This window comes from Nocardioides daejeonensis, from assembly GCF_003194585.1.
GTDB classification, from domain to species: domain Bacteria; phylum Actinomycetota; class Actinomycetes; order Propionibacteriales; family Nocardioidaceae; genus Nocardioides; species Nocardioides daejeonensis.
This window is the reverse complement of record NZ_QHKZ01000004.1, coordinates 1-113257: the sequence shown is the minus strand read 5'-3', so window position 1 is coordinate 113257 and position 113257 is coordinate 1. Positions and strand designations below refer to the sequence as shown.

Below are 113257 nucleotides of genomic sequence, written 5' to 3'. Positions count from 1 at the left end.
GCCCGACTTCTCGTGATGGAAGTTCACGTTCCCACGGAAGGAGGTCATCGTGCCCTTGACCGCGAGCACATCCGGACCGAGACCGACCCGCACCGAATGGGCGTTCTGCTTGGCCCAGCGACGCTCGTCGTTGACCGGCTGCGTGCTTTCGAAGAGGCTGCTCTTCATCAGCGGCCCGTCGTCGCCAGCGGCGTCCACTCGAACGCCTGCACCACCACGAAGCCGGGCCCGTGGAAGACGTACTGCACAGCCTCGCCGGATCCACCACGCAGCATCGACGACATGTTCATGCTGTTGTTGATCGTCGGCGCCAGGTTGGCCGACCACAGCACCGTCGAGTTCGGGTCGACCGCCACCGGGGCCTGCGAGCAGTCGAAGACCACCGGCTTGCCGACAGAGGTCACCGCCACGGTCCCGGCGCCGCCGATGGTGGTGTTGAAGAGACCGTTGCCGGCCATGATGCCGGCGCCCTTGATCCGGTTGATGTCCCAGGTCAGGGTCGCGTCGAAGGCCAGCAGGTTGCGGACGTTGAGGCTGATCCCCTCGTTCTCCAGATCCATCGTGAACACATAGCCGGCCGAGTCGGCGAACCAGACCTCGCCCTGCCCGGAGACCCGCATCAGCGAGACGTCCTCGCTCGTCACGATCTTCTTGGCCAGCTTGGCCATCGAGCCCGACTTCTCGTGATGGAAGTTCACGTTGCCCTGATAGGCCACCATCGAGCCCTTGGACGCAAGCACATCCGGCCCGAGCCCCACGCGCAGCATCTGCTCGTTCTGCAGCGCCCACCGCTCACTGCTGGCCACCTTGAGATTGGCCTGGTCGAAAAGTTCGCTCTTCATGGCGTCATGATGCCCCGCGCTACCTCGCCTCACACGCCCCAGAAGTCGTCAAGTTTCCCCGCCCGGGCGGGGAAACCCCCGCCTGTAGGCCGCAACTACGGCAGACAGGCGGGGGTTTCCACACGTAGGTGGTCGCCGCATTGGCGGCGTACGACGAAGCCGGCGGTCAGCGCTCGGCTTCGGCCTTGATCTTCGCGAGGGTCTGCTCCATGCCCGTGCGCAGCTCGTCGGTGAAGGCCGGTACGCCGCCGAAGGCGACCTTGGTGAGCCGCACGCTGAGGTCGGAGATCCCGTCGGGGGCCTCACGCCGCTGAGTGAGCGTCGTACCGCCGTCGGCGTTGGGGGCGAGCTCGAACGACCAGACGGTCCAGTTCTCCCGGACCTTGAAGGCGAACTTCTTCTCCGGCTCGACGGTCTTGATCATCGCCTGCGTCGGCCAGACCAGGAGACCCCGACCGTTGATGTTGAACATCTTCGCACCCGGCTTCACCACGCCGCCGCGAACGATGGTCTTCTTGGTCTGCGGGCTCCAGCGGGAGTAGTTGCGCGGGTCGGAGACCAAGCCCCAGACCCTGGCCGGCGGCGCGGCGATCTCGATGCTGGCCTCGATGGGAGCGACGTCAGTGAGCGGCATGAGTTACCTCCAAGTAGCGATTGCCCGAAACGCTAGTGGGCAGCCGCGTCGGTGACCACTGTGACCTCGGGCACGTCAGAGGACGACACGGGCACCCCACGCGCCCCACTGTGTGACGTTTTCTGCTGCTTGGTGTGCGTAGCTACGCACACCAAGCAACAAGTTCCCCGCCCGGGCGGGGAATCTAGTCCTCGCCGGGCCACCAGGCGAGGAGCGCGTCGCGAGCGGCGTCCTCGGACTGGGGGCCGTGGTCCATGCGCAGCTCGAGAAGGAACTTGTAGGCGCGGCCGACGTCGCGGCCGGGGGGGATGCCGAGGATCTCCATGATCTGGGCGCCGTCGAGGTCGGGGCGGATGGCGGCGAGCTCCTCCTCTTCCGAGAGGCGCTCGATCCGGGTCTCGAGGTCGTCGTAGGTACGCCGGAGGCGGTCGGCCTTGCGCTTGTTGCGGGTGGTGCAGTCGGCACGGGTCAGGATGTGCAGGCGCTCCAGCTGGTCACCGGCGTCGCGCACGTAGCGGCGGACAGCGGAGTCGGTCCACTCGCCACTGCCGTAGCCGTGGAAGCGCAGGTGCAGCTCGACGAGCTTGCTGACCGCGTCGACCTGGTCGTTGGAGAAGCGCAGCGCCTTCATCCGCTTGCGGGTGATCTTGGCGCCGACGACGTCGTGGTGGTGGAAGGTGACGGTGCCGTCGTCGACGAACCGCCGGGTCTTCGGCTTGCCGACGTCGTGCATCAACGCGGCGAACCGTCCGACGAAGTCCGGCTCCGCGTCCTCGCCGTGGCGCGACCGCTCCAGGTCGATCGCCTGCTCGAGCACGGTGAGTGTGTGCTCGTAGACATCCTTGTGCCGGTTGTGCTCGTCGCGCTCCAGGCGCAGCGCCGGCAGCTCCGGGAGCACGTACGCCGCCAGGCCGGTCTCCACCAGCAGCTCGAGTCCGCGCCGGGGCCACGGAGCGCTCACCAGCTTCACCAGCTCGTCGCGGACCCGTTCGGCGGAGATGATCTCGATCCGGCCGGCCATGTCGGTCATCGCCGCCACCACCTCGGGGGCAGGCGTGAAGCCCAGCTGGGCGGCGAACCGGGCGGCGCGCATCATCCGCAGCGGGTCGTCGGAGAACGACTGCTCCGGCGTACCGGGCGTGCGCAGCACCCGGTTGGCGAGGTCGACGAGTCCCCCGAACGGGTCCTCGAAGCCGCGCTCGGGCACGGTGAGCGCCATCGCGTTGACAGTGAAGTCGCGCCGGGAGAGGTCCCCGACCAACGAGTCGCCGAAGTTCACCTCGGGCTTGCGGGAGGTCGGGTCGTAGGACTCGGAGCGGTAGGTGGTGATCTCCACCTGCCACCCGTCGATCTGCGCACCGATGGTGCCGAAGTCGCGGCCCATGTCCCACAGTGCGCCGGTCAGCCCGCGCAGCAGCCGCTCGGTCTCCTCCGGGCGCGCCGAGGTGGTGAAGTCGAGGTCGTTGCCGGCGCGTCCGAGCATCGCGTCACGCACCGGCCCGCCGACCAGGGCGAGGGTGTGCCCGGCCTCCGCGAACCGGCGTCCCAACGGGTCGATCACCGGCGCGAGGCGATCGAGTTCTCGGGCGACCCGCGCCTGGACCTCAGAGATCAGCACGGGCTCGGATGGGGCTCCTGACACGGGAGCCAACCTTACCGCCCGCCGCGGGCACCCCCGACCGGGCGAGCTCGTTCGGTCGGAGCAGCAGCGACGCGTCACCGTCCGTGCCGTACGACGCCGCTCGGCCCTGCGCACCTGTTGAGTAGAGTCGGCGCCGTGATTCGACCGGTGGCTGCTCTGCTCGCGCCACTGGTGGCGGTCGGCCTGTGGGCTGCTCCCGCAGCCGCCGCGCCTGCCGGGCCGGACGGCAGCTCGCCCCCTCATGCGAAGCGCCAGGAGGAGACCTCGCGGGCAGCGACCCGGATGGCGCCGGAGGACTCCTTCCTGGTGCGCATCGACCGGGTCAGTCCCGCGGTGCTGCCGACCAAGGGCGACCTGAGGCTCTCCGGCACGGTCAAGAACGTGAGCTCCACGCTGCGGACCGGCCTCAACGTGCACCCGCTCTCCTCCTACTACCCGATCACCTCCGGCGACGAGCTGACCGCGGCTGCGGAGGCCACCCCCGAGGTGCCGTTCGGCGGGGACCGGCTCCAGGATCCCGCCCTGCTCGACAACTCGATCACCGAGCTCGGCCCGGGCCGCACCGCTCGCTGGTCGCTCCGGGTGCCGGTCGACAAGCTGCGGATCAGCGGCGGCGATGGTGTCTACGTCGTGGGGGTACAAGTGCTCTCGGACGACGCCGATGGAGGGCGGGACGGTATCGCCGACGGTCGCGCCCGCACGTTCGTGCCCCGGATGCGCGCCGAGCGCGACCCCACGCCGACCTCGCTGGTCCTGCCGATCCGGGCCGCCGTCCACCGCGACGAGGACGGCACGATCCAGGACGAGGCGACCTGGCAGCGCTCTCTCGACCGCAACGGCCGGCTCGACAATCTGCTCTCCCTCCTGGAGGAGGAGCAGAGCGTTCCGGTCTCGCTGGCACTCGATCCCTCCTTGCTCGACACCACCCAGCAGCTCGCTGACGGCAACCAGCCACGGACGATCGAGCCGACGGTCGAGGTGGAGGAGGCGGACGAAGCCGGTAGCGACTCCGGCAGCCAGACGTCCGAGGGGTCGGTGAGCGCGCTGGCCCAGGTTGCCAAGAGCTGGCGGGCCCGCCTGGTCAGCACCGCGCGCAAGCACAGCGTCCTCTCCCTGCCGTACGCCGACCTGGACGTCGCCGCCGCCTCCCGCCGAGCACCCGCCCGGCTGACGGAGGCCCGGGAACTGGCCGACGCGACCTTGGGCGCGGCGGAGATCCCCTCTCGCTCGGCTGTCGTCCCGCCGAGCGGACTGCTCCCCGCCGAGGCGCTGCGGATGCTCCCCGACGAGACGCTGGTGCTGCTCTCCGGCCGCGCGGCAGCCACCACGACCGACGAGGACGCCGAGGACGACACGACAACGGAGAGCGAGGAGTCAGCGCCGTCCCCCGACGACGCTGCCGTGCGGGTGGGCGGGCACGTGGCCGTGCTGCATGCCGACATCGACGGCGGCGCGGATCCCCAGGACCCGCGCGGGGCCACCGGCATCCGGCAGCGGATTCTCGCCGAGGCGGCCGTGCGCTCCCTCGCCGGCGCGGAGCAGGACCTGGTGGTCAGCTTTCCCGCCGACTTCGATCCGGGCCGCCGGGCCACGCGACTGATGAAGGGGCTGGATGCCGACTTCATCCGCTGGCAGCCGCTCGCCTCCGCCGTACCGCCGGACGACGAGGTCCCGGAGGTCTCCCGGCTGAACTATCCGGATGCGCGGGAGCGCCTTGAGGTGCCGGAGTCGTTCTTCGCCGCGGCACAGCAGGCCATCCAACGCGGCCGGGTGCTGGACGACGTCTTGCCGCTCAACGACCAGATCGCGACAACGCTGCGCAAGGAGGCCCTGGCGGAGCTGTCGTACTTCTCGGCGGCCGAGGAGCTGGCACCGATGCTGCGGCTGGAGCGCCTGCGCGCCTGGGTCGACGGACGCTTGGGCGCGGTGGAGATGTCAGCCCCGTCGTTCGTGATCCTCTCGTCCGAGAGCGGTCCCTTCTCCATGACCGTCCGCAACGGCCTCGATCAGCCGGTCGAGTTCTCGATCCGCGCCGAGACCGGCGGTGAGGTCGAGATCCGCGCTCCCGAGAGCGTCGCACTCGATCCGCAGACCTCCCGGACGATCAACCTCGAGGCGACCTCCACCTCGGTCGGCGTCCACGAGATCGACCTGGTGCTGGTCACCGCCGAGGGTGATCCGCTCAATGCGAGCGAGCAGCTCAACATCCGCTCGAACTCGGTGGGCAAGATCATCTGGGTGATCCTGGCCGTGGGCTTCGGGATCCTCGCCGTCGCGGTGCCGATCCGGATCGTCCGGCGGGTGCGCAAGGTGCGGGCCTCGTGACGGCCGGCCGTCGGAAGGCCACCAAGGAGAGCACCATCCTCGGCAGCGGCGCCGTGATGGCCGCCGGCACCGTCTTCTCCCGGATGAGCGGCTTCGTCCGCTCCGCCCTGTTGGCGGCCGCGCTCGGCCCGGCGCTGCATGCCGACCTCTTCAACATCGCCAACACCATCCCCAACATGCTCTACATCCTGCTGGCAGGCGGCGTCTTCAACGCCGTGCTGGTTCCGCAGCTGGTGCGGGCGATGAAGCAGGACCCGGACGGCGGCGAGGCGTACGTCAACCGGGTGGTGACCCTCGCTGCTCTCTTCCTCGGCGCGGTGACGGTGCTGCTGGTGGTCTTCGCGCCGACGGTGATGTCGCTCTTCCTCGACGCCTCCTTCGACGACCCGGCCCTCGCCGCGCAGCGCGCCAGCCTCATCGACTTCGCCCGCTTCTGCCTCCCCCAGGTCTTCTTCTACGGGATGTTCGTGCTGCTGGGCCAGGTGCTCAATGCGCGCGGCAGCTTCGGTCCGATGATGTGGGCGCCGATCGCCAACAACGTCATCTCGGTCGGGATCCTGGTCGCCTACCTCATGCTGCACGGCAAGGCGGAGGACGTCTGCGGTGCCTACACCTCCAGCCAGGAGCTTCTGCTCGGTGTCGGCTCGACCCTCGGCATCGTCGCCCAGTTCCTCATCCTGATCCCGTACCTCCGCTCGGCCGGCTTCCGCTACCGGCCGCGGTTCGACTTCCGCGGCAGTGGACTCGGCCACACCTTGCACTTGGGCATCTGGACCGTGCTGTTCGTGGTGGTCAACCAGATCGCCTACACGGTGGTCGTGCGGCTCGCCTCGAGCGGAACCGCGGCCGGGGCCGGCTCCTGCGGTGGCGTCGACGCGACCGCCGCCGATGCGGGCACCGGATACACGGTCTACTCCAGCGCGTTCCTGCTCGTGATGGTGCCGCACGCGATCGTGACGGTCTCCCTGGCGACGGCGATCCTGCCGGCACTCTCGCGCCTCGCGGCCGACGGCGACCGTCGCCGACTCAGCGCGACCCTGAGCTCCACCCTGCGTACGGCGCTGGTCCTGGTGATCCCCTTCACCGCGCTGCTGCCGCTGATCGCCGGCGACCTCGGCAACATCGTGTGGGGCTGGGGAGCTGCGCGCGAGCTCGTCGACAACTACACCCCGTCGCTCGCCCTCTTCGCGCCGGGCCTCCTCTTCTTCACGGTGCACTACTTCATGCTGCGCGGCTTCTACGCCCTGGAGCAGACCCGCACGGTCTTCTGGATCCAGTGCGCGGTGGGGGGCACCAACATCGTGCTGGCGGTGATCCTGGTGCGGGCCACCGACCAGGCGTTCACCTCCCCGGCTCTGGTCCTCGCGTACGTCGGCGCCTACCTCGTGGGGGCGATGCTGTCGTTCGTCGTACTCCGGAGAAGGCTCGGCGGCCTGCAGACACCGGCGCTGGTTCGCTTCGTCGTCCGCACCGTGATCGCCGCCGTCGTCGCGGCCGGGCTGGCCCGACTGGCCTGGGAGCTCCTGACCCAGCTGCTCGGCGCGGAGCAGAGCAAGCTGGGCTCGATGCTGCTGTTGGGCGTGGTCTGCGTCGTCGACGGCGTGGTCTTCCTGGCCATCGCCCGGGTGATGCGGATCAGCGAGGTCACCGAGCTGCTCGATGTCGTAGCCCGGCGCGTTCCGGGGCTCCGCCGCCGAGGAACCTGAAGTCGCACCCGCATGAGCGCCGGTCGAGCACCTACGATGGGCAGGGAGCGAAGCGAGGAGGGGGTGTGCCGGGTTCGATGCGTCCAGGCGACGTGCTCGCCGAGCGCTACCGCCTCATCGACCTGCTCAGCGAGACCCGCGGCGGTCGGTTCTGGCGGGCGTGGGACACGGTGCTGTCCCGCCCGGTCGCGATCCACCTGATCGCGCACGACGACCCCCGTGCGGAGCCGCTGCTGTCGGCCGCGCGCGACTCTGCGCAGCTCCACGACCCGCGCCTGCTTCGGGTGCTCGACGCCGGAACCCTCGAGCCTTGGTGCTACGTCGTCAACGAGTGGGGCGAGGGCCGCTCTCTCGACATCATGCTCGCCGAGGAGCCGCTCTCCCCGCGTCGCGCGGCCTGGATCGCCGGAGAGGTCGCCGAGCTGCTCGCCACCGCTCACCGGCAGGGCATCACCCACGGCCGACTGGTGCCCGACAACGTGCTGGTCGACCAGCGTGGCTCTGTCAAGGTCATCGGCTTCGCGGTGGACGCCGCGCTCAACGGCGTCCGCCCGGCAACGCCCGCCTCGGAGCTGCTCGACCTGGTCGGCGTGCTGTACGCCGCCCTCACCGGACGCTGGCCCCGCTCCACCCCTTGCCGGGTCCCCACGGCACCGGAGCACCACGGCCTGGTGCTCCGGCCCCGACAGGTGCGCGCCGGCGTACCACGAGTGCTGGACTCCCTCTGTGACGCGGCGCTGAATCCGGGACACGTTCCCGGCGTCGTCGCACCGCGCTCGCCCGACCGGGTGGCTGCGGCGCTCTTCGACTTCGTAGGCGACCGCCACGCGATGGCCGAGGCAGAGGTGGTCCGCAACCGCGGCAACACCTCACCCAGGATCCCGGTCGTCGACGCCCTCGTCTGGGCGCCCGATCCCCCGCCCGCCGAGGACCCCGGGGAGGAGACCCAGGTGGGGCTCCCCTCCTTCGATGACGAGGTGCTCGACCCCGACTGGCGTACGCCGTCCCCCGAGCCTCCGCCACCGCCACCCCCCTTCGAGGACTCACCAGCACGCCCGCTCTTCGCCCCCGACCCGCCCGACGGCCAACCGGTCCGGGTGCCGCGTGACGACATCGCGCTCCCCGAGCCCGCCGAGTTCTGGCCGTGGGAGACCGATCCGAGCCAGGTGCCGGTGGTCGAGGAACCCGAGCCGGAGGAGCCCGTCCCCGGGCGCGGCTGGATGCGGGGAGCGGCACTGCTGGCGCTCGCGCTGGTGGTCCTGCTGGTCATGGTCTACGCCTTCAACCGGGGGCGCGACGACGCCGACCGCAACGACTCGGGCTCCGACGGCGAGCCGTCGTCCGAGACGCTGGCCCAGGTCACGCCGGCTGCGGTCTTCGACTTCGACCCCTTCGGCGACCCCCCGGAGGAGAAGCCGGAGCTCGTGCCCCTCGCCGTCGACGGCGATCCGGCTACGGCTTGGGAGACGCAGGGCTATCGCGACCCCTTCGGACCGGAAGGACTCAAACCCGGAGTCGGACTGCTCCTCGACCTGGGCGCCGAACGCCAGGTGCGCGAGGTGCGGATCCAGGTGATCGGCAACCCGACTGCGGTGACGCTGCTGGCTACCTCCACCGCGGCTCGACCCACCCGGCTGGGCGACCTGCACCAGGTCGCCGCGGGCACGTCGAAGGCGGGCCAGCTGCGCCTCGTCCCGGAGAGCACCGAGCCGCAACGGTGGTTGGCGATCTGGCTGACCTCGGTTCCCCAGGACGGCGACTACCGCGGTCGGATAGCCGAAGTGCAGGTGTTCCGATGACTGATCCCGCGCAGCAGACCGAACGCAGCGACCGCGAGCTCCTTGCCGCCCACCTCGAGGGTGACTCCGAGGCGTTCGGCGTGCTCTTCGCCCGCCATCGCGATCGCCTGTGGGCGGTCGCGCTGCGTACCTGCGGCCACCCCGAGGACGCCGCCGACGCGCTCCAGGAGGCACTGATCTCGGCCTTCCGGAGGGCCGGAAGCTTCCGCGGAGACGCCCAGGTCACCACGTGGCTGCATCGCGTCGTGGTCAACGCCTGCCTCGACCGGATCCGGGCCAACAAGGTGCGGGCCGCGGAGGCGCTGCCCGACGACCTGGAGGAGTGGGCGGGCCGCGGCAGCCTCGGCACCACCGACCCCGAGCCCCGACCGGACGAGGCGGCGGAAGCGGCCGAGCGGCGTACGGCGGTGCTCGCCGCGCTCGGCACGCTGCCCGAGGAGCAGCGCGCCGCCCTGGTGCTGGTCGACATGGAGGGGTACTCGGTGGCCGAGGTGGCCGAGATCCTCGACTGCGCACCCGGCACCGTGAAGTCACGGTGTGCGCGCGGCCGTGCCCGTCTGGCGGCGCTGCTCCTGGAGCACCGCCCCGGTGAGCGACGCCACGCGCCACCGCGGAACCAGGCCCCTGCGCCATCCGTCCCATCCATGGATCCGGCTCGTGCGCCACCGGTCGAGCCCGCCCCGTAGCTCCCACACATGCCCGCCGAAGGAGGTGACCCGATGCCCGATCAGCCCAGCGACGACGACCTCGCCGAGGTACGTCGCCTGCTCCGCGCCGCCCGTGCGGAGGGTCCCGCTCCCGACGACGTCGTGGCCCGCCTCGACGAGACGCTGGCGACGCTGGTCGCCGAGCGCAGCCCGGCGGAGCCCGTCGACGAGCTGGTTGCCCGCCGTGCCAAACGCCGCCGTGTGATCGCCGGCGCCGGACTGGTCGCGGCCGCGACTGTCGTCGCAGCCGGCTTCCTCGGCCAGCTGGTGGGCTCCGGCGATGAGGCTGACCGGGCGAGCGACGACCGTCCCGCGCTCTCCTTGGACGAGCAGGAGGCGGGGCAGGCGGAGGCGAGCACGCCTGGCGACGCAGGGATGGACAAGGGCACCCCCCTGCGTGAGGCACCCGCCGCCAGCGAATACGCCGCACGATCGGACAAGCCACTCAATCGCGACGAGCGGCGTGCGGTGCGCTACACGTTGGAGAGGCTCACCACCGGACACACACCTCAGACAGATCTGCTCGGCAGTCTCTCCACCGTGGCCTTCTGCCCCGCAGGAGTCGCCGATGACGCCGTCGTCGTGCCCATCCAGGTAGCGGGAAGTCTGCAGGCGTTGCTGCTCCGGCCCCTGGAGAGCGACGGCTCCCGCAAGGTCGAGGTGGTCGACTGCAGCGTGGACCCACCGGTCACCACGGACTCCGTGACGGTGCCGCCCAGCCCGTCGCGCAAGTAGCGGGCGACCGAGGCGTGGCCGTCGTGCGGCGCCCGGGAATGGTGTCTGCCTAGGATCGGTTGCACGAAGGCAAGCCCCGCACCGTCCAGGCCAGGAGGCCAACTCAGCATGAGCGACACCGTCCGCAACGTCATCATCATCGGCTCCGGTCCGTCCGGCTACACGGCTGCCGTCTACGCCGCGCGGGCGAGCCTGGCGCCCCTGGTCTTCGAGGGCTCCGTCACCGCAGGCGGGGCACTGATGAACACCACCGAGGTGGAGAACTTCCCGGGCTTCCGCGACGGGATCATGGGCCCGGCGCTGATGGACGAGATGCGTGCGCAGGCCGAGCGGTTCGGCGCCGAGCTCGTCCCCGACGACGTGGTCGAGGTCGACCTCACCGGCGACATCAAGGTCGTCCGTACGTCGACCGGCGAGCACCGCGCACGTGCCGTGATCCTGGCCACCGGCTCCGGCTACCGCAAGCTCGGCCTGCCGGGCGAGGACACGCTCGCCGGCCGGGGCGTCTCCTGGTGCGCGACCTGCGACGGCTTCTTCTTCCGCGACCAGAACATCGCGGTCGTCGGCGGCGGCGACTCCGCGGTCGAGGAGGCGACCTTCCTCACCCGCTTCGGGTCGAAGGTGACGCTGATCCACCGTCGCGACGAGCTTCGCGCTTCCAAGATCATGGCCGAGCGCGCCTTCGCCGACCCGAAGCTCGAGATCATCTGGAACGCCGAGGTCGCCTCGATCAACGGCACCGAGAGCCTGGAGTCGCTGACCCTGCGTGACACGGTGACCGGCGCGGAGAGCGAGCTGCCCGTGACCGGCCTCTTCATCGCCGTCGGCCACGACCCGCGCTCGGAGCTGCTCAAGGGCCAGGTCGACCTCGACCAGGATGGCTACGTCGTGGTCGAGCACCCCTCGACCAAGACGAACCTCGCGGGCGTCTTCGCCGCCGGCGACCTGGTCGACCACCACTACCGGCAGGCGATCACCGCCGCCGGCACGGGATGCGCGGCTGCCCTCGACGCGGAGCGCTACCTGGCCGACCTCGACCACGCGGCGGCCACGGCCGGAGCAGCGTCGGCCTGACGCCGTACCCGGGAATGTCCGGCGCCCGCCGGATGTTCTCTCCACAGCCGATCGCTGGAAAGAAAGGGAAGACCGTGGGCAACATCGCAGCTGTGACCGACGCCGACTTCGATGCCGAGGTACTCAAGTCCGACAAGCCCGTGCTCGTCGACTTCTGGGCCGAGTGGTGCGGACCGTGCCGCCAGGTGGCGCCGATCCTCGAGGAGATCGCCGGCGAGCACGGCGACAAGATGGGCTTCTTCAAGCTCAACGTCGACGAGAACCCTGTCACTCCGTCGAACTATCGCGTCACCGGCATCCCGACCCTCAACGTCTACCAGGGCGGCGAGGTCGTGAAGAGCATCGTCGGAGCCAAGCCGAAGGCCGCGCTGCTGCGTGAGCTCGAGGGCTTCCTCGGCTGATCAGCCGACGCCGACCCGGAGGGGCACGCCACCAGTGGTGGGGTGCCCCTCTGCGCATTTGACCACCGATGCTCCATGCTTGTGCCATGCCGGACATCAGCTACCCCGTCGTGATCGCCGCTGCCAAGACCTGGTTCAAGCTGGGTGGGATCCACATCCATATGGAGGGCACCGAGCACATCCCCGAGTCGGGCGGCGCGATACTGGCGGTCAACCACACCTCCTACATCGACTACGTCATGGCTGGCTATCCGGGCGAGATGCGGGGGCGCTACACCCGCTTCATGGCCAAGCGCGAGGTGTTCGACCACCCGATCGGAGGTCCGGTGATGCGTTCGTTCAAGCACATCAGTGTCGACCGCTCGGCAGGTCTGGAGTCGATGGAGGTCGCCGGCGATGCGCTGCGCCGCGGTGAGCTGGTCGGGATCTTCCCCGAGGCGACCATCTCCCGGAGCTTCCTGATCAAGGAGCTGAAGACGGGAGCAGTCCGCATCGCCGCCAAAGCCGAGGCACCGCTGATCCCGGTGGTCACCTGGGGATCCCACCGGATGTTCACCAAGGACCACCCGAAGGACTTCAAGCGCGGCAAGACCGTCCTCATCAAGGTCGGTGAGCCCCTGCACCCGACGGGTGCCGATCCGATCGCGGAGACGGCGGAGCTGCACGCGAGGATGACCGACCTCCTCGATCGCTGTATCCGGGAGTATCCCGCCGAGGAGCAGCCACCCGGCTCCTGGTGGCTGCCCGCCTCCTACGGCGGCTCCGCACCGACGCTGGAGGAGGCCGAGCGGATCGACGCGGAGGAGAAGCGCAAGCGGGCCGAGCGACGGCGGGAGAAGGCCGCCCAGAAGCGGGCTAAGAAGTCGTGATCGACGCATTGCTCGACGCGTCGATCTGAGCGCTCGGGAGCAGTTCGCGAGCGAATGACAACGATGTGACTCCACGAGCGCCGCTGACGGCATTCTCCGTCCCCTGAGGCACCGTTCTGCATCGAGAGGGACCAGAGCGAGATTCTGTCAGCGGGATTCTGAGCGGAGTTGATCGGCACACGGGGCCGCCCGCCCGCGCTGAAACGGGCCAGAACGCCCGGCGTTTCGGCGCGAGAATGTCCCTGCCGCGACCTCTTGTCGACTTATCTCTCTGTCGACTTGGTTAGACCGGTCGGTCGTTCCGATTTCGCGGATCCATGACGTCCACGATGCGCTGAAGGTCCTCCAAGGTCGCGAACTCGACGACGATCTTGCCCTTCGACTTCCCGAGGTCGACCTTCACGCGGGTCTCCAGACGGTCCGCCAGCCGGTTGGAGATCTCCGCGAGACCGGGTGCTGAGATGTTGCGTCGCACCGGCTTTGCCGGGCTCCGGCCCGGATCGCCGACCGCGACGATCTCTTCCAGACCCCGCACCGAGATGCCTTCGGCTACGACCCGCTGGGCAAGCCGGTCCTGGATCTCCGGGTCATCCACGGCGAGCAGCGCACGAGCGTGGCCGGCCGAGAGCACCCCGGCAGCTACCCGGCGCTGCACGGCGGGAGAGAGCCGCAACAACCGCAGGGTATTGCTGATCTGCGGACGGGATCGACCGATCCGCTGCGCGAGCTCGTCGTGGGTGCAGCCGAAGTCCTCGAGGAGCTGACCGTAGGCCGCCGCCTCCTCCAAGGGGTTCAGCTGGGAGCGGTGCAGGTTCTCCAGGAGCGCATCCCGGAGCATGTCGTCGTCCTCGGTCTGCCGAACGATCGCCGGGATGAGCTCCAGCCCCGCCTCCTGGGAGGCTCTCCATCGTCGCTCCCCCATGATCAGCTCATAGGAGTCGGCGCCGTTCTTCCGCACCACGATCGGCTGCAGGAGCCCGATCTCACGCACCGAGTGGACGAGCTCCGCCATGGCGTCCTCGTCGAAGACCTGCCGCGGCTGCCGCGCGTTCGGCACGATCTGCCGGATCGGCAGTTCGGCGAAGTATGCGGTGCCGTCGCTCGAGGGCTCCCCGAAGGCGCTCTGGGCCGCTTCGGAGCCCGACGAGTGGGTGGACTGCAACTCCCCCTCGCTCCGGCCTCCAGGGGCCGGCTGTGGGGCGTGAGAGCCAGGCGTGCTGGGCGCTGCGGCGGGTGCCTCGGGAGCGGTCGGGATCAGGGCACCCAGCCCGCGTCCGAGCCCCCGGCGCTGCGGCTTCTGGTTCATGCCGGTGCTCCCTTCGTCGCGATCTCCCTGGCCGCCTCGAGATAGCTCAGCGCACCGGGGGATCCGGGGTCGTAGGTCATCACCGTCTGCCCGTACGACGGCGCCTCGGAGACGCGGACGCTCCGCGGAATGGCCGTACGTAGGACGGTGTCGCCGAAGTGCTCGCGGACCTCCTCAGCAACGCCCTGCGAGAGCTTCGTGCGCGCGTCGTACATGGTGATCAGGATCGTGGAGACCGAGAGTCGCTGGTTGAGGTGCTGCCGCACCATCTCCACCGTCTCGAGCAGCTGCCCCAGGCCCTCCAGCGCGTAGTACTCGGCCTGGATCGGGATGACCATCTCCTGCGCCGCCACCAGCGCGTTCAACGTGAGCAGGCCCAGCGACGGCGGGCAGTCGATGAGCACGTAGTCGATCCGGTCGTCGCCGAGATCGGCCTCCGTACCGACGAGCGGGTGCGCTTGGATCGCCTTGTTCAGGCGGTTCTCGCGGGCGACGACAGAGACCAACTCGATCTCGGCACCGGCCAGGTCGATCGTCGCGGGCACCACGAGGAGGTTCGCGTGCTCCGGGCTGGAGTGCGTGACCTCTTCCAGGGGCTTGCCGTCGACCAACATGTCGTACGTCGACGGAACGCCGCGGCGATGCTCCACCGCCAGCGCCGTCGAGGCGTTGCCCTGCGGGTCCAGGTCGATCACCAGCACGCGCTGGCCCAGCTGCGCCAGACCGGTCGCCAGGTTGACGGTAGACGTGGTCTTGCCGACTCCGCCCTTCTGGTTGGCGATGACCATCACCCGGGTGGCGCGAGGACGGTCGCTGCTGATCCTCGGCGCCTGTCGAGCGAGCACCGTGTGCTCCGCAGCCCGGGCCAACGGGGTGAGGTCGTCCGCGTAGTGCTCAGGGTTCTGCGCGAGATCGCCGGCAGTCCGGACCCGGAACGCGCCTTCGGCCGATGTTTCACGTGAAACCACGCTGACCCTCTTCCTGTGGATGAACCTGGTACTTCTGTGGATGGCCCGCCTGAGAAGGCGGCCTTCCTCGGTGGATAACTCCGCGATCAGCGCCGCGGAAGCTTGCTACGAGCCCGAGAGGAGCCACGACCCCGGCCACCGGCCGGACCGCCCAAACCTACTCTGCTCGGATCCGCCCAGGAAACCCGGACGGCGTACGTCGGCCCGCCGGCAAGGGTGGAACCGAGAGTGAGCGCCTCCGGCTCCGCACAGCCCATCCGCTGCCAGACCCGCCGGTGCTCCTCGATCTCCTCCGCGACGCGCTCGCCCTTGAGGGCCACCAAGGCGCCTCCTGGCGCGACCAGGGGCATCGACCAGCGGAGCAGCCGATCCAGCGGCGCGACCGCCCGCGACGTCACCACGTCGAAGGCGTGCTTCGCCGGGAACTCCTCCGCACGGCCGCGATGTACGTCGACCTGAGCCAGGCCCAGATCTGCCACTACCTCCTCAAGGAAGGTGGTCCGCCGCAGCAGCGGCTCGATCAGCGTGATGTGGAGGTCCGGCCTGGCGATGGCCAGGACCAGACCCGGCAGGCCAGCGCCGGACCCGATGTCACAGACGGTTGCATCGGGGGGAAGGAGATCAGCCAGTACCGCACAGTTGACGAGGTGGCGCTCCCAAAGCCGGGGCACCTCGCGTGGCCCGATGAGGCCGCGTACGGTGCCGGCGCCGGCCAGCCAGGCGGCGTACCGCTCCGCCAACTCCGCGCGATCAGAAGGGAACACCCCCCGTGCCTCCGCCGTGATGGCGGGTGCGACGGGGGGTGTTTCACGTGAAACATCCGTCATGGCGACATCAGCCGGGGAGGACCACGACGAACCGCTTCGGCTCGGTGCCCTCGGACTCCGACTGGAGCCCCGCAGCGGCAACAGCGTCGTGCACGACCTTGCGCTCGAACGGCGACATGGGCGTGAGCGCGACTCGCTCGCCGGACTCCCGGACCTGCGCCACCGTCTCCGCCGCCAGCGCCACCAGGCGCTCACGCTGGGCCGCACGGTGTCCACCGATATCCAGCATCAGCCGCGAGCGTTCGCCGGTCTCGCGGTGCACCGCCAGGCGCGTGAGCTCCTGCAGCGCCTCCAGCACCTCGCCGTTGCGGCCGATCAGCTGCTTGAGGTCTCCGCCGACGACGGAGACGGACGCCCGGTCACCCTCGACGTCCATGTCGATGTCGCCGTCCAGGTCGGCGATGTCCAGCAGTTCCTCGAGGTAGTCGGCGGCGATGTCGCCTTCATTCTCGAGGCGCTCGACGCGTGAGGGGCGACGGGCCTCCTCGGTCACTTCTTCAGTCACAGGTGCACTCCCAGATGGGGTAGAACTCGACAGGGGAAAACTCAGGTCACGGGTTGTTCTTGTTCGGGCCCGTGTTCTTCTTGCGCTGGCTCTTGCTCTGCCGCTTCGGCTGCACCCGCTGGTGCGTAGGCGGCGCCTCCTCGGTGGCAGTGGCCGCGCTCGGATCGGCGCTCGGAGCGATGCCCTTGCGCTGGTCGCGCTGCTGCTTCGCCTTGAAGGCAGGCGTACCGGGCGCCGGGTTGCGGCGGATCACGTAGAACTGCTGTCCCATCGTCCAGAGGTTCGAGACCGTCCAGTAGATGAGCACACCGATCGGGAAGGCGACGCCACCGACAGCGAAGACGACAGGCAGCACGTAGAGCAGCATCTTCTGCTGTTGCGCGTAGGGGCCGGTCATCGCCGACTCCGGCATGTTCTTCGTCATCAGCTGGCGCTGCGTGGTGAAGGTGGTCACGAGCATCGCAAGGACGAAGAACGCCGCCATGATCATGACGCCGGTGTCGCCGTCCGCACCGATGAAGGTCTTGGAGATCTGGACGCCGAAGAGCTCGGAGTGCGCGAACTGGGTCGCCTTCTCGTCGCTGAGGATTCCCCGCCCGTCACCGCGCTTGGCGGCGTGGTCGAGGAGTCGGAAGAGCGCCAGGAAGATCGGCATCTGCAGCAGGATCGGCATGCAGGAGGCGAAGGGGTTCGTCCCGGCGTCCTTGTAGAGCGCCATGGTCTCCTGGGCGAGCTTCTCCCGGTCGTGCCCGTACTTCTTCTGCAGCTCCTTCACCTGCGGCTGCAGGAGCTGCATGTTGCGCGAGGCCTTGATCTGCTTGACGAAGAGCGGGATCAGCGCGGCGCGGATGACGATCGTGAGGCCCACGATCGAGAGCGCCCACGCGGCGCCCGAGGCTTCGCCGAAGAGCTTGCCGAAGACGGTGTGGAAGCCGACGAGTACCACGGAGATCGCGTAGTACAGCGGCTGCATGATGAAGCTGCCGATCGAACCGATGAAGGACACTCAGGCTCCTTGGGAGGGGGCGGGCGTGTGGCGTGAGGGTGGGACCGGGTCGTAGCCGCCGGCGGACCAGGGATGACACCGACCGAGACGACGTACGGTGAGCCAGCTACCGCGGATGCTGCCGTGCACGGTCACTGCCTCCAGGGCGTAGGCCGAGCAGCTCGGGTGATAGCGGCACACCTGCCCGTAGAGGGGACTGATCAGCATCCGGTAGAGGCGGAGCAGGCCGATCAACAACCAGCGGAGCGGGTCATACCTCATCGGCAGACTCGATCGAGTGTCTTGAGCAGATCACGCTCAAGGACCGCGCTCGGAGCACTTGCGGAGGCAGGCAGCGCACGCACCACGAGCATGCCAGAGTCCGGGAGCACCAAGAGGTGCTCCCGGACCAGATGACGGAGGCGGCGTCGCACGCGATTGCGTACCACCGCATTGCCCACCGCACGGCTCACCACGAATCCCGCGCGGCGAGGTCCTCCTGCCGGGTCCACCCACAGGTGGGCGACCAGGGTCGCTGACCCGGCACGACTACCCGCTCGCGTCACCGCCCGGAAATCGGCCCCGGTATGGATCCGGGACTCCTTGGGCAGCAAGGCCGCGCAGGCAACGTCGGTGAGCTCAGACGGCGAGCTGCTTGCGGCCCTTGCGGCGACGTGCGGACAGGATCGCGCGGCCGGCGCGGGTGCGCATGCGAAGGCGGAAACCGTGCACCTTGTGGCGGCGGCGGTTGTTCGGCTGGTACGTACGCTTGCTCACGGCTTGCTCTTTCGATGGCAGGTTGTCACGGAATGCCCACGTGCGATGCCCGAGCGGGGGCAGCAGCTTCGGCTGGCACCGCCCGTCCAGGACGCCCCTGAGGTGGGGCTTCGTGGGCATGCGGCACCGGTCGACACCGACGCAGACCTTGCAACGGTACGCGGTGGCGGAACAGGGGGTCAAACCCACGGCGGCCGAACCTGTGGATGACGGGTTGATCGAGCGGGGAGCGACGGGTTAGGTTCGGCCTGTTCACACCCTGTGGACAACGCGTCGGAGTCCGGTTCACCCGTCCTCTGTGAGGTGCCTCACAGAGGTGGGAATTTCGACTCTGACCTGCATCGATGGCGTCACGACGGGCGTTCTTCGGCGTCCGGGACGAGGTTTCCTCCACGATCTCCACCCGCCATGCACAACCTGTGGAGAAAGTTGTGGATCAAGTTTTCGGGAAGGACCCTCGTGGCGGCTCAGGACGACCAACCGGACCTCAACCAGGTGTGGCGGACGCTCGTCGACGACCTGCAGCCCAACCAGCGTGCCTGGCTGCGCGCCAGCGAGCCGGTCACGCTGCACGAGCAGACCGCGATCATCGCCGTGCCCAACGACTTCACCCGCACCCAGCTCGAGGGCCGGCTGCGGACCCGGCTCGAGGACTCGTTGAGCGACGCCTTCGGGCAGCAGATCCGGATCGCGGTCACCGTCAACCCTCAGCTGGACGACGGCGTACTGGCGGAGGAGCCGACCCCTCCGGAGCCTGAGCCCGAGCCGATCCCCGCCCCTGTAGCGACAGATCGATATGTCGATATGTCGACAACTGACAGCCAGCCGTCGGTGCTCGAGACGAGACTCAATCCGAAGTACACGTTCGAGACCTTCGTCATCGGCTCCTCCAACCGCTTCCCCCATGCGGCAGCCGTCGCGGTGGCCGAGTCACCCGGCAAGGCCTACAACCCGCTGCTCGTCTACGGCGACTCCGGCCTGGGCAAGACCCACCTCCTGCACGCAGTCGGTCACTACGTCCGCTCGCTCTTCCGAGGCATCAAGGTGCGCTACGTCTCGAGCGAGGAGTTCACCAACGAGTTCATCAACGCGATCAAGGACAAGCGACCCGAGACCTTCCAGCGCCGCTATCGCGACGTCGACGTGCTCCTGATCGACGACATCCAGTTCTTGGAGGGCAAGACGCAGACGCAGGAGGAGTTCTTCCACACGTTCAACGCGCTGCACAACGCCAACAAGCAGATCGTCCTCACCTCCGACCGAGCGCCGAAGCGACTCGAGGCGCTGGAGGACCGGCTCCGCAGCCGGTTCGAGTGGGGCCTGATCACCGACGTCCAGCCGCCCGATCTGGAGACCCGGATCGCGATCCTGCGCAAGAAGGCCGCGATCGAGCGGATGACCGCGCCGCCGGAGGTGCTCGAGTTCATCGCCTCCAAGATCCACACCAACATCCGCGAGCTCGAAGGCGCGTTGATCCGGGTGACCGCGTTCGCCAGCCTCAATCGCCAGGACGTCGACCTGACCCTGGCCGAGATCGTGCTCAAGGACCTCATCCCCGAGGGTGGCGAGCCGGAGATCACGGCGGCCTCGATCATCGCGCAGACAGCGGCGTACTTCGGCGTCTCCATCGAGGAGCTCACCGGGCCCAGCCGGGGACGCCACCTCGTGCAGGGCCGGCAGATCGCGATGTACCTGTGCCGCGAGCTCACCGACCTCTCCCTGCCGAAGATCGGCGCGCAGTTCGGCAACCGCGACCACACGACGGTGATGTACGCGCAGCGCAAGATCAACCAGCTGTTGGCCGAGCGCCGCTCCGTCTTCAACCAGGTCTCGGAGCTGACGAACCGCATCAAGATGCAGGCCCGCCAGGCTTGATGGCTGGCGTCGCCGGCCTGTGGAGGAACCGCCCCAGCAGGTGCGAATCACAAATGAGTGATCTGTGGGTACGCCGCGAACTTGTTATTCCGCCGACCCCGCCTGCACACCGGCGGCCAGCGTCGCCACAGCGGAGTGCACACCCCCTGTGGAGAGCGATTCCGGAGGGTGACCAGCAAGAACGCAGGTTGTCCACAGCATCCACAGCTCCTATGACAACGATGAACTCAATTTCTGCCCCTGATGACCGCGAACTTCCCGAACGGCCTGCCTCCTGTGGATGAGCGGGCGCTGGCGCCGGGTCCGTGGCTGACGAATGACAACTCCCGAGCCCCCGGGGCTCCCGACAGCCTGGGAGCACGTGGCAGGATGCTCAGTCCAGGCGTGTCATTCCCGGCCGTCGGTACCTGCGTGCATGGAGGAAGAGTTACGTGAAGTTCCGCGTCGATCGCGACGTGCTCGCCGATGCCGTCGCCTGGGCAGCGCGCAGCCTGCCGGTCCGTCCGAGCGCCCCCGTCCTCGCCGGCCTGCTGATCGAGGCAAGCGACGCCGGCCTGGTGCTGTCCACCTTCGACTACGAGACCTCGGCCCGTGCAGAGCTCACCGCAGAGGTCGCCGACGAGGGCAAGGTCCTGGTCAGCGGCCGCCTGCTCGCCGACATCTGCCGGAGCCTGCCCAACAAGCCGGTCGAGCTCTCCGACGAAGACACCCGGGTCTCGCTGACCTGCGGGTCGGCCCGCTTCAGCCTCCAGAAGATGCCGGTCGCTGAGTACCCCACCCTGCCCGACATGCCGGCGGCCACCGGCACCGTCGCCAGCGACGTCTTCGCACGTGCCGTGGGTCAGGCCGTGACCGCCGCCGGCCGCGACGACATGCTCCCGGTGCTCACCGGTGTCCGCATCGAGATCGAGGGCTCGGGCATCGCCCTGCTCGCCACCGACCGCTTCCGGCTCTCGCTGCGCGAGCTGCCATGGAACCCGCGCACCCCCGACGAGACCGTCGCGGCTCTGGTGCCGGCCAAGGTTCTTGCCGACACCGCCAAGTCACTCGCCTCCGGCACCGAGATCACCATTGCGCTCTCCGCGAGCGGCAGTGGCGACGGCATCATCGGGTTCGAGGGCGTCGCCCCCGGAGGCACCCGGCGTACGACGACCCGGCTGCTCGACGGTGAGTTCCCGAAGGTGCGCAGCCTCTTCCCCGCCGAGCACGGCACGATCGCGACCGTCGATCGCGAGTCGCTCATCGAGACGGTCAAGCGCGTGTCGCTGGTCGCCGACCGCAACACGGCCGTGCAGCTCGCCTTCAGCGACGGCGTGCTGACCCTCGACGCGGGCTCGGGCGACGAGGCGCAGGCCAGCGAGTCGATCGAGGCCAGCATCACGGGCGAGGACATCACCACGGGGTTCAACCCCAGTTTCCTCCTCGACGGTCTCAACGCCATCGAGGAGCCGGTGGTCGAGCTCGCCTTCACCCAGGCGTCGAAGCCCGTGGTGATGCGGGGCATCGCCACCGAGAGTGACACCACGGCCAACGGATTCCGCTACCTGTTGATGCCGCGACGCCTGCTGTCCTGATCTCCGGCGCCGCGGTCCCACCCTGGAGGTGACCAGAAGGTGACACTGCACATCGGGCTGATCGGTCTGGGCAAGATGGGCGGCAACATGCGCGAGCGGCTGCGCCGCGCGGGTCTGGCCGTCACCGGCTACGACCGCAATCCGGAGGTGAGCGACGTCGCCTCCCTCGAGGAGCTCGTCGCCGCCGTGCCCTCGCCCCGGCTGGTGTGGGTGATGGTGCCGGCAGGCGAGCCCACCCATGCGACGCTCACCGAGCTGGGTCGGCTGCTGGAGCCGGGCGACCTGGTGGTCGACGGCGGCAACTCGCGCTGGACCGACGACATCGCGCACGCCGAGCAGTTGGCACGGCACGGCATCGGCTTCGTCGACTGCGGTGTCTCCGGCGGCGTCTGGGGACTCGAGAACGGCTACGCCCTGATGTACGGCGGCACGCCCGAGCACGTCGCCAGTGCCCAGCCGGTCTTCGACGCGCTGAAGCCGGCAGGCGACTCGGGCGCGGTGCACGCCGGCAAGGTCGGCGCCGGCCATTTCGCCAAGATGGTGCACAACGGCATCGAGTACGCGCTCATGCAGGCGTACGCGGAAGGCTGGGAGCTGCTGGAGAAGGTCGATCTGGTCGACAACGTGACGGAGGTCTTCGACTCCTGGCGTGAGGGCACCGTGATCCGTTCCTGGCTGCTGGACCTCATGGTGACGGCGCTCGAGCAGGACCCGGGTCTGGCCGGGATCGCGGGCTATGCCGACGACTCCGGTGAGGGACGCTGGACGGTCGAGGCCGCGATCGACAACGCCGTGCCGGTGCCCGCGATCACTGCTGCTCTCTTCGCCCGCTTCGTCTCCCGGCAGGACGACTCCCCCGCGATGAAGGCGATCGCCGCGATGCGCCAGCAGTTCGGTGGTCATGCCGTACGCGCCGAGCGTCCGGACAGCGGCGATTGACCGGTGTACGTCTCGCACCTGACTCTGCATGACTTCCGCTCCTATCCCAGTCTCGAGCTTCCGCTGGAGCCCGGGGTCAACGTCTTCGTCGGTCGCAACGGCCAGGGCAAGACCAACCTGGTGGAGGCGATCGACTACCTGAGTCGCCTCGCCTCGCATCGCGTCGCCAGCGACGCCCCGCTCGTGCGCGCCGGTGCCGATCAGGCCGTGGTCCGGGCGGCCGTCGTACGGGATGGCCGGACGGCGGTGCTGGAGATCGAGCTGAACCCCGGCCGCGCGAACCGGGCCCGGATCAACCGCTCGGTGCTCCCCCGGACTCGAGACCTGGTCGGGTTGGTGCGGACCGTGGTCTTCTCCCCCGAGGATCTGTCGCTGGTCAAGGGCGACCCGAGCGAACGGCGACGGTTCCTCGACGACCTGATGGTGCTGCGTACGCCGCGGCTTGCCGGCACGAAGGCCGACTACGAGCGTGTGCTCAAGCAGCGCAACACCCTGTTGAAGCAAGCGCGGGCGAAGGGCGGGTCCCGGCGCGTCGAGCAGGAGATCACCGACACCCTCGTGGTGTGGGACGAGCATCTGGCGCGGGCCGGGGCAGAGATCATGGCGGCTCGCTTCGCACTGGTCGACGACCTGCGGCCGCATCTCGGTGCGGCGTACGCCGCCGTGGCCCGGGGAGCGGACCGCGAGGCGGCCGACCTGGTCCTCCAGCCGTCGTTCGAGCTCGGTGTGGTGCTGCCCGAGCCCGACCCGCTCGAAGGTGCGTTCCGGGCGGGACTGGAGGAGCGCCGCCGAGAGGAGCTGGACCGCGGGCTGACGCTGATCGGCCCGCACCGCGACGAGCTGGCGCTCAGCCTCGGGGTGGCTGACGGGTTGCGCCTCCCGGTGAAGGGATACGCCTCGCACGGTGAGTCGTGGTCGTTCGCGCTCGCCCTCAAGCTGGCCAGCCACGAGCTGCTGCGCAGCGACGGCGACGATCCGATCCTGGTGCTCGACGACGTCTTCGCCGAGCTCGACACCGAGCGGCGACTCCAGCTGGCCGAGATGGTGGCCGACGCCGAGCAGGTGCTTGTCACTGCGGCGGTGCCCGGCGACGTACCCGAGATCCTGGCAGGGACCCGCTACGCGGTCGCCGGGGGCGAGGTGACCCGTGGCTGAGGAGTCCCATCCGTCTCCGGGGGTCGATCAATCCCCGGTGATCGAGCCGTCCCCGGTGATCGAGCCTGTCGAGATCCCGGTCTCGACAAGCTCGACCTCCGATGGGGGTGGCTCGACCTCCGATGGGGGTGGCTCGACCTCGGAGGAGGGCGGCGAGGCGGAGGAGCGTGACTTCTGGGTCGACGCCGAGCACGACGAGAGCGGTCTCGACCTCGCCCGATCGGTGGCGAAGGCGATCGCGGGCGCACCCGGGGGCAAGCCGAGGCCGCTGCGGCGCCGGGCCAGGAGGCGGCGGATCACGCCGAAGGCGTCGGGGGCGCACCCGGACGAGCGGGACCCGCAGCTGCTCGACTCCAGCCTGGGCCGCCTGGTCTCGGAGCGCGGCTGGGCGCTCGACCTGCGGATGCACGGCGTCTTCGGGCGGTGGGCGGAGCTGGTCGGTGCGGAGGTGGCGCAGCACTGCACCCCGGTCTCCTTCGCCGACGGCAAGCTCACCGTGCAGACGGACTCGACCGCGTGGGCGACCCAGCTGCGGCTGTTGGCACCCCAGCTGCTGCGTCGGCTCAACGAGGAGCTCGGTCACGGATCGGTGACCGTCATCGACGTGCTCGGACCCAACCTGCCGACCTGGCGGCGGGGCCGCTTCTCGGTGCGCGACGGTCGGGGACCCCGAGACACCTACGGCTGAGGTGCTCCCAGGCCCACGAAATGCCGATCTCCGGCCCCGGCGAGCATAGGGGGACCCATCTGAGGCCCTGAACGGGCCTGCAAAGCGTGTTTTTGTGGTTCCTACGCGGTAACATGGAGCAGGGTCGTCCCCTGGATCATCGTGGACGACCCGTTGCATGTACGGATCTGCCGAGATAGAGGTATGCGTGGCCGACAACGAAGCCGTCACTCCGGAGACCAACTCCTCCAGCACGGCCCCCCCCGAGGGAAGCAGCTACGACGCATCGGCCATCCAGGTCCTCGAGGGCTTGGAAGCGGTCCGCAAGCGTCCAGGCATGTACATCGGCTCCACCGGTGAGCGCGGTCTGCACCACCTGATCTGGGAGATCGTCGACAACTCGGTCGACGAGGCACTCGCCGGCCACTGCGACCGGATCATCGTGACCCTGCAGGACGACGGCGGCATCCGCGTCGAAGACAACGGCCGCGGCATTCCCACCGGTACGGCGCCAGGCCAGGAGCTCCCGGCGGTGACGCTCGCGCTGACCGTCCTGCACGCCGGCGGCAAGTTCGGTGGCGGCGGCTACAAGGTCTCCGGCGGCCTGCACGGAGTCGGCGTCTCGGTCGTCAACGCGCTCTCCTCCAAGCTGGTCGTCGAGGTCAAGAACCGCGACCACCTCTGGCGCCAGGAGTTCAGCCTCGGTGACCCGGACTATCCGTTGCAGCAGGTGCGTCCGCTGGCCGACGGCGAGGGCACCGGCACCGCGGTGACCTTCTACGCCTCCGCCGACATCTTCGAGACCACCACCTACAACCTCGAGACGATCACCACCCGGATCCGCGAGATGGCCTTCCTCAACAAGGGCCTCGAGATCGTGGTCCGCGACGAGCGGGAGTCCGCCAACGACGTCTTGGAGGCTGTCCAGGACGAGACCGTCGCCACCGAGATCGACCAGGTCGGCAGTGACGCCGTACGCCCGGGCGAGCGTGGGGGGTTGGAGCAGGTCTTCAAGTACGACCGAGGCCTGGTCGACTACGTCGAATACCTCAACCGGCGCAAGGACAAGGCCACCCCGTCGGTGATCGACTTCGAGGCGGAGACGCCGGAGGGCGTCGAGAACCACATGAGCCTCGAAGTCGCGATGCAGTGGAACACCTCCTACCAGGAGTCGGTCCACACCTTCGCCAACACGATCAACACCCATGAGGGCGGCACCCACGAAGAGGGGTTCCGGGCCGCGCTGACCACCCTGGTCAACAACTGGGGCGAGGAGTGGGGCCTGATCAAGAAGGCCGAAGACAGGGTCAAGGGCGACGACATCCGCGAGGGCCTGACCGCGATCATCTCGCTCAAGCTGGGCGAGCCCCAGTTCGAGGGTCAGACCAAGACCAAGCTGGGCAACACCGAGGCCAAGGGCTTCGTGCAGCGCGTCGTCAACGACCAGTTCGGTGCGTGGCTCGAGCAGAACCCGACCGAGGGCAAGGACATCATCCGCAAGGCGCAGGCGGCCGCGTCGGCGCGGATGGCCGCCCGCAAGGCGCGCGACCTGGCCCGCAACCGCAAGGGCCTGCTGGGTGGCGGCGGCCTGCCGGGCAAGTTGGCCGACTGCCAGTCGACCAACCCCGCCGAGTGCGAGGTCTTCATCGTCGAGGGTGACTCCGCGGGTGGTTCGGCCAAGCAGGGCCGGGATCCGCGGATCCAGGCGATCCTGCCGATCCGCGGCAAGATTCTCAACGTCGAGAAGGCCCGCATCGACAAGGTGCTCGGCAACGCCGAGGTCCAGGCGATCATCTCCGCGGCCGGCACCGGCATCCACGAGGAGTTCGACCTCGACAAGCTGCGCTACCACAAGGTCGTGCTGATGGCCGACGCCGATGTCGACGGCCACCACATCAACACGCTGTTGCTCACGCTGCTGTTCCGCTTCATGAAGCCGCTGATCGAGCACGGCTACGTCTACATGGCGCAGCCGCCGCTCTACCGACTGCGATGGAACAAGCCGCACGAGCACGAGTTCGTCTACTCCGACGCCGAGCGCGACGCGTTGATGAAGGCTGGCATCGAGTCCGGCAAGAAGCTGCCCAAGGAGAACCCGGTGCAGCGCTACAAGGGTCTCGGTGAGATGAACGCCGACGAGCTGTGGGAGACCACGATGAACCCCGACAGCCGGCTGCTGCTCCAGGTGACCCTCGATGACGCCGCGCAGGCCGACGAGATCTTCTCCATCCTCATGGGTGAAGACGTCGAGCAGCGCCGTTCCTTCATCCAGCGCAACGCCAAGGACGTCCGATTCCTCGATATCTAGATCTCTTGCAGATTTACTAGATTCGAGTAGAAGCCTTCAGAAGGACAGAGCTCCATGAGTGAGAACCCCCCCGAGAACCCCGGCACCGACGGCACTGGTGGTGGCGGCCGGATCGACCAGATCGAGCTGCAGACCTCCATGCAGCGCTCCTACATCGACTACGCGATGGCGGTCATCGTCGGCCGGGCACTGCCCGACGTACGCGATGGCCTGAAGCCGGTGCACCGTCGTGTCCTCTATGCGATGTACGACGGCGGCTACCGTCCTGACCGCGGCTTCAGCAAGTGCTCCCGCGTCGTCGGTGACGTCATGGGTCAGTACCACCCGCACGGTGACTCGGCGATCTACGACACGATGGTGCGTCTTGCGCAGCCGTGGGTGATGCGGGCGCCGCTCATCAACGGGCAGGGCAACTTCGGCTCGCCGGGCAACGACCCCGCGGCCGCCATGCGTTACACCGAGTGCCGGATGGCACCGCTGGCCATGGAGATGGTCCGCGACATCGACGAGGAGACCGTCGACTTCCAGCCGAACTACGACGGTCGCTCCTCGGAGCCGACCATCCTGCCCGCCCGCTTCCCCAACCTGCTCGTGAACGGCTCGGCTGGCATCGCGGTCGGCATGGCCACCAACATCCCGCCGCACAACCTCGGTGAGGTCGCCGACGCCGCGACCTGGGCGCTGCAGCACCCGGACGCCACCAAGGAAGAGCTCCTCGAGGCAGCGATGGAACGGGTCAAGGGACCCGACTTCCCCAACGGCGCGCTCATCGTCGGTCGCCAGGGCATCGAGGAGGCCTACCGCACCGGTCGCGGCTCGGTCACGCAGCGAGCGGTGATGGAGATCGAGGAGGACGCCAAGGGGCGTACCTGCCTGGTGATCAGCCAGCTGCCCTACATGGTCAACCCCGACAACCTCGCGCTCAAGATCGCCGAGCTGGCCGACTCCGGCAAGGTGCAGGGCATCTCCGACGTGCGCGACGACACCTCCTCGCGCACCGGCCAGCGGCTCGTGGTGGTGCTGCGCCGCGACGCCGTGGCGCGCGTGGTGATGAACAACCTCTTCAAGCACACCGAGCTGCAGACCAACTTCTCGGCCAACATGCTGGCCCTGGTCGACGGCGTGCCGCGCACGCTTCCGCTCGACGCCTTCATCAGCAACTGGGTGACCCACCAGATCGAGGTCATCCAGCGTCGTACTGCCTTCCGCCTGCGCAAGGCGGAGGCCGACGCCCACCTCTGGCGCGGTCTGGTCAAGGCCCTCGACATGCTCGACGAGGTCATCGCCCTCATCCGCCGCTCTCCCGAGGTCGACGACGCCCGCAGCGGCCTGATGGCCTTGCTCGACATCGACGAGCTGCAGGCCAACTACATCCTCGACACCCAGCTGCGTCGTCTGGCTGCCATGGAGCGCCAGAAGATCATCGACCGGTTGGCCGAGATCGAGCTCTACATCGCCGACCTCAAGGACATCCTCGCCAACGAGACGCGCCAGCGTCAGATTGTCGCCGACGAGCTCGCTGAGATCGTCGAGAAGTACGGCAACGAGCGGCGTACCCAGATCATCGCGGCCGACGGCGATCTGTCGATGGAGGACCTGATCCCCGACGAGGAGCTGGTCGTCACCATCACCCGAGGCGGCTACGCCAAGCGCACGCGCGCAGACCAGTACCGCACCCAGAAGCGCGGCGGCAAGGGTGTGCGCGGTGCCTCGCTGCGTGGTGACGACGTGGTGGAGCACTTCATCGCCACCACCAACCACCACTGGCTGCTCTTCTTCACCACGGCCGGCCGGGTCTATCGCACCAAGGCCTACAACCTGCCGGAGGCTTCACGTGACGCCAAGGGCGGTCACGTGGCCGGTCTGCTCTCGTTCCAGCCGGACGAGTCGATCGCCCAGGTGCTGGCCATCCGCGACTACGAGCAGGCGCCGTACCTGGTGCTGGCGACCCGCAACGGTCTGGTCAAGAAGACCCGCCTGGGTGACTACAACAGCCCGCGTCAGGCCGGCGTCATCGCGATCAACTTCCGCGAGGACGACGACGAGCTGATCGGAGCCGAGCTGGTCAACTCCGAGGACCACGTGCTGCTGGTCTCCCGCAAGGGGCAGGCGATCCGCTTCCAGGCCGCTGACGACCAGCTGCGGCCGATGGGCCGGGCCACCTCAGGCGTCACCGGCATGAAGTTCCGGGACGGCGACTCGTTGCTCTCGATGTCGATCATCCGGGCCGCGCAGGTGGCGGCCGAGGAGGAGGGCGAGGGCCTGACCGAGGGCGAGGAGGCGCCGGCGGCGTCGCCGTACTTCGGGCTGCACCCGCAGTACGTCTTCACCATCACCGACGGTGGCTTCGCGAAGCGGACCCGGATCACCGAGTACCGGATCCAGTCGCGCGGCGGCCTCGGCATCAAGGCGATGGCGCTCGGCAACGAGGACCGCGGTGTGCTCGTCGGCGCGTTCATCGTGGAGGAGGGTGACGAGATCCTGTCGATCACCCAGTCCGGCCAGGTGGTCCGCTCCCCCATCAACGAGGACTTCCGGCCCACGGGCCGCTCCACGCAGGGCGTGAAGTTCGTCAGCCCCAAGCGTGGCGACGCCGTCGCCGTGGTGGCGCGCTCGGTGGAGAGTCGCGTCGACGACGAGGCCGACGAGAACGGTGAGGGCAGCGAGGCGCCGGAGGACGGCGTCGTCGAGGGTGCCGGTGTCGACGAATCGGCCGACGTGGCCGCCGATGCAACAATCGAGCCCACCACCGACGCAGCGCCCGAGGAGGGTGAGTGATGGCCGAAGACCAGAAGCAGCCACTGACGGAGCGGATCTCCACCGCGATCTCCTCGGCTGCCGACCAGTTGCGGGCCAACGCAAACCCGGAGTCCAAGTCGGCGCAGGACAAGGCGGCCGCCTCCTCGGGCGGCCGTCGTCCCCGCCGGGCGAAGCTGACACTGAGCCGGATCGACCCCTGGTCGGTGATGAAGGTGTCGTTCCTGCTCTCGGTGGCCTTCGGCGTGGTCACCGTGGTCGCCGTCGGGATCGTCTGGGGCGTGCTGGGCGCCGCAGGTGTCTGGGACTCGATCAACCAGATGGTGCTCGATGTGATCGGCGAGGACTCCAACACCTTCGACGTGGAGGACTACCTCGGTACGTCGCGGGTCATGGGCTTCACGATGCTCGTCTCGGTGATCGACGTCGTACTGATCACGGCCATCGCCACGCTCACCGCGTTCCTCTACAACATGGCGGCAGCGCTCATGGGCGGGGTCGAGCTGACCCTGAGCGAAGAGGACAAGTGAGCCTGGCCGGACCCGTTTTGGTCGCGGACCGGGGCGTGGGATAGTCTTCCCCGGTCGCAAGGGCCTATAGCTCAGACGGTTAGAGCGCTTCCCTGATAAGGAAGAGGTCACAGGTTCAAGTCCTGTTAGGCCCACCCCTGTTTGCCCCCCTCAGCCACAATGGGTCCGTTCCGCCCACGACCTAGGGAGACCCCCATGAAGAAGTTGCTGCTGATCGCGCTCGCCGCTGCGGGTGCCATCTTCGCGAAGAAGAAGCTGGACGAGTCCAAGCAGGAGCAGGCTCTCTGGGCCGCTGCCACGGACGACGTCAACAGGACGGTCTGACCGTCCACCGCCGGCCGCACGCTCCGACGAGCGGCCTCCGGGGCCTTGGCGCAATTGGTAGCGCACCTGCTTTGCAAGCAGGGGGTTAGGGGTTCGAGTCCCCTAGGCTCCACCAGCTCGGCTGTCGAGCTTGTCGAGACACCGCAGGTCGGTCTGCGGTTGCTCCTCTGAAACTGCCCGACGTTCACTAAGCTCGCGGTGACGTCAGGGGGAAGTGTGAGCAAGCAGATCGCCGTCGTCGGTGCGGTCATCGAGCGCGATGGGCTGATCCTGTGTGCCCAGCGGGGCCTCGGGGCACTGGCGGGGATGTGGGAGTTCCCGGGCGGGAAGATCGAGCCGGGAGAGTCGGCCCTCCAGGCGCTGGAGCGGGAGATCCGTGAGGAGTTGCGCTGTGCCGTCGATGTCGGTGACGAGGTGACGACGACTGCCCATGAGTACGACTTCGGCACGGTGACGCTCACGACCTTTCGTTGCCGCCTGGTTGAAGGCGTGCCGGTGCTGACCGAGCACGCCGCCATCAAGTGGCTCGCGCCGAGCGAGTTGCCCACGCTGGACTGGGCGCCGGCGGATATTCCGGCCGTGCAGATCCTGGCGGCGGCGTGACGTTGGACCCGTCCTGGCCGGACAAGTTCCAGCTCGACATCGAGTTCGGGTATCTCGCGAGCACGGCCGTCGCGCCCCGGCGATATAACCCGAAGCTGGTACTCAATGGCGACGACGCCACCGTCGAGCACGCGATCCTCGAAGAACTGCAGCGCTGCGACGCGTTCACCTTCTCGGTCGCCTTCGTGTCGCCCAGCGCGATCGCGCAGCTCAAGCAGCATCTCTACGACTTCGAGGGTCCGGGCCGCATCATCACCTCCGACTTCCTCGGATTCAACCAGCCACAGGCGTTCGCCGAACTGCTCAAGCTTCGTGAGCACGCGGACATCGACGTACGACGACACACCGCTCGCGGCTTCCACCCGAAGGGCTACATCTTCGAGCAGGGGCCGAGCGTCACGGCAATGATCGGCAGTTCGAACCTCACCAGCCAGGCCCTGTCGCGCAACCACGAATGGAACCTCAAAGTGGCGGCTGCCAAGGGTAGCGACCTCGCCGATCAGATCAGCCGCTTGCTGGAGGAGCAGGTCGCGGGATCCGAGCCGCTGACCGAAGAGTGGATCCAGGCGTACGCCGACACGTACGTCGCGCCGCCCCGACGTGGTCCCCAGCAGAGTCTTCCGGAACCCGCAGAACAGCCGGTCGACGTACAGCCGAATGCGATGCAGCAGGACGCTCTCCTGGCACTCGATCTGGCTCGTGCCGAGGGCGCGCGACGCGCAATCATCATCTCCGCCACGGGCACCGGAAAGACCATCCTTTCCGCGCTCGACGTTCGGGCGGCGGCGCCAGCGCGGATGCTGCTCGTGGTCCACCGCGAGCAGATCCTGGACCGCACGATCAAGGAGTATCGCCGCGTGCTCGGTGGGCCGGCTTCGGACTACGGCAAGCTGACGGGCTCGGCCAAGCAACACGATCGACGCTACGTCTTCGCCACGATCCAGACGCTGTCCCAACAGCACGTCCTCGACGGCATCCAGGCGGATGCATTCGACTACGTGATCATCGACGAAGCCCATCGCGCTGGCGCAGCGACGTACCAACGGGTCCTCGACCGGCTCGAACCCGACTTCCTCCTCGGCATGACGGCAACGCCCGAACGAACCGACGGGTTCAACGTCTTCGAACTCTTCGACTTCTGCGTGCCCTACGAGATCCGGCTCAACCACGCGCTCGAAGCCGAGATGCTCAGCCCGTTCCACTACTACGGCGTCTCCGACATCACGTACGACGACGGCCGTACGACGAGCGACGATTCCGACTTGGGCCTGCTGATCACCCCGGAGCGAGTCCGGTTCCTCATCGAGGTCCTCGAGAAGTACGGCCAGGCCGGCGTCGCTCCGTGCGGATTGATCTTCTGCAGCCGCAAGGAGGAGGCGCACGCGCTCTCAGCTGCGCTCAACCAACATCAGCTCAACGGGCGGCCGCTTCGTACGGTGGCACTCACCGGAGATGACGCAACCGACGTTCGCGAGCAACGCGTCGCCGAGCTCGAAGCTGGAGAACTCGACTATCTGCTGACGGGCGACATCTTCAACGAGGGTGTCGACATACCGCGGGTCAACCAGATCGTGATGCTGCGCCAGACCCAGTCCGCAATCGTGTTCGTCCAGCAGCTCGGTCGCGGGCTGCGCCTCGCCGAGGGCAAGGACTACCTCGTCGTCATCGACGTGATCGGCAACTACACCAACAACTTCCTGATCCCGATCGCACTCTTCGGCGACGAGTCCCTCAACCGCGAGTCTCTGCGGGAGAAGCTCAACGAGACCGTCGAGGGTGGCGTGCTGCCCGGCCTGTCGAGCGTGAGCTTCGACGAGGTCTCCCGCGAACGGATCCTCCGATCGATCGAGGCCGCGAGTCTCGACAGCATGAGGCGTCTCAAGTCCGCCCTAGAGGCGATGCAGCATCGCGTCGGTGGCATACCGAAGCTGTGGGACTTCCATCGCTTCGAGTCCGTCGATCCCATGCTGCTTGCCACGAGGGTCGAGCACTACCCCGCGCTGGTCCAGCGACTTCTGCGGGTGGATGCCGGTCTGTCAACGGCAGCTTCCCGAGCCCTGAGCCTCGTCTCCCACGAAGTCGTCGCCGCCAAGCGACTGCACGAGTTCGTCGTCCTCGGCCTCTTGCGCGAGCGTGGTGCCGTGAGCATCGCCGACCTGCTCTCGGCCTTCGTCGAGCGCGGGCTGGCGCACGACGAGAACAGCGTCAGGGCAGCCCTCGATACCTTTACGCTGACGGGGTACGCCGCCTCCGACCTCAAGCGGTACGCCGACCCGTTGGTCACTGTGGAGGGCCAGCAAGTCAGCATGACAGAGGCCTTCCGGGCTGAACTCGAAGGGTCGGAACGGCTGCGCGACGAGATCGACGACGCGCTGACGACAGGCGAAGCTCTCACGCGGACGCGCTACCGATCCGACGTACCGTTCACGACCGGGCTGCAGTACTCGCGACGCGACGCGGCCCGGATCATCGGCTGGCCGCGCAGCACCTCATCGACAATCTACGGCTACAAGACCGACCGCAGCCGCGACGTCTGCGCGATCTTCGTGACGCTACACAAGTCCGACACCATCGATGCGAGCACCGCCTATGAGGATGCTCTGCTCGACGAATCGAGTATGCGATGGTTCTCACGATCGCGCCGGACACTCGTCAGTGACGAGGTACGGGCCATCGTCGACCGCGACGTAGTCGTACACGTCTTTGTGAAGAAGGACGATGTTGAGTCTGATCACTACTATCTCGGAGTCGCGGTCGCACACGACGCGATCGAGACGACCATGCCTGATGGAGAAGGCAAGCCTCTGGCTGTGGTGACGATGACTCTGCGCTTCACCGAGCCGATCAAGCAAGGTCTGTTCGACTATTTCCGTCCCTAGAGAAGCCGCACGTTCTGAGCCCACCACCAGGAATCACACGGTCCGGATCACCCGGGCCGGGGTACCCGCGACCACGGTCCGGGCAGGTATGTCACGGGTGACCACGGCGCCGGCGCCTACTACCGCGTGGTCGCCGATGGTCACGCCCGGCAGCACTGTGGCGTTGCCGCCGATCCACACGTTCTCGCCGATCGTGATCGGATGAGCGCTCTCCAGTCCGCTGCGACGCACCTCGGGGTCGAGCGGATGGGTCGGGGTGAGTAGCTGCACGTGCGGGCCGATCAGGGTGTCGTCTCCGACGGTGATGGCAGCGCAGTCCAGGGCGGTCAGCCCGTAGTTCACGAACACTCGGTCGCCGAGACTGGGCTGGGTGCCGTAGTCGACGTAGAGCGGTGCCCGCACCATCACCTGGTCACCTACCCGGCCGAGCAGCTCGCGCAGCAGGGAGTCGCGCCGTACGGGATCGGTGCCGGGGGCGTTGAACTGATCGGCGAGCGCGGCGGCGCGGGTCGCGGCGGCAACGAGTTCGGGGTCCGAGGCGAGGTAGAGCTCGCCGGCGAGCATGCGCTCGCGGGCGCTCGGCTCAGTCATCGGCGTCCTCCGTCGCCGGATAGGTGACCGTGCCGTCAGGGTCGACGTGGGGCGCGGCACCCCACTGGCCGAGGCGGTGCTCACGCGGCGGCGCGGTGGTCATCAGGTGCTGCACGGACCACCCGCGGGCCGCGAGCACGTTCGAGATCAGCAGGCGGTGACAGCGCCACGGCATCGGCTCGCCACACATGATCACGACGTGCTGCTGCTCCGCGAGCCGCTCCAGTTCGGCAAGGCCGTGTTGGAACCCCTCGGTGAGCGTGTAGTCGGCGTAGTTTTTGAAGCTCGCGTTCTGCCACGCGGCGTTGACCTTGGGGTCGACCTCCTGCTTGCGCCGCCGCCCGCCGAGGTCGGTCAGGTGGAGGTAGTCGATACCCACCTCCTCGAGCCAGGCCGGCATCTCGTCGGCGTCGAACTGCGGGCTACGGCGCGAACCCGGCAGCGCACGTACGTCGGCAAGTAACTCGATCTCAGCCGCCAAGAGCGGCTCCAAGAAGACCGGCTTCGGACAGGTCCAGTGGCCGATCGTCCAGATCGTGTGCCCCGGCGTTGTCGCGTCCATAGGAGACCGGTTCCCCGAGGGCGACAGATCAACCGGACTGGTTGCATCACGTCGTGAACCCGCCGCTCGGGAGCGGGCCATCGCGGTGAGTACGTCGCGACGGCGTAGCTGGATCCGGTGCGGAAGAGAGGGCCACAGGCGGTCGGGGAGAATGGCACCCATGCGCAGCCGTCTCGGGATCCTCCTCGTGCTGCTGCTCGGCCTGCTCCTTCCACTTGGCTGCGGCGGATCGCCGGAGACGAGGCCGAAGGCGGATCCGGAGCCGACTCTCATCGCGGTGCCGCAAGACCTACAGGTGGAGCCGGACCGGCCTGCCACCGACCCGCGGCAGGCGCTCGCTCTGATCCCTGCGGATGCGACCGAGGTGACGATCACCGACTGGCGCGAGATGCGCGACCGGCTCGGCTATCCGCGCCTCACCAGCGACTCGCTGATGACGGACCGGATCGCCTTCTGGGAACGGGCCCGTCGTGAGGGGCTGGCGCTCGCCGAGGGGCTGCTGCGTCCCGAGGCGTCCCGACTCTGGCTCGACTACGACCTGAGCCAGGACGACGTGCAGTGGGAGGCTCGTTTCCGCACCCCCGCGGGCTCGGGCTTCGTGCTGCTGTTCCGTCGCGACCTCGACATGGCCCGGGTACGCCGCGCGGTGACGGACCCGGCGACGAAGCTGCGGGGCGAGGTGCTCGCCCAGCAGCATCTGCTTGTCGACGGCGTCGCCGACGAGGGCGACCCGGTGCTCGCCTCCGTCCCCGGCATCCTCGACCTGTACGAGCCGGACGTGGAGTCGAGCTACCTGCGCACCTCCTGCGTGCCGACCGACGAGGCACTCGGCGACGACGCCACCGTCGAAGATCTCGACGCGCTGCTGGCGAAGCAGGACATCCGGTTCCTCCGGCCACTCGAGGCGTTCACGGTCAGCTTCTCCGGGCCTGTGGCCACTGCGCGGCTCGGCGCAGGGAGGACCGACCTGCACGACCGGGTGGCCCTGATCGACCTCTGGCCCCAGCTCGGGCCCGTCACCTGGGCGGATGCGTTCCAGGGCATGCCCGTCGGCGACAGCACCGATGGGCGGGTCGGTCTCCAGGTGCGCAACCCGGCCGCTGCCGTCGGGCTGGTGCTGGCGGGCCGGCTGCCCTTCGCCGTCTGCAACGAAGTCGTCCCCATGGCGGTGCCGACGGGGCTCTGACCTGGTGGACGATCGAGCGTGAACCCCGTGCACTTTTGGCCGCCGAGAAGTGCACAGGACTCACACTCGATCCTCCCCGCGGTGTGAGCGCACACTATTTCTCGTCCGGGTGTCACGTGCCATGCCTCTGGAGGCGTCAGATGGGCATGAAGAGGAAGCGGAGCGTCGAGGAGTTCACGACGTTCGTGCAGGAGACAGGTGCGCAGCTGCACCGCGCCGCGCTGCTGCTGACCGGTGACCATCACCTGGCCGAGGACCTCACTCAGGCGACCTACGCGAAGACCTTCGCGGCCTGGTCGCGGGTGAGTGCCGCGGACAGTCCGCTCGCCTACGCACGCACCACGTTGCTCAACACCTATCTCTCGCACCGCAGACTGCGGCGCAACTCCGAGCAACCCGTCGACGACTCCCTCTTCAGCCACCAGGAGGTCCACGCGACCGACCCGACCACGCGGCTGGACCTGTTCGACGCCCTCGCCACGCTGGCGCCGCTCGACCGCGCGATCGTGGTCCTGCGCTACTGGGAGGACCGCAGCGTGGCCGATGCCGCGCACGACCTGGGGATCACCCAGGAGACGGTCCGCACGCGCTCGCGTCGCGCCTTGGCGCGGCTCCGGCCCCTCCTGGAGGCCCACCATCCCGGCTTCGAGAGGACCACCCCATGAACGACTTCGACACCCGACTCGGGGACGCACTGCGGGACCGCGTCCGCGGCGAGCAGCCCGACCTACGTCAGCTGACCGAAGGCTCGGTGCGCGCCGGAACCCGCATCAAGCATCGCCGTACGGCGGGCATCGGCGCGGGCGTCTTGGCCGGACTGGCAGCGGCCGCGGTGGTCGCCATCGGCCTGCCCGGCGGAGGCACAGCGGACCCCGGGCCTGAGGTCGGTCCCGCTGCCGGGAGCTCCGGAAGCAGCGCCCCCACCCTCGACGAGGAGTGTCTCGAGCGTCTCGACGACTTCCGTGTCTCGCACGGCAAGATGCCGGCCGACGACTCCGCCCTGGATGACTACGTGAACGGCCTGGGTGAGCAGGAGGGCAACCCGCCGAGCACGCGAGAGGATCAGCTGAAGGCGATGAGTCCGCGGCTCTGTGAGGAGCCGCCTGTCGAGGAAGACAGCAGCGCGTCTGTCGGAAAGCAGGATCTGCCGATCACCTTCGCCCTGGAGGGCTGGAACTGCGACTTCCCGGCCGATGACAAGTTCCCCTGCTCCGGTCCCAACGATGCCTGGTTGTCGTTCGTGGTGCGTGACGCCGCGGACCACGACTATTGGGCCGACGACGCAGACAAGGGCGGCGACCCGAACACGGTGTGGGTGAGCGAGGTGCACGACAACTACTTCGTCAGCGTGCAGGGCAAGCTCCGTGGCACTCCGCTGGACGACGTCATCGAGGGCCTCACGTTCGCACCCACCTGGGAGCGATGAGGAGCAGCCCACGACCGCGTCAGAAGCGGGCGAGCTCGACCTCGTCGTGGGCGGAGAAGACCCGCACCTCCGGATGTCCGGCGACCAGCTCTCGGAGCCGCTCCTGGTTGTGGCGTCGAGCCTTGTCGTCGGCCGCGAGCAGCTTCTGGAAGACCGTGAGCCCGGGCTTGCGGCGCACCGGGGTCTCCACCTCGCCGTGGAAGAAGTAGGAGTCACCGGCGTGCAGGAGCCAGCTGTCCGGGCCTTGCGCGGTGTCGCGCACGGCCACGCCACAGTGTCCGCGGCTGTGGCCACGCAGCGGCACCAGCAGTACGTCGTCACCCACCGCCCGCACGGACTCGAAGCCGAACCATCGATCACCGCCGCTGCTGTGGGGCACGAACTCGGGTCCGTGTGACCACTGCACGCTGCGGTAGCGGTTGCGCTCGCTCAGCTTGGGGTTGCGCGCTGCGTCGAGCTCGGCGAGATCCACGTGGATCCGGGCGTCCGGGAAGTCTCCGATGCCTCCGATGTGGTCCAGGTCCATGTGGGTGACCACGATGTCGCGCACGTCCGCGGCGGTGAAGCCGAGCGCCTCGACCTGGCGAACGGCGGTCTCCGACAGCTCGAAGGCCGGTCGCATCATGGAGACGAACGGCTGCCCGAGTCGGGCCGGGTCGGCGAGATCCGCCGTACCGAAACCGGTGTCGACCAGCAGCAGGCCGTCGCCGCGCTCGACCAACAGCACGTGGCAGACGACGCGTTCGCTCGCCCATCGACCGCCGACCGGTCGCATCGTGGCGCAGTTGAGGTGGTGCACGAGGGGAGTGGACACGGGCCACAGGCTAGCCGTTCGGAACGCCTCCGTAGAGTGGTCCGGTGTCACCTGCCTCAAGGATCCTCGCCCCGCGCTACTGGGGATTCCATCTGTTGGCGCTGGTCCTCGTCGCTATCGCGGTGGGCCTGGGCAACTGGCAGCTCGACGCCTGGCAGGCGCGGCGCCAGGCAGATGCCGTCGACCTGACCAGGATCACCCCGGTTCCCCTGGTCGACGCGATGGGACCCGACGACCCGTTCCCCGGCAAGCTGGTCGGCCACCCCGTGGTGGTGGAGGGCACCTGGCTGTCCCAGGGCACGGTGCTGATCAGCAACCGTGAGCAGGACGCCAAGGACGGCTACTGGGTCGCTACTCCCCTCACCGTCGGCGACCCCGAGGCGCCGGCCATCATGATCGTGCGCGGCTGGACGCGCAGCACCGACGAGGTGCCGCCGGCGCCGACCGGTCGCGCCGAGCTGGTGGTCAACCTGCAACCCGGCGAAGGCACGGGGGCCGTCGACGACAACCCCGACGACGACATCTTGCCGCAGCTTCGGATCGCCGACGCCCTCAACCATGTCGACCGCGACCTCTACGGCGCCTACGGCGTGGTGGCCACCGCGGCCGCCGACGGTGACTGGCCGATCGGTGCCGCAGCGGTCAACCCCGGCACCGACGGTCTCGAGCCGGCCACCTTGGACCAGCTGCCGAAGACCAAGGCGACCACGGCACTGCGGAACCTCTTCTACGCCGTCGAATGGTGGATCTTCGCGCTCTTCGCCGCCTACGTGTGGTGGCGCTGGGTCCGCGACGAGCTCCAACGCCTCGATGAGACGCAGGCCACCGACGCCGAGGGCCCCGAGGGGTCCGCTACCGAGGCTTGAGTAGATTCGCAGACGTGAGCAACCCCGCGCTGACCCGCTACCGCTTCATGGCCACCGTCGTCGGCATCCTGCTGATCGTGCTGATCCTCATCGGCGTGCCGCTGGCCAACTTCGACGGCACCGGCATGTGGCACATCTTCCCGAGCACTCCGGACCTCTGGGCGGACGGCTCCACGGCGCACAACCTCGGTGAGGCCATCACGCAGTATCTCGGCGTCGCCCACGGCTGGCTCTACATGATCTTCCTGATCACCGCGTTCTTGCTCGCCCGACAGGAGCGCTGGGAGATGTCCTACACCGTGGTCACCCTGATCTGCGGCACCATCCCGGTGCTCAGCTTCTGGGCCGAGCACCGGGCCACCCAGCGGGTGAAGGCGGAGGACGCCGCCGACGCTGCCGCAGCGGCCGAAGCCGCCGCGGAGTAGCGCCCAGGCCTGGGTGTCTCAGGTCTGGTCGCCGGGCGTCTCCGGCTGCTGGAGGTCGACCACCTCCGCCGGGTCGTCGGGCGTGGTGTCGGCCTTCGGCTCACTCTCGTCTCGAGCGTCGGAGAGGGCCTCTCCGGGGGCCGCACCGGCGGCGTCGTCGGGACCGACCACCGCAGGCGACGACGGCACCGGGGGCACCTGGTCGGCGGCAACGGCGGCAGTGGCCCCGTTCGGCGTGGGTGCGGGAGTGGGCACGCCGCGCGGCGCGGACCCGCCGCCGGACTCCCACGGCGGCTGCTCACCGCGCGACCGCAGCGCCTTGAAGACAGCGGCACCTACGCCGAGGACAGCGGCCAGCAGCACCGCCGTACGGAGTCGGCGCTTGCCGGTACGACGGGACCCGCGCCCGCGGCCGCAGCGCTTCTTCGCTTCGGACCGGGCCTCGGCGATCGCGTGCGCGGCGACCTCTCGGCCATCGGTCAGGGCCTGGGCAGCGACCTCTCGTCCGTCGGTCAGGGCGTCCTTGGCTGTCTCGTAGGCCGACTCCAAGGAACTCTCGACGACCGGCTTGATCTCCTCGACCGCATCGTGGGCCTGCTCCAGCAGGCTGGTGGACTTGCGCTTTGACATGTGTTGATCGCCTCCCGTGAATGGCTGGTTCCTTCGATCCAACCCGGCTGAGCCGACAGAACCAACCCCTGAGCGCGGGTGGATGTGCTCCGAGTTGCCCGGCCTGCGAAGATTTGGCCGACACAATCTGATGCATCTACGAGGAGAGGGCACCTATGTCCGACCTGCAGGCCGTCCTGAAGACCAACAAGGGCGACATCACCATCAATCTGCTCCCCAACCACGCTCCGGTGACGGTGGAGAACTTCGTCGGCCTGGCGGAGGGCACCAAGGAGTACAACACCGGCGACGGCCGCAGCGGACCGTTCTACGACGGTCTCGGCTTCCACCGCGTCATCGACAGCTTCATGATCCAGGGTGGCTGCCCGCTGGGCACCGGCACCGGCGGCCCCGGCTACCAGTTCAAGGACGAGTTCCACCCCGAGCTGCAGTTCGACCGTCCCTACCTGCTGGCGATGGCCAACGCCGGCCCGGGCACCAACGGCTCGCAGTTCTTCATCACCACCGTGCCGACCCCGCACCTCAACATGCGGCACACCATCTTCGGTGAGGTCGCCGACCAGGCGAGCCGCGACGTCGTCGACGCCATCGGCACCACCCGCACCGGTGCGATGGACCGCCCCGTGGAGCCGGTCGTCATCGAGTCCGTCCAGATCGTCCGGGCCTGACCGTGTCCGAGGGTCATCCCGCTCCGGGCGCCCCGGAGTGCTACCGGCACCCGGGGCGGGAGACCTGGATCGTCTGCCAGCGGTGCGCACGGGCGATCTGTCCCGACTGCATGCGGGACGCCGCGGTCGGGTTCCAGTGCCCCGAGTGCGTCAAGCAGGGGGCGAAGGAGACCCGCTCCGGCCGGACGACGTACGGCGGCACCCGCTCGGGTGATCCGCGGATCACCAGCATGGTGCTGATCGGGCTCAACGTGATCGTGTGGCTGCTGATCCGCGCGACCGGAGGCGGCGGCAGCGCCCTGGTCAACCGGATCGCGCTGATGCCCACGGGCAAGTGCGTGCCCGACAACGACCACGGCAGCTACTTCCCCGACATCGCCTCGGCTGCGACCTGCCCCCCGCCCGGGTACGCCGCCCACTGGGTCCCGGGCGTCGCCGACGGCGCGCCCTGGCAGCTGCTGACCTCGGTCTTCACCCACATCGACCCGCTGCACATCGCTTTCAACATGTTGGCGCTGTGGTTCCTCGGCCCGGCTCTCGAAGCCGCCGTCGGGCGGCTGCGCTTCCTCACGATCTACCTGGGCTCGGGCCTGGTCGGCTCGGTCGCGGTACTGCTGCTCGCCGACGCCGGCAGCATGACGGCCGGCGCCTCCGGCTCGATCTTCGGTCTGCTCGCTGCCCATCTCATCATCGGCCGCAAGGTGGGCGCGGACCTGAGCCAGCTGATGTTGTGGATCGGGCTCAACGTGCTGATCACGGTGCTCAACACGGACTCCATCTCCTGGCAGGGCCATCTCGGTGGCTTCGTCGGTGGCGCCCTGCTCACCGCAGGCATCGTGCACGCTCCGCGAGGATCCCAGCGGGGCACCTGGCAACTGGCGCTGGTGCTGCTGGTCATGATCCTCGCCGGCATCGCCGCGGTGTTGCGGATCAACGCCCTGGCTTAGAGGTTCCGCCGGCAGGGGGTGTCGAGCGGACCGCCGCGCTGCCCGAGTCGGAGTTCGTCAGGTCCTCCTGACGAACTCCGACTTCAGCTGCATCGCGCCGATCCCATCGATCTTGCAGTCGATGTCGTGGCCACCGAACCCGTCGGCCAGCCGGATGTTCTTCACCTTGGTGCCGACCTTGACGACCAGTGACGAGCCCTTGACCTTGAGGTCCTTGATCACGGTCACGGTGTCGCCGTCGGCCAGCGGCGTGCCGAAGGCGTCGGTGATCGCCGCGCCTGTCTCGGAGGCCTCCTCCTCGGCGGACCACTCGTGGCCGCACATCGGACAGACGAGCAGGGCACCCTGCTCGTAGGCCAGCTCCTCGTGGCACTCGGGACAGGGCGGCAGGGTGGCGGTCATGCAGGGTCCTCCTGGGACGTCGTGGCGGAAGGGGCGTCGGTGGGGTCGTGGGTGATGCGCGCGACATGGAGTCGTGCGTGGGCGATCGCCTCCGGTGTGGTGGCGAAGAGGTGGCGCTCGTGGGCCAGCTGCTGGGGCACACCCAGGTGGCGGAGCACCGCGAGATGCTCCGGCCGTGCACCCGAGATCAGGACCGTCACCCCACGTCGTTCCAGCCGGCCGATGACATCGGCCAGCACGTGCGCCCCAGTGGCGTCCACCGTGGTCAGATGCGACATGCGCAGCACGACGACGCGCACGGTGTCGACCTCGGCGAGCTCGAGGAGGAAGTCGTGGGCCGCGGCGAAGAAGAGCGGACCCTCGAGTCGATAGGCGACGATGTGCTCGTCGAGCAGCCGACGTTCCTCCTCGTGGTGGTCGCCCTCCTGGTGCTCGCGGTCGTCGAGCGGGATCTCCGAGAGCCGGGCGGAGGCGGCACTCTGCCGCACCGCGAAGAAGCCCGCGGCGACCAGCCCGATGATGACGGCGAGCACGAGGTCCAGGGCGATCGTCGCGGCGGCGGTGATCAGGAGGGTCGCGGCATCCCCCGGAGTGGCTCGCAGGAGCGGGGTCAGGCTGGAGACCCGGATCATCTGCACAGCGGTGGCCACGAGCACACCGGCCAGCGCTGCCAGCGGGATGTGGGCGACCCAGCGAGAGACGACGAGCACCACCGCGAGGAGCAGCACCGCATGGGTGAGGGCAGCCAGCCGCGAGCTCGCGCCGGAGCGCACGTTGACCGCCGTACGGGCGATCGCGGCAGTGGCCGGCACGCCGCCGAAGAGCGGGCTGGCGATGTTGGCCAGTCCCTGGCCGAAGAGCTCGCGGTCGGGATCGTGGCGCTCTCCGACGCTCATCGCATCGGCGACGGTGGCGGAGAGCAGACTCTCCAGGGCGCCCAGGGCAGCGACGGCGACCGCTGCCAGGAGCAGGGTGTCGAGATCGGCCCAGGGCACCGCGGGCAGGCGGGGTGCGGGCAGGCCCGAGGGGATCGAGCCGATCGTCGCCAGCGCAGGCTTGCCCCGGTCGGCGAGCAACGCGTTGCCGAGGGTCACGCCGACGACCAGCACGAGCGCTGCGGGGAACGCCGCGCGCACCCGTGCCATCGCGACGATGCCGAGCGCTACCCCGACCGCGGTGAGTGGGGCTCCCCAGGTCGGCCGCTCCGACCAGGCGTGCAGCGCCTCGCGGGTGAGGACCAGGATCTTCTCCGCATGGACGTCGACCCCGAGCGCCGCGGGCAGTTGTTGCAGCGCGATGATCGCCGCGATGCCGACGGTGAAGCCCTCGATGACCGGCACCGGCAGGTAGCGGATCGCCTGGCCGGCCCCGGTGACGGCCAGCACCAGCAGGATCACTCCGGCGAGCAGGCCCACGGTGAGGACGCCGTCCACCCCGTGCGCGGCGACGATCGGGATCAGCACCACCGTCATCGCGCCGGTAGGCCCGCTGACCTGCACCCTGCTTCCGCCGAAGACTGCGGCGACCGCACCGGCGACGATCGCCGTGACGAGACCGGCGCCGGCGCCGACCCCGGAGCTGACGCCGAAGCCGAGCGCAAGCGGCAGCGCCACAAGGGCGACCATGACACCGGCCGTCAGGTCGCGGCGCAGGTGGACGTGAGCCCAGTCCTCACGGCGCGGGAGCAGCCGGTCGCCACGGACCAGCAGCCCGGCCAGGGTGCGCCCGGAGCGGCCGGGCATCGCCGCGTTCACGTGGCTGGGTTCATCCGGCGGCGCGGTCGGGCGCCAGGGGCGAGACGACCAGCTCGTCCTCGAAGTCGCTGCGGGACTCGGCAAGGCCGACCAGGATCCGTCGTGCCGACATCAGCAGGTCGCGGACCTCGGGCGCGCTGATGGAGTAGACGACGGCCGTCCCTTCCCGGCGGGAGACGACCAGCGACGTACGCCGGAGCACGGCGAGCTGCTGGGAGAGGTTGCTGGGCTCGATCGCGATCTGCTCCAGCAGCTCGTGCACGGCGTGGTCACGCTCCGAGAGCAGCTCCAGGATCCGGATCCGGGCCGGGTGGCCCAGGGTGCGGAAGAACTCGGCCTTGGTCCGATAGAGCGGAACTCCCACCGCGCACCCCTCCCGATCTCTGCTGCCTACGTCCCTGACCGTTACAGTACAGCAATTGAAGAAGTATTCATGTCGTGATCCCTTAGGGACGAGAAGGCAGGAGTGAGTGCGTGGCTGATTGGCAGCGGGTCATGGAGAACGCGGGTCTGACGAACCACCATGTCCAGCAGTACGTCGAGACCTGGGCGGCGATCACCGGTGCCGCACGCGTCGAGGTCGTCTCCGCGGCCGACGACGCACGCTTGATCGAGGAGGCCCTGGCAGCGGGCGAGCTGTTCCCCGCCGGCGAGGGGCGCTACTACTCGCGCTCCTACTACAAGGACACCGCGCGGGCCGAGGAGCGCACCATCGTCGCTACCAGCGACGAGCACGACCAGGGCGTCTACAACAACTGGCGCCCCGCGGCCGAGATGAAGCCCAAGCTCATCGAGCTGATGACCGGCGCCTCGGCGGGCAAGACGATGTACGTCATCCCCTACCTGATGTCACCGAAGGGGTCTCCGGTCGAGCGCTTCGCGGCCGGCGTCGAGCTGACCGACAACCGCAACGTCGTGCTGCAGATGATCCGCATGGCACGGGTGGGTGCGGAGTACGTCAACGATCTCGGCGACTCCTTCGTCAAGGCCGTGCACGTGACCGGTGACCTGGAGAACCTCGGCCAGGGCACGCCCGAGGACCAGCGCTACTTCGTGACCGTCGCCGACGAGCGCACGATCCTCCACTACGGGTCGTCGTACGGGGGCAACGCGCTGCTCGGCAAGATCGCCCACGGCCTGCGCCAGGGCTCCTACGACGGCTGGAAGAACGGCTTCCTGGTGGAGCAGTTCATGCTGCTGGGCATCGCCGACAAGGAGACCGGCAAGAAGTACAACATCTGCGGCGGCTTCCCGTCGGCCTCGGGCAAGACCAACCTCGCGATGACGCTGGCCCCCGATGCGCTGGGCGACCGGTACTACGTCGAGTTCTATGGCGACGACATCGCCTGGATCTGGGTGGGTGAGGACGGCAGGCTCTATGGCATGAACCCGGAGAACGGTGTCTTCGGGGTCGCCAAGGACACCAACGAGAAGACCAACCCGACCGCGATCGACGCGATCGTCGAGGGCAGCGGGGCGATCTTCACCAACGTCGCCTACAACCCGAGGACCCAGGAGGTCTGGTGGGAGGGTCGCGGCGACAAGCCGACCGACCTCGACGGCTGGGAGGACTGGAAGGGCGAGGTCATCGCCGACCGGGCCCCCGAGGACGCCGACGCTCCCTGGGCGCACCCGAACAGCCGGTTCACCACCACGCTGGCCAACGTGCCGAACGTCGCCAAGGACTTCGAGGAGCCCCAGGGAGTTGAGATCCACGGCATCATCTTCGGTGGCCGGACCCGCGACCGGGAGCCGCTGATCCGGGCGATCACCGACGTCGCCGAGGGCGTCTACGACGGACTCACCCTGGGCGCCGAGGCCACCGCGGCGGCCGACGGCCTCGAGGGTGTGCTCCGCTACGACCCGATGTCGATGCGCCCCTTCATGTCCTACGCCGAGGCTGACTACGCCGCGCACTGGCTGGAGGTGATCGGTCGCGCGACGACCAAGCCGATCTTCGCCCACGTCAACTGGTTCCAGCGCGGCGAGGACGGCCGCTTCCTGTGGCCCGGCTACCGCGAGAACCTGCGGCCGCTGGTCTGGCTGATGCGGTACCAGAACGGCGAGGTGAGTGGCGTGGAGACCCCGGTCGGCGTCATCCCGGCTCGGGAGGAGCTGGACCTCGACGGCCTCGACGAGCAGGCGCTGACCGACCTGGACGCCGTGCTGCGCATCGACGTCGAGCGGTGGCGTCAGGAGATGGGCCACCGAGAGCAGCACCTGGCCCAGTTCGCTGGACTCCCCGAGGAGATCTGGGTGGCGCATCGCCGGGTCGCCGAGGCGCTGGAGAAGTGAGGACGGGAGTTTTCCACACTGTGGATAACTCCTGTGGAGAACTTACACACGTGTGATTCCCCAGGTCAGAAGCGAGAGAACAGCCGAGGCCCGGCCCCCTACAGGGGACCGGGCCTCGGCTGTGCAGCAGATCGGGAGCGTCACTCCCAGCGAGTGGCGAAGGTGAAGCCGACCGCCATGAAGGCGATACCCACACCCAGGTTGAGCTGCCCCAGGTCGGTCAGCAGCCAGATGTCGTGCTGGTTGTCGGCGAAGACGTAGAAGGTGCAGATCCACAGCAGCCCGACGAGGAAGCAGGCCAGCATCGAGATCACCACGCCGCGCCCTCGGCCCAGCGGCGTCGTGGGGTGCGCGGAGATCATCAGGCCGACGAACGCGGCCCCGAAGCCGATCGCCCAGTTCCAGTCGTCCAGCTTCTTCATGCCGGGGATGAGGGTGCTCGGGTCGGTGCCCTCCAGCCGCATCTCGCGGGTGTAGGTCGTCCACAGCACGACGTAGGCGGCGCCTGCCACGAACAGCAGGATCGACAGGATCAGCCGGACTGAGATGATCGGTCCCGTCGCCTGATCCATCAGGTCGATCTCGTCCTTGGACTTGGCCACCACATACTCCTCTGAATTCACGGGCGAGCGCATCCAATCGTTGCGCACCCGGTTAGCGTAGTCGTCATGAGCCCCACCTCTCACGACCACCGGCAGAAGTTGCCGGGTTGGCGCTGGGCGACGCCGGTCGCGTTCGGCTGTGCAGGGCTGCTTTTCGTCGCCAGCGCGCACTCCTCGGACGGCACCGATCTGCGACCCGGACGCAACGACAACCTGGCCAGCCTGGTCAAGAGCGAGTCCTCCCAGCTTCAGCAGATCCAGGACCGCGCCGCCGGCCTCTCCCGCGACGTCGACGACCTCTCCGCCCAGGTGCAGGACAAGGGTGTACGCCGCGCCCGCACCACCGCTGCCTCCCTCGAGGCGCCGGCCGGGTTCCGGGAGGTCGCCGGCGCCGGCATCACGGTCACCCTGGCTGACGCGCCGCGTTCGGTGCGCGAGGAGTCGGACGAAGACATCGACCTGCTCGTCGTGCACCAGCAGGACATCCAGGCTGTCGTCAACGCCATGTGGCGAGCGGGTGCCGAGGCCATCACCATCCAGGGGCAGCGCCTCATCTCGACCACCGGCATCAAGTGCGCCGGCAACTCGGTGGAGCTCCAGGGCATCCCCTACCCCCAGCCGTTCGTGATCCAGGCGGTGGGAGATCCCGATCGGCTCCAGGCTGCTATCGACGCCGACGCCTACCTCACGCTCTATCGGAGCCAGTCAGCCGATCCGGACATCTCCATCGGCTGGCAGATGGCGCACGACCTGCATGTGGTCGCACCCGCCTACGAGGGGTTGCGCACGCTGACACACGCCGTACCGCTCGCGGAGTCGTAGCGAGAACGGCCTCGGCCCCCGACCCGAACTCGGGTCGAGGGCCGAGGCCGGTGCTTCAGCGCCGGCTCGCGGGCGGCTGCGCGTCGCTCCGTGGCCGGAGCAGCGGGCTCGTGTCGTCGGTCGGCGAGGTGTCGTCACTGGGCGACTCCGACTCGGTCGGGCTCGGCTCCTCGGTCGGCTCCACGTAGGTGGAGACGGTGATCCGGATCTCGTCGCCCTGGTTCTTCGTGTCGCCCTTCTCGGTCGACTGGTCGATCACGGTTCCGGCCGGCTCCGTGGTGTCATCGGTCTCGACGACGTAGGCCTTGAAGCCGGCGTCCTCGATCGCCTGGATCGCGGCGGCGCGGTCCATCCCGACGACGTACGGCACCTCCTTGGGGCCGTTGGAGACCTTGATGGTCACCACCGTGCCCGGGGGAACGACCTCGCCAGCAGTCGGATCCTGGGAGAGCACCTTGCCCTTCTCCTCGTCGGAGTCCATCTCCTCGAAGCGCACCTTGAGGCCGGCCTTGCGCAGTGCCTTGGCGGCTTGGTCGCGTTGCATCGAGGTAACCGGCGGCACCGTCACCGGCTCCGGACCGGTCGAGACGAAGAGCTCGATCACCGAGTCCGGCGGCACCCAGGCGCCCTGTTCCGGGGTGACGTCGTAGACCTCCCCCTTCTTCGCCGTCTCGTGCGGAGTCTCGGTGATCTTCGCCGTGAAGCCGGCGTCCTCGACCGTGGCCTTCGCCTGCTCGGCCGACATGCCGATCAGCCCGGACGGCACCTGCACGTCCTTGACGTCGTCGTCACCACCGCGGTTGAGGAACCAGATGCCGCCGGCCAGCAGCGCCAGCAGCAGCACGCCGATCAGGATCCACATCCCGGCCTTGCTCTTCGGCTCCTCCTCCTCGGCCACGGCGGCAGCCGGCTGCGCGCCGGTGTTGTGCTGCGGCAGATAGGTGGTCGACTCGACGGGCGGCGGGGGGGTGAGCGGCACGGCCGGGGCGGAGACCGGGCGGCCGGCCAGGTAGCGCTCGATGTCCGAACGCATCGCCGCGGCGGACTGGTAGCGGTCCTCGAGCCGCTTGGCCAGCGCCTTCATCACGATCGCGTCGATCTCCGGGGGGAGCTCCGCGTCATGCGCCGACGGCGGTACGGCGGGCTCGCGCACATGCTGGTAGGCGACCGCGACCGGGGACTCGCCCACGAAGGGCGGCCGGCCGGTGAGGAGCTCGTAGAGCAGGCAGCCGGTCGAGTAGACGTCGGAGCGCGAGTCGACGGTCTCACCGCGGGCCTGCTCGGGCGAGAGGTACTGGGCGGTGCCGACGACGGCCGCGGTCTGGGTCATCGTGGTGGAGGCGTCGGAGACGGCCCGGGCGATGCCGAAGTCCATCACCTTCACGTCGCCGCCGGGCGTGAGCATCACGTTGGCCGGCTTGATGTCGCGGTGGATGATGCCGGCGCGGTGGGAGTAGTCGAGGGCTGAGAGCACGCCGGAGGTGATCTCGAGGGCGCGGTCGGGGAGGATCTTGCGACCCTCACGCAGGATGTCGCGCAGCGTCCGCCCGGCGACGTACTCCATGACGATGTAGGGCTGTGCCACCCCCTGCGGCGACATCTCCTCGCCGGTGTCGTAGACCGCGACGATCGAGGGATGGTTGAGCGAGGCGGAGGACTGCGCCTCGCGCCGGAAGCGGGCCTGGAAGGTGGCGTCGCTGGCGAGGTCGGTGCGCAGCCGCTTCACCGCCACCACACGCCCCAGCCGGGTGTCGGTGCCCTTGCGGACCTCCGCCATCCCGCCGCGGCCGAGCAGCTCGCCCAGCTCGTAACGGCCACCGATCAGCGTCGGCTCGTCGTTCGTCATCTCACATTCCCTCTCGAACCCGTCGAACGCTCACACACGTCGCGAAAATCCCTCACTTGACCACGGCCTCCATGATCGCCCGGGCGATCGGCCCGGCCTGTCCGCTGCCGGAGACATAGTCGGCATCCGACTTCTGCACCATCACCGCGACCGCCACGTCCTTGCCGCCGGAGGAGGCGAACGAGACGAACCACGAGTAGTTCTGGCACCCGGCACAGTTCTCCGCCGTACCCGTCTTGGCTCCCACCTCGACGCCCGGGATGGCGCCGACCGAGCCGGTGCCGCGGTCGACGACCGAGACCATCATCTTGCGCAGCTCGCTGGCAGTGTCGGAGGAGACGGCCCGGCTGTACTCCGCCGGGTCGGTCGACTCCAGCAGATCGAGGTCGGCCGACCTGACCTTGTCCACCAGGTAGGGCTTCATCACGATGCCGTCGTTGAAGATGCCGGCGACCACCATGGCCATCTGCAGCGGCGTGGCCCGCACGTCTTGCTGCCCCATGCCCGTCTTGGCGAGGAAGTCGTCGGAGATCTCCTCGGTCGGGTAGGCGCTCGGCGCCTGCTCGGAGTCGTCGAACTCGTCGAGCAGCGTCGAGTTGAAGCCGAACTTCTCGGCCTGGGCGAGCATCTTGTCCTGACCGACCTGGTTGGCCAGGGCGAGGAAGGTGGTGTTGCAGGACTGCTCCAGCGCCTGCACCAGCGGGATCTGGTCGGTCCCGCAGGCCCGGCCGCCATTGTTGATCGAGAGCCGCGTGCCCGGGAGCCGGTACGACGACCCGCCCGGAACCAGCGAGTCCGACCGGTAGCCCTCCGCCTCCATGGCGGCCGCGGCGGTGACGAGCTTGAAGGTGGAGCCGGGCGGCAGGGTGACCTGCGTGGCGCGGCTGAGACGGGGCTTGTCGGCGCGCGTCTGGAGCGCCTTGTCGTAGGCGTCGACGGCGGTCTGGTCGTGGTCGGCGTACTTGTTGGGGTTGTAGCTGGGCAGCGAGACCATCGCGAGGATCTTGCCGGTGTCGGGCTCGATCGCCACGGCACCGCCCTGGACGTCGTCGCCCAGCGCCAGCAGTCCGTCGTACGCCGCCTTCTGGGCCTTCGCGTTGATGGTCAGCTCGATGCTTCCGCCCTTGGGCGAGGCGTTGTTGACCAGGTCGACCAAGCGGGTGACGAAGAGCCGGTTGTCGTCGCCGTTGAGGAGCTTGTTCTGGCTGCGTTCGAGCAGCGTGGAGCGCACCAGCGCGAAGTAGCCGGTGATCGGGGCGTACATGAACGGCTGCAGGTAGACGCGCTGGAACTTGTAGCGGTCGTCGGACTCGATCGACTCGGCGATCTTGCGGCCGTTGACGAGGATCGAGCCGCGCTCCCGGGAGAGAGTCTCGACCTTGACCCGGGCGTTGAGCGGGTTGTCGTTGTAGTCCTCGGCCTTGATGTACTGCAGGTAGGTGACGTTGCCCAGCAGCAACAGGAGCAGCAGCATGCAGAAGAGCGACATGGTGCGGATCGGCTTGTTCACAGCTTGACCACCTGCGTCTGCTCGCTGGCGTCGGCGTCGTCGGACTCCGTGGAGAGGTCCGGGATCGGCCGCCGGGCCTGGTCCGAGATGCGCAGCAGGAGCGCGATGATCACCCAGTTTGCGACCAGGGAGGAGCCGCCGTACGACAGGAAGGGCGTGGTCAGGCCGGTCAGCGGGATCAGGCGGGTGACGCCGCCGATCACTACGAAGACCTGGAGGCAGAAGACCAGGGCGAGGCCGCTGGCCATCAGCTTGCCGAAGCCGTCGCGGCAGACCAGGGCGGCGCGCAGGCCGCGCTCCACGATGAGACCGTAGAGCAGGATGACGGCCATGACGCCGGTGAGGCCGAGCTCTTCGCCGATCGCGGAGATGATGAAGTCCGACTCGGAGATCGAGGTGAGGTCGGGCCGGCCGAGGCCGAGGCCGCGGCCGAGCAACCCGCCCCAGGCCATGCCGAAGAGGCCGTTGCCGACCTGCTGGGAGCCGGTGTCCCAGTGGGCGAAGGGGTCGAGCCAGGCGTCCACGCGCGCCTGCACGTGGCCGAAGAGTCGCCAGGCGGTGAAGGCGCCGGCGAGGAACATGGCGCTGCCCACGAAGAGCCACCCTGGTCTCTCGGTGGCGATGTAGAGCATCGTCAGGAAGAGGCCGAAGAAGAGCAGCGAGGAGCCGAGGTCGCGCTGCAGCACCAGGATGCCGAGGCTGACCGCCCACATTGCCAGGATCGGTCCGAGGTCGCGGCCGCGCGGAAGGTCGATGAAGAGGAGCCGGCGTCCGGCCAGGGCCAGGGCGTCGCGGTGCAGCACCAGGTAGCCGGCGAAGGTGATGACCAGCAGCACCTTCGCGACTTCACCTGGCTGGAAGCCGATGGGACCGATCCGGATCCAGATCCGGGCGCCGCGGATGCTGGTGCCGATCAGCGGCAGCATCGGCATGATCAGCAGCACGATCGCCGCCAGGCCGGAGGTGTAGGTGAAGCGTTGCAGGATGCGGTGATCGCGCAGCACCACGAGGGTGAGCACGAAGAGGACGACGCCGATCGTCATCCAGGTCAACTGCTGCGCGGCGAGCGAACGGTCCTTGGCGAGGTCCAGGCGGTAGATCACCGCCAACCCGAGGCCGTTGAGTGCGGTGACCACGGGGAGGAGGACGGGGTCGGCGTACGGCGCGGTCAACCGGATCGCGACGTGCCCGGCCACGGCCAGGGCGGTCAGCCACCCGCCGTACACCACGATGTCGGTAGGCACCTCGCCGTCGACGCCGAGCCCGACTGCCGCATAGGCGCCGAGGCCCACCGCGAGGGCGAGGATGAGCAGGAAGAGCTCCGCACCCCGGCGGCGCCGGTGTACGAATCCGAGGAAGGCTCCAGGGGCTGGGGTGACCACTACTGGGTGCCTTCGGAGCCTCGGTCGGTGCCGGAGCCCAGCTGGGACTCCTCGGCTGAGGGAGAGTTCGACGGCACGGCGTCGCTCGCGTCGTCGGAGCAGTCGCCGGCGGCGAGCAGTTCCTGCACCTTGCGCTGGGCGGCCTGCAGGTTGGCGGCCTCGATGCCTTCGCGGACGCTGTCGGCCTCGAACTCGCAGATGTCGTCGAGGGTCAGGTCGTAGGTCTCGACGGGAGTGTTGAGGTCGATGAGCGGCAGGTCGTAGTCGACGCCGCGGAAGATCGTGACCTTGTCGTCGTGCACCGAGACGAAGTACTGGCGCTGGGAGGCGGCCCACATGGCCGCGCCTGCTGCCCACACCATGCCGACGAGGATCGCGAGGACGCCGAGCAGCTTCAGCCAGCCGAACCGACCAGGGGCGCGGGGGGCGTAGCGGGCGACCTCGGGGTCGATCGGGTCGCTCGGGAAGGCGTGTGCCGGTACCTCGGCGGGCACCGGCTCGATCTCGCCGGTGTCTCCGGTGCGGTGGCCGAGGAAGCGGCTGGCCATCTGGCCGAACCCGCGACGGGGCAGCTCGGCGGCGGCGCCGACCAGGAGCGGCGCGGTGCTGAGGGCGCCGTCGTCTCCCGCGCCCGTGTCGGGGCCCTGCTCGGCCTCGTCGGTGCCTGGGACCACGACGTCGGCGACGACGCAGGTGACGTTGTCGGTGCTGCCGGCCTCGAGACTGGAGCGGACCAGCTCGACGGCGGCGTAGTCCGGGGTGCCGGTGCGCAGGATGTCGAGCAGGCGCTCGTCGTCGAGGACGCCGCTGGCACCGTCGCTGCAGAGCAGGATCCGGTCTCCCTCGGCGAGGTCCACGATGAAGAGGTCGGGCTCGGTGTCGCGCATGCCGTCGACGGCTTTGAGGATGAGGTTGCGGTGCGGGTGCACACGCGCCTCCTCCTCGGTGATCCGGCCCTCGTCGATCAGGGACTGCACGAAGGTGTGGTCGCGGGTGAGCTGGCTGATGGTGTCGGCGCGCACGAGGTAGGCGCGGCTGTCGCCGACGTGCCCGACCGCCAGCCGGTGACCGTCGAAGAGCGCCACGGTGGCGGTGGTGCTGGTGCCGGTGAGGCTGGAGTCGGAGTCGACGAGCTCTCCGATCCGGTCGTGGGCGCGGTGCAGGGCCCCGGCGACCAGGCCGAGCAGGTCGTCGTCGGCGGGCTGCTGGTCGAGGCGGCGGATCTGCTGGATCGCGGTGCTCGAGGCGATGTCGCCGCGGGCCGCGCCGCCCACCCCGTCACAGACGGCGAGCAGCCACGGGCCGGCGTACCCGGAGTCCTGGTTGTCCTTGCGCACCCGGCCGACGTCGGAGAGCGCGGAGAAGTGGAGGCGCAGTTCGGGAGTTGCGGGTGCGTCGCTGGAGGTCACGGGTCACTTCCTCAGTTCGAGGACCGTCTTGCCGACGCGCACCTGGATGCCCAGGGCCAGGGTGGTCGGTTGGGTGATCCGGGCCTGGCCTACGTAGGTGCCGTTGGTGGAGCCGAGGTCCTCGACGAACCACTGGTCGCCCGAGAGCGCGATCCGGGCGTGCCGCGTGGAGACGTAGTCGTCGTCGAGGCGAATGGCGGCGTCCTGGCCGCGGCCGATCAGGATCGGTGCCTGGGAGAGGTCGGCGCGTGCCCCGGCGTTGGGGCCTTCGACGACCGCCACGTGGGTGGGCGAGCCGCGGCGGCGCGGCGGCGCCTTGGGCTGGCGACCCTTCGGCGCGCGCTGCGGGGCGTTGGCGGGCACCCGGGCGCCGTACATGTCGGTGCGGATCACGCTGATCGCGGAGAGCACGAAGATCCAGAGGATCGCGACGTAGGCGAAGCGGATGAGGAAGAGGGTCAGTTCACTCAAGAGCCGGCTCCTCGGACGAGTCGCAGCGTGATCACCGTGTTGCCGACCCGGACGTGAGAGCCGTCGGAGAGCTGGATCTCGGAGACCTTGCGACCGTCGACCTGGATGCCGTTGGTGGAGCCGAGGTCGTGGACGGAGACGACGGGGCCGTTCATGGTGTGGTTGATCCGGAACTCAGCGTGGCGGCGGCTGATCCCCGGGTCGTTGATGCGCAGGCCGGCGTCGGCGCCGCGGCCGACCACGAGCCCGGGTGGGTTGAGCGGGTGCCGGACTCCGTTGACCTCGAGGAGTACGTCGGCGCGTCCGACCTGTGTGTCCGTGGCGTTGGTCTGCACCTTCGCCTCTGCGGCGCTGCGCACGCGGAAGCGACCCGTGGTCAGATCGTCGGCCTCGTCGAACTCGATGCGCACCGGGCCCGGGAAGACGTAGCTCTGCTGGTCGGCGTGGTCCCGCAGCACATTGGTGAGCTCGTGGGCGAGGGTGGAGTCGTACGGCGCCAGCCGAGCCAGGTCGGCCTGGCTCAGTTCCACGTGGAACGAGTTGGGCACGAGGCGCCGGTCGCGACTGAGGATCTGGGCGTTGTTGTCGACCTCGCGCTGGAGGGCGGCCGAGATCTCCACCGGCTGCACCGCACTACGGAACGCGCGCGCGAAGACCCCGGAGATCATCTGCTCCAACCTGTTCTCGAAGCGCTGCAAGCCCCCCACGGTGCCTCCTTCCGCTGCGGTCTGTGTGGTCGGCGAAGTGTCACGGCAGCCCGTCGGAGTCGAAGGCCACGCGGCGATGCTATCCGTGCAACCCTCGCAGACAGGTGGTCCGACGCGTGAGTTTGGGCGATTCGCTGGCGGTGGGATAGCCTTGCACCCGCTTCAAGCGCGAGTGGCGGAATAGGCAGACGCGCACGGTTCAGGTCCGTGTGCCCGAAAGGGCGTGGGGGTTCAACTCCCCCCTCGCGCACGCTTGAGAATGTGGCCCCTGACCAGCGGAAACGCCGGTCAGGGGCCCCAGTCATTTCCGCCCTTGTCCACACCGTGTCAACACGGGACTGGCGGGGCCTGCGCGACCCCCACGCCATCAGCTGTGCGGAGTCCAATGTCGTGACCTTCCGCGAAGGTGCCGCGTTCGCTCCTTTGGTTCTGGCTCGCTTGGACGAGCCCGCTCCTCGCGCCGCTGCGCGACGTCAACATCCGGCCGTGCAGGGGCTGAGCCCTCCGATGGAGTGTGCGGGCTGGCATGGAGCGGGATCTCAGCCCCTGCACTCCATCGAAGCCGCTCGGGCGCTGTGGCACCTGTCCGTCAGTCGACCGAGACGAACGCTCAGGACCGCGGTTCGCGCGTGATCAGGCGTGGTGGTCCTACGGTTCAACTCCCCCTCGCGCACGCTTGAGTGGCTGGCCCCGGGTCTTCGGATCCGGGGCCGCTCGCATTTCGGAGCTGTAGTCGCTTGTGCCGCGCTCCACTGCCACCAGGTGACAGCGGAGCGCGGCATAGAGGAGGGCCTCGGGGCGATGCCGGTGGCCCACGGTTCCGGCCTCGTCGAGGCGTGGCGCGCACTGGCTCCGATCACCGCGAGCGCGGATGCCGTCGGCGGCCGCGACTCGGTCGCCGCGACGCAGGCCGTCCTGGTGTCGAGCGGCCGCGCCGTCACGGCGTGGCGACGGGCACTCCCCAGGGCGGCTGCCACGGGGTCCTCTCTCGGCCCCATGAACTAGAAACGCGTGAAAAGTAGAACGGTTTCTATACCCCGTCGAGGTGCGAATCTCCCGCGTGAATGAGCCTAAAACAGCATTCTTGACGCACTCTCTTGACAGCATGACTGGAATCGTTAATGCTCTGTGTCCTAGAGCACACTGCGGCTGGTTTCCCGGTCGCTCATGAACCCAGAGTGAGTCGGCTGGCAAGTCTCGCGGGCAGCCCGGACCTTCCCTGCTGGGACAAGGCATGTCAGGGCCGTGAGGTCAATCGCGGCGCGGGTGCCGGCTCCAACTCCAAACCCGCTCAATGAGAAAGGCTGCCGACATGGCGCTTGGTGGAGAGTTCGACAACATCATCTTCAACACGGACAACTACAAGCACTGCCACTACCCGCTGTATCCCCCCGGCACGGAGTACGTCTCGAGCTACATCGAGTCACGGGGCGGCGACTACCCGGTCACGATGTTCATGGGCCTCCAGGCCTTCATCCGGGAGTACCTCATGCACCCGATCACGCTCGAGGACATCGACTATGCCGAGCAGGCGGTGCGCGAGCAGGGCATGCACTTCAACCGGGAGAACTGGCTCGGCATCCTCAACGACCACGGAGGCTACCTCCCGGTCGAGATCGAGGCGGTGGCCGAAGGCACCGTGCTGCCGTCCCGGAACGTCTTGGTGCAGCTGATCAACACGGACCCCAAGTACTACTGGGCCACCAGCTTCTTCGAGACGGCGCTGCTCCGGGCGGTCTGGTACCCGACGACCATCGGCACGATCAGCTGGCTGGCCAAGCAGATCATCCGCACCGCGTTGGAGCGCACCTCCGACAACACGCACCTCCTCCGTCACATGCTGCACGACTACGGCGCTCGAGGTGTCAGCTCGCAGCAGTCGGCCGCGCTCGGCGGCATGGCGCACCTGGTGAACTTCAGCCAGAGCGACACCACGCCGGGCATCATCGCCGCGAAGAAGTTCTACAACGCGGTGTCCCCGTCGAACTCAGGGCCGAACTCCGAGCACGCCGGGTTCACCGCGTGGGGCCGCGAGCACGAGGTCGATGCGCTGCGGAACATGCTCAACGTCTACCGCGACAACGGCGTGGCGCTCCTGCTCACGGATACCTATGACCACGAGAACTGCGTCAAGAACATCCTCGGCGGCGAGCTCCGCGAGGAGATCCGCAACTGGCCGGGCATGGTGGGGGCTCGGCCGGACTCCGGGGACCCGGTGCAGGTGACCGCGGACACCACGGAGTGGCTGATGGACGCCTTCGGCTACGAGACGAACTCCAAGGGCTTCAAGCTGCTGCCTCCCTTCATCCGCGTGGTTCAGGGAGACGGCGTCACCTTCGATAGCCTGCGTCGGATCTACATCGAGTTGGAGCGGCGCGGACTCGCGGCCGACAACGCCATCTTCGGCATGGGCGGCGGCCTGCTGCAGCACTGCAACCGCGACACGATGAACTTCGGCCAGAAGGCCAACGCGGTGCAGGTGAACGGTCAGTGGCGCGACATCGCGAAGTCGCCCACCGGGGCTGGGTTCAAGGTGTCCAAGGCCGGTCGGCTCGCGCTGGTCAAGGTCGACGGCGAGTTCAAGACGGTGCCGCGCGACTCGGTGAGCGCTGAGGAGAACCTGCTCAAGCCCGTCTTCCGCAACGGCCAGCTGCTCAAGAAGTGGGACTTCGCCGAGATCATCGCCAACAGCGAGTCCGAGGTTCCCGAGCAGTACTACGCAGACGTCGTCGCACCGATGTTGGCCGCCACGCGCGCGGGCGCGTTGGCCGGCGCGGTGTCCTGACCGAGCAGAGACTGCCTCCTGCCCGTAGGCCCGGCAAGTGCCGGACCTACGGGCAGGAGGCTTCGTTGCGTCGACCCGCTTCGTCGTCGGCGACAGGCGGGACCTGCGCGCGGGCCGCGACCTCGAGACTCATGCATCGCGTTCGCGGCCCGGGCAGCGTCACCGGTCGCCGAGGGTCGCGAAGAAGAGGGCGAGGACCTCGTTGTTGTGTGCAGAGGTGACGACGTCGACCAACGGGTGCTGTTCCGCCGTGGCGTGCACCGCGTCCTCGCCTGCCATCGCGCGTCGATCGACGATCGTCTGGCCGCGGGCCGGCCCGGGTGTGAGCACCACCTGCACCGGCCGACGCTCGACTCCGTACAGCTCTGGTGCGACCAGGGCGCACAGGGTGCCGGCATCGCCGATGCAGTCGTAGATCACGGTCTCGCCGTTCGACGGGTCGGCCACCTCGAAGCCGAGCAGGCGGCCGGCGGTGCGGCGGACCTGGCTCGGGGATGCGCACAGCTCGGCGACCTGATCGGCGGGGGTGCGCATGCTCCACAGGATGTCCCAGCCGTACATCGTCAGTGGTATGCCGCTGGTGAGGACGATGTGCGCGGCTTCGGGGTCGTGCCAGAAGTTGAACTCGGCGACGGGGGTTGCGTTGCCGATGGTCGCGGAGCCACCCATGAAGACGATCTGCTTGATCCGGCCGGAGACCTCGGGGTGCATGCGGAGCAGCAGGGCGATGTTGGTCAGTGGCCCCAGCGCGACCAAGGTCAGCGGCTCTGGAGCATCGCACAGGCAGCGTCGCATCAGCTCTACGGCATGTGTCGGCTCGGTCTGTCGTCCGCTTGGTGGCAGGTCTACGTCGCCCAGCCCGTGCTTGCCATGAATCCACGACGCGTCCCGCGGCGGTTCGACGAGCGGTCGACGAGCGCCCAGGGCGACAGGCACAGGTGGGGCGTCGACCAGGTCCAGGATCTTCAAGGTGTTGGAGACGACGTTCTCCAGGCTGGTGTTGCCTTCGACGCACGTGATCGCCTGGAGATCGATCTCGGGATGGAGGACGGCGAACATGATGGCCAGGGCGTCGTCCCGGCCGGTGTCGACGTCGAGAAGTATCTGGTGCCTCATGGGTGGAGGAGCCCCTCACTGGTCGGTGTTCCGGTGATATACAAGAACCGTTTCTTTAACCGTCGACGTTAGCACGTTGCGGGCCGTCAGGTTGCCGGAAAGGTGGGACATGGCCGCCTGAATCCACCGGCATCTCGGCTACGTGACGGCTCTCCCGGATCACGTCCCCTGAGGGGCGCGAATTCAGAAAAATAGAAACGTTAAAAGTATTGAGGTTTGGCCGGAGTCGACGCTAGGCTGCCAGTGGCCGCCCAGGAAGTCGGCATCCCTCGTCGGGGAGCGTGCAGGTTGCCCCCTTGACGACCAGACCGCCTGCATCCGTGGACACTAGTGAAACGTTTCGGATGCAGTGGTCATGGAGAGATGTGCGATTCCGGCGCCTCAGCCGACAGCTCAAGTGACAGCTCATCGAGGAGTACGACATGGCGCTGAAGTTCTGGGTGACCGCACCCTTCTTCTACCCGGACATGAACAGGCCCTGGTCCGAGGTTCTTGACTGCATGATCCGCATCGTCGACGCCGCGGAGGAACTGGGCTTCGAGGGCATCACGATCAACGAGAACCAGTTCCAGAACTACACGTGCAACCCGTCGGCCATGATGTTCGCGGCGGTTGCTGCACAGCGCACCAAGCGGCTCCGGATCGTCCCTGGCGTGGTCGTGCTTCCGGCCTACAACCCACTGCTGGTCGCCTCCGAGATGGCCCTGCTCGACCACCTGGCGCCGGGGCGCACCGGAATCGGCGTCGCGCGTGGCGGAAGCCGTTATGCGCTGGACCGGATCGGCGTGAAGCCCGAGAACCAGCGCCCGATGTATGAAGAGGCGCTGTCGATCATCCGCCGGCTGCTGACGGAGGAGGAGGTCTCGCACGAGGGAGACTTCTACTCCTTCCCGCCCACGACCCTGGTCCCCAAGCCGATCACCCAGCCGCATCCCGAGCTGTGGATCGCATCGCAGAGCGCAGAAGGTGCGCGCAAGGTCGCTCAGCAGGGTCTCAACCTGATCACCGCGCCGAACTTCGGCAACTTCGAGCCGCACGGCGACCTGGAAGCCTTCCTGCAGGCCTACGACGACGAGGTCAGGATCTCCGGCAAGCCGCGCGGCGAGGTGATGGTGCTGAGACACACCTGGGTCGGGCGCACCGAAGAGGAAGCCCTGGAGTACTTCGACGACATGCTGAACGAGTACAACCACTACATGGCCCTGGTGAAGGGCGAGGGATCGAACGCCACCGCCGAGGACCGCCTCACCACGCGCACGCTGGGCGAGAGCCGCGACTTCGTGACTCGCGGCCGGATGCGCCCCGAGCAGCTGTCCATGCCGAAGGAGGGGCTCTACGAGAAGTACTCCGACCCCGTCATGACGACACCCGACAAGATGATCGAGCGCTTCAAGCAGTTCGAGGCGATGGGCGTTGACCATCTGGCGTGCCTGATAGCGACAGGCATGCCCGCTGACGCCATCGTCAAGAACATGGAGCTGATGGCCGAGGAAGTCCTCCCGGCCTTCGCGGACTGACGAGGGGTGGCTGCCTTGATCTCCGAGATTCGCGAGTACGTGCCCATGCCGGGTCGTCTTCCCGATGTCGTCGCGTTCTTCCACGAGACCGTGATCCCGCTGTTCCGCAAGCACGACATGACCTTCACCCAGATGGGCTTCACGTCGTTCGGTGAGCGGTCGTTCGGCGAGTTCGTCTACACGATGCGGTTCGCCGACCTCGCAGAGCTGGAGCGCAAGTGGGCCGCTTTCCTCTCCGACCCAGCGTGGGAGCCGGCATTGGCCGAGCGCGAGCAGGACGGGCCGCTGTACCAATCCATCCGCCGGCGGGTCGTTGACTCCCGCCAGTTCGACCAGCTTCTCGGCTGAGCCCGAGTTCGCCCAGCGTCTCAAAGGAGGTAGGACAACGTGACCGGTTCGCGTCGAGTCCCCATTGCACATCTGGACAGGTTCTACATCGGCGGCCAGTGGACGGTGCCGTCGTCGACTGCCACGATCGACGTCGTCGAGTCAGCGACGGAAGAGGTCTACTACCGGATCGCCGAGGCGCGGGAGGCAGACATCTCTCGGGCTGTCGGCGCCGCTCGCCAGGCTTTCGACGAGGGACCCTGGCCGCGTATGGCCCATGCCCAGCGCGCCCAGTTCCTCCGCGCGATGGCGCAAGCGGTAGCTGAGCGCACGGATGACGTGGTCGAGCTGTGGCCCCGTGAGTCGGGCATCCTCGCCAGCGTCGTCGCGCCGGTCATGACCGAGGTACCGATGGCGTTCAACTACTACGCCGACCTGGCGGAGACCTTCCCGTTCGAGCAGGCGGTTCAGCCGACCACCTCGGGCGGTCGCTACGGCATGATCGTGAGTGAGCCGGTGGGCGTTGTCGGGGCGATCGTCCCCTGGAACGCGCCGATGACCTTGATGGCCTTCAAGCTCGCACCGGCGTTGCTCGCCGGGTGCACGGTCGTCGTCAAGGCTTCGCCCGAGGCGCCGGGGACGGCGTACCTGATGGCGGAGATCGCGGAGCAGGTCGGCTTGCCCGCTGGCGTGCTCAACGTGGTCACCGCTGATCGCGAGGCGTCAGAGGCGCTGGTGCGTGACTCTCGGGTCGACAAGATCACGTTCACCGGGTCGACCGCAGTGGGGAAGCGGATCGCCGGCATCCTGGCGGAACGGGTCGGCCGCTACACCCTCGAACTCGGCGGCAAGTCCGCGGCGGTGATCCTCGACGACATGGAGCTCACCGAGGCCGCTGACAGGCTGGCTGCCGCCGAGTGCTTCCTTTCGGGCCAGATCTGCGCATCGCTCACCCGTGTGATCCTGCCGCGCAATAGGCACGACGAGATGGTCGAGCTGCTTGCCGACCGGTTCGCCAAGGTCCGGGTCGGCGACCCGTTCGACCCCGATGTGCAGATGGGTCCCCTGGCCACCGAGCTCCAACGCGAGCGCGTGGAGGGATATATCGCGATCGGCAAGGAGGAGGGCGCTGTCCTCGCTGGCGGTGGTGGTCGACCCAAGCATCTGGACCGCGGGTGGTACGTCGAGCCGACCGTGTTCGGCAACGTCGACAACTCTTCGCGGATTGCGCAGGAAGAGATCTTCGGGCCGGTGCTGACGGTCATCCCCGCGCGTGACGAAGCGGATGCAGTGCGCCTGGCGAACGACACGATCTTCGGGCTCAACTCCTCCGTGTTCACCAACGATCCGGACCGTGCCCGCGAGGTAGCCACCCAACTGCGGTCAGGGACCGTAGGCCAGAGCAACAACCGGGCGGACTTCGGCGTCGGGTTCGGAGGGTTCAAGCAGTCAGGCATCGGCCGTGAGGGTGGGGTCGCCGGCCTCTACCCCTATCTCGAGAACAAGACGATGATCTTCGATGATCTGCCGCGTGACTTCCCGACGGCAGCGGATGGCTGAGACGTGACTGCGAATCCGGGTAGCGACGGGCCAGGCCGCCTGCTGCACGTCTTCGACATGGACGGCACGCTGCTGCAAGGCTCGGCGACCATCGAGATCGCGCGTCAACTCGGCGTGCTCGAGGTCGGCCGTGCGATCGAGGACCGTTGGGCACGTGGTGCGATCAGCGATGACGAGTTCTGGCAGACGCTGCTGGAGATATGCGCGGACGCCGACGAGGAGGACATAGACGCCGCCTTCCACTCCGCGCCGTGGATGGCTGGGATGATCGCGACCTTCGCCGACATCCGGGAGCGCGGCGAGGACGCGATCGTCATCTCGCAGTCACCGGCGTTCTTCGTGAGCAGGCTGGAGCGATGGGGCGTCACCGAGACGTACGGCTCCGCGGTGGAGATCAGGCGCCCGCTGCGCGCGAACGCCACGTTGTCGGCTGACGCCAAGCTGGTCATCACTGAGGATGCGCTGGCCCGCCGAGGACTCGAGGTGCATGAGTGCATCGCCTACGGAGACTCCTCCAGCGATCTCAGTCTGTTTGCGGCACTGCCGCACACAGTCGGGGTCAACCCGAGGCCGGCACTCGCGGCGTTGGCGGCGCGCACCTATGTAGGCGGCGATATCGGCGAGGCCTATCGCATCGGGCGCGCTTTGGTCGCGGGTGGAACCGACGGCCGCGCCGCGATGGCAAGTACTTCCTCGGAAATGGCGAGGACGTTTGAAGAACCTGGCAAGAGCGCTCCGAGCGCTGGAAGGGATGTAGTGGGATGAGCGCATCAGGATCGTCGCTGAAGGTCTTGTTCGTGGGGGAGTCCTGGATCAAGCACGTCATTCACATGAAGGGCTTCGACCAGTTCCACTCCACCGAGTACGAAGAGGGAGCGCAGGTCTTCCTCGACTGCCTGGCAGATGCCGGCCACGAAGTCACCTACGTCCGCGGCCATGAGATCTCCATGCGTTTTCCGCGTTCCGCCCAGGAGCTTGACGAGTTCGATGTCGTGGTGATCTCCGACATCGGCTCGAACTCATTCCTTCTGCCCGACGAGACCTTCCTTCGGGGGCAGGAATCACCGAACCGGCTCGAGCTGGTCGCTGACTTCGTGCGCGGGGGAGGCGGCCTGGTGAAGATCGGTGGCTATCTCTCGTTCACCGGTATCGACGGCAAGGCACGTTTCGGCAGGACCCCGTTGGCTGCGGTCCTTCCGGTCACGATGCTGGACCATGACGACCGCGTCGAGAAGCCGGAGGGGGTTGACGTCACGGTCTGTCTGCCGGAGCACCCGGTCTTGGGCGACACCCCGTCCGAGTGGCCACGACTGCTCGGATACAACCAGTTGATCGCCAAGACGGACGCCACAACGGTCGCGATGGTGGGGGACGACCCGATGCTTGTGACGGGCGAGTTCGGCAGCGGTCGGTCGGTTGCATTTGCCTCGGATCTCGCTCCACACTGGGCCCCTCAGGCCTTCCTGGACTGGGCACACTACGCCGGGCTGTGGAACTCGATCCTGGCCTGGGCTGCGCAAGTTCAGACGACCCGCGGATAAGGACCGGTCTAACGTGACAGAGCCGAGACGTAAGCCTCCCACGATGAAGGACGTCGCAGCTCACGCTCAAGTTTCCCTGAGCACGGTCAGCTATGTGCTCAACGATTCCGGGCCAGTGGCGCCGGAGCGTCGCCAGCGAGTACTTGATGCGGTTCGGGTGTTGAACTACATGCCGAACGAGTCTGCTCGCAAACTCAAGCGACGCAGCCCGTTCACGATTGGCATGATCGTTCCGGACCTGACCAACCAGTTCTTTGCGATGGTCACCGAAGGCGTGCAGAAGGCAGCCTCGGCACGCGATGTTCTCGTGGTGCTCGTCGCGCCCGCTGCGGCGGAGCAACCAGAGGAGAAGCAGGCTCAGTTGCTACGTCGTCAGCGGGTCGACGGCGTCGTCTACCTGTCCGGGACCGGGTCACTGCCGGCCGCGATCCACGAGATCGCCCGTTCTGGGCCGATCGTGCTGGTCGACGAGAAGATTCCTGGCACCGGCCTGCCGGCGATCGTGGCGGAGTCCCGCAAGGGTGCTCGCGCGGTTGCTGCCCATGTCCTCGAGCAGGGCCACCGCAACGTGGCGGTCATCGGGGGACCCATGGCTCTGTGGACGGCACGACAACGGCTGGCCGGCTACCGCGAGGCGTTCGCTGGTGCGGGACTCGACCCAGACGCGGTCCCCGTGATCGCGGGCGACTACCAGCAGGAGTCGGGGCAGCGGATCGCGGCCGAGTTGCTTGCTGCCGACCCCCGTCCGACGGCACTCATCTGTGCCAACGACCTGCTGGCGATCGGAGCAATGGAGCACTGCCGCGAGGTCGGGCTTCGAGTCCCCGAAGACGTCAGCATCGTCGGCTTCGATGACCTCCCGCTTTCTCGCCTGCTGACTCCGAGGCTGACAAGTGTGAGCCAACCTGCCCGCGAGATGGGCTACCGCGCGGCGCAAGCGCTGTTCGAGCTGCTGGATGCCGGGGAGGTCGGACCCGTCGCCGACCTGCCCACGACCGTCAACCTGCGCGACTCCGTGTGCCCGCCGCAGGAGTCGACATGACTCCGCGGGTCGTGGTCGTCGGCGCACTGAACGTCGACCTGGTGGTCAAGGTGCCCAGGTTGCCTGGTCCCGGCGAGACGGTGGTGGGGCCTGAGGTGCAGCGCCATGGCGGTGGCAAAGGCGCCAATGCGGCTGTTGCCGCTGCGCGAGCCGGTGCCGAGGTGCGCTATGTCGGTGCGGTCGGCGCCGATGACCTGGGAACTGGAGCGTTGGCGGAGCTGGTTGCCGAGAACATCGACGTGAGCGGTGTGGTCGTGGAGCCGGGGGTAGCCACGGGGACGGCCTTGATCGTTGTGGATCACGCGGGTGAGAACCAGATCGCAGTAGCCGCAGGCGCGAACGCGGTGGTCTCTCCTGAGAGCGTTCGCCAGGTGCTTGCGCGATCTCGAGGCTGGGCCACGTGCGTGCTGGTCAGTACCGAGATTCCGATGGACGCCGTCGTCGCGGCGGTTGAGACGGCGCGTGCGTACGACCTGCCCTGCGTGTTGAACCCTGCGCCAGTCGCGGCTGGGCTGGCCGGGCTCGTCAGCATGTCGCCGGTTCTCACGCCCAACCAAGGTGAGCTCCGTGACCTGTGCCGCGCTCTCGGCGAACCCGACGAGACTTCTCTCGAGGCGATGGCCAGCGCCGTCGCTCACTCTTCCAAGGCTGCCGTAGCGGTCACCCTGGGTGCCGACGGTGTCATGGTCGCCGATCCCGACGGGTCGACCTGTCACATCCCGGCAGCACCCGTGGCCGAGGTCGTCGACACCACCGGGGCCGGCGATACCTTCAATGGCGTGCTCGCGGCCGCCTTGGCCTCCGGGGAGACCATCTCGGGAGCTGTCCGGCGCGGCGTGGCGGCTGCGTCGATATCGGTCGGCAGCGCGGGAGCGCGTGCAGGGATGCCGACGGCCGAGGTCATCGACGCTGCGCTTGCGTCCCCGTAGCTACGAAGGCGGGCAGCGCCGTCTTATGGGCCAACTATAAAGGTTTCTTCTTTATCTTCCTGTCGCTCGTCAAGAGTTGCAGAACATGCCTGAACCAAGAGTCTGAATGAGGAAATGAAAGGTTTCTTTGTGAGTGACGTAATGATCGCCTTCGCCCGGGGGTTGGCACCCTCCCCGCGCTTCAAGGAAGGTGTCCGTCGATGACGGCCTCGCTGGAGTTGCGCCATTCCAAGCACTTGATGGTCTTTGCCGGCAGGGCGAATCCGTCCCTGGCCGGCGACATCGCCGGGCAGCTCGGAGTGGATCTGGGCGGCGTAACCCTCAAGACCTTCTCCAGCGGCGAGGTCTACTGCCGGTTCGAGGAGTCGATCCGTGGTGCAGATGTCTTCCTCGTCCAGCCGATGTGCGCCAATCCCGAGATGGGGATCAACGCGAATGATGCGCTCGTCGAGCTGCTCGTGATGGTCGATGCTGCGGTCGGCGCCAGCGCGCACAGGGTCGTGGCGGTCACCCCGTGGTACGGCTACTCGCGCCAGGACAAGAAGTCGGCGCCGCGCGAACCGATCTCGGCCCGCATGGTGGCCCGCACTCTCGAGGCTGCAGGCGTGGACCGTGTGCTGACGATGGATCTCCACGCGGGACAGCTGCAAGGCTTCTTCGGCGTGCCGGTCGATCACATGACGGCCCTGGGCATGCTGGCGGAACACTTCGCGGGTCTCGACGACGATCTCGTGATCGTCGCGCCCGACGCCGGTCGGGTGAAGCTCAACAAGCAGTTCGCCAACCGGATCGGCGCCGGTCTCGCGATCCTCGACAAGGAGCGCCCTCAGCAGCAGATCGCGGAGATCACCACGGTGATCGGCGACGTACGCGGCAAGACTGCCATCGTGATCGACGACATGATCGACACCGCAGGCACCCTCCGTGCCGCCGGGGACGCCGTCATGTCGGCCGGCGCCAAGCGAGTGTTCGCCGCTGCCACGCACGCCGTCTTCAGTGGCCGTGCGTTCGAGAACCTTGCCGCCTCGCCGTTCGAGCGCGTGGTCGTCACCGACACCATCCCGCTCGGGCCAGGTGCGCCCCCCACGATCGACGTGCTCTCGTGTGCCCCGCTGCTGGCGGACTCGATCCGCCGGATCTTCACCGACGAGTCGGTGAGCGAAGTCTTCGACGGACAGAACCACCCCTTCTGAGGAACCCTGACGGAGACACCGGAGTGAAGAGAGAGGCACCGTGATGAGCGCTGACGTGGCGATCGAGGGCGGACTGCTGTGGTCGGGACCCGGCCAGCACCAGCCCGACGCGCTGATCTACATCCGTGCCGGCAGCGTGGCCTACGCCGGGCCGCGGCGTCCAGGTGTGGTGCCGGATGGGACGCCTCGAATTGATGCGACGGGCTGCACCGTGCTTCCGGGCCTCATCGACGCGCACGTGCACCTGACCACTAACTCCGATCACGACGACGTCGTACCGAGCGACGTCTTCCGTGGCCAAGTGACTCCGGCTGGCAAGCTGCTGCACGGGCTGCGCAATGCGCACAGGGCGCTCGCCGCCGGCTTCACGACGCTTCGGGTGATGGGTCACCGCGGGGTCGGTGAGGCCGAGCTGCGCGACCTTGTTGCGCGCGGGCTGCTGGTCGGCCCGCGGCTGGTGCTCGCTCCCTGGTGGATCACCATGACCAACGGTCACGGTGACCTCTTCTATCCGCGCTACACCCGACGTGAGCGTCTCGACACGGCGGACGGGATCGAGGAGTGTCGCAAGATGGTCCGCCTCCAGGCGAGGGCGGGCGCCGACTTCATCAAGGTGATGGCCAGCGGCGGAATGTCGCCTGGTGAAGAGCCGCACTGGCCCAACTACTCGGTCGCGGAGCTGCGGGTCATCGTCGAGACAGCGCACGACATGGACCTGCGGGTGGCAGCGCATGCGCTGTCGCCGGAGGGTATCCGTCGCAGTCTTGCGGCTGGTGTCGACAGCATCGAGCACGGTTCGTTCCTTGATTCCGAGATGGCTTCGGAGATGGCGGAGCGCGGCACCTTCCTCGTGCCGACCATGGCCTTCAACGACTGGTGTCAGCGGGAGGGGACCAGCCGTGGCCTGACCGAGGAGGCGGTGGCCGACCTGCGCGAGGCGCATGACCGAACCATCGAGTCGTTCAACCTGGCGCGAGAGGCCGGGGTCAAGATCGTGATGGGCACCGACTCGTCAGGAACGTTGTGCCCGTTCGGTGCGCATGCTCGCGAGCTCGAGCTGTACGTCGAGCACGGAATGAGCGCCGACGAGGCGATCGCTACGGCGACGACCGTCGCCGCTGACCTTCTCGACCAACCGCTTCTCGGGTCGCTGCGTCCGGGAGCGGCTGGTGACGCCGTCGTCGTCGACGGAGACGTGGTGGGCGACATCGGCCTCCTGACGTCGCGTCACAACATCCGGCACGTCGTACGTGCCGGTACGGACGTGGGCGAGTACCTGCGCGTCGCGTCGACCGCGATGGGCCTAGAAGACGGATCGCCTTCGAACCAGCGTGGCAGCAGCTGACTGCCCGCGACTCGATCGGACAAGGCATGCAGTCACGCCTTCGTCCACTGCTGAACCCACACCCATCGATAAAGAAGGAGAGAAAGCAATGGCCCACATCGAAGCATCATTCTTCACCACCCGTTTCGAGGACGAGAAGTTCAGCCAGAAGATGGTCGAGGCACTCACCCAGGCCGTCGGCTCCGTTCTCGGCGAAGAGGCAGCGAACGACACCGCGGTCGTCCTGCATGGCATCGAGCCCTGCAACTGGGGCTACCGGGGCAAGCTGCTCGGCTGACTGCAACTGCTACCGCAACCCGCGCCGCAGAGACCTGGCCCCGGCCTCGGGCGCAAGCAACTACTGGCCGACGCTGCTGCGCCGGCCAGTAGTTGGCGTATCCCGAGAACACCCACGGCTACCTGGAGACGACCATGAGTGACACCCACTTCGAGGTGCAGGACCCCGCCACCGGTCTGGCAATCGAGACCGTTCCCGACAGCAACGTGCTGGATGCGGTGGCAGCCGTGGACGCGGCCGCCGCCGCGTTCCCCGCCTGGGCAGCAACGCCGGCGCGGACCCGGGGCGAGACGCTGCGTCGCTGCTTCGATCTGATGCTGCGCGATGCCGAGCTGCTCGTCGGCCTCATTGCCGGAGAGAACGGCAAGTCTCTTGCCGATGCCCGGGCCGAGGTCAACTACGCGGCGGAGTTCTTCCGGTGGTTCAGCGAGGAGGCGGTCCGTAGCGAGGGGACCTATGGCGATGCTCCAGCCGGAAAGGCGAAGACGCTGGTCACCCGCGCGCCCGTAGGTGTGGCGGCGCTTGTCACGCCGTGGAACTTCCCCGCCGCGATGGCGACGCGCAAGATCGCGCCCGCGTTGGCCGCCGGTTGCACGGTGGTGCTCAAGCCTGCCGCCGAGACCCCGCTGACCGCACTCGCCCTTGCCGAGATCATGCGCGAGGCGGGAGTGCCTGACGGCGTCGTCAACGTCGTCCCGACCACCGATGCCGCCGCCGTCGTGACCGCCTGGCTGGAGGATCCCCGGATCCGCAAGATCAGCTTCACGGGATCTACCGGTGTAGGCCGTGCTCTGCTGCGGCAGGCCGCCGACCGCGTTCTCAACGCCAGCATGGAGCTCGGTGGCAATGCGCCGTTCGTGATCACGGCCGACGCCGACGTGGACGCGGCTGTTGCGGGGGCGATGATCGCCAAGTTCCGGGGTGGCGGGCAGGCATGCACGGCAGCCAACCGGTTCTATGTGCACCGCGACATCGCAGCCGAGTTCGTGGAGAAGTTCGGCGACGCCGTCGCTGCCCTCCGCGTTGGCCCGGCCGCAGACGAGACGAACCAGGTCGGTCCGGTCATCAGCGAGAAGGCCCTCGGCACCTTGACCACGTTGGTCGACGCCGCGGTCGCCGACGGTGCGCGGATCGCCGTCCAGGGCACGGTCCCCGAGAAGGGCTGGTTCTTCCCGCCGACGATCCTGGTGGACGTGCCTGTCGGCGCCCCGATCCTGTCGGAGGAGATCTTTGGCCCGGTCGCTCCGATCGTTACCTGGACCGACGAGGCCGAGATGCTCGAATCCGTCAACGACACCGAGTTCGGCCTCGCGGCGTACGTCTATGCCGGGCGACTCCAGGACGCCTTGCGGCTCGGCGAGCAGATCGATGCGGGGATGGTCGGGATCAACCGCGGCATCGTCTCCGACCCAGCAGCTCCGTTCGGCGGGGTGAAGCAGAGCGGGATTGGCCGCGAGGGCGCCCACGAGGGCATGCGCGAGTATCAGGAGACGCGCTACTACAGCGTCGACTGGAGCTGATCCCACGACGCAAACCGGGCCCCCGTCGTCGTGACTGGGGCCCGGTTCTGCGACCGCTGCGCGTCAGATCTCGATCAGCGAGCCGCCGTCGTAGAACCTGGCCGCCTTGTAGACCATCGGGTCGACGTTGGAGACCTCGAGGTAGGTGACCTGGGCGACGATCAACACGTGCGTCTTCGCCCGGAACCGCTCTTTGATCTCGGCCTCGATCGAGGCGGCTGAGCCGCGAATGAGCGGAGAGCCCTCCGGCCCGGCGTGCCAGTCCAGGCCCGCGAACTTGTCGTCAGACTTGGAGGCGAACGTGTCCACGACAAGACGTTGCGTGTTCGCGATGATGTTGATGCCGAGGTGCTCGGACTCGAAGAGCGATGGATAGGTCGACGACGAGTTCTGCACGCACACCGCCACCAGCGGCGGGTCCAACGAGATCGGCATGTAGGCACTGACAGCCAGTCCGCGCGGTCGCCCAGCGGAGTCCTGCGTGGTCACCACGGTGACTCCCGTGACGAACTTCCGGTTGAACTCCTTGAGGTCCTCGATGCTGGGCATCTCGAGTGCCGTGCTCCCGCTGGCACCCGTCGAGCGCCCGAAGGCCGAGCCGAGCCCAGGAGTGCCGAGATCGGAGAGCATGTCGACGGTGGGATCCCACGCCACGCGCTCGCGGATGATCCGGCCCTCGCGGAGAGTGCCTTGGACCGCGCCCTGCGACTGCAGCACCCGTCTGGTCGGGGGCACGTCGCCGAACGCGTTCATGAATGTTCCCGTTGCCGACCAGAAGAGCGCGAAGTCGTCGCCGTCGACGACGATCTTGTCGACTGTTGTCCGGAGGTCTGGAATGGCGAGCCGCATCTCCAGCACTTGGTTCTTCAGGTCGGCGAGACCTGAGGTGCGACCCAGGCCGGCGTTCTCCAGCTCGTAGTCGGCGTGGACGATCGCGTCCAGGGCATCGCAGTCGCCGTGGTTCCAGGCAGCGTCCCAGGCCGAACGAACCAGAGTCTTGAAATCCGACATCTCTTTCCATCCCTCACTCTGCGCGCAGAAGGCAGTTGGTGTGGCGCGGCCTCCGGCAGCGCTCAGTTCCTTGAGAAGTGCGGAGTCGACATGAACGAGTATTAACGATTCCAGTTTGGGTGTCAACGGCGGCGCTGTGTGTCGAACCAGGCGGCACAAGCAGTCGTAAATCGAGGAACCGTGACGTAATAGAAACGATTCGTGAATGTCCGCTACTTCAGCCGTGGTCGCGCGCGTCGATCCCGCTGGCGGCCGGCGAGGTGCGCTGGCGTGGGTTGCGCTTCACCGGGTTCGCTGGGCCGGGGCATCGGTCTGGCGTTCGTCAGCGGCCGGTGCCGACTCGGTCCTCCGGTTCTCGATCCGATCTTCCGATGAGGTGAGCCATGGCATGGTTGTCGCTATGGCTGCCTCTGGACCGCCCGCCCGCTCCCGCGCCACCCTGAGCGGGATCAGCTCCCGTGCTTGGGAGCATCCTGCCGATCGGGGTGCGTTGGTGGCGCTGCGCAAGCTCAAGGGCTTCGACGCGCTGCTGAAGACCATGTCGGGCTTCCTCAACGAGCGCCGGGTGCGACTCCTCTTCCTCGGGTCGGGCGTCCGCGTCGACGAGCGCCAGTTCACCGAGCTGCATCGACTGCTGCTCGACGTGGCCCACGTGCTGGACGTCGACGAGATCCCGGAGATGTACGTCGTCGCCGACCCCTACCTCAACGCGGTCACCATCGGCCTCGACAAGCCGATCATCGTGCTCAACTCGGCCCTGGTCGACCTGCTCGACGCCGAGGAGCTCCGCTTCGTCATCGGCCACGAGCTGGGCCATGCCGTCTCCGGGCACGCCATCTATCGCACCATGCTGCTCTGGCTCCTCCAGTTCAGCACGGTGCTCGCCTCGATCCCTGCCGGCGGTCTGGCGGCGCGAGGCATCATCGCTGCCCTGCAGGAGTGGGCGCGCAAGTCCGAGCTCTCCGCCGACCGTGCTGGCCTGCTGGCAACACAGGACCCGGCCACCGCCTATCGGGTGCACATGCAACTGGCCAGCGGTGGACATCTGGAGGATCTGGATCCGACCGCGTTCTTCGCGCAGGGCCAGGAGTACGAGAACACCGAGAACATCCGCGACTCGGTGCTGAAGCTGCTGATCACCGAGCAGCGCAGCCATCCCTTCGCCGTGGTCCGCGCCTCGGAGCTGCGCCGCTGGGTCGACTCCGGTGAGTACGCCGCCTCCGTCGGCGGCGCCTATCCCCGCCGTTCCGATGACGCGGACGCCAAGCTCAGCGATGCGGCCAAGGAGGCAGCGAAGAGCTACACCGAGGCGTTCAGCCAGACCGGGGACATGCTCGGAAAACTGGTGCACGACGCCGCCGGCTGGCTGGGCAGCGCCAAGCTGTGGATCGATGAGCAGCTTCGCCGACGCGGCGACGCGGACGCATAGCGTCGGTGTTCAGTAGGTGGAGTCCGACTGGGGCCGCAGGGCCATCCAGACCGCGACAGCATCTTCTTTGTGAGGGTTGCGCCAGCTGTGCGGCTGCTGGGTGCGGAAGTGCAGCGATTCTCCGGCGGAGATGGTGAACACCTCGCCGCTCACCTCGAACTCCAGGCCGCCCGACACGACGTACAGCAGTTCCTCGCCGGCGTGGTACATCGGCTTCTCGCCGCTGCTGGCTCCAGGGATCACGGTCGCGAGGGCGCCGGCCAGGAGGAACTTGCCGTAGGGGCCGGTGATCCCGCCCAGGGTGATGCCGGAGTGCGAGGTGTAGATCTCCGGTCTGTCGTCGGCGGTGATCTTCACCGTTGAAGCCAGCTCTTCCTCTTCTTCGACGAAGTAGGCGACGGGCTTGTCCAGGGCGGCTGCGATCTTGAGCAGGGTGGAGATGGTCGGCACCATGCTGCTCGACTCGATCTTGTGAATCGCTGCTGCGGAGACGTCGGAGCGCTCGGCCAGAGCCTGCAGCGAGTAGCCGTGCACCTTCCGCAGGGACTTCAACTTGGGTCCGATGCTCGACACGACCTCGTTGACCCGTGACCTCATGGAACCTCCTGGCTCGCCGCTTGTTGCGGGGCCCTGGGCGCCCCCGATCTGCCTTCCGTGATTGCCCCTTGACGGTGAGCGGGTATCCAGTATGGTGAACGAAATATTCCCCATAATCAACACGGCTGGCTCAGACGTCCGAGGAGACGACTTCATGGCACGGCGAATCATAGTTGTTGGCGGCGGAGCCGCTGGCATGGGCGCGGCGGGTGCCGCACAGGGCACCGCACCAGATGCGCAGATCACCGTCTTCAGCGAGTTCGAAGATGCCGCCTACAGTCCCTGCGGCATTCCGTACGTGCACGGCAAGGAGATCGCGAGCTTCGACTCGCTCTTCATGGCCACCAAGCAGCACTACATCGACCAGGGCATCGACATCCGCTACGAGACAGTCGTTGCGAGCATCGACACCAAGGCCAAGACGGTCACCACGACCACCGGTGTCACGGAGAAGTACGACTCGCTGATCCTCGCTACCGGCTTCAACTACGCCGACCCGGCCGTACCTGGCTCCGATCTCGGCGGGCTCTACTACGTCAAGAACATCCGCCAAGCGATGGAGTGGGACAAGGTCCTCGACACGGTGAAGTCGGCCGTCGTCTGCGAGTCCACGCCGTTGGGTGCCGAGATGGTCACCGCGCTTGCGCACCGCGGTATCGAGACCCACCTCGTCGAGCCCGCCCCTTGGTCGATGTCGATGGCCACGGACCCCGACATCATGAAGCCGGTCGAGGACTCATGGCTCGAGCTCGGCGCGAAGCTCCACTTCAACACCAAGGTCACCGAGTTCAAGGGCACCAACGGTCAACTGAGCGCGGTCGCCACCAATGAAGGCGAGATCAAGGCGGACCTGGCCGTCATCGCCACCGAGAAGGTCGCCAACACCGCGCTGGCCAAGGCGGCGGGCGTCAAGCTCGGCATGAGCGGCGGCATCATCGTCGACGGACAGATGCGTACGTCGGTCCCCGACGTCTTCGCCTGCGGGGACTGCACCGAGATCCCCCATGGTGTCTCCAACGTGCCCATCCAAGGCCTGTCCGGCAGCCACGCCTACGCCCAGGGCAAGGTCGCGGGCACCAACGCTGCCGGCGGTGAGCGCGAGTACCAGGCCGTCTACGTCCCCTGGGGCATGGTCGCGGGCAAGTGGATGATCGGCGGGGTCTCCTTCAGCGAGACGCTGGCCACAGCGCTCGGCATCCCCTTCGTGGTCGGCAACGGGCAGGGCATCTCGCGAGCTCGCTACTACCCGGACGTGAAGCCGGTGAAGGTGAAGCTGCTAGCCGAGCCCGAGGGCCTGCGACTGATCGGGGCCCAGTTGGTCGGCGGCGAGGGCATCAAGGAGCGCTGCGACTTCTTGGCGATGGCGGTCCGGACCGGCATCACCCTCAGGGAGCTGGCCACCATGGAGAACGTCTACAGCCCTCCGATCGGCGCCCTCGGCGAGCCGATCGCAACCGCCGCCCAGAACGCCCTGGCGAACCTCAAGGGCTGAGCCATGGGATTCACGCGCTGGGTGCGGAGCACCTCCGAGCACTACCTGATGATCGACGCCCAGGACAAGGTGGCCCGTCGGCTCGGGACCACTCGGCCCGCTCCGCCGCGCGGAGTCGAGATCTTCTGGCGTCGCATCTACGTCCCTCTCTTCTATCTCCTTCCCGCCGGCCTGCGGAACGCGATCATCGCGAAGATGCCCGGCAGCCATCAGAAGAGGTGGGTCAAACAGGCTCCCCTCCGCGGCCCGGCGGTCACGGGCTTCGGGGAGCTGACCTCCAAGCCACCCCGCGACCGAGCCTCCTGACGCTCTCTGACTCGGCCCCACGAAGTCATCCAGCAAACCCGACCCATAGGAGTACGCACTCATGTCCAGCCAGACCGTATTCGTCGAGACTCCGAAAGAAGGAGACGTCAACTGGGACACCAGCGAGAAGGTGTTCCCCGACATTCAGGCCAACGAGGGTGAGAAGGCGACGGTCTTCATCCACTCGGTTCCCTTCGAAGGTTCGGTCTCGTTGGTCAACCTCATGACCTCCACCCGACTCCAGCGCAAGGGGTTCGAGCTCACCATCGTCCTCTACGGCCCTGCGGTGCTGCTCGCCGCTGCCGGTCGCGGCTATCCGGCGGTGGGCACGGAAGGCTTCCCCGGCAACCTCTCGGTCAACAAGCAGCTCAAGATCCTGATGGACGAGGGCGCCACCATCTACGCCTGCCGGTTCGCGATGGGTGCCTTGTACGGCATGCGCGAGAACGACCTGATCCCCGGTGTGAAGGCGTTCAACCCGCTGGACGTGCTGGACTCCGCGCTCACGGCGTGGCGTGACAAGCACTTCCAGCTCAACACCTGGACCATGTGATGGCGAAGGCTCCCAAGCGTCATGCCGACGCGCACCGGCATGTCGGAGTCCTGCCGGCGTTCCCCTTCTACGGCGGCCCACCGGTCAATCCCGACCAGAATGCCCGGGCGACGATCGCGGAGCTGATCGCCGACCTCGACGCGGAAGGCACCGAGCGCGCACTCATCATCCCGAACTACGGGGTGCCGGACCCGAAGCACTCCTTCGCCCTCAACGAGTTCGTCGTCGAGGCCGTCGGCAAGGACGATCGGCTCCGGGGTGCGCTCTGGGCCTCGCCCCGGCCGCAGGATGCGGAGTTCACCGAGAACGCACTGGCGCTTGCCGGCGAACCCGGGATCAAGGCGTTGAAGTTCAGCTTCCTGCTCGGCGGCGCGGTCGACGACCCGGAGTGTCTGGCCCAGCTGGACAAGGTCTTCGCCAAGGCCAAGGAGAAGGACCTGATCGTGCACGTCCACACCTCCCCGGGCGCGGCCTCCGACATCGACAGGATCGGTGAGCTCGTGGACCGGTACGCCGACGAGGTGCCGATCCACCTGGTGCACTTCGGTGGCGGCATGAGCGGCCACATCAAGCTCATTGGCGGCCGCTTCTTCGACTGGATCGAATCGGGCAAGAAGGTCTACACCGATCTCACCTGGGCGATCGGGTTCGCGCCGAACTGGCTGGCGAACGAGATCGACAAGCGCGGTATCGGTGGCGATCGGGTGTTGTTCGCGACGGACCAGCCGTGGGGCGACTTCGCCGGCGAGTATCACCGCATGATCGATGCCACCGGCTCGCGGGAGATCGCGGACATGATCTTCTACGACAACTTCGACAGGCTCTACAGCTGACCCGGTGAGCACACCACGTCTTCGGGGCCCGGTCGCTGCGACCGGGCCCCGAAGTCATGGGCGAGCCCCGTCGTGACAGGCAACATCCGAAGGAGAGGAACCAGCATGGCCAGGTCAGGACCATCGGCGCCGGTCGTTGCCCGCTGGGAGGGCGGCTGGCGGGCGACAGTGACCAGCGGCGACTTCGTCTTCGGCGTCGACGAGCCGGCCTCTGCCGGCGGCACCGACACGGCGCCGATGCCGACGGAGTACCTCCTCGGCGCTGCCGCCTCCTGCTACGCCCTCGCCCTCAACTGGGCAGCAGGCAAGCGCGGGATCGACCTGCCGGACCTGAGCGTCACCGCGGTGGGAGAGTACGAGGGCGCTCGCTTCTCCGAGATCAGGCTGGTGGTCGCCTCGGCCTTGCCCCGGGAGCAGTTGGAGCCGCTCCTGGAGCCGGCCAACCGGGTCTGCTACGTCTCCAACACACTGGCCCAGCGGCCCACTGTGGAGATCGCCGGCAGCTGAGCCCGAGCCGGGCCCAGCCACCGGTACCGGCTCAGGCTCCGGCGGTCAGCCGCGCGTCCAGCTCGAGCAGCGCGTCGATGAACGGCTGGATCGGCGCCTCGGCGACGCCGGCGCCGACCTGACCGCTGCCGTCCGAGACGTGCAGGATCCCGGTGGTCACGCTCGGTGTGATACCCAGCTCGACCACGCGGCGTACGTCGACCCCCACGGGCGATCCCCGCATGCCCCAGACCGGAATGGTGAACCGGCTCGAGTTGCCCACGCTGACGTTGTCGAGTGCCTCAGTCAGCTCGGCCGCGTGGGCCATCGTGCCGCCGACCATCTGTGCCACGGCGGGCGATCCGGCCGCGCATGCGCCGCCGAGACCGACCAGCTCCAGGACCGCGCTGTCCCCGATGTCGGGCGCGGCATCGGCCGCGCCGCGCCCGGGCTGGTAGAGCGCTCGGCCCACCGGCGGCGCGGCCGTCACATGCCAGGTCGACCCGGATCCGGTCAGCCAGGCCGCGAAGTCGGTGCCGTTGCGGGCCATCCCGGCCACCACCGAGCTGCCCTCCACCTGCGCCGCCCACGTCGTCAGTGATCGTGCCGCTGCCATCGCCAGCGTGAGGAAGAGCAGGTAGTTGGCGGACAGGAACGTCGCCGCCTCCACCTTGCGCGGATGCTCGCTCGCTACCAGGCCCGGCAGCAGCGTGCGCAGCAGCAGGTTCGTGGCGGCCTGCGTGCGAACGTGGACGTCGTCGCCCATCGCGACCGCCTGGGCCGCCAGCGACATCACGTCGATCGGTCCGATGGTCCGCACGGCGTCCGCCAGCACGGGCCCGGCGACCTCGCGGAGCAGGACCAGCCGCTCGATGGCTCCCGGCGAGTCCTTCCCGAACCAGGCGACGTCACCGGAGCCCTGGCCGATCGGCGCATGGGTGCGGATCCCGGCGTCCGCCAGGTCGATCACCCACATCGGCGTGGTCGGTCCCATCGAGGTGGCCATGGGCACGACGACGCCGTGCACGTTCGCGGACTCGATCCGGATCTCGCCGCTGCTCAGCATCCGGTCGGCCTCCTCCGGCGTGGCCGCCCAGCCTTCGGCGCATGCGGCCGCCCGCATCGAACGTCGCAGTGGATCGGCGGTCCGCTCGATGGTGATCGGCGGTCCGCTGTGCAGCAGGGTGCGGCCCTCGGCGAGCACGGGAACGACCTGAGCTGCGGGGAGCACGTCCACCAGCTGGGGCGCACCGCGGTCGAGGCGCCGGAAGACCTCGGCGTTGGCGGCGTCGATGCCGGCGGCGTACGGCCCGAAGGTACGCCGGAGCGCGGCGACGACGCGCGGGTCGCCGCCGCCGGGAATCCTCCAGTCCACCTGCATGACCGGGACGTCCTGCCGGGCCACTGCGTCGGCGAAGAGAGGCAGGCCCACGTTGACGACGTCCAAGGTCTGGGGCAGGGAGAGGGGAGGCAGGGTGGGTGTGGACATGTTCATCGACTTCCTTCGTTGACGATGGCCTCGGCGCGATGGATCAGCTCCAGCTCGGCCGCTGCGATGGCTTCCCGGCGACTGTGCGCGCGGGAGTGGAGTGCTCTGCTCTGGTCCAGGCAGCCGGCGGCCATCGCCGCGACGACCTCGGGTGCCGCGCCGCCGGCGAGCGTGCGGGTCTCGACGATCTTGCGGGGATCGAGGATCTCCGTGAGGTCGGTTTCCGCCAGCCCCAAGGACAAGGTCGGCGCATGCTCCCGAGCTGCCGCGTCCAGGCGGGCCCCGTCCAGATCGATTCCACGGAGTCCCTCACGGCTGGCCTGGCGTACGGCGATCCCGACGACCTGATAGGCCGTTCGGTAGTCGACGCCGCAGGTCTGCATGATGAACTCGGCCAGGTCCGTGGCCTGGCTGAACCCGGACTCGAGCGCCGCCCACATCTTGGCCTTGTTGACGGTCAGCGTGCGGATCACGCCGGTGGTGAGCCGGGTGGTGCGCAGGGCCAGGTCGATCGCCCGTGGGATCTCACCGTAGGCGTAGATGAGGTTGTCGCTGCGGGCAGAGGGGCTCTTGCTGACCGCCAGGAACCCGCTCAGCCGACCGATCAGCGTCCCGGAGGCGCCGCGGATGATCGAGAGGGCATAGGGATTCCGCTTCTGCGGCATCAAGACCGAGGAACGGCTGTAGCCGTCCGCCAGGGTCACGTAGTCGAACTCGTTGCTCGCCCAGATCTCCAGATCCTCGGCGAGCTTGCTCTGTGTGGTGAGCAGGCTCGATGCGTTCGACAGCGCGGCGATCAGTCCGTCGATCTGCCACATCGCGTCGCGGGTGTGCTCGATGACGCCGTCGAAGCCGAGGAGCTCGGCGACCCGGCCACGTTCGGCAAGCAGCCGACTGCCGTTGACGCAGCCCGCCCCGCCCGGGCTGGTGTTGATCCAGGCCATCGTCTCGAGCAGCCGATCGGCGTCTCGTAGCACCGGATACGCCCAACTCACCAGGTAATGGCCGAACGTCGACGGCTGTGCGTGCTGCAGGTACGTCTGGTCGGGCAGCCAGGTGCGGGTGTTGGCTCCGGCCAGCTCGGCGATCGCCTTCGCCAGCTCGGCCGCACTCTCCACCAGCTCCTCGAGGCCGCTGCGGATGTTGAGCCGCAGAGCGATCCGCACTGCCTCGCGCCTGGGGCGTCCGGCATGCAGCCAGCCCGCCACGTCGCCGATCTGCGCGGTGAAGTGACGCTCGCGGGAGTTGTAGGGCTCGCCGTACGCCGGGTCGTAGGGGAACTCCTCCGCGCGGGTGCGGGCGGCTACCAGGAGGGTGGAGAGCAGCTGCCGGGTCGCGTCGGTGGGGATCACCCGGCGCTCATGCAGGTCGATCACATGGGCGATGTCGGCCAGGTTGAGGCCGGCATGGAGCAATGGTGCGTCGAAGTTCTCCAGGTAGAAGCCGCTGTCGATCAGTTCCTGGGCCGGACCTCCGACGGGCGGCCCCAACCGGTCGACGCCACCGAGGTGGTGCTGCGAAGGGACGATCTCGATGTCTGTCATGCGTGCTCCCATCCGGCGACTGCATCCAGCAGACCGCCCGTGTGCCAGAAGATCGTGGTCAGTCGGGGATCTCGGATCTGCTCGCCGAGGACCGCGGGCAAGGCCCCCAGGGCCTTCGCCGTGTAGACCGGATCGAGGACGATGCCCATCGTCGTCAGCGCGACCTGCGCGGCGTGGGCCCCCAGAGTCGAGGGCTGCGCGTGGCCCGGACCTCGCGCATCGACGAGGCGGACGTCGGCGGCCTCCGGCGGGGCCGTCCCGGCGAGCTCGGCACACCCACGGGCCAGCTCCAGCACCCGGCCGCGAGCCTGCTCCGGCGCCCGGCTCACGCTCGCGCCGTGGATCTCGAAGCGGCGACCGAGTGCGACGCTGCCGGCGATCAGGCCCGCCGTGGTGCCGCCCGAGCCGGTCGCGAGCACCACGGTGGCGGGGCCATCGACCTGAGTGGCGAGCTCGGCGGCGGCCTGGTGGAAGCCGAGTGCCCCCCGCGCCGTCGAGCCACCTCGCGGTGCCACATAAGGCCGCCGCCCGGCGGCGGTGAGCTCGGCGGCGGCGTCTGTCAGGGCCGTGTCGACACTGCTGCGGTCCGGGTCGCCTGTCCACTCCACTCGGGCGCCCCAGGCCCGCGCGGCAAGATGGTTGGGATGCTGTGGTCTCTGGGCCGGGCCGGCGTAGATCAGCACGCACTCCATCCCGGCTCCGGCGGCGGCCGCGGCCGCCGCCTGGCAGAAGTTCGAGCCGGGGGTGCCGCCCGTGACGAGCACGTCGGCCCCCCTCCCGAGCGCCTCGGCGAGCAGGTACTCCAGCGGGCGCGCCTTGTTGCCGGCCACCGCGAAGCCGGTGAGGTCGTCGCGCTTGACCAGGAGACGTCCGGCCACCCCGAGTGCCTCGGCGAGGCGCGGTGCCTGCTGGACAGGGGTGGGTAGGGTCGCCAGGTTGTGCCGGGAGCGGGTCATGGCCACTGCTCCGACTCCTGGGCACGTGCGGCCCGGGCGTGACGCAGGACGCGGTCGACCATCAGCGGTGCCGCTCCTGGGTCGGCCGGGTTCTGGGTCTGCCCCAGGTGCGTCCGCAGGTTGGCCGTCATCCGGTCTTCGTCGATCTCGAGGCCGTCGACCAGGCGCCGGGTGAGGGACAGGGCGGAGCCGGTGAGCAGGCACACCTCTGGGAGCGCGACCCACTCCGCCTTCCATGCTCGCCCGTCGCGCTCGTGCTGCGAGACGACCGACTCGGACAGGACGCCGCTGCTGGAGCGGGCCAGACGAGCGAGCGTGTCGAGGTGCTCGCTGCCCTCGGGGTTGCGCTTGTGGTGCATGGTGATGCTGCCGACCACCCCGGCCGGACGCGGCTCCGCCAGTTCGCCGATCTCGGGCCGTTGCAGTTCGTAGACCTCGCCGCCGATGCGCGCCAGGGTCCCGCAGATCATCGCGAGCAGGTGGCCGAACTCGGCCGGTCGGTCGCGTGAGCTCAACCACGAGATCCGCGGTTCGTTCAGTCCCAGCTCCGCGGCGAAGCGCGCCCGGACTTCCAGGGCGCTGGGTCCAGCATCGACCAGGGTGCCGAGCCCGCCGCCGAGCTGGACCGTCAGCCAGCGGTCGCTGCCCTCCCGGAGCCGGTCGAGGTGGCGACGTACCTCGTCGGCCCAGGAGGCGACCTTCCAGCCGAAGGTGATCGGCGCGCCGGGCTGACCGTGGGTGCGCCCGCACATCAGCGTGTCGCGGTGCTGAGCGCTCAACTCCAGCAACCGGGCCTCGATGGCGCGCAGGTCACGCCAGACGATGCCGCCGACGGTCCGGACCGCCAGTGCCGTCCAGGTGTCGGTGACGTCTTGCACCGTGGTCTTGAAGTAGAGGTGCTCGCGCGCAGACTCCGGCAGCAGGGGCTGCAGCTCCCTGATGAGTCCGAGTGTGGAGTGGCCGGTCTCCCGAGTCGCCACTCCGACCTGGTCCAGGTCCAGCCGGTCCACCTTCGCGGCCTCGGCGATGGCCTCCGCGGAGCTGAGCGGGATCAGGCCGGAGGCGGCCTGTGCACGGGCCAGCGCCACCAGCACGTCGAGCCACCCCTGGACTCGGGCGGATTCGTCGAAGACCTCGCGCACCTCGGGAGTGCCCCACAGGTGGGCATACATCGCGGAATCGCTGATCCGAGCGCTCATCGCCGTCACTGCCCGGGGGTCTCGCCGGATGCGCGGAACTCGTCCGCAAGTGCTGCGGCCCGGGCGAGACCCTCGCCCACCAGCGTGAACGAGGAGCCCCACGGCACCACGACGGTAGCCCCGCGCGTCTCGACATGCTCCTCCAGGAGGCAGCACTTGGTGAGCCGTACCTCGCCGGCCGGGAGGGGGAGGGAGCGGGCGAGATGGGCCGGGCAGATGTCGACCCGCGCTACCGCGTCTGCCTGGTCGGGGTAGAAGTGGTCGTGGATCGCCTGCGACCGGGGACACCCCAGCTGGAGCCACGCCGCCGCCGGCGGCACCTCGTCGAGGTAGGAGATCCGCGCCCCGGGCACGTTCATCCCGCCACCTCGGCAGGGCAGCAGGTAGTGGTCGGCCGGGTGCTCGGCTGCCAACTCCTCCAGGTCGACGACCTGCGGCACGCAGTGCATCGCTGGCAACTCCTCACCGGTCGACAGCACGCGCTCGGCCTGGTCGAAGAGCTTGGCCGGCCACGGCGGCGCCACATCGAGCACATGCACCCGACGCGTCGGCTCGTCGAGCAGGAAGTTGACGTGCGCATAGGTGCCGCGGACCACCAGGCACCGGACCCCGGACGGCAGGTCGGCCTCCGCGCGGGCGCGAGCCAGCTGGCTGGGGACGGCGGTGTCGAGGTCCGGGCGATCGATCAGCTGGCACTCGGAGGGCGCAGCGAGCATCCGTGTCTCGGTGACGTCGACGAAGAGTCCGTCGCCGACCGTGGTGACCTCGACCAGCGCTACGTCGCCGTGCGGCGAGTGGGCGACGACGAAGCGGGTCCGTCGATAGACCTGCCGGCTCAGCAGCAGGGTTCGCAGCGCCGCGTCGGTCAGCGGCACCGCGACCTCGGTGAAGGCCACGGTCCGGTACTGATGCGGGATCATCGCTCGGCCTGACGGGTCGGGTCGTAGGCGAACGACGCGTCGAGGGTGTCCGCACGCAGCCCCAGCCGCAGTGTCTCCAGTGCCAGCGCGTCGCTGAGTGCGATGTTGCCGAGGTTGACCTCGGGTCCGAACCGGCGGATCAACCATGCCTGTTGCGCCCGCTGGGGGGCTTCGAAGAGCACGCGGGGCAGACCGATCGACGCCACGATGGCCTCCACGACGTCGGCACGGGCCTGTCCGTCGGGGGTGAAGAGTCCCACGGTGCCGCTCTCGCGGCCCTCGGCCACCACCCAGGTGGCACCGGCGGCGATGTCTGCCCGCGCATGGGTGCTCCACTCCTCGGGCGCGAGCTCGAGCGCCGGATCCTTCCGCCCGACCTCGGCCAGCACCACGAAACGCTCAGCGGCGGTGCCGATCAGGTCGTCCTTCTCTGTCCGGCTCATCGTGACGGTGCCGTTGGAGACCTCGATCGCAGGGAACCCGGCTGCCTCGGCCCAATCCAGGAACGCGGCGTACTGGCCCTGCCTCCACGCGACCTCGGCCAGGGTGCCGCCCGGGCAGGCGAGCACCTGGTGATCGGTGAGCAGACGGACCTTCTCGCTCAGGTGCGGGTCGAGATAGGCGATGCCCCAGCCGAACTTCCACAGATCGATGGTGCGGGCGGCTGCCTCCAAGCGGTCCCGGGTCTCAGAGGGGCTGATGCCGTTGTCGAGCACGTGGGAGAGCCCTCGGGCCCGAGGCTTCTGGCCTCGTGCCGGCAGCCGGAGGAAGTTCGCAGCGATGCCCACAACAGGGCTCCCTTGTTTACTATGCTGGATCAGTTCGTGCACCATCAATTTATGTCCTCATTATGGTGGGCCAGCAAGTGGGCGCCACCACTCGAAGGGAAGTGGCCGCCATCTCGACACCACGAAATCTCGCTGGGCTCGACCTCGCCGGACTCGCCCAGCACCTGCGTGATCTCCCGGGTGTGCGGGGCAAGGCCGCGATCGGCCTGGTCACCGAGGTCTTCGGTCGCAGCGACTGGCAGACCGGCCCTGGTGACGATGGTGCGGTGGTGCTGGACCGTGGCCACCAGCTGGTGGTGGGTGGCGAGGCCATGCTGCCTTCGTTCGTGGCGCGCGATCCGCGCGCCGCCGGCATCTCTGCGGTCCTGGCGAACGTCAACGACCTGGCCGCGATGGGCGCGCGACCGCTGGCGATCGTCGACACCGTGGTCGGACCCCAGGAGACCGCGCGCGAGGTCCTGGAGGGATTGAAGTGGGCCAGCGAGGCGTACGACGTCCCGATCGTCGGCGGCCATCTCACCGAGACGGACGGCCCGCCGAGCCTGTCGGCGTTCGGGCTGGGCAGCGCCGAGCGACCGCTGACGGTCGCCCGGGCGGCGGCCGGTCAGGCACTGATGCTGGTGGGCTGCTTCGAGGGCCGGATGCGTGCGGACTTCCCCTACTTCGCCTCCTTCGAGGAGCGCGGGGAGCGGCTCGCCGGCGATGTCCGGCTGATGGCCGAGGCGGCCGAGACGGGGGTCGCGGCAGCAGCCAAGGACGTGAGCATGGCCGGCATGATCGGCTCGCTGGCGATGTTGCTGGAGGCCACGGGACTGGGGGCGACGGTCGACCTGGAGGTGGTCCCGCTGCCGCATGGTGTGCAGATGGCTGACTGGCTCGGTTGCTTTCCCTGCCTGGTCTTCCTGGTGACCACGCCGCCCGAGAAGGTGCCGGCCCTCGCGGAGCTCTTCGCGACGCGTGACCTGGGCGCCGTACGGATCGGCACGCTGGACGCGAGCGGCCTGGTGCAGATCGCCGCCGGAGGTGACCGCGAGGTGGTCTTCGACCTGAGCAAGGAGACCGTGACCCACCTGTGAGCCTGACCTCACGCCAGCTCGATCCACATGTGCTGGTGCGGTGAGCCGAGGTAGTCGCTGGGCGGGCCGTCGGCGTGCCAGCCCAGCCTGGTGAAGAAGACGACGTTGGCGGGCTGGATCCAGGCGACCATCCGGTTGCCTCCGGCCTCACCGGCGGTGGTGACGGCGTGACGGACGAGGGGTCCGCCGATACCGATGTGACGGAACGCTGGGAGTACCGCGAGGCGGTCGCCCTTCCACAGCTCCTCGCCCGGGTGGGGCGTGTCGACGCGGTACAGGCGCACCGTGCCGGCAGGCTCGTCATCCGCGAAGGCGACGACGTGGATCACGTTGGGATCGGCGTCGAGCGCATCCTGGTCACTGTCGTCGAACAGGCCCTGCTCGACGACGAAGATCTGGTTGCGGATCCAGTCGTGTGCCTCCCGGTCCTCCTGGCTGATCACCTGACGGCAGGTGACCTTCACTGCGCTCATGTCACACGAACAACGGCAGTGACGGGCGACCCTCGGCGGGTACCGGGCCGAGCGAGCGCTCGAGCGCCGCCATCCCCGAGCACGCCTGGCAACGGGCGCAGCCAGCCATCACACCGGTCGCGCTCATCCCGCGGGCCAGCATGTAGGGCACCACCTGCCGGTTGATGTGCTCGACGTAGTCGGCGGTGGGTGGCTCCAGGTCTGCCATCAGGCTGCCGGGTACCGGGCGCAGCGGGACGACGAACGGGTAGACCCCGATGTCGATGGCGCGGCGGCAGGCATCCACCGTCAGCTTCGGGTCCTCGCCCATCCCGAGGATGACGTAGGTGGAGACCTGCCCGGCGCCGAAGACCTCCACCGCCCGCTCCCAGGCGGTGAAGTAGGCCTCGATGCCCCAGGCCGCCTTGCCGGGCGCGATCTCGGCGAGCACCCGCGGGTCGAAGGTCTCGACGTGGATGCCGACCGAGTCGATACCCATGTCGTGCACGCGGTTGATCACGTCGAGGTCGGACGGCGGTTCGAACTGCACCTGAACCGGCAACCCGGAGGCTTCCTTGACCGCCTGGCCGCAGGCGCCGACGTACAGCGCCCCGCGATCGGGCGTCTTGGTGCTTCCGGTGGTCAGCGTCGCATCCACTGCGCCATCGAGCTCCTTGGCGGCCACGGCGACCTCGGCCAGCATGGCTGGCGTCTTCTTCGCGATGGTCCGGCCCTGCTCGAGGGAGACGCCGATGCCGCAGAACTTGCACTGGTCGGAGTTGCCCCAGTAGGTGCAGGTCTGCAGCACCGTGCTTGCCAGGGAGTCCAGGTGCATCAGGGCGATCTGGTTGTAGGGGACGCCGTCGGCGGTGCGCATGCGGTAGAACTTCGGCTCCGGGGCGAGGGAGGCGTCGGCGAGGCGCTGCTCGCCAAGGTAGATGCCGAAGCCGTCGTCCTCCTGCCGCAGGGCGTAGGGCGAGTCGCTGACGTAGCTGGCCGTGGTCGGCACGGTGGCGGGTGCGCCGTTGACCCACAGCATTCCCGCATCGGCCGGTCCGGCCCCGCCCTTCCGCGCGCCGACGTCGATGTCGGTGCGCAGGCCGCTGGCCTGAAGCTTGACGATCAGATCCGCAGTGCTGGCCCGTCCGGCGGCGCTGAGGGGGTGCTGCTCACTCATGGATGGATCTCCTCAATAGGGAGCCTCGTGTGATCCACACGACAGGTCTTCATCCACTATAGGAAACGTTCTCGGCGAGGGGAACCCTCTCGACACATTCGGCGTCACCCGTGCGCGGCTCAGTTCGGAGAGGGCGGCGCCCCGCGCAGTTCGGTCACGTGGCGTTCGCGTTCGTCGGCCGTCGCGAACTCGCGGGCCGTGGAGCCGGGATCCTCCGCGTCGATCGGCGCAAGAGTGCCGTCGGCTCCGTCGAACCGCAGCTGCTCGACGCGATGCACGGTGGCGGTGAAGTCGTCGTTGGCGTAGGTGCTGATCGCGAGGGCCAGGCCCCGGGTTCGGTCGATCTCAAGGCGCCGGTAGGGAACGAACGGGTCGCCCTCGGGAGGTCCTGACTCCTCTGCGACCACCCAGCCGATGTCGTCGAGCGCGGCCAACGTCTCCAGGCGTCGGGCACCGGCGATCGTCTCGGCGAGCTCTCGATAGCGCATCGCGAAGGCGGCGCCCGCGAGTGCTTCGGGATCGAGTCCCTCCAGGCTGTAGCGCGGGTCGGAGTCGGCGACCGCGTGCACCAGGTCCCTGTGGCCCGCCCAGGCTGACAGCAGGTCGGTCGCTCCGTTCCCGCGGGTCCGGAGCTCCTCGACGGCGGCCGTGACGAACCGGAGCGTGCGGGCGTACGCCGCGGGATCGCTCATCCCCGAGGCGAAGGCGCGGTCGGCGATGGTGGCCCACTGCCGGGACAGGTCGCGTAGGGCGGCGACGGGGTCATCGCCTTGCGGTGACGGAATGCCGAACACGGCTTGTCCTCCCGGCTCTTTTCACTATACTCAACGAAATATTAAGCATTCGAAACATACGCAAAGGGTCGGCATGAGCAGAATCGCCGTTGTCGCGGTCGGAGGCAATGCCCTCACGCGCGAGCATGAGATCGGGACGTCGGAGCAGATCGAGGCCAACGCACACGCCATGGCCCAAGGGATCGCCCGGCTCCATGCCGACGGGTGGCGTGTCGTCGTGGTCCACGGCAACGGTCCCCAGGTCGGCAACCTCTCGATTCAGCAGGAGGAGAGCGTCGGCCTGGTTCCCCCGCAGCCACTTGCCTCGGTCAACGCGATGACGCAGGGCCAGCTCGGCAGCGTCTTGGTGCGGGCGCTCGACGCGCTCCTCGGTGCCGGCACCGCGGTGGCCGTGGTCTCGCACATGGTCGTCGACCCGGACGACCCTGCCTTCGTCGACCCGACCAAGCCCATCGGTCCCTTCTTCTCCGCAGGGCGTGCCGAGCAGCTTGCCGAGGAACGCGGTTGGGTGATGCGGGAGGACGCCGGACGGGGATTCCGTCGGGTGGTGGCTTCGCCGCGACCTGTCGAGCTGCTCGAGAGCGCTGCGATCCGCACCCTGGTCGAGCGCTCCCATGTTGTCCTGGCCTGCGGCGGTGGCGGAATCGGCGTGCTCGGCGGTGTCGATGACGGCTATCCGGGTGTGGACGCCGTCATCGACAAGGACGCCGCCGCCGCCAGTGTGGCGATCTCGTTGCGAGCCGACGGGCTGATCCTGGTCACCGGGGTTGACGCGGTCTCGATCAACTACGGCACCCCGGAGCAGACGGTCGTGCACGAGCTCGGTGTGGACGCGGCGATCCGGTACCTGGGCGACGGCCAGTTCCCGCCGGGCAGCATGGGGCCGAAGGTCCGGTCAGCCATCGACTTCGTGCAGGCAGGGGGCTCGGCCGCGGTGATCACCTCGGCCGAGCACCTCCACGACGCGATCGACCCGACGACCACCTTCGGGACCAGGATCGTCCCCTCCTCCGTGATGAGCAGCCTGTGAAGACCATGACCGGAACAGCCCGGGCCCGCGTCGTCCACGACACCTACTGCGACTCGCTCCGCCTGCTGGTGGCGACCTCGGTGATGACCGAGCAGGACGGTGTCACCTGGGCGGGAGCGGTGATGGCCACTCCGTCGGGCCTGGCCAGTCTCGAGGCTGAGGGCTTCACCGGCGTCGAGCTTGGCGCCGTGGGTGCCAACGACCTCGTGCTCGCGGTCCGAGTCGACGACGAGGCGCTGGCTGACGCGGCGTTAGACGCCGGAGAGGAGTCCGCCTTCGCCGACGCACCGGAGGCGGCGACGGGGGAGGGTGCGGCCAGGCTGACGCCTCGGACGCTCGCCGCTGCGGTCAAACAGGGTCACCCGAACGTGGCGATCATCTCGGTCTCTGGTGACTACGCCGCCCTCGAGGCTCACCAAGCACTGACCGCTGGGATGCACGTGCTTCTCTTCAGCGACAACGTCTCCTTGGCCGAAGAGGTGGAGCTCAAGGAGCGGGCCAACGAGTTGGGGCTTCTGGTGATGGGGCCGGGCGCGGGCACCGCGATCCTTGCGGGGGTCGGGCTCGGCTTCGCCAACCGGGTACGCCGCGGCCCGGTCGGGGTGGTGGCAGCCGCTGGCACGGGAGCGCAGGAGGTCTCCGCGCTGCTGGACCGGTGGGGAGTGGGCGTCTCCCACGTGATCGGGGTCGGTGGCCGGGACCTGTCGGAGGAGATCGACGGCCGGATGGCCAAGGCTGCCTTCCGGGCGCTGGAGGCGGACCCGGACACCCAGGCGATCTTGCTGGTCTCCAAGCCTCCACATCCCGCGGTCGCTCGAGCCGTCCTGGCCGAGTCCGCGACGACGCCCGCGGTCGCCACTTTCCTCGGCATCGACGCCCTGGAGGGCGACAGCGGGGTGCATCTGGCGCACACGCTGGAGGAAGGGGCACGTCTTGCGGCGCGGCTGGTGGGCTTCGAGCCCGGCGCGACCGACGCGGGCCTGCGGGCGCGGGTCGAGGCGGCGACGGCTGAGATGGCCGCGGAGCGACGTACCGTGCGTGGCTACTACTCGGGAGGCACGCTCTGCTACGAGGCCCAGGTCATCGTCGGGGAGCTGCTCGGTGACGTCTACTCCAATGAGCCGCTGGTCGCGGCCAACACGGTGCCGGCTCCGGCCGGCTCACATGTCCTGCTCGACCTGGGCGCCGAGGAGTACACCGTCGGCCGGCCGCATCCCATGATCGATCCGAGCACCCGGATCGAGATGATGCGGACCGAGGCGCGCGATCCCGAGGTCGCCGCCGTGCTGCTCGATGTCGTACTCGGGTACGGCGCCCACGACGACCCGGTCGCCGAGCTCGGACCCGTGCTGTCGGAGACCATGGCGAACGGTGGCCCGCAGGTCATCGCCTACGTGCTTGGGTCGGCCTCGGATCCGCAGGGATACGACCGCACCCGCGGTGCGTTGGAGGAGATCGGCTGCATCGTCACAGAGACTGCGGCGCGTGCGGCCTATGTTGCCGCGGCAGTTGCCGCGCGCCGTCCGGAGCTCGCGGAGGAATGATGAACGACCTGATCGAGGCGGGATCGCCGGTGGCACTGGTCACCTACAGCACGCGGCCGCGGGGTGGAGTCGCGCACACGCTCGCGCTGGCCGAGGCGCTGCATGCGCTGGGCCAGGAGGTGCTGGTGGTGGGGCTCGGGGACCCGGACGCCGGCTTCTTCCGCGAGGTGGCCGCGCCGACGCACATTGTGCGCGCGCCGACGGTCGCGGGCGGCTTGGAAGAGAAGGTGGCCGCGAACATCGATGCGCTCGAGGTCGGCCTGACCGAGGTGGCCCGCACGTTCCCGATCCTGCACACCCAGGACTGCATCTCGGCGCGCGCTGCTGCTCGCGTCCGTGACGCTGGTGCCCCGGTTCGGGTGGTGCGCACCGTGCACCACGTCGATGACTTCGAAAGCCAGGTGCTCGTCGACTGCCAGCTCCAGGCGATCCTGGAGCCGGATCAGATCCTGGTGGTGACGAAGATCTGGGAGGAGATCCTGGCGCGCGACCCCGGGGTCACCTCGCAGATCGTGCCGAACGGCGTCGATGTGGCCCGCTACCGCAACGCGGACCCCGGGCTAGCGAGCCGACTGCGGGCCCGGGTCGGTGCCACTGGCCGGCCGATGATCCTTTCGGTCGGAGGTATCGAGCCGCGCAAGGGCAGTGACACGCTGGTCGCGGCGCTGGCGATGCTGGTCAAGGGGCGTACGCCGGCGCCGGTTCTCGCCGTCGTCGGCGGCCACTCCTTCCAAGACCATCGCGCCTACCGTGAGCGGGTCCTGGCGACGCTCGCCCCCCTCGGTCTGGAGCTGGGCAAGGACATCGTCGAGGTGGGCTCGGTGCCGGAGGAGGAGATGGCTGCCTGGTACGACGCCGCTGACTTGCTCGCCTTCCCGTCGGTGAAGGAGGGCTTCGGTCTGGCGGCACTGGAGGCGATGGCTGCCGGGACGCCCGTGGTCACCAGCGACCTGCCGGTCTTCCGCGAGTGGATGGTGCCGGGACGAGACGCCTTGTTCGCGCCTGTCGGTGATGCCTGCGCGCTGGCTGCTGCGATGGCCGAGGTCCTGGACGACGGCGTCCTGCGCAGCCGCCTGGTCGCCGCCGGCCGGGGCCTGGCGGATCGCTTCAGCTGGGAGGCGAGTGCCCGCAGGCACCTCGCGGTGTATGTGCAGGCGCCGTCGGTGGTCCGTAGCCAGGTCTCGCTCTCCTGAGCGTCAGGAGCGTGTGGTCGCCACCGGCTTGGGCGCCTCGGTGGCGGCTGCGATCACCTGGAGGAGTCGGGCGTGCAGGTCGACAAGCTCCTCGACCGGCATACCCAGGGACTGGATGATGGCGGGAGGGATCGCCACCGCGTCGTTGCGCAGCAGGCGGCCACGCTCGGTGAGGTCGATGGCGAGGGCTCGGTCGTCGCGGGGGTCCCGATCGCGACGGATGTATCCGGAGGCCTCAAGCCTCTTGAGCAGTGGTGAGAGAGTGGCCGGCTGGAGCTGCAGCTTGCGGGCGATGACGTTGGCCTTGAGCGGCGCCTCCTCCCACAGTGCCAGCATCACCAGATACTGCGGATGAGTCAGGTTCATCGGCTCCAGCAACGGTCGGTAGAGGCCGATCACCGTCCGGGAGGCGACGGAGAGCGCGTAGCACACCTGTTGGTCGAGGGCCAGGAGGTCGTCGATCGCGGCTGTGCGGTCCGAAGTGACGGGCGTCGGCGCAGTGCGCTTGGTGGGCATGGCTGACAATTTAATTCATGACGCTAATAGTTGGAAATCGGAACTGTTCGTGTCGCAACTTCTGCCGGCGAACCTGCTCGCTCGTAGGCGACCGGTGCGGGGCTAGCGGCGGTGACCCTTCGCCTTCTTGACCTTGAGCACCGACGTGGCCTTCAGCGACTGACCGGCCGCAGTGATCCGCACCTTGCCCTTGGCGTTCTTGCGCGCCTTGAGCCTGACCTTCGTGGTGCCGGTCGCGACACCGGTGACCGCGTCGGTGGTGAGGCGCACCGTCACCGACCGCGGCAGCGTGACCCGCTTGTTGGACGACCTGAGGCTGACGCGGAACGAGTCGGGTCCGTCGCCCGCGGTCGCGCGCACCGTCAGCCGCACCGTGCGCTTCTTGCCGGCCTTGATCTTGCCCTTCGCCGGGCCGATCTTGAGCGCGGTAGGCACGGTGTCAGCGCACTGGCGGGCGCTGCCGTCCGGTCGGGGGACGCGCTTGATGCAGAGGAACTCGTTGAGCGCCGCCGGGTGGTCGGTGAAGAAGCCGTCCGCCCCCTGGTCGATCATCTTCTGCCAGAGTGCCGGGCCATCGACGCTCCCGTTGCCTGGCCAGACGTGGATCGCGTAGCCGTCACGGGTGGCTCGGGTACGCAGAAGCTGCACGGGCTGGACGGTGAGACCCGCGTAGTCGTAGTAGTCAGGCGGCTGGAGGGCCACCGGGGTGGGATTGATCGGGGTGCCCTGCAGTGCGTAGGGCAGGAGTACGTCCTCGCTGGCCGACAGGGCCTGATGCTCGGGCAGCAGCTCGTGAAACCGTTCCATCGCGCCCTGGAAGAACGAAGCCACGATCACGTCCTCACTGCGCTCCGGGTAGTCCGCCATGATGGCGGCCAGGACGTTGGCGGCTGCGGTGGCCATCGCAGGATTGCTGCGCGGAGCCTTCATGTCGATGTTCAGCGGAGTGTCGGGGAAGGTCTCCAGCACCTCGCGGAACGTCGTGATCCTGAAGTCGTTGCGTTCGTAGCCCTCGGGCGGCTCCGGGCCGTCGGCGAGCGCCATGCCTCGGTACGGGTGCGGGTCGGTGGGGTCGTAGTTGTAGTGCCCCTTACCCGGGCTGAACTTGTGGGCGAAGTCCAGCGTCTTGAGCTCGGCAAGCGTCATCTCGTCGACCGTCATGCCGGCGTACGCCGTTTCGGCGATGTTGGAGGTGGCGTTGGGGCTCAGGTCGTGCGTGACCACGAACTCGCCGTCCGCGGTGACGTAGCCGTCCATCTCCAGCTGGTCGGCGCCGTTCTCCACCGCCTTCTTGAAGGCGAAGAGAGTGTTCGCCGGCGCCTCGTAGGCGCCTCCGGCGTGGGCCATGTTGAGGAAGGGCTTGTGCTGCCAGAAGTCGGTCGGTGGGTCGGCACTGGCCGGGCCGGCGAGCGGCACCGCCAGGAGCCCGAGCACGACGGTCATGGCCGCAGAGATGCTGATGCGCTTGAGCATGCGATTCCCTCGTCTCGCCGCGCCGAAGCCCTCCCCGGCGCCGGTGTCCTACCCGTCTCGCGCAGTCTAGGAGTTCTCAGCGCGCGAGGCGACAGGTCGAGGTGGTGAACCCCGTTCCGGGGTCGGCATGCCAATGCGCGGGGGCTCCGTCCGGTCTTGCCGAGCCTCTTCTATCGTTTTACGATAGATACCTCTCGTTCATCAGGAGGTACTGCCATGAACCGATGGATCGTCGCGGCGCTCCGTGCCGTCATCGCGATCGCCCTGCTCGGCTCGCTGGCGGTGCAGGGTCTGATGATTCCGTTGGCCCTGCGCGACATGGACGGAACGCGGACGGAGATCCGGGTCGCCTTCGCCGTGCTCGTCTTCGTCGGTGTGCTGGGGCTGCAGCTGATCGGAGTGAGCACCTGGCGCCTCCTCACCATGGTGCGCCGCGGCACGGTCTTCTCCTTCGGCGCCTTCCGCTACGTCGATCGGATCATCGCAGCGATCTCGGTGGGCGCCGTGGTGGTCTTCGGCTTCGCGGTGCTGGGCGCCTACAGCAACCGCACCAATCCGGGAGACGAGGTGGCGCCCGGGCTGGTCGGGATGGTCTGCGTGCTTGCGCTCGTCGTCGGCGGAGTGGCTCTGCTCGTCTACGTACTGCGGACCCTGCTGACGCAGGCCGTCGCTCTCGATGACGAGACCAAGCACCTGCAGGCCGAGCTAGCCGAGGTCATCTGATGCCGATCATCGTCGACATCGACGTCATGCTCGCGCGACGGAAGATGGCCGTAGGCACGTTGGCGGAGAAGATCGGGATCACCCCCGCCAACCTCGCGGTGCTGAAGAACGGTCGGGCCAAGGCCGTGCGCTTCACCACGCTCGAGGCGCTCTGCGAGGTGCTGGACTGCCAGCCGGGGGACATCCTGCGTTGGGAGCCGGAGGAGGTCAGCGACGTACCCGCTCCAGAAACGCTCGCAGATTGAGCTCCAACCGGGCGATCCGGTCCTCGACGCTGAGCGTCTCGTGGGCGGCGCTCATCGTAGGCAGCGGACGCAGGCCACGGGTGTAGAGCGAGCACTCGAGGTCGGCACAGATATCGAGTCCCACGGTGTTGCCGTCGCGTCCCGGTTGACCGGCGCGACGGGCCACCATCAGGGAGACGCCCTGGCCGGGATGCGTGGTCAGGCACAGTGAACACATCTTGGCCCGGCGCGGTCCCGCGCCGGAGGTGTTGCGCCGCAGCTGTACGCCGACCGGCCCGGTGGGTGTGCCGGTCACCAGGATCGCCTGGAGCGGGGCTTTGGGATCGACCCAGCCGAGGAAGTCGAGGTTCTCCCAGTCGAGGTCGCGCAGGTCCGGGAGGTTCAACCGCTTCGCCTCACCCTTGGAGCAGTTGACGAACGAGCTGCGGATCTCGGACTCGGTCAGCGGCTCCATGCGCACGAGCCAATCACTCGATCGGCTGTGCTCACAACCGGATTCCGGACGGTGCCGGGTGCTGACTCCCCGACCGGGCGGGTACCGCGAGGTGCCAGCCCCGAACCGAGGAGCGAGCCCATGAACGACCAGAGCCCCACCCGCGGACTGCATGTCGTCGACTCCGGTGGCGCCGGCCGACCAGTGGTGCTGATCCACGGTTGGCCGCTCTCCGGCGAATCGTGGCAGGCGCAGCTGGACCCGATCCATGCGGCGGGCTACCGGGTGATCAGCTACGACCGCCGAGGCTTCGGCCGTTCTCGGCCGGGTGACCGCTACGACTACGACACCCTGGCGGACGACCTTGCGGGCATGCTCACCGACCTCGACCTCCAGGACGTGACGCTTGTCGGCTTCTCGATGGGCGGCGGCGAGGTGGCCAGGTACGTCGCACGGCACGGTGAGGACCGCCTGCACAGCCTGGTGTTCGCCGCCGCGGTACCGCCGTACCTGATGCGCACCTCCGACAATCCCGACGGCCCGCTGACGGCCGAGCAGGCCGAAGAGATGCGCAAGGGCCTGGAGCAGGACCGCTCGGCCTTCTTCGACGACTTCGTCCGCACCTTCTTCTCCAGCGGAGAGGAGCCGTTGGTGGACGACGACGTGCTCGCCGCGTCGAAGCGCATGTGTCACGAGTCCGATCCCGATGCGGCCCTCGCCTGCATGGACTCGTTCAGCACGACCGACTTCCGCGACGACCTCACCGCGATCACCCGTCCGACCCTGGTGATCCACGGCGACGCCGACCAGATCGTTCCGTTGGAGGGGGCGGGGCAGCGGACCCACGACGCCGTCGCAGGCAGCCGACTGCACGTCATCGCCGGTGGACCGCACGGCATCAACGCCAGCCACGTCGAGGAGTTCAACCGCGCGCTGGTGGACTTCCTCGCCGTGCGTTGAGCGTCGCCACGCGACCGAAAGTGCACAGATGTGCGGGTGTGACGGTGCCTGGCGCGGGTGCGGGCGATAGGTCGTCACAGGTGTGCACTTGGCGACCTCGGCAAGCGTTCGACCGCGTGTCGTCCTGACCGGTGGGTGGCCGCCTCTGCCGGTGCTGCCGGGCAGCGTGTAGGAATGGAGCATGGCTACCACTGCATTCAAGGGCAACCCCGTCAACACCGTCGGCACCCTCCCCGCCGTCGGCTCCGCCGCGCCGACCTACGACCTGGTGGGTGAGGGCCTCTCCGCGCTCACCTCCGCCGACCGCTCCGGCCGTACCGTGCTCAACATCTTCCCGAGCGTCGACACCGGTGTCTGCGCAGCCAGCGTGCGCAAGTTCAACGAGCTTGCTGCCGGTCTGGAGAACACCACGGTCATCAACGTCTCCAAGGACCTCCCGTTCGCCCAGGCCCGCTTCTGCGGTGCCGAGGGCATCGAGAACGTGAAGGTCGGCTCGGCCTTCCGCTCCTCCTTCGGCGAGGACTTCGGCGTGACCATGACCGATGGTCCGCTTGCCGGTCTGCTGGCGCGGTCGGTGGTCGTCCTCGACGAGGCCGGCAACGTCGTGCACAGCCAGCTGGTCGACGAGATCACCACCGAGCCGGACTACGACGCAGCCATCGCGGCGCTCGGCTGATCCGTTTTCGGCGGCGCACTCCCACCGGGTGGACTCCGGTGCCCCTGGTGGGGGTGTGACCGGTTTCACTCACTGGGAGTGTGTCCGAGCCCCGTCGCGCAGGCTGGTTTCCTTCACTTACACGGCAGCACCCACGACGCCGTGTGCTGTGTCATGGAGGAGCCACCGTTGACTCTCACCGCCAGCCGCCGCCCCGAGTCCGGAGCGCCGCTCGCCCCGACGCCCTCGCCGTCGATGATCGAGCGGATGACCGCCGTCCTCGACGCCTTCGATGCCCCCACCACGCGCTGCAGCCTCGACGAGGTCATCGCGCGTACCGGCCTGGCCCGGTCGACCGCGCACCGGATCCTGACCGCGCTCACGCACCTGTCCTGGATCGAACGCACCGCCGACGGCTATGCCCTCGGGCCGCGGGCGCTCGCGTTCGCAGACTGGGAGAACACCTCCATGGACCTGCGGCATGCCGCAGCGCCCGTGCTGCACGAGCTCCAGGTGGCCACCGGCATGGTCGTGCACCTCGGCGTGCTCAAGGGGGCCCATGTGCATGTGCTCGACAAGCTCGGCGGCCGGTTCGCCGCCTCCGTGCCCACCCGCGTCGGTGGCCGGGTGCCGGCACACGGGACCGCGCTCGGCAAGGCGATCCTGGCGTGGCTTCCCGCCGAGCAGATCGACGAGGTGGTCGGCGGACAGATGGGCCGGATGACCTCGCGCACCATCATCGACCTCAACGTGCTGCATGACGAGCTGCGCCGGGTACGCGAACGTCGGGGCCTCGCCTTCGAGCAGGGCGAGTGCTTCCCCACGGTCAACTGCGTCTCCTCGGCCGTGATGGGTGAAGCAGGGCCGGTCGGCAGCATCTCGCTGGCCATGCCGCCGCGGACCCCGTTGGAGAAGGTCGCGCCTCTGGTCGCCGACGCCACCCGGAGGGTCAGTGCGGAGCTCAACCCTCGGCGTACCACCGTGCCGACGGCGGAGAGCCACCCCCTGCACACCTGGTCGCGCGAGGCGCTCGACACCATCCTGCTGACCAGCTCCGGCCGCTGGATGTGATCCATCCCACTGACTGGGTTTGCGCTCCGTTGGCGATGACCGCTGCCTAGCGTCCCGGCCATGCGCCATGGACTCTCACTCTTCACCAGCGATCGAGGAATCAGCCCCCAGCGTGCCGCCCAAGCGGCCGAGGAGCGCGGCTTCCACACCTTCTACGTGCCCGAGCACACCCACATCCCGGTCCGTCGTACGGCGGCCCACCCGGCAACGGGCGGCGCCGACCTGCCCGACGACCGCTACCTGCGCACGCTCGATCCGTGGGCGACGCTCGGCGCGGTCGCGTCGGTCACCGAGCGGATCGAGCTCAGCACCTGCGTCGCGTTGCCGGTCGAGCACGATGTGTTCACGCTGGCCAAGGCGATCGCCACCGTCGACCACCTCTCCGGTGGCCGGGTGCTGCTCGGCGCCGGCTTCGGCTGGAACACCGACGAGCTGGCCGACCACGGTGTCCCCCCGGAGCGCCGCCGTACCGTCCTGAAGGAGTATCTCGGCGCGATGCGGGCGCTGTGGACCGAGGAGGAGGCGGAGTACCACGGCGAGTTCGTGAACTTCGACGCCTGCTGGGCCTGGCCGAAGCCTGTGCAGGAACGGGTCCGGGTGATCATCGGCGCCCAGGCCGGGCCGAGGACCTTCGCGTGGATCTCCAACCACGCCGACGGCTGGCTCACCACCCCGTTGGACCAGGACCTCCCCGCTCGGGTGGCCGAACTGCGCGAGGCCTGGGCTGCGGCGGGCCGTGAGGGCAGTCCGGAGGTGCGGGGTCTCTCAGCGCGACTCGAGCTGCTCGACTCCTGGGAGGAGGCCGGCATCGCGCAGGCGGTCTGGCCGGTGCCCGACGCCGACGAGAAGACCGTCCTGGAGCACCTCGACCGTCTCGCCGGCGACCTCGGTCTCGGGTGAGCGGCGCCGCGCTGCCCGTCCCGGGCGGCCGACCAGACGGTGCCCGGGACGCGCGCGGTGTTCCCGACTATGCCCGCGGCTACGAGCGGCACCCCGGTCGGATCGGACGGACGACCTCCGACTCCGAGCGGGCGTGGCCGCGCGGGCGGCGCGCCCGACAGGGTGCGCCGAACGTCGTGGTGGTCCTGGTCGACGACATGGGCTACTCCGACATCGGGCCGTTCGGGGCCGAGATCGAGACCCCGCACCTTGACCGGCTGGCTGCCACCGGGATCAGGATGACCCAGTACCACAGCACACCGGTCTGCTCCCCGGCGCGAGCCGCGTTGCTCACCGGCCTGAACCCGCACCGCGCCGGGTTCGGGTCGGTCGCGAACTTCGACCCCGGGTTCCCAGGCTCGCTGCTGGAGCTCGACGACGACGTCCTGACCCTCGCCGAGATCCTCCGTGACAGCGGGTACGCCACCTTCGGCGTCGGCAAATGGCACCTGAGCCGCGAGGCCCTGATGAACGACGCGGCGTCGCGGGCGTCGTGGCCGGTGCAACGGGGCTTCGAGCGGTACTACGGCACCACCGAGGCGTTGAACAGCTTCTTCCACCCCAACCGGATCGTGGTCGACAACAGCCCGCAGAGCATCGCTGAGTTCCCGGACGACTACTACCTCACCGACGACCTGACCGACCGGGCGCTGGAGATGATCACGGCGCTGCGGGCCAGCGATGCCGGCAAGCCCTTCTTCCTCTACTTCGCCCATCACGCGATGCACGGCCCGCTCGGCGCCAAGCAGGTGGACCTGGAGAAGTACCGCGGGCGGTACGCCGCCGGGTGGGACCGGATCCGAGAGGACCGACACGCCCGGCAGATCGCGGACGGGCTCTTCCCCGCCGACCTGCCGTTGCCTCCTCGCGACGGCGGCAAGGCCAGGTTCGCGGTGCCTGCGTGGGACGAGCTCAGCGCCGACCAGCAGCGGCTCTATGCCCGCTACATGGAGGTGTATGCGGCGATGGTCGACAACATCGACCAGAGCCTCGGACGGATCACCAGCACGCTCGCCGAGCTCGGCGAGCTCGACAACACCATCATCGTCTTCACCTCCGACAACGGCGGCACGATGGAGGGCGGCCCGGAGGGCACCCGCAGCTACTTCAGTCGGTTCGTCCACCTGCCGGGCCTGCCCCAGGAATGGGAGGGCGACGTCGCCCTCGACCCAGAGCTGATCGGCGGGCCTCGCACGATGGTCCACTACCCGCGCGGCTGGGCCCTGGCGTCGAACACCCCGTTCCGGCTCTACAAGGGCCAGACCTTCGCCGGCGGCGTACGTGTGCCGTTCCTGCTCTCGTGGCCGGCCGGCCTGCCTCGGCACCCTGGCGACGACGGGATCCGTCGCCAGTACCAGTACGTGACCGACCTCGCCCCGACATTGCTGGAGCTGGCCGGTGTGGAGATCCCCCACGCCAGGCACGGCCGGCCCGCGAAGACGATGGACGGACTGAGCTTCGCAGAGAGCCTGGCCGATGCGGAGGCGCCCGGCAGCCGTCGCGAGCAGTACGCCGAGTTCGGCGGCAACCGGGGCTTCTATCGGGACGGGTGGAAGATCGTCACCTCGCACCTCCCGGGCACGCCCTTCGATGACGCGGAGTGGGAGCTCTACGAGATCGCCACCGACCCCAACGAGCTGCACGACCTGGCGGCGCAGCATCCCGACAGAGTGCGCGAGCTCGCCGCCGGCTGGGAGCGGGCAGCCTGGGCGAACACCGTCTTCCCGCTCAACTCGACCGGGGCCTTGGAGCACGTGATCCGCCGGCCGGACGAGGACGCTTTCCTCCGGCCGGTGCGGATCCTGCCCGGCACGCCCACCCTGGAGCGGTATCGCGCGCAGTGCCTGGTCAGCCTGCGCTCCTTCACCGTCGACATCGAGCTGGAGCATCGGCAGCCTGCGGAGGGGATCCTCCTCGCCCACGGTGACCAGGGGGGCGGCTACCTGGTGTGGATCGAGGAGGGGCGGCCACACGTCGGCTACAACGAGTACGGACGCATGCACGTGGCTGCCGGATCCGCGCCCGTGCCCGAGGGTGCCTGCACCCTGCGGCTGAGCGCGACCGCGCGCCCGGGGTTCCGTTGGTCGTGGGCCCTCACGATCGACGGGATCGAGGTTGCCCGCATCGAAGAGGTCACCATGTTGGTGGGCATGGCGCCGTTCAGCGGCATCGATGTGGGCCTCTGCCGCGGTGGGCCGGTGTACTGGGACCTGTATCTCCGGCAGCGGAGCTTCCCCTACAGCGGTCGGCTGGTCGCCGCGACCTGGACGCCTGGTGACTCCGCCGACTACGACCCTGCCCTGGTCGCCGAGGTGGAGCGACGGAGCGCGGCTGCCTACGACTGAGCGGCCCTGTCGGGACTCCCGGTCACTGGGATCCCTGTCCTGGCAGGCCGAGCAGTGTTCAAGATCCAGTCACTCCGTGTGACCCGCACGACACATTCCGCCCCTCGGGTGGGCACCCATCAAGGAAGTGGAGAAAACCCGTGAAGCGAATCCCAGCCCTGGCCGCCCTGGCCTGTCTGGCCCTCACTGCCGCCTGCGGAAGCTCGGGCGGCAGCGGCAGCGGCGACCCTGACCCCAACGCAGTGCTGCGCTACACGACTTCGGCGGGCGCCACCTCCTTCGACCCGCACAAGACCGTCGCGGCGTCGGACTTCATCGTGCTCAACCTCGTCTACGACCGGCTCGTCCACCAGGACGCGCAGGGTCAACCGGTGCCTGGCCTCGCCGAGTCCTGGGAGTTCTCCGACGACTTCAAGACGCTGACCTTCCACCTCCGCGAGGGGCTCAGCTTCGAAGACGGCACGCCGTTCGACGCGGAGGCCGCCAAGGCGAACCTGGACCGGGCACGCGAGCCCGACTCGATCTCCGCCTCGCTCCTCTCGGCGGTCGACTCGGTCGACGTGGTGGACCCCGCCACGGTGAAGCTGAACCTGAACTCGCCCGGTGTCCACCTGGTCCTCACCCTCTCCGACCTGGCCGGCATGATGGTCAGCCCGAAGGCGTTCGCCACCCCCGACGCGGCCAAGGCCCTGGCCACCGACTCCGACGGGATCGGCCGCTTCACCCTCGCCGAGGCGGACCCGGGCTCGCACTACGTCTTCGAGGCGGTCAAGGACTACTGGGACAAGGACGCCCTGAAGCTCGGCGGCCTCGAGTTCAGTGTCGCGACCGACCCGCAGACCAACCTGAACGCCGTCTCCTCCGACCAGGCCGACTGCGCGCTGGTCTCGCCCGCCATGATCGCCCCGGCCGAGCAGATCCCCGGTGCCACCACCAGGGCGCGCACGGTGCTCACCCAGACCGTCCTCTACTTCAACCAGACCAAGAGCGAGTTCGACGACCCGCTGGTCCGCCGTGCCATCAACCTCGCCATCGACCGTGACGCCATCCTCGAGGGCGCGCAGGAGGGCAAGGGCGAGGCATCGCAGGGCCTCTTCCCGAGCGACTACTTCGTCTCCAACGACCCGGTGGCCGACCTGGTGACCTACAACCAGGACGAGGCTCGCGACCTGCTCAAGCAGGCCGGCCTGGAGAAGGGCTTCTCCTTCACGGCGGTGACGCTCACCATCCCGCAGTTCGTCACCACCGCCGAGATCATCAAGGCGCAGCTGGCCGAGATCGGCATCGACATGGAGATCAAGGCGCTCCCGCCTGCCGACATGGGAGTGAACTTCCTCAAGGGCACCGGTGACGCCGTCATCACCGCCTGGACCGGTCGGCCCGACCCGTCCATGCTCTTCTCCGCCTACTTCGACGAGGCGGCACCGCAGAACGTGAGCCACGTGGAGCCGGAGGGCTTCGACGAGGCACTGGCCGCAGCCAATGCGATCGAGGAGACCGCCGCGCGTGGCGATGCACTCGCCGCCGTGCAGAAGGTCGTGCTCGAGGCCGGTGCGGTGGTGCCGGTGACCTTCAACCAGGTCGGCACCGTCTGCAACGACCGTGTCACGGGCTACGAGCCGACCGTCGTCGGCATCAGCGAGTTCCGTGGCGTCGGAATGACGGACTGATCCGGTCCGACCGGACCGTGATCAGAGAGGGAGTGCAGTGAGTGCTGGAGTCGTGGGTCGTCGCACGTTGTCGATGCTGGGCCGTCGGCTCGTCGCCCTCGTGCCGCTGCTGGGCATCGTGACCCTGGCGACCTTCAGCCTCATCTTCCTGATCCCCGGCGATCCGGCCCACCGGATCGCCGGGGAGGGGGCCACCGCCGAACAGGTGGCCGCGGTCCGGTCGGACCTGGGCCTGGACCAACCGCTCCACCAGCAGTTTCTCACCTTCCTGGGCAATCTCCTCCAGGGAGACCTGGGCACCAGCTACACCTTCCGGACGCCCGTGTGGGACATGATCTCGGCGCGGATGCCGATCACCATCTCGTTGACGGTGGTGGCGATGGTCTTCGCGCTGCTGATCGGGATCCCCGCAGGGGTGCTTGCCGCCCGGCGGGCGGGGAAGTGGCAGGACCGGGTGGTGACGGTCGGCAGCACCCTGGGCCTGGCCACGCCGAACTTCGTGCTCGGCCTGCTCCTGACGCTGGTCATCGGCATCAAGTTCCAATGGCTGCCCGCCACCGGTTATGTGGAGATGGCAGAAGGGTTCTGGCCGTGGCTCAGCCACCTGCTGCTCCCCGGCTTCGCGCTGGGTGTGATCGCCGCTGCGGAGATCGCGCGTCAGCTGCGGGCCTCGCTCGCCGACGTACTCCGTCAGGACTACGTGCGGACCGCGGTGGCCAAGGGCATGCTGCCGGGCACCGTGGTGTGGAAGCACGGCCTCAAGAACGCCCTGATGCCGGTCATCACCGTGGTCGGCATCCAGACCGGCTACCTGCTCGGCGGCACCGCCGTCGTGGAGACCATCTTCGGCATCCAGGGGCTGGGCGACTTCGCCGTCCGCGCCGTCCTCGCCGGGGACCTGCCGGCGATCCAGGGGATGGTCGTCTTCGCGGTGATCATCACGGTCACCGCCAGCCTGGTGGTCGACCTGACCTATGGCTACCTCAACCCGAGGGGAGAGTCCCAGTGAGCGTCCTGCCCACCACGAGGACCGTGGTGGAGAGCCCGCGTCGCCGCTTCGTCCGCCGCTTCACCGGCCCCTGGGCCAACCGGTTCGCACTCCTCGTGCTCCTGGTCTGGCTGGTCGCCGCGGTCGCCGCGCCTTGGCTCGCCCCCTACGATCCGCTCGTCCAGGACATCGATGCCCGCCGCTTGGCGCCGTTGAGCGACGGACACCTGCTCGGCACGGATGCGCTCGGCCGCGACACCCTCTCCCGCCTCCTGTACGGCGCCCGGGTCGCCGGGTTGGCCGCCATCACCTCCGTGGGAGTGGGGCTCCTCGGCGGATTGGTCCCCGCACTGCTGGCCGGGCTGCTACGGGGCTGGTGGGACGCGGTCTTCTCCCGGATCGCCGATGCCCTGCTCAGCTTCCCGCCGCTGCTGCTGGCGCTGGCGATCGTCGGTGTGATGGGGCCCAACCTGACGAATGCGATGCTGGCGATCGGGGTCGTCTTCGTGCCGCGGTTCTACCGTGTGGTGCGGGCGGCGACCCTCGCGGTGCGGGAGGAGACGTTCATCGAGGCCTCGCGCAGCATCGGCACTCCCACCGCATGGATCCTGCGCAGGCACGTCCTGCCCAACGTGCTCTCACCGCTGGCGGTGCAGATCAGTCTCGCCTTCGGGTTCGCGATCCTGGCGGAGTCGTCGCTGAGCTTCCTCGGCCTCGGCGTGCAGCCGCCGGACCCGAGCTGGGGCAGCATGCTGTCGGAGGGGCGGGCGGCCTGGTTCTACACGCCGTGGCCGGTGATCGTTCCGACCGTCACGGTGGTGCTGACCGTGCTGGCCTGCAACGTCGTCGGCGACGGGCTCTCCGACTCCGTCGGCCGGGAGAAGGGAAGGGCCTGAGATGACGACTCCACTGCTCTCCGTGCGCGACCTGACCGTCGAGTTCGCTGTCCGTGGCTCCTGGCAGCCGGTGGTCACCGACGTCTCGTTCGACGTGATGCCGGGCCAGGTGGTCGCACTCGTCGGCGAGTCCGGCTCCGGCAAGAGCGTCTCCTGCTTCGCGTTGCTGCGCCTGCACGGCGACAGCGGTCGCACGTCGCGCGGCGAGGTCCTCTTCGACGGCCGCGACCTGCTGAGCCTCTCGGAGCGCGAGATGGCCGACGTGCGTGGCAACGAGATCTCGATGATCTTCCAGGAGCCGATGACCAGCCTGAACCCGGCCTTCACCGTGGGCTCGCAGATCGCCGAGGTGGTCCGCCGGCACCGCGGCGCCAGCCGCGCGGAGGCCCGGAAGCGAGCGATCGAGGTGCTCGACCTGGTCGGCATCCCGCGCGCGGCGAGCCGGATCGGGGACTATCCGCACCAGTTCTCGGGCGGCATGCGGCAGCGGGTGATGATCGCGATGGCGCTGGCCACCGACCCGCGCATGCTCATCGCCGACGAGCCCACCACCGCACTCGACGTGACGATCCAGGCGCAGATCCTCGACCTGGTCAAGGACCTCGCCCGCGACTTCGGGATGGGTGTCCTGCTGGTCACCCACGACCTCGGTGTGGTGGCGGACGCCTGCGACGAGGTGGTCGTGATGTACGCCGGCCAGGTGGTCGAGCGTGCCGAGTGCTTCGACATCTTCGCCCGACCGCGACATCCCTACACCGCAGGTCTGATGCGGTCGCTGCCACGGGTCGACGGGATGGGAGAGATCGAGATCATCCCCGGCACGCCGCCGATGCCCGACCAGTTCCCGGAGCACTGCCGCTTCGCTGCCCGCTGCCCGCACGCCGTCGCCGCCTGCGAGGCCGGCCCTGTCGCTCTGGAGCCGCGGGTGAACGGAGGCGCGGTGCGCTGCGTGCGGACGCTGGAACTCGACCTGCGGCGTACCCCGGAAGGGAGCCTGGCATGAGTGGCCCGCTGCTGCAGGTGCGCGACCTGCACGTCTCCCACCGGATCGGACGACGCTCCCTGCCGGCGGTGCGCGGCATGGATCTCGACGTGGCACCCGGTGAGGTGGTCGCGCTCGTCGGTGAGTCCGGCTCGGGCAAGTCGAGCGCGGTGCGCGGCATCACCCAGCTGATCCGGCCCGAGCGCGGCTCGGTGCTGCTCGACGGCACCGACCTCGTCGGCCTGCGCGGCAAGGCGCTGCGCCGGGCCCGTCGCGACATCCAGATGGTCTTCCAGGACCCGTACTCCTCGCTCGACCCGTCGATGTCGGTGGCTGAGCTCATCGGTGAGCCGTTGATCGTGCACACCGCTCAGGGCCGGGCCGAGCGGCGGCGTACGGCCGTGGAGATGCTGGAGATGGTGGGGCTGCGGGCCGAGCACGCGGACCGCTACCCGCACGAGTTCTCCGGCGGGCAGCGGCAGCGCATCGCGATCGCGCGGGCGCTCGTGCTGCGCCCCAAGCTGGTGGTCGCCGACGAGGCGGTGAGCGCACTCGACGTCTCGAGCCAGAACCAGGTGCTGGCACTGCTGCAGGAGCTCATCGCGGAGCTCGGCGTCGCCTGCCTCTTCATCACCCACGACCTCGCGGTGGTCCGCCAGATCGCAGACCGGGTGGCCGTGATGTACCTCGGCACCCTCGTGGAGCAGGGTCCCGCCGACGTGCTCTTCGATGCGCCTCAGCATCCCTACACCCGGGCGCTGCTCTCCGCCGCGCCGGTCGCCGATCCTGTGGTGCAGCGCTCCCGGCAACGGGTCCGGCTGACGGGTGAGCTGCCGGACCCGATGAACCCGCCGACGGGTTGCGTCTTCAGCTCCCGTTGCCCCGACGCCATTGCGCGCTGTCACGAGGAGGCGCCCGCCGACCGTCGTCCTCGCCCCGACTCCTCGGTTGCCTGCCACCTCGTCGAGGCCGACCCGGCGCTGCAACCGTCCCTACCCTGAGGTCACGATCTGTGACGTCCCGAGAAGAAGAGCGAAAGGAAGGTCCGTCGTGACCACAGTGGAAGAGCGGCTGGCCCGACTCGAAGCGGTCGAGCAGATCAAGGCGCTGAAGTACCGGTACCTGAGGGCGTGCGACGCCAAACGCCCGGAGGAGTTCCGCAACTGCTTCATCGCGCGGGGCGCCGTCGTCGACTACGGTCCGCGGATCGGCAAGTTCGAGGACGCCGACGGGATAGCCGGAGTCTTCGCCCACCTCGCACTCAAGCGGGTCGACGACAAGATCGTCATCCTCGACATGCATCACGCCATGCACCCGGTGATCGAGCTGGTCGGCGAGACCGAGGCCACCGGTGCCTGGACCTTGCGCTTCCGCCAGGTCGACCTCGAGGCCGGAGTCGAGCGGGTGAGCGCGATCGAGTACGCCGACCGCTACGTCGTCGAGGACGGCGAGTGGCGGATCGCGCGCTGCGAGGTCACGGTGCTGTGGACGATCGTGACGCCGCTGCCCGAGGGCGTGCAGATCACGGAGTCCTACTCGTGACGGCGAAGGTCGCGCTGGTTACCGGCGGCAGCAAGGGGGTCGGCCAAGGCATCGCCGTCGGCCTCGGCGAGGCCGGATGGACCGTGCATGTCTCCGGGCGCGACCCCGAGCGTCTCCAGGAGACCGTGGACCGGGTCGGCGCCGCCGGCGGCCACGGCGTCGCGCACGGGTGCGAGCACACCGACGACGGCGACGTACAGCGTCTGGTCGCCGAGGTGCACGGCAGCGCCGGACGGCTCGACCTGCTGGTCAACAACGCCTGGGCCGGCCCGGGGATGAACCACGTGAAACCGGAGCGGCTCTGGGAGCGCCCGCTCTCGGACTGGGACACCCTCATCTCGGTCGGGCTGCGTGCGCACTACGTGGCCACCCACACCGCCGCACCCCTGATGATCGACCAGGGCAGCGGCCTGATCGTCAACATCTCCTCGGTCGGCACCCGCGCCTACCTGCACTCGACGCTCTACGGCATCTCGAAGGCCGGCCTCGACAAGATGACGCATGATGCCGCGCTGGAGCTCCGGCAGTACGGCGTCACGGTGCTGTCGCTGTGGCCCGGACTGGTGCGCACCAAGCAGCTGCTCGCCAGCGGCGTCGACAACATTGCGGGCGTCCCGGTGACCGATGCCGAGACCCCGGAGCTCCAGGGCCGGGTGCTCGCCGCGATCGCCGCCGACCCCGACCTGCACAGTCACACCGGCGAGGTCTTCATCACCGCCGAGGCGGCCCAGGCCTACGGCGTCACGGAACCGGACGGTGGCAGCCCGGTCTCCCCGCGGTTGATGTTCGGCGGCGGGCCGATCTTCCCGCCCCTGCCGCCGGCCTGATCTCCGGCTCAGCCCCAGCGGATGCCGTCCCCCCAGCGCAACAGGGAGGACGGCATCGCGCTGACGGTGGCGAGTGAGGCCGGGTGACTGTCGAAGTCCACCCCGAAGGCACCGCGATAGAAGACCATCGGTCGGCCGAAGTCGGCGGTGTCGAGGCCGAGCACCCGCCCGATCACCACGTCGTGGTCGCCGGCCGCATGCACGGCCTCGACGTCGGCATGCACCCGCAGCAGCACGCCCGCCAGTGACGGCGTACCCCAGGGGGAGGGCGACCAGTCGAGACCGTCGAAGCGGGCCCCGCGGCTGGATCCGAAGCGGTCGCACAGATCCGTCTGGTGCTCGGCGAGCACGTTGACGCAGAAGCGTCCGGCGTCGCGGATCAGGGGCCAGCTCCGGCCCCGATGGTCGGCGCAGAAGAGCACCAGGGGTGGATCCAGCGAGAGGGACGCGAAGGACTGACACGCGAAGCCGACCGGGCCTTCGGCTCCGACCCCGGTCACCACGGTCACTCCCGAGGCGAAGCGCCCCATGGCAGCACGCATCTCGGCAGGGGTCGGCACTGTCATGGCCCCACCCAATCGGTCGGCCCCCGTGTCGCCGGGGCGCATCCCGCTCAGCGGGCGGGAGAACGTGCGCTGGACTTCCCGGCCCGGCTGTGAGGGTGTTCCCTCCCAGTGACCGGGAGCGGTATCTGTGCGACGTACGCCGCCCCTAGCGTGCGCGATGTGACCCAGCTGACAGAGACCTCTCACCGACATGAGCTCACCACGGAGCGCGGGGTGCTCCGCTACCACGACGTGGGCGATCCTGATGCCCCGCCGCTGGTCATGCTGCACGGGTCGGGGCCGGGCGTCTCCGCATGGCGCAACTTCCGGGGCAACCTGCCTCTCTTCGCCGAGCGTTTCCGCTGCCTGGCCCTGGAGTTCCCGGGCTTCGGGATCAGCGACGACACCGACCTGCACCCGATGGCGGCGGCCCTGCCGGCGGTGTCCGACTTCCTCGACGGTCTCGGGATCGAGCGAGCGCGGCTGCTGGGCAACTCGATGGGCGGCGTCGTCGCCACCCGGTTCGCGATCGCTCAGCCGGACCGCGTGGAGCAGCTGGTCACGATCGGTGGGATGGGCCGCAACATCTTCAGCCCGTCGCCGGGCGAGGGGATCAACCTGCTCACCGACTTCGTCGAGGATCCGAGCCGGGAGCGGCTGGTCGCCTGGCTGCGCTCGATGGTCTTCGACCAGTCGCTGGTGACCGAGGAGCTCATCGCGGAGCGGTGGGAGCTGGCGGTCGATCCGGAGGCACTTGCCTCCGCCCGGCGGATGTACGGCAGGGGCGTCCTCCAAGCCGCGGCCAAGGCGGCCGAGGCATCGGGCGAGCCGCCCTACTGGGCCATGTTGCACAAGATCACGGCTCCGACCCTGATCACCTGGGGACGCGACGACCGAGTGAGCCCGGTCGACATGGTGCTGCTGCCGATGCGCGCCGTCCCGGACGTGCAGGTGCACATCTTCCCCAACTGCGGTCACTGGACGATGATCGAGGCGAAGCACGCATGGGAGGCCACCGTCCTTGCCTTCCTCACCGGGAAGGGCGGTGCACGATGACGCACCCCGTGATGCAGGCGATCGAGGAGCGTGCCGACGAGCTCGCCGCGCTGGGCCCGGAGAACGAGGCGCTCGGGCGGCTCACCGACCGGACCGCGGAGTTGCTGCGCGAGACCGGGGTGATCCGGATGCTGCAGTCCACGAAGTACGGCGGCATGGAGGCGCACCCTGCCGAGTTCGCCGAGGCGGTCATGCGACTGGCCTCCCTGGACGGCTCCACCGGCTGGGTGGCGGGCATCGTCGGGGTGCACCCGTGGGAGATGTCGATGTGCGACCCGCGTGTCCAGGAGGAGGTGTGGGGCGAGGACCCGGATACCTGGATCGCCTCCCCCTACGCCCCGATGGGGGTGCTGCGGCCTGTCGACGGTGGCTACCTCTTCAACGGCCACTGGCAGTTCTCCTCGGGCACCGACCACTGCGACTGGATCTTCCTCGGCGCCTTCCTCGGCGACGAGGAGGGCAAGCCCCAGATGCCGCCGCAGAGCCAGCACGTGATCCTGCCGCGCAGCGACTACACGATCGTCGAGGACTCCTGGGACGTCGTCGGTCTCCGCGGCACCGGCTCCAAGGACATCGTCATCAAGGACGCCTTCGTGCCGTCCTACCGGGTGGTGCCGTTCAGCAAGTTCCTCGACGGCTCGCAGCCGCGCGAGTCCGGTCACACCAACCCGATCTTCCACGTGCCGTTCACCACGGCCTTCCCCCTCGGCATCACCTCCGCGGTGATCGGTATCGCCGAGGGTGCCCTGGCCGCGCACCTGGCCTACCAGAAGACCCGGGTGCAGATCACCGGGACCGCGGTGAAGGACGATCCCTACGTCCTCTACGCGATCAGCGCCGCCGCGGAGGAGATCAAGGCGTCGCGGGTCGCGTTGCTCGACAACGTCCGGAGGTTCCACGCGATGGCTGAACGCGGGGAGGAGGCGACCATCGCCCAGCGTGCCGCGTCGCGGCGTACCCAGGTGGCTGCGGCGTGGCGCGCGGTCCGTGCCATGGACGAGATCGTGGCCCGCTCCGGCGGCAACGGCCTGCGGATGGACAACCCGATCCAGCGGTTCTGGCGCGACGGCCACATGGGACTGGCCCATGCCGTCCACGTGACCGGGTCGGTCTTCCACGCCACCGCGCTCACCGAGCTCGGTGTGACGCCGCCGCCTGGCCCGATGCTCTCGATGATCTGACCCACGGAAGAGATTGGAAGGACGACACGATGACGCAGATCCGAGGCCTCGGCTACCTCAAGGTGCAGACCACCGACGTCCCCCGTTGGCGGGAGCTGACGGTCGACTGCCTGGCCATGCAGGAGGTGCCGGGCGCCAACGCGGAGGGTCTCTACCTGCGGATGGACGAGCGGAGCGCCCGCCTGGTCGTGCTGCCCGGCACGGTCGACAAGGTGCTGGCGGTCGGCTGGGAGGTACGCGACCAGTTCGCGCTGGCCGCCGTGGGCCGGGCGGTCGAGGCATCGGGCCGCTCCGTGCGGATCTTCGACCAGGACGAGTGCGACGAACGCCGGATCGAGGCAGGGGTCGCCTTCGAGGACCCGGCCGGCACGCCGCTCGAGGTCTTCTTCGGACCCGTGCTCGACCACAGCCCGGTGCTCACCGGCCATGGCCAGACCTTCGTGACGGGCGAGCAGGGGATGGGGCACGTGGTGCTGCCGACGACCGCACCCGAGGCCACCGTCGAGTTCTACACCGAGGTGCTCGGCTTCCTGCCCCGAGGCGCGATCCGCCTGGGCGGCATCGACTCGCCACCGCCCGTACGACGGGTGCGCTTCATGGGGGTGAACCAGCGGCACCACAGCCTGGCGATCTGCCCCGCACCGCACGGTGAGGAGCCCGGGCTGGTGCACCTGATGGTCGAGGTCGACTCGCTCGACGCGGTCGGGCGCGCACTCGACAAGGTGAACAAGGCCGGCTTCTCGCTCTCCTCGACCCTGGGCCGGCACACCAACGACAAGATGGTCTCCTTCTATGTCCGCGCGCCGGGTGGATGGGACATCGAGTACGGCTGCGAAGGCATGCTCGTCGACGAGACCTACTACACGGCCGAGGAGATCACTGCCGACTCCTACTGGGGCCACGACTGGTCCGGCTCCGAGCCCCTGGCCGCCTTCACGGTGTCGTGAGGCACGGGTACGCCGGGTCCCGCCCACCGAAGCCGGCGCCCGCCGGCACGCGCAACTGGCGGATGCTGTGGTCATGAACGACGTGCTGGCAGAGGTGCGGACGCTACTGCCGGGCTTCCGGGAGCGGGCCGCAGCGACGGAGGATGCGCGCCGCATCCCCGAGGAGAGCATCGCGGAGCTGCGCGACGCGGGGGTCTTCCGGATGCTGCAGCCGCACCGGTACGGCGGTCTCGAGGAGCACCCGACGGCCTTCTACGAAGTGGTGCGGGCGATCTCCGGTGCCTGCGGCTCCACCGGGTGGGTGGCCTCGGTGATGGGTGTGCACCCGTGGCAGCTGGCGCTCTTCCCGGAGGCGGCACAGGAAGACGTCTGGGGCGACGACCCGGACGCGCTGCTCGCCTCCTCCTACGCGCCGGTGGGCCGACTGACCGAGGTCGACGGTGGCTATCGGCTGAGTGGCCGCTGGAGCTTCTCCTCCGGGTGCGACCATGCGTCGTGGTTGCTGCTGGGTGCACTGGTCACGGGGCCGACCGGGAGCCCGGTGGACTTCATCACCACCGTGGTGCGCCGCACCGAGGCGGAGATCGTCGACGTGTGGGACACGATCGGGCTGCGCGGCACCGGCAGCAACGACCTCATCGTGCGCGACGCCTTCCTGCCCTCCTACCGGGTGCTGCGGAACTTCGAGCACTCGCAGCTGCGGGGCCCGGGCCAGCAGGTCAACACCGGTCCGCTCTATCGGATGCCCTTCGGTGCGGTCTTCACCAGCACCGTCACCGCACCGATCCTCGGCGCCGTGCAGGGATGCCTGGACGACTACGTCGCCACGATGATCGACCGGCACCGGCTCAGCTTGGGTGGGGGGCGCTTCGTGGAGGACCCGTTCGCCCATGTCGCCCTCGCCCGGGCCGCCTCCGAGATCGACGCCTCGGTCCTGCAGATGGACCGCAACATCAACGAGTTGCACGCCGCAGCCGAGGCTGGCCGCGAGATCCCCATGGAGCTGCGGCTGCGGGCACGCCGCGACCAGGTCCGCGGCACGGAGCGGGCGCTGACGGCGATCGACATGCTGTTCAAGACCGCGGGCGGCAACTCGCTGCGTTCGGACAATCCGATCGGCCGGGCGTGGCGTGATGCGCACGCAGGCTCGGTGCACGTCGCCAACGACATCGAGCGCACCCTCGCGCTCTACGGCAAGGGTTCCTTCGGCATCCCCGTCGAGGACAACCTGGTCTGAGCGCGCGGGAGCCGTGTCGCGTCAGCTCTCGTTGGTGTTGACGATGTAGACGTCGCAGGCCGCATGGTGCGCGACCGCGGCCGGTACGCTGCCGAGCACGCGCGCGATGCTGTGCAGGCGCTTGTTGCCGACCACGATCAAGGAGGCGTCGAGTCTCTCGGCCTCCTCGAGCAGCGCATCGGCCGGGCGGCCGTGGACCGCGGCGCTGGTCACGGTCGGCACAACCTCGGCAAGGCGTGCAGCGGTGCGCGACGCGATATCCGCACTCTCTTCGGCGACCGACACCGAATGCGTGCCATCGCCCACCGTGATCTGTGCGGTCTGCTCACGCACGTAGGCACACACGACGTGCAGGGCGGCATCCGTTGCCCGGGCGAGCTGGGCCGCCCGGTCAGCCGCGCGCTCGGCGCGCTCGTTGCCGTCCACTCCGACAATGATCACTTCGCTCATGGATCTCCACCTTCAGTTCCGAGGGCACTGTGCCCGTGCTGTCGAGTTCTTTGCTTCCCGAGGACGGTGGTCAGACCGTCCAGGTGTCGCCGTTGTCCAGGAGACGTTGCAGGTCGCCCGCACCCGCTGCCCTCGCCTGAGCGACTTGTGCGCGTGCCTGGTCGTCGTAGGCGGGGCGGGTGACGTCGCGGAAGATGCCGATGGGGGTTTGGTTGAGGTAGCCGGCGTCGGTGAGCCGGGAGATGGCGAAGGCGGTGGAGGGGTCGGGGTTGTGGGCGTCGTGGGTCAGGATCTCGGCTTCGGAGGTCGAGCTTGTCGAGACCACTTCGATGCCGCCGCGCGCGTTGCGGATCAGGGCGTTGGTGCCGAGGCCGGTGGCTTCGTCGCGGGCGCCGAAGGTGATCGGCTCACCGTGGACCAGCGCGATGATGGCGTCGGCTTTGGTGTCGGGGCTCTTGATGGCGTCGAAGGCGCCGTCGTTGAAGATGGGGCAGTTCTGGTAGATCTCCACGAACGAGGTGCCGCGG

General features: G+C 68.6%; 112 protein-coding genes, 3 tRNA genes and 2 pseudogenes (1 of these 117 cut by a window edge). 73 read left to right on the top strand and 44 right to left on the bottom strand.

The annotated features are described in order from the left end of the window. From DNK54_RS11695 to DNK54_RS11680, 4 genes are all read right to left on the bottom strand, one after another. A protein-coding gene (locus DNK54_RS11695; RefSeq protein ID WP_204164549.1) for an AIM24 family protein crosses the window boundary here: on the bottom strand, positions 1 to 198 show its beginning. Its footprint begins 546 nt before the window's first position; the window shows 198 of its 744 coding nt (coding positions 1–198); its start codon is at positions 196 to 198; its stop codon lies beyond the left edge, outside the window. After that, complete coding sequence (locus DNK54_RS11690) at positions 168 to 842, bottom strand: AIM24 family protein (RefSeq protein WP_110207162.1); 675 nt, start codon at positions 840 to 842, stop codon at positions 168 to 170. Before DNK54_RS11690 ends, DNK54_RS11695 begins: the two co-directional genes overlap by 31 nt. Before the next feature lie 166 nt (positions 843 to 1008). Beyond that, the gene (locus DNK54_RS11685) at positions 1009 to 1476 is read right to left on the bottom strand and encodes an SRPBCC family protein (RefSeq protein WP_110207161.1); all 468 of its coding nucleotides are present in this window, start codon (positions 1474 to 1476) and stop codon (positions 1009 to 1011) included. A 184-nt stretch (positions 1477 to 1660) separates the two neighbouring features. After that, complete coding sequence (locus DNK54_RS11680; RefSeq protein WP_420846379.1) at positions 1661 to 3094, bottom strand: CCA tRNA nucleotidyltransferase; 1434 nt, start codon at positions 3092 to 3094, stop codon at positions 1661 to 1663. Between the two features lie 159 nt (positions 3095 to 3253). Here DNK54_RS11680 and DNK54_RS11675 point away from each other — a divergent pair, with 159 nt between their 5' ends. The 8 genes from DNK54_RS11675 to DNK54_RS11640 all read left to right on the top strand — a co-directional run bounded on the left by DNK54_RS11675 (position 3254) and on the right by DNK54_RS11640 (position 12734). Next, positions 3254 to 5443, top strand: coding sequence for a hypothetical protein (locus DNK54_RS11675; protein ID WP_162602415.1), 2190 nt, complete (start codon positions 3254 to 3256; stop codon positions 5441 to 5443). After that, positions 5440 to 7149 carry a murein biosynthesis integral membrane protein MurJ gene (murJ, locus tag DNK54_RS11670; protein WP_239460055.1) on the top strand — a complete coding sequence of 570 codons (1710 nt, stop codon included), beginning with the start codon at positions 5440 to 5442 and terminating at the stop codon, positions 7147 to 7149. The genes DNK54_RS11675 and murJ overlap by 4 nt, the downstream gene beginning before the upstream one ends. A gap of 65 nt (positions 7150 to 7214) precedes the next feature. After that, complete coding sequence (locus tag DNK54_RS11665; RefSeq protein WP_162602414.1) at positions 7215 to 8948, top strand: protein kinase family protein; 1734 nt, start codon at positions 7215 to 7217, stop codon at positions 8946 to 8948. Then, complete coding sequence (gene sigM, locus DNK54_RS11660; protein WP_110207157.1) at positions 8945 to 9634, top strand: RNA polymerase sigma factor SigM; 690 nt, start codon at positions 8945 to 8947, stop codon at positions 9632 to 9634. Before DNK54_RS11665 ends, sigM begins: the two co-directional genes overlap by 4 nt. Positions 9635 to 9667: 33 nt before the next feature. Beyond that, the gene (locus DNK54_RS11655; protein ID WP_110207156.1) at positions 9668 to 10390 is read left to right on the top strand and encodes a hypothetical protein; all 723 of its coding nucleotides are present in this window, start codon (positions 9668 to 9670) and stop codon (positions 10388 to 10390) included. Between the two features lie 108 nt (positions 10391 to 10498). Then, a complete protein-coding gene (trxB, locus tag DNK54_RS11650; RefSeq protein WP_110207155.1) occupies positions 10499 to 11464 on the top strand; it encodes a thioredoxin-disulfide reductase in 966 nt (321 codons plus the stop codon). A gap of 74 nt (positions 11465 to 11538) precedes the next feature. Continuing rightward, entirely contained in the window at positions 11539 to 11865 is a 327-nt protein-coding gene (gene trxA / locus DNK54_RS11645; RefSeq protein ID WP_275426264.1) for a thioredoxin, read from the top strand. An 86-nt stretch (positions 11866 to 11951) separates the two neighbouring features. Beyond that, the gene (locus DNK54_RS11640; RefSeq protein ID WP_110207154.1) at positions 11952 to 12734 is read left to right on the top strand and encodes a lysophospholipid acyltransferase family protein; all 783 of its coding nucleotides are present in this window, start codon (positions 11952 to 11954) and stop codon (positions 12732 to 12734) included. Between the two features lie 283 nt (positions 12735 to 13017). Here DNK54_RS11640 and DNK54_RS11635 read toward each other — a convergent pair whose 3' ends face one another. The 8 genes from DNK54_RS11635 to rpmH all read right to left on the bottom strand — a co-directional run bounded on the left by DNK54_RS11635 (position 13018) and on the right by rpmH (position 18102). Then, positions 13018 to 14040, bottom strand: coding sequence for a ParB/RepB/Spo0J family partition protein (locus tag DNK54_RS11635; RefSeq protein ID WP_110207153.1), 1023 nt, complete (start codon positions 14038 to 14040; stop codon positions 13018 to 13020). After that, on the bottom strand, positions 14037 to 15008 hold the full coding sequence (locus DNK54_RS11630; protein ID WP_275426263.1) for a ParA family protein: 972 nt from the start codon (positions 15006 to 15008) through the stop codon (positions 14037 to 14039). The genes DNK54_RS11635 and DNK54_RS11630 overlap by 4 nt, the downstream gene beginning before the upstream one ends. A gap of 86 nt (positions 15009 to 15094) precedes the next feature. Then, positions 15095 to 15772, bottom strand: a complete 678-nt coding sequence (rsmG, locus tag DNK54_RS11625; RefSeq protein WP_239460054.1) for a 16S rRNA (guanine(527)-N(7))-methyltransferase RsmG — start codon at positions 15770 to 15772, stop codon at positions 15095 to 15097. 70 nt (positions 15773 to 15842) lie between these two features. After that, on the bottom strand, positions 15843 to 16340 hold the full coding sequence (locus tag DNK54_RS11620; protein ID WP_110207151.1) for a Jag family protein: 498 nt from the start codon (positions 16338 to 16340) through the stop codon (positions 15843 to 15845). A gap of 46 nt (positions 16341 to 16386) precedes the next feature. Beyond that, positions 16387 to 17346, bottom strand: a complete 960-nt coding sequence (yidC, locus tag DNK54_RS11615; protein WP_110207150.1) for a membrane protein insertase YidC — start codon at positions 17344 to 17346, stop codon at positions 16387 to 16389. Next, entirely contained in the window at positions 17347 to 17607 is a 261-nt protein-coding gene (gene yidD / locus DNK54_RS11610; RefSeq protein ID WP_110207149.1) for a membrane protein insertion efficiency factor YidD, read from the bottom strand. Then, a complete protein-coding gene (gene rnpA, locus DNK54_RS11605) occupies positions 17604 to 17939 on the bottom strand; it encodes a ribonuclease P protein component (RefSeq protein WP_110207148.1) in 336 nt (111 codons plus the stop codon). Before rnpA ends, yidD begins: the two co-directional genes overlap by 4 nt. A gap of 25 nt (positions 17940 to 17964) precedes the next feature. Further along, entirely contained in the window at positions 17965 to 18102 is a 138-nt protein-coding gene (gene rpmH, locus DNK54_RS11600) for a 50S ribosomal protein L34 (protein WP_110207147.1), read from the bottom strand. Positions 18103 to 18561: 459 nt separating this feature from the next. Here rpmH and dnaA point away from each other — a divergent pair, with 459 nt between their 5' ends. From dnaA to DNK54_RS11540, 13 genes are all read left to right on the top strand, one after another. Then, positions 18562 to 19977, top strand: a complete 1416-nt coding sequence (dnaA, locus tag DNK54_RS11595) for a chromosomal replication initiator protein DnaA (RefSeq protein ID WP_420846378.1) — start codon at positions 18562 to 18564, stop codon at positions 19975 to 19977. A gap of 431 nt (positions 19978 to 20408) precedes the next feature. Beyond that, the gene (dnaN, locus tag DNK54_RS11590) at positions 20409 to 21551 is read left to right on the top strand and encodes a DNA polymerase III subunit beta (RefSeq protein WP_110207145.1); all 1143 of its coding nucleotides are present in this window, start codon (positions 20409 to 20411) and stop codon (positions 21549 to 21551) included. A 45-nt stretch (positions 21552 to 21596) separates the two neighbouring features. Then, on the top strand, positions 21597 to 22490 hold the full coding sequence (gene gnd, locus DNK54_RS11585) for a phosphogluconate dehydrogenase (NAD(+)-dependent, decarboxylating) (protein WP_110207486.1): 894 nt from the start codon (positions 21597 to 21599) through the stop codon (positions 22488 to 22490). 3 nt (positions 22491 to 22493) lie between these two features. Beyond that, positions 22494 to 23645, top strand: a complete 1152-nt coding sequence (gene recF / locus DNK54_RS11580) for a DNA replication/repair protein RecF (protein WP_110207144.1) — start codon at positions 22494 to 22496, stop codon at positions 23643 to 23645. Further along, positions 23638 to 24333 (top strand): DciA family protein, encoded by a 696-nt coding sequence (locus DNK54_RS11575; RefSeq protein ID WP_239460053.1) that lies wholly within the window; start codon positions 23638 to 23640, stop codon positions 24331 to 24333. The genes recF and DNK54_RS11575 overlap by 8 nt, the downstream gene beginning before the upstream one ends. A gap of 157 nt (positions 24334 to 24490) precedes the next feature. After that, on the top strand, positions 24491 to 26620 hold the full coding sequence (gyrB, locus tag DNK54_RS11570; protein ID WP_110207143.1) for a DNA topoisomerase (ATP-hydrolyzing) subunit B: 2130 nt from the start codon (positions 24491 to 24493) through the stop codon (positions 26618 to 26620). Positions 26621 to 26674: 54 nt separating this feature from the next. Next, positions 26675 to 29398 (top strand): DNA gyrase subunit A, encoded by a 2724-nt coding sequence (gyrA, locus tag DNK54_RS11565; RefSeq protein WP_110207142.1) that lies wholly within the window; start codon positions 26675 to 26677, stop codon positions 29396 to 29398. Next, positions 29398 to 29907: a DUF3566 domain-containing protein gene (locus DNK54_RS11560; RefSeq protein WP_110207141.1), complete on the top strand. Its 510-nt coding sequence runs from the start codon at positions 29398 to 29400 to the stop codon at positions 29905 to 29907. Before gyrA ends, DNK54_RS11560 begins: the two co-directional genes overlap by 1 nt. A 60-nt stretch (positions 29908 to 29967) precedes the next feature. Continuing rightward, a tRNA-Ile gene (locus DNK54_RS11555) sits at positions 29968 to 30041 on the top strand. 61 nt (positions 30042 to 30102) lie between these two features. After that, positions 30103 to 30231, top strand: coding sequence for a DLW-39 family protein (locus DNK54_RS21480; protein WP_239460052.1), 129 nt, complete (start codon positions 30103 to 30105; stop codon positions 30229 to 30231). Positions 30232 to 30270: 39 nt separating this feature from the next. Beyond that, positions 30271 to 30346, top strand: a tRNA-Ala gene (locus tag DNK54_RS11550). Between the two features lie 101 nt (positions 30347 to 30447). Further along, positions 30448 to 30834: a (deoxy)nucleoside triphosphate pyrophosphohydrolase gene (locus tag DNK54_RS11545; RefSeq protein WP_110207140.1), complete on the top strand. Its 387-nt coding sequence runs from the start codon at positions 30448 to 30450 to the stop codon at positions 30832 to 30834. Next, entirely contained in the window at positions 30831 to 33713 is a 2883-nt protein-coding gene (locus DNK54_RS11540; protein WP_110207139.1) for a DEAD/DEAH box helicase, read from the top strand. The genes DNK54_RS11545 and DNK54_RS11540 overlap by 4 nt, the downstream gene beginning before the upstream one ends. Positions 33714 to 33746: 33 nt before the next feature. Here DNK54_RS11540 and DNK54_RS11535 read toward each other — a convergent pair whose 3' ends face one another. Together DNK54_RS11535 and DNK54_RS11530 are read right to left on the bottom strand one after the other, a co-directional pair. Next, complete coding sequence (locus DNK54_RS11535; protein WP_162602413.1) at positions 33747 to 34304, bottom strand: sugar O-acetyltransferase; 558 nt, start codon at positions 34302 to 34304, stop codon at positions 33747 to 33749. Continuing rightward, the gene (locus DNK54_RS11530; protein WP_110207138.1) at positions 34297 to 34866 is read right to left on the bottom strand and encodes a DUF488 domain-containing protein; all 570 of its coding nucleotides are present in this window, start codon (positions 34864 to 34866) and stop codon (positions 34297 to 34299) included. The genes DNK54_RS11535 and DNK54_RS11530 overlap by 8 nt, the downstream gene beginning before the upstream one ends. 160 nt (positions 34867 to 35026) lie before the next feature. On the opposite strand from DNK54_RS11530, the gene DNK54_RS11525 reads away from it, so the two are divergent. The 3 genes from DNK54_RS11525 to DNK54_RS11515 all read left to right on the top strand — a co-directional run bounded on the left by DNK54_RS11525 (position 35027) and on the right by DNK54_RS11515 (position 37478). Beyond that, positions 35027 to 36052, top strand: coding sequence for a hypothetical protein (locus tag DNK54_RS11525; RefSeq protein ID WP_110207137.1), 1026 nt, complete (start codon positions 35027 to 35029; stop codon positions 36050 to 36052). Positions 36053 to 36198: 146 nt separating this feature from the next. Next, the gene (locus tag DNK54_RS11520) at positions 36199 to 36717 is read left to right on the top strand and encodes a SigE family RNA polymerase sigma factor (RefSeq protein ID WP_204164548.1); all 519 of its coding nucleotides are present in this window, start codon (positions 36199 to 36201) and stop codon (positions 36715 to 36717) included. Next, positions 36714 to 37478 carry a hypothetical protein gene (locus DNK54_RS11515; RefSeq protein ID WP_110207135.1) on the top strand — a complete coding sequence of 255 codons (765 nt, stop codon included), beginning with the start codon at positions 36714 to 36716 and terminating at the stop codon, positions 37476 to 37478. Before DNK54_RS11520 ends, DNK54_RS11515 begins: the two co-directional genes overlap by 4 nt. A gap of 19 nt (positions 37479 to 37497) precedes the next feature. On the opposite strand, the gene DNK54_RS11510 is transcribed toward DNK54_RS11515, so the two are convergent. Next, the gene (locus DNK54_RS11510) at positions 37498 to 38292 is read right to left on the bottom strand and encodes an MBL fold metallo-hydrolase (RefSeq protein WP_239460051.1); all 795 of its coding nucleotides are present in this window, start codon (positions 38290 to 38292) and stop codon (positions 37498 to 37500) included. A gap of 44 nt (positions 38293 to 38336) precedes the next feature. Between DNK54_RS11510 and DNK54_RS11505 the strand changes: the two genes are divergently transcribed. Next, positions 38337 to 39158: an SURF1 family protein gene (locus DNK54_RS11505; RefSeq protein WP_110207134.1), complete on the top strand. Its 822-nt coding sequence runs from the start codon at positions 38337 to 38339 to the stop codon at positions 39156 to 39158. Positions 39159 to 39172: 14 nt separating this feature from the next. Next, positions 39173 to 39583: a DUF3817 domain-containing protein gene (locus DNK54_RS11500; RefSeq protein WP_204164547.1), complete on the top strand. Its 411-nt coding sequence runs from the start codon at positions 39173 to 39175 to the stop codon at positions 39581 to 39583. Between the two features lie 18 nt (positions 39584 to 39601). Here the strand turns inward: DNK54_RS11500 and DNK54_RS11495 are convergent, their stop codons facing one another. Beyond that, positions 39602 to 40213: a hypothetical protein gene (locus tag DNK54_RS11495; RefSeq protein WP_110207133.1), complete on the bottom strand. Its 612-nt coding sequence runs from the start codon at positions 40211 to 40213 to the stop codon at positions 39602 to 39604. A 155-nt stretch (positions 40214 to 40368) separates the two neighbouring features. Between DNK54_RS11495 and DNK54_RS11490 the strand changes: the two genes are divergently transcribed. Both DNK54_RS11490 and DNK54_RS11485 read left to right on the top strand, forming a co-directional pair. Beyond that, on the top strand, positions 40369 to 40881 hold the full coding sequence (locus DNK54_RS11490) for a peptidylprolyl isomerase (RefSeq protein ID WP_110207132.1): 513 nt from the start codon (positions 40369 to 40371) through the stop codon (positions 40879 to 40881). A 2-nt stretch (positions 40882 to 40883) separates the two neighbouring features. Beyond that, on the top strand, positions 40884 to 41828 hold the full coding sequence (locus DNK54_RS11485; RefSeq protein ID WP_239460050.1) for a rhomboid family intramembrane serine protease: 945 nt from the start codon (positions 40884 to 40886) through the stop codon (positions 41826 to 41828). Between the two features lie 57 nt (positions 41829 to 41885). On the opposite strand, the gene DNK54_RS11480 is transcribed toward DNK54_RS11485, so the two are convergent. From DNK54_RS11480 to DNK54_RS11470, 3 genes are read right to left on the bottom strand one after another with little or no spacing between them, the layout of a single operon-like run. Beyond that, positions 41886 to 42230, bottom strand: coding sequence for a zinc ribbon domain-containing protein YjdM (locus DNK54_RS11480; RefSeq protein WP_110207131.1), 345 nt, complete (start codon positions 42228 to 42230; stop codon positions 41886 to 41888). Next, entirely contained in the window at positions 42227 to 43984 is a 1758-nt protein-coding gene (locus DNK54_RS11475) for a SulP family inorganic anion transporter (protein ID WP_239460049.1), read from the bottom strand. Before DNK54_RS11475 ends, DNK54_RS11480 begins: the two co-directional genes overlap by 4 nt. Before the next feature lie 10 nt (positions 43985 to 43994). Further along, positions 43995 to 44348 carry an ArsR/SmtB family transcription factor gene (locus tag DNK54_RS11470; protein WP_110207130.1) on the bottom strand — a complete coding sequence of 118 codons (354 nt, stop codon included), beginning with the start codon at positions 44346 to 44348 and terminating at the stop codon, positions 43995 to 43997. 110 nt (positions 44349 to 44458) lie between these two features. Between DNK54_RS11470 and DNK54_RS11465 the strand changes: the two genes are divergently transcribed. After that, entirely contained in the window at positions 44459 to 46279 is a 1821-nt protein-coding gene (locus tag DNK54_RS11465; RefSeq protein ID WP_239460048.1) for a phosphoenolpyruvate carboxykinase (GTP), read from the top strand. A gap of 140 nt (positions 46280 to 46419) precedes the next feature. Here the strand turns inward: DNK54_RS11465 and DNK54_RS11460 are convergent, their stop codons facing one another. Continuing rightward, a complete protein-coding gene (locus DNK54_RS11460; protein ID WP_239460047.1) occupies positions 46420 to 46881 on the bottom strand; it encodes a cell division protein CrgA in 462 nt (153 codons plus the stop codon). 66 nt (positions 46882 to 46947) lie between these two features. On the opposite strand from DNK54_RS11460, the gene DNK54_RS11455 reads away from it, so the two are divergent. After that, positions 46948 to 47703, top strand: a complete 756-nt coding sequence (locus DNK54_RS11455) for a DUF881 domain-containing protein (RefSeq protein ID WP_110207128.1) — start codon at positions 46948 to 46950, stop codon at positions 47701 to 47703. A 55-nt stretch (positions 47704 to 47758) separates the two neighbouring features. On the opposite strand, the gene pknB is transcribed toward DNK54_RS11455, so the two are convergent. From pknB to DNK54_RS11425, 6 genes are read right to left on the bottom strand one after another with little or no spacing between them, the layout of a single operon-like run. After that, on the bottom strand, positions 47759 to 49549 hold the full coding sequence (gene pknB, locus DNK54_RS11450) for a Stk1 family PASTA domain-containing Ser/Thr kinase (protein ID WP_110207127.1): 1791 nt from the start codon (positions 49547 to 49549) through the stop codon (positions 47759 to 47761). A 52-nt stretch (positions 49550 to 49601) separates the two neighbouring features. Then, a complete protein-coding gene (locus DNK54_RS11445; RefSeq protein WP_110207126.1) occupies positions 49602 to 51059 on the bottom strand; it encodes a peptidoglycan D,D-transpeptidase FtsI family protein in 1458 nt (485 codons plus the stop codon). Then, positions 51056 to 52441 carry an FtsW/RodA/SpoVE family cell cycle protein gene (locus DNK54_RS11440; RefSeq protein WP_110207125.1) on the bottom strand — a complete coding sequence of 462 codons (1386 nt, stop codon included), beginning with the start codon at positions 52439 to 52441 and terminating at the stop codon, positions 51056 to 51058. The genes DNK54_RS11445 and DNK54_RS11440 overlap by 4 nt, the downstream gene beginning before the upstream one ends. Next, complete coding sequence (locus DNK54_RS11435; RefSeq protein ID WP_110207124.1) at positions 52441 to 53850, bottom strand: PP2C family protein-serine/threonine phosphatase; 1410 nt, start codon at positions 53848 to 53850, stop codon at positions 52441 to 52443. Before DNK54_RS11435 ends, DNK54_RS11440 begins: the two co-directional genes overlap by 1 nt. 3 nt (positions 53851 to 53853) lie before the next feature. Further along, the gene (locus tag DNK54_RS11430; protein ID WP_110207123.1) at positions 53854 to 54321 is read right to left on the bottom strand and encodes an FHA domain-containing protein FhaB/FipA; all 468 of its coding nucleotides are present in this window, start codon (positions 54319 to 54321) and stop codon (positions 53854 to 53856) included. Continuing rightward, a complete protein-coding gene (locus DNK54_RS11425; protein WP_110207122.1) occupies positions 54318 to 55028 on the bottom strand; it encodes an FhaA domain-containing protein in 711 nt (236 codons plus the stop codon). Before DNK54_RS11425 ends, DNK54_RS11430 begins: the two co-directional genes overlap by 4 nt. Positions 55029 to 55194: 166 nt before the next feature. Here DNK54_RS11425 and DNK54_RS11420 point away from each other — a divergent pair. From DNK54_RS11420 to DNK54_RS11410, 3 genes are all read left to right on the top strand, one after another. Next, a tRNA-Leu gene (locus DNK54_RS11420) sits at positions 55195 to 55278 on the top strand. A 551-nt stretch (positions 55279 to 55829) separates the two neighbouring features. After that, positions 55830 to 56033, top strand: a complete 204-nt coding sequence (locus tag DNK54_RS21295) for a hypothetical protein (RefSeq protein ID WP_204164546.1) — start codon at positions 55830 to 55832, stop codon at positions 56031 to 56033. A 307-nt stretch (positions 56034 to 56340) separates the two neighbouring features. Further along, positions 56341 to 57813: a nicotinate phosphoribosyltransferase gene (locus tag DNK54_RS11410; RefSeq protein ID WP_110207121.1), complete on the top strand. Its 1473-nt coding sequence runs from the start codon at positions 56341 to 56343 to the stop codon at positions 57811 to 57813. Positions 57814 to 57972: 159 nt separating this feature from the next. On the opposite strand, the gene DNK54_RS11405 is transcribed toward DNK54_RS11410, so the two are convergent. Beyond that, entirely contained in the window at positions 57973 to 58929 is a 957-nt protein-coding gene (locus tag DNK54_RS11405; protein WP_110207120.1) for a nucleoside hydrolase, read from the bottom strand. Positions 58930 to 59351: 422 nt separating this feature from the next. On the opposite strand from DNK54_RS11405, the gene DNK54_RS11400 reads away from it, so the two are divergent. The 12 genes and pseudogenes from DNK54_RS11400 to DNK54_RS11350 all read left to right on the top strand — a co-directional run bounded on the left by DNK54_RS11400 (position 59352) and on the right by DNK54_RS11350 (position 70180). Beyond that, a complete protein-coding gene (locus tag DNK54_RS11400; RefSeq protein ID WP_110207119.1) occupies positions 59352 to 60446 on the top strand; it encodes an LLM class flavin-dependent oxidoreductase in 1095 nt (364 codons plus the stop codon). A gap of 15 nt (positions 60447 to 60461) precedes the next feature. Next, complete coding sequence (locus DNK54_RS11395; protein WP_110207478.1) at positions 60462 to 60794, top strand: NIPSNAP family protein; 333 nt, start codon at positions 60462 to 60464, stop codon at positions 60792 to 60794. Between the two features lie 39 nt (positions 60795 to 60833). Next, entirely contained in the window at positions 60834 to 62333 is a 1500-nt protein-coding gene (locus tag DNK54_RS11390; RefSeq protein WP_110207118.1) for an aldehyde dehydrogenase, read from the top strand. 57 nt (positions 62334 to 62390) lie between these two features. Continuing rightward, positions 62391 to 63098 (top strand): haloacid dehalogenase-like hydrolase, encoded by a 708-nt coding sequence (locus DNK54_RS11385; RefSeq protein WP_110207477.1) that lies wholly within the window; start codon positions 62391 to 62393, stop codon positions 63096 to 63098. After that, a complete protein-coding gene (locus DNK54_RS11380) occupies positions 63095 to 63874 on the top strand; it encodes a glutamine amidotransferase (RefSeq protein WP_110207117.1) in 780 nt (259 codons plus the stop codon). The genes DNK54_RS11385 and DNK54_RS11380 overlap by 4 nt, the downstream gene beginning before the upstream one ends. A gap of 43 nt (positions 63875 to 63917) precedes the next feature. Beyond that, positions 63918 to 64040 (top strand): annotated as a pseudogene (locus DNK54_RS21800) (LacI family DNA-binding transcriptional regulator); the annotation flags it as partial. Positions 64041 to 64097: 57 nt separating this feature from the next. Continuing rightward, positions 64098 to 64916, top strand: coding sequence for a substrate-binding domain-containing protein (locus DNK54_RS11375; protein ID WP_239460046.1), 819 nt, complete (start codon positions 64098 to 64100; stop codon positions 64914 to 64916). Next, positions 64913 to 65845, top strand: coding sequence for a ribokinase (locus DNK54_RS11370; protein ID WP_110207115.1), 933 nt, complete (start codon positions 64913 to 64915; stop codon positions 65843 to 65845). Before DNK54_RS11375 ends, DNK54_RS11370 begins: the two co-directional genes overlap by 4 nt. A gap of 200 nt (positions 65846 to 66045) precedes the next feature. Next, positions 66046 to 67038, top strand: coding sequence for a ribose-phosphate diphosphokinase (locus tag DNK54_RS11365; protein ID WP_204164545.1), 993 nt, complete (start codon positions 66046 to 66048; stop codon positions 67036 to 67038). A 43-nt stretch (positions 67039 to 67081) separates the two neighbouring features. Next, positions 67082 to 68383, top strand: a complete 1302-nt coding sequence (locus DNK54_RS11360; protein WP_110207114.1) for a metal-dependent hydrolase family protein — start codon at positions 67082 to 67084, stop codon at positions 68381 to 68383. Positions 68384 to 68471: 88 nt separating this feature from the next. Then, on the top strand, positions 68472 to 68660 hold the full coding sequence (locus DNK54_RS11355) for a tautomerase family protein (protein WP_110207113.1): 189 nt from the start codon (positions 68472 to 68474) through the stop codon (positions 68658 to 68660). A gap of 134 nt (positions 68661 to 68794) precedes the next feature. Further along, positions 68795 to 70180, top strand: coding sequence for an NAD-dependent succinate-semialdehyde dehydrogenase (locus tag DNK54_RS11350; protein WP_110207112.1), 1386 nt, complete (start codon positions 68795 to 68797; stop codon positions 70178 to 70180). A gap of 63 nt (positions 70181 to 70243) precedes the next feature. Here DNK54_RS11350 and DNK54_RS11345 read toward each other — a convergent pair whose 3' ends face one another. Continuing rightward, entirely contained in the window at positions 70244 to 71191 is a 948-nt protein-coding gene (locus tag DNK54_RS11345; RefSeq protein WP_110207111.1) for a flavin reductase, read from the bottom strand. Between the two features lie 400 nt (positions 71192 to 71591). Between DNK54_RS11345 and DNK54_RS11340 the strand changes: the two genes are divergently transcribed. Continuing rightward, the gene (locus DNK54_RS11340) at positions 71592 to 72620 is read left to right on the top strand and encodes a M48 family metallopeptidase (protein ID WP_110207110.1); all 1029 of its coding nucleotides are present in this window, start codon (positions 71592 to 71594) and stop codon (positions 72618 to 72620) included. A gap of 9 nt (positions 72621 to 72629) precedes the next feature. Here the strand turns inward: DNK54_RS11340 and DNK54_RS11335 are convergent, their stop codons facing one another. Further along, positions 72630 to 73217: a cupin domain-containing protein gene (locus DNK54_RS11335; RefSeq protein ID WP_162602412.1), complete on the bottom strand. Its 588-nt coding sequence runs from the start codon at positions 73215 to 73217 to the stop codon at positions 72630 to 72632. A 154-nt stretch (positions 73218 to 73371) separates the two neighbouring features. Between DNK54_RS11335 and DNK54_RS11330 the strand changes: the two genes are divergently transcribed. The 5 genes from DNK54_RS11330 (at position 73372) to DNK54_RS11310 (ending at position 76908) form a co-directional block, all read left to right on the top strand. Next, entirely contained in the window at positions 73372 to 74709 is a 1338-nt protein-coding gene (locus DNK54_RS11330; protein WP_110207109.1) for an FAD-dependent oxidoreductase, read from the top strand. A gap of 3 nt (positions 74710 to 74712) precedes the next feature. After that, positions 74713 to 75015, top strand: a complete 303-nt coding sequence (locus DNK54_RS11325) for a hypothetical protein (protein ID WP_110207108.1) — start codon at positions 74713 to 74715, stop codon at positions 75013 to 75015. Positions 75016 to 75076: 61 nt separating this feature from the next. Continuing rightward, positions 75077 to 75568 (top strand): MSMEG_0572/Sll0783 family nitrogen starvation response protein, encoded by a 492-nt coding sequence (locus DNK54_RS11320; RefSeq protein WP_110207107.1) that lies wholly within the window; start codon positions 75077 to 75079, stop codon positions 75566 to 75568. Next, a complete protein-coding gene (locus DNK54_RS11315) occupies positions 75568 to 76401 on the top strand; it encodes an amidohydrolase family protein (RefSeq protein ID WP_110207106.1) in 834 nt (277 codons plus the stop codon). Before DNK54_RS11320 ends, DNK54_RS11315 begins: the two co-directional genes overlap by 1 nt. A 105-nt stretch (positions 76402 to 76506) precedes the next feature. Next, positions 76507 to 76908, top strand: coding sequence for an OsmC family protein (locus DNK54_RS11310; protein WP_110207105.1), 402 nt, complete (start codon positions 76507 to 76509; stop codon positions 76906 to 76908). Positions 76909 to 76939: 31 nt separating this feature from the next. Here DNK54_RS11310 and DNK54_RS11305 read toward each other — a convergent pair whose 3' ends face one another. From DNK54_RS11305 to DNK54_RS11280, 6 genes are read right to left on the bottom strand one after another with little or no spacing between them, the layout of a single operon-like run. Continuing rightward, entirely contained in the window at positions 76940 to 78376 is a 1437-nt protein-coding gene (locus DNK54_RS11305) for an oxamate carbamoyltransferase subunit AllG family protein (RefSeq protein ID WP_110207104.1), read from the bottom strand. Between the two features lie 2 nt (positions 78377 to 78378). Beyond that, on the bottom strand, positions 78379 to 79920 hold the full coding sequence (argH, locus tag DNK54_RS11300) for an argininosuccinate lyase (protein ID WP_110207474.1): 1542 nt from the start codon (positions 79918 to 79920) through the stop codon (positions 78379 to 78381). Further along, on the bottom strand, positions 79917 to 80876 hold the full coding sequence (locus DNK54_RS11295) for a 1-aminocyclopropane-1-carboxylate deaminase/D-cysteine desulfhydrase (protein WP_162602411.1): 960 nt from the start codon (positions 80874 to 80876) through the stop codon (positions 79917 to 79919). The genes argH and DNK54_RS11295 overlap by 4 nt, the downstream gene beginning before the upstream one ends. Beyond that, on the bottom strand, positions 80873 to 82075 hold the full coding sequence (locus tag DNK54_RS11290) for a class-II fumarase/aspartase family protein (protein WP_110207473.1): 1203 nt from the start codon (positions 82073 to 82075) through the stop codon (positions 80873 to 80875). The genes DNK54_RS11295 and DNK54_RS11290 overlap by 4 nt, the downstream gene beginning before the upstream one ends. A gap of 5 nt (positions 82076 to 82080) precedes the next feature. Continuing rightward, positions 82081 to 82995, bottom strand: a complete 915-nt coding sequence (locus tag DNK54_RS11285; protein WP_110207102.1) for an XcbA family protein — start codon at positions 82993 to 82995, stop codon at positions 82081 to 82083. Continuing rightward, a complete protein-coding gene (locus tag DNK54_RS11280; RefSeq protein ID WP_110207101.1) occupies positions 82992 to 83828 on the bottom strand; it encodes a phosphosulfolactate synthase in 837 nt (278 codons plus the stop codon). The genes DNK54_RS11285 and DNK54_RS11280 overlap by 4 nt, the downstream gene beginning before the upstream one ends. A 56-nt stretch (positions 83829 to 83884) precedes the next feature. Here DNK54_RS11280 and DNK54_RS11275 point away from each other — a divergent pair, with 56 nt between their 5' ends. Further along, on the top strand, positions 83885 to 84859 hold the full coding sequence (locus DNK54_RS11275; protein ID WP_162602410.1) for an AIR synthase related protein: 975 nt from the start codon (positions 83885 to 83887) through the stop codon (positions 84857 to 84859). Positions 84860 to 84867: 8 nt separating this feature from the next. Here DNK54_RS11275 and DNK54_RS11270 read toward each other — a convergent pair whose 3' ends face one another. The 3 genes from DNK54_RS11270 to DNK54_RS11260 all read right to left on the bottom strand — a co-directional run bounded on the left by DNK54_RS11270 (position 84868) and on the right by DNK54_RS11260 (position 87282). Continuing rightward, positions 84868 to 85332, bottom strand: coding sequence for an MSMEG_0567/Sll0786 family nitrogen starvation N-acetyltransferase (locus tag DNK54_RS11270; RefSeq protein ID WP_110207099.1), 465 nt, complete (start codon positions 85330 to 85332; stop codon positions 84868 to 84870). A gap of 1 nt (position 85333) precedes the next feature. Further along, positions 85334 to 86488 carry an MSMEG_0568 family radical SAM protein gene (locus DNK54_RS11265; RefSeq protein ID WP_110207098.1) on the bottom strand — a complete coding sequence of 385 codons (1155 nt, stop codon included), beginning with the start codon at positions 86486 to 86488 and terminating at the stop codon, positions 85334 to 85336. A 119-nt stretch (positions 86489 to 86607) separates the two neighbouring features. Beyond that, on the bottom strand, positions 86608 to 87282 hold the full coding sequence (locus DNK54_RS11260) for a hypothetical protein (RefSeq protein WP_110207097.1): 675 nt from the start codon (positions 87280 to 87282) through the stop codon (positions 86608 to 86610). Positions 87283 to 87355: 73 nt separating this feature from the next. Between DNK54_RS11260 and DNK54_RS11255 the strand changes: the two genes are divergently transcribed. The 3 genes from DNK54_RS11255 to DNK54_RS11245 are packed head-to-tail and all read left to right on the top strand — an operon-like array spanning position 87356 to position 91049. After that, positions 87356 to 88312 (top strand): carbamate kinase, encoded by a 957-nt coding sequence (locus tag DNK54_RS11255; protein ID WP_110207096.1) that lies wholly within the window; start codon positions 87356 to 87358, stop codon positions 88310 to 88312. Positions 88313 to 88317: 5 nt separating this feature from the next. After that, positions 88318 to 89856, top strand: a complete 1539-nt coding sequence (locus DNK54_RS11250; RefSeq protein WP_110207472.1) for a protein FdrA — start codon at positions 88318 to 88320, stop codon at positions 89854 to 89856. Next, complete coding sequence (locus DNK54_RS11245; RefSeq protein WP_162602409.1) at positions 89856 to 91049, top strand: MSMEG_0565 family glycosyltransferase; 1194 nt, start codon at positions 89856 to 89858, stop codon at positions 91047 to 91049. Before DNK54_RS11250 ends, DNK54_RS11245 begins: the two co-directional genes overlap by 1 nt. Before the next feature lie 3 nt (positions 91050 to 91052). Here the strand turns inward: DNK54_RS11245 and DNK54_RS11240 are convergent, their stop codons facing one another. Both DNK54_RS11240 and DNK54_RS11235 read right to left on the bottom strand, forming a co-directional pair. Then, positions 91053 to 91565 (bottom strand): MarR family winged helix-turn-helix transcriptional regulator, encoded by a 513-nt coding sequence (locus tag DNK54_RS11240; RefSeq protein WP_110207094.1) that lies wholly within the window; start codon positions 91563 to 91565, stop codon positions 91053 to 91055. Positions 91566 to 91667: 102 nt separating this feature from the next. Continuing rightward, positions 91668 to 93038 carry a glycerophosphodiester phosphodiesterase family protein gene (locus tag DNK54_RS11235; RefSeq protein ID WP_110207093.1) on the bottom strand — a complete coding sequence of 457 codons (1371 nt, stop codon included), beginning with the start codon at positions 93036 to 93038 and terminating at the stop codon, positions 91668 to 91670. A 216-nt stretch (positions 93039 to 93254) separates the two neighbouring features. On the opposite strand from DNK54_RS11235, the gene DNK54_RS11230 reads away from it, so the two are divergent. After that, positions 93255 to 93761, top strand: coding sequence for a DUF2975 domain-containing protein (locus tag DNK54_RS11230; protein WP_110207092.1), 507 nt, complete (start codon positions 93255 to 93257; stop codon positions 93759 to 93761). Continuing rightward, positions 93761 to 94006 (top strand): helix-turn-helix domain-containing protein, encoded by a 246-nt coding sequence (locus tag DNK54_RS11225; RefSeq protein ID WP_110207091.1) that lies wholly within the window; start codon positions 93761 to 93763, stop codon positions 94004 to 94006. The genes DNK54_RS11230 and DNK54_RS11225 overlap by 1 nt, the downstream gene beginning before the upstream one ends. Here DNK54_RS11225 and DNK54_RS11220 read toward each other — a convergent pair. Next, positions 93969 to 94460, bottom strand: coding sequence for an FBP domain-containing protein (locus tag DNK54_RS11220; protein ID WP_110207090.1), 492 nt, complete (start codon positions 94458 to 94460; stop codon positions 93969 to 93971). The genes DNK54_RS11225 and DNK54_RS11220 overlap by 38 nt on opposite strands. A 120-nt stretch (positions 94461 to 94580) precedes the next feature. Here DNK54_RS11220 and DNK54_RS11215 point away from each other — a divergent pair, with 120 nt between their 5' ends. From DNK54_RS11215 to DNK54_RS11160, 12 genes are all read left to right on the top strand, one after another. Then, a complete protein-coding gene (locus tag DNK54_RS11215) occupies positions 94581 to 95399 on the top strand; it encodes an alpha/beta fold hydrolase (RefSeq protein WP_110207089.1) in 819 nt (272 codons plus the stop codon). A gap of 181 nt (positions 95400 to 95580) precedes the next feature. Next, positions 95581 to 96075, top strand: coding sequence for a thiol peroxidase (gene tpx, locus DNK54_RS11210; RefSeq protein ID WP_110207088.1), 495 nt, complete (start codon positions 95581 to 95583; stop codon positions 96073 to 96075). A gap of 168 nt (positions 96076 to 96243) precedes the next feature. Beyond that, positions 96244 to 97125 carry an IclR family transcriptional regulator gene (locus DNK54_RS11205; RefSeq protein WP_204164544.1) on the top strand — a complete coding sequence of 294 codons (882 nt, stop codon included), beginning with the start codon at positions 96244 to 96246 and terminating at the stop codon, positions 97123 to 97125. A 60-nt stretch (positions 97126 to 97185) separates the two neighbouring features. After that, a complete protein-coding gene (locus tag DNK54_RS11200) occupies positions 97186 to 98025 on the top strand; it encodes an LLM class F420-dependent oxidoreductase (RefSeq protein ID WP_110207086.1) in 840 nt (279 codons plus the stop codon). Further along, positions 98022 to 100409, top strand: a complete 2388-nt coding sequence (locus DNK54_RS11195; protein WP_204164543.1) for an arylsulfatase — start codon at positions 98022 to 98024, stop codon at positions 100407 to 100409. The genes DNK54_RS11200 and DNK54_RS11195 overlap by 4 nt, the downstream gene beginning before the upstream one ends. A 140-nt stretch (positions 100410 to 100549) precedes the next feature. Continuing rightward, on the top strand, positions 100550 to 102079 hold the full coding sequence (locus DNK54_RS11190) for an ABC transporter substrate-binding protein (protein WP_162602408.1): 1530 nt from the start codon (positions 100550 to 100552) through the stop codon (positions 102077 to 102079). Positions 102080 to 102116: 37 nt separating this feature from the next. After that, positions 102117 to 103088 (top strand): ABC transporter permease, encoded by a 972-nt coding sequence (locus DNK54_RS11185; RefSeq protein ID WP_204164542.1) that lies wholly within the window; start codon positions 102117 to 102119, stop codon positions 103086 to 103088. Next, positions 103085 to 103963 carry an ABC transporter permease gene (locus DNK54_RS11180; protein WP_110207083.1) on the top strand — a complete coding sequence of 293 codons (879 nt, stop codon included), beginning with the start codon at positions 103085 to 103087 and terminating at the stop codon, positions 103961 to 103963. Before DNK54_RS11185 ends, DNK54_RS11180 begins: the two co-directional genes overlap by 4 nt. 1 nt (position 103964) lies before the next feature. Then, a complete protein-coding gene (locus tag DNK54_RS11175; RefSeq protein ID WP_110207082.1) occupies positions 103965 to 104966 on the top strand; it encodes an ABC transporter ATP-binding protein in 1002 nt (333 codons plus the stop codon). Continuing rightward, positions 104963 to 105946 (top strand): ABC transporter ATP-binding protein, encoded by a 984-nt coding sequence (locus DNK54_RS11170; RefSeq protein WP_110207081.1) that lies wholly within the window; start codon positions 104963 to 104965, stop codon positions 105944 to 105946. Before DNK54_RS11175 ends, DNK54_RS11170 begins: the two co-directional genes overlap by 4 nt. Before the next feature lie 49 nt (positions 105947 to 105995). Continuing rightward, a complete protein-coding gene (locus DNK54_RS11165) occupies positions 105996 to 106487 on the top strand; it encodes a nuclear transport factor 2 family protein (RefSeq protein ID WP_110207080.1) in 492 nt (163 codons plus the stop codon). Next, a complete protein-coding gene (locus DNK54_RS11160; protein ID WP_110207079.1) occupies positions 106484 to 107314 on the top strand; it encodes an SDR family NAD(P)-dependent oxidoreductase in 831 nt (276 codons plus the stop codon). Before DNK54_RS11165 ends, DNK54_RS11160 begins: the two co-directional genes overlap by 4 nt. An 8-nt stretch (positions 107315 to 107322) precedes the next feature. Here the strand turns inward: DNK54_RS11160 and DNK54_RS11155 are convergent, their stop codons facing one another. Then, complete coding sequence (locus DNK54_RS11155; protein WP_204164541.1) at positions 107323 to 107880, bottom strand: flavin reductase family protein; 558 nt, start codon at positions 107878 to 107880, stop codon at positions 107323 to 107325. A gap of 159 nt (positions 107881 to 108039) precedes the next feature. On the opposite strand from DNK54_RS11155, the gene DNK54_RS11150 reads away from it, so the two are divergent. From DNK54_RS11150 to hsaA, 4 genes are all read left to right on the top strand, one after another. Beyond that, positions 108040 to 108915, top strand: a complete 876-nt coding sequence (locus tag DNK54_RS11150; RefSeq protein ID WP_239460045.1) for an alpha/beta fold hydrolase — start codon at positions 108040 to 108042, stop codon at positions 108913 to 108915. Next, on the top strand, positions 108912 to 110096 hold the full coding sequence (locus tag DNK54_RS11145; RefSeq protein WP_110207078.1) for an acyl-CoA dehydrogenase family protein: 1185 nt from the start codon (positions 108912 to 108914) through the stop codon (positions 110094 to 110096). The genes DNK54_RS11150 and DNK54_RS11145 overlap by 4 nt, the downstream gene beginning before the upstream one ends. A 29-nt stretch (positions 110097 to 110125) precedes the next feature. Continuing rightward, positions 110126 to 111043 (top strand): VOC family protein, encoded by a 918-nt coding sequence (locus DNK54_RS11140; protein WP_110207077.1) that lies wholly within the window; start codon positions 110126 to 110128, stop codon positions 111041 to 111043. 73 nt (positions 111044 to 111116) lie between these two features. Further along, the gene (gene hsaA / locus DNK54_RS11135) at positions 111117 to 112280 is read left to right on the top strand and encodes a 3-hydroxy-9,10-secoandrosta-1,3,5(10)-triene-9,17-dione monooxygenase oxygenase subunit (protein WP_110207076.1); all 1164 of its coding nucleotides are present in this window, start codon (positions 111117 to 111119) and stop codon (positions 112278 to 112280) included. Between the two features lie 21 nt (positions 112281 to 112301). On the opposite strand, the gene DNK54_RS11130 is transcribed toward hsaA, so the two are convergent. Together DNK54_RS11130 and DNK54_RS11125 are read right to left on the bottom strand one after the other, a co-directional pair. Next, on the bottom strand, positions 112302 to 112730 hold the full coding sequence (locus DNK54_RS11130; RefSeq protein ID WP_110207075.1) for a universal stress protein: 429 nt from the start codon (positions 112728 to 112730) through the stop codon (positions 112302 to 112304). 70 nt (positions 112731 to 112800) lie between these two features. Continuing rightward, a pseudogene (locus DNK54_RS11125) lies at positions 112801 to 113257 on the bottom strand (2-oxoacid:ferredoxin oxidoreductase subunit beta); the annotation flags it as partial.

Bases quoted from the DNA above. Each gene is read 5' to 3' on its own strand.
- DNK54_RS11495 (WP_110207133.1), bottom strand. From the start codon at position 40,213: ATGTCAAAGCGCAAGTCCACCAGCCTGCTGGAGCAGGCCCACGATGCG.
- tpx (WP_110207088.1), top strand. From the start codon at position 95,581: ATGGCTACCACTGCATTCAAGGGCAACCCCGTCAACACCGTCGGCACC.
- DNK54_RS11355 (WP_110207113.1), top strand. From the start codon at position 68,472: ATGGCCCACATCGAAGCATCATTCTTCACCACCCGTTTCGAGGACGAG.
- DNK54_RS11685 (WP_110207161.1), bottom strand. From the start codon at position 1,476: ATGCCGCTCACTGACGTCGCTCCCATCGAGGCCAGCATCGAGATCGCC.
- DNK54_RS11315 (WP_110207106.1), top strand. From the start codon at position 75,568: ATGGCGAAGGCTCCCAAGCGTCATGCCGACGCGCACCGGCATGTCGGA.
- DNK54_RS11305 (WP_110207104.1), bottom strand. From the start codon at position 78,376: ATGTCCACACCCACCCTGCCTCCCCTCTCCCTGCCCCAGACCTTGGAC.
- DNK54_RS11230 (WP_110207092.1), top strand. From the start codon at position 93,255: ATGAACCGATGGATCGTCGCGGCGCTCCGTGCCGTCATCGCGATCGCC.
- DNK54_RS11255 (WP_110207096.1), top strand. From the start codon at position 87,356: ATGAGCAGAATCGCCGTTGTCGCGGTCGGAGGCAATGCCCTCACGCGC.
- DNK54_RS11400 (WP_110207119.1), top strand. From the start codon at position 59,352: ATGGCGCTGAAGTTCTGGGTGACCGCACCCTTCTTCTACCCGGACATG.
- DNK54_RS11215 (WP_110207089.1), top strand. From the start codon at position 94,581: ATGAACGACCAGAGCCCCACCCGCGGACTGCATGTCGTCGACTCCGGT.
- DNK54_RS11690 (WP_110207162.1), bottom strand. From the start codon at position 842: ATGAAGAGCGAACTTTTCGACCAGGCCAATCTCAAGGTGGCCAGCAGT.
- DNK54_RS11310 (WP_110207105.1), top strand. From the start codon at position 76,507: ATGGCCAGGTCAGGACCATCGGCGCCGGTCGTTGCCCGCTGGGAGGGC.
- DNK54_RS11140 (WP_110207077.1), top strand. From the start codon at position 110,126: ATGACGCAGATCCGAGGCCTCGGCTACCTCAAGGTGCAGACCACCGAC.
- DNK54_RS21480 (WP_239460052.1), top strand. From the start codon at position 30,103: ATGAAGAAGTTGCTGCTGATCGCGCTCGCCGCTGCGGGTGCCATCTTC.
- DNK54_RS11200 (WP_110207086.1), top strand. From the start codon at position 97,186: ATGCGCCATGGACTCTCACTCTTCACCAGCGATCGAGGAATCAGCCCC.
- DNK54_RS21295 (WP_204164546.1), top strand. From the start codon at position 55,830: ATGCCGGTGGCCCACGGTTCCGGCCTCGTCGAGGCGTGGCGCGCACTG.
- DNK54_RS11220 (WP_110207090.1), bottom strand. From the start codon at position 94,460: ATGGAGCCGCTGACCGAGTCCGAGATCCGCAGCTCGTTCGTCAACTGC.
- DNK54_RS11365 (WP_204164545.1), top strand. From the start codon at position 66,046: ATGACGGCCTCGCTGGAGTTGCGCCATTCCAAGCACTTGATGGTCTTT.
- hsaA (WP_110207076.1), top strand. From the start codon at position 111,117: ATGAACGACGTGCTGGCAGAGGTGCGGACGCTACTGCCGGGCTTCCGG.
- DNK54_RS11175 (WP_110207082.1), top strand. From the start codon at position 103,965: ATGACGACTCCACTGCTCTCCGTGCGCGACCTGACCGTCGAGTTCGCT.
- DNK54_RS11265 (WP_110207098.1), bottom strand. From the start codon at position 86,488: ATGAGTGAGCAGCACCCCCTCAGCGCCGCCGGACGGGCCAGCACTGCG.
- DNK54_RS11280 (WP_110207101.1), bottom strand. From the start codon at position 83,828: ATGGTGCACGAACTGATCCAGCATAGTAAACAAGGGAGCCCTGTTGTG.
- DNK54_RS11225 (WP_110207091.1), top strand. From the start codon at position 93,761: ATGCCGATCATCGTCGACATCGACGTCATGCTCGCGCGACGGAAGATG.
- DNK54_RS11385 (WP_110207477.1), top strand. From the start codon at position 62,391: ATGGACGGCACGCTGCTGCAAGGCTCGGCGACCATCGAGATCGCGCGT.
- DNK54_RS11410 (WP_110207121.1), top strand. From the start codon at position 56,341: ATGGCGCTTGGTGGAGAGTTCGACAACATCATCTTCAACACGGACAAC.
- DNK54_RS11340 (WP_110207110.1), top strand. From the start codon at position 71,592: ATGGCTGCCTCTGGACCGCCCGCCCGCTCCCGCGCCACCCTGAGCGGG.
- DNK54_RS11290 (WP_110207473.1), bottom strand. From the start codon at position 82,075: ATGAGCGCTCGGATCAGCGATTCCGCGATGTATGCCCACCTGTGGGGC.
- DNK54_RS11285 (WP_110207102.1), bottom strand. From the start codon at position 82,995: ATGATCCCGCATCAGTACCGGACCGTGGCCTTCACCGAGGTCGCGGTG.
- DNK54_RS11560 (WP_110207141.1), top strand. From the start codon at position 29,398: ATGGCCGAAGACCAGAAGCAGCCACTGACGGAGCGGATCTCCACCGCG.
- DNK54_RS11635 (WP_110207153.1), bottom strand. From the start codon at position 14,040: ATGAACCAGAAGCCGCAGCGCCGGGGGCTCGGACGCGGGCTGGGTGCC.
- DNK54_RS11235 (WP_110207093.1), bottom strand. From the start codon at position 93,038: ATGCTCAAGCGCATCAGCATCTCTGCGGCCATGACCGTCGTGCTCGGG.
- DNK54_RS11240 (WP_110207094.1), bottom strand. From the start codon at position 91,565: ATGCCCACCAAGCGCACTGCGCCGACGCCCGTCACTTCGGACCGCACA.
- DNK54_RS11155 (WP_204164541.1), bottom strand. From the start codon at position 107,880: ATGACAGTGCCGACCCCTGCCGAGATGCGTGCTGCCATGGGGCGCTTC.
- gyrA (WP_110207142.1), top strand. From the start codon at position 26,675: ATGAGTGAGAACCCCCCCGAGAACCCCGGCACCGACGGCACTGGTGGT.
- DNK54_RS11325 (WP_110207108.1), top strand. From the start codon at position 74,713: ATGGGATTCACGCGCTGGGTGCGGAGCACCTCCGAGCACTACCTGATG.
- DNK54_RS11520 (WP_204164548.1), top strand. From the start codon at position 36,199: ATGAAGAGGAAGCGGAGCGTCGAGGAGTTCACGACGTTCGTGCAGGAG.
- DNK54_RS11270 (WP_110207099.1), bottom strand. From the start codon at position 85,332: ATGAGCGCAGTGAAGGTCACCTGCCGTCAGGTGATCAGCCAGGAGGAC.
- DNK54_RS11360 (WP_110207114.1), top strand. From the start codon at position 67,082: ATGAGCGCTGACGTGGCGATCGAGGGCGGACTGCTGTGGTCGGGACCC.
- DNK54_RS11515 (WP_110207135.1), top strand. From the start codon at position 36,714: ATGAACGACTTCGACACCCGACTCGGGGACGCACTGCGGGACCGCGTC.
- DNK54_RS11490 (WP_110207132.1), top strand. From the start codon at position 40,369: ATGTCCGACCTGCAGGCCGTCCTGAAGACCAACAAGGGCGACATCACC.
- DNK54_RS11130 (WP_110207075.1), bottom strand. From the start codon at position 112,730: ATGAGCGAAGTGATCATTGTCGGAGTGGACGGCAACGAGCGCGCCGAG.
- pknB (WP_110207127.1), bottom strand. From the start codon at position 49,549: ATGACGAACGACGAGCCGACGCTGATCGGTGGCCGTTACGAGCTGGGC.
- DNK54_RS11335 (WP_162602412.1), bottom strand. From the start codon at position 73,217: ATGAGGTCACGGGTCAACGAGGTCGTGTCGAGCATCGGACCCAAGTTG.
- DNK54_RS11370 (WP_110207115.1), top strand. From the start codon at position 64,913: ATGACTCCGCGGGTCGTGGTCGTCGGCGCACTGAACGTCGACCTGGTG.
- DNK54_RS11345 (WP_110207111.1), bottom strand. From the start codon at position 71,191: ATGTCGGATTTCAAGACTCTGGTTCGTTCGGCCTGGGACGCTGCCTGG.
- DNK54_RS11535 (WP_162602413.1), bottom strand. From the start codon at position 34,304: ATGACTGAGCCGAGCGCCCGCGAGCGCATGCTCGCCGGCGAGCTCTAC.
- DNK54_RS11525 (WP_110207137.1), top strand. From the start codon at position 35,027: ATGCGCAGCCGTCTCGGGATCCTCCTCGTGCTGCTGCTCGGCCTGCTC.
- DNK54_RS11330 (WP_110207109.1), top strand. From the start codon at position 73,372: ATGGCACGGCGAATCATAGTTGTTGGCGGCGGAGCCGCTGGCATGGGC.
- DNK54_RS11530 (WP_110207138.1), bottom strand. From the start codon at position 34,866: ATGGACGCGACAACGCCGGGGCACACGATCTGGACGATCGGCCACTGG.
- sigM (WP_110207157.1), top strand. From the start codon at position 8,945: ATGACTGATCCCGCGCAGCAGACCGAACGCAGCGACCGCGAGCTCCTT.
- DNK54_RS11655 (WP_110207156.1), top strand. From the start codon at position 9,668: ATGCCCGATCAGCCCAGCGACGACGACCTCGCCGAGGTACGTCGCCTG.
- trxB (WP_110207155.1), top strand. From the start codon at position 10,499: ATGAGCGACACCGTCCGCAACGTCATCATCATCGGCTCCGGTCCGTCC.
- DNK54_RS11245 (WP_162602409.1), top strand. From the start codon at position 89,856: ATGAACGACCTGATCGAGGCGGGATCGCCGGTGGCACTGGTCACCTAC.
- DNK54_RS11380 (WP_110207117.1), top strand. From the start codon at position 63,095: ATGAGCGCATCAGGATCGTCGCTGAAGGTCTTGTTCGTGGGGGAGTCC.
- DNK54_RS11295 (WP_162602411.1), bottom strand. From the start codon at position 80,876: ATGACCCGCTCCCGGCACAACCTGGCGACCCTACCCACCCCTGTCCAG.
- argH (WP_110207474.1), bottom strand. From the start codon at position 79,920: ATGACAGACATCGAGATCGTCCCTTCGCAGCACCACCTCGGTGGCGTC.
- yidD (WP_110207149.1), bottom strand. From the start codon at position 17,607: ATGAGGTATGACCCGCTCCGCTGGTTGTTGATCGGCCTGCTCCGCCTC.
- DNK54_RS11320 (WP_110207107.1), top strand. From the start codon at position 75,077: ATGTCCAGCCAGACCGTATTCGTCGAGACTCCGAAAGAAGGAGACGTC.
- DNK54_RS11145 (WP_110207078.1), top strand. From the start codon at position 108,912: ATGACGCACCCCGTGATGCAGGCGATCGAGGAGCGTGCCGACGAGCTC.
- DNK54_RS11405 (WP_110207120.1), bottom strand. From the start codon at position 58,929: ATGAGGCACCAGATACTTCTCGACGTCGACACCGGCCGGGACGACGCC.
- DNK54_RS11480 (WP_110207131.1), bottom strand. From the start codon at position 42,230: ATGACCGCCACCCTGCCGCCCTGTCCCGAGTGCCACGAGGAGCTGGCC.
- DNK54_RS11170 (WP_110207081.1), top strand. From the start codon at position 104,963: ATGAGTGGCCCGCTGCTGCAGGTGCGCGACCTGCACGTCTCCCACCGG.
- DNK54_RS11250 (WP_110207472.1), top strand. From the start codon at position 88,318: ATGACCGGAACAGCCCGGGCCCGCGTCGTCCACGACACCTACTGCGAC.
- DNK54_RS11350 (WP_110207112.1), top strand. From the start codon at position 68,795: ATGAGTGACACCCACTTCGAGGTGCAGGACCCCGCCACCGGTCTGGCA.
- DNK54_RS11640 (WP_110207154.1), top strand. From the start codon at position 11,952: ATGCCGGACATCAGCTACCCCGTCGTGATCGCCGCTGCCAAGACCTGG.
- DNK54_RS11375 (WP_239460046.1), top strand. From the start codon at position 64,098: ATGATCGTTCCGGACCTGACCAACCAGTTCTTTGCGATGGTCACCGAA.
- DNK54_RS11455 (WP_110207128.1), top strand. From the start codon at position 46,948: ATGAGCCCCACCTCTCACGACCACCGGCAGAAGTTGCCGGGTTGGCGC.
- gyrB (WP_110207143.1), top strand. From the start codon at position 24,491: ATGTACGGATCTGCCGAGATAGAGGTATGCGTGGCCGACAACGAAGCC.